The organism is Pseudomonas sp. SGAir0191 (assembly GCF_002812565.2).
Classification (GTDB): Bacteria; Pseudomonadota; Gammaproteobacteria; order Pseudomonadales; family Pseudomonadaceae; genus Aquipseudomonas; species Aquipseudomonas parafulva_B.
Window position 1 is genome coordinate 4,314,545 of record NZ_CP025035.2, and the last position, 115,343, is coordinate 4,429,887.

98 protein-coding genes, 6 tRNA genes, 3 rRNA genes, 2 pseudogenes and 1 riboswitch (2 of these 110 running past the window's edge) are annotated in these 115,343 nt (G+C 62.2%); of the genes and pseudogenes, 60 read left to right on the top strand and 49 right to left on the bottom strand.

What is annotated here, in order from left to right; all coding sequences use genetic code 11:
- The 3 genes in view from CWR53_RS19245 to CWR53_RS19255 are tightly spaced (at most 5 nt apart) and all read left to right on the top strand, a layout consistent with a single transcriptional unit that may run on beyond the window.
- On the top strand, positions 1–29 hold the end of the coding sequence (locus CWR53_RS19245; RefSeq protein WP_100852275.1) for a hypothetical protein. Its footprint begins 1,072 nt before the window's first position; 29 of the gene's 1,101 nt are visible here — the last part of the coding sequence; its start codon lies beyond the left edge, outside the window; its stop codon occupies positions 27–29.
- 5 nt (positions 30–34) lie between these two features.
- Positions 35–691, top strand: coding sequence for a hypothetical protein (locus CWR53_RS19250; protein ID WP_100852276.1), 657 nt, complete (start codon positions 35–37; stop codon positions 689–691).
- Positions 688–1,098, top strand: a complete 411-nt coding sequence (locus CWR53_RS19255; RefSeq protein WP_100852277.1) for an SEL1-like repeat protein — start codon at positions 688–690, stop codon at positions 1,096–1,098. Before CWR53_RS19250 ends, CWR53_RS19255 begins: the two co-directional genes overlap by 4 nt.
- Positions 1,099–1,792: 694 nt before the next feature.
- Here CWR53_RS19255 and CWR53_RS19260 read toward each other — a convergent pair.
- The 3 genes and pseudogenes from CWR53_RS19260 to CWR53_RS19270 form a co-directional block, all read right to left on the bottom strand.
- A pseudogene (locus CWR53_RS19260) lies at positions 1,793–2,997 on the bottom strand (tyrosine-type recombinase/integrase); the annotation flags it as partial.
- A gap of 328 nt (positions 2,998–3,325) precedes the next feature.
- Positions 3,326–3,401: transfer RNA gene (locus CWR53_RS19265), tRNA-Thr, on the bottom strand.
- A 70-nt stretch (positions 3,402–3,471) separates the two neighbouring features.
- Positions 3,472–3,882, bottom strand: coding sequence for a pilin (locus CWR53_RS19270; RefSeq protein ID WP_058638634.1), 411 nt, complete (start codon positions 3,880–3,882; stop codon positions 3,472–3,474).
- A 213-nt stretch (positions 3,883–4,095) separates the two neighbouring features.
- On the opposite strand from CWR53_RS19270, the gene CWR53_RS19275 reads away from it, so the two are divergent.
- The 4 genes from CWR53_RS19275 to yacG are packed head-to-tail and all read left to right on the top strand — an operon-like array spanning position 4,096 to position 6,992.
- On the top strand, positions 4,096–5,304 hold the full coding sequence (locus tag CWR53_RS19275) for a type II secretion system F family protein (RefSeq protein WP_100852278.1): 1,209 nt from the start codon (positions 4,096–4,098) through the stop codon (positions 5,302–5,304).
- Position 5,305: 1 nt separating this feature from the next.
- Positions 5,306–6,175 (top strand): A24 family peptidase, encoded by an 870-nt coding sequence (locus tag CWR53_RS19280; protein WP_100852279.1) that lies wholly within the window; start codon positions 5,306–5,308, stop codon positions 6,173–6,175.
- Positions 6,172–6,795 carry a dephospho-CoA kinase gene (coaE, locus tag CWR53_RS19285; protein WP_100852280.1) on the top strand — a complete coding sequence of 208 codons (624 nt, stop codon included), beginning with the start codon at positions 6,172–6,174 and terminating at the stop codon, positions 6,793–6,795. Before CWR53_RS19280 ends, coaE begins: the two co-directional genes overlap by 4 nt.
- Positions 6,792–6,992 (top strand): DNA gyrase inhibitor YacG, encoded by a 201-nt coding sequence (gene yacG, locus CWR53_RS19290; RefSeq protein ID WP_023533231.1) that lies wholly within the window; start codon positions 6,792–6,794, stop codon positions 6,990–6,992. Before coaE ends, yacG begins: the two co-directional genes overlap by 4 nt.
- A gap of 49 nt (positions 6,993–7,041) precedes the next feature.
- Here the strand turns inward: yacG and CWR53_RS19295 are convergent, their stop codons facing one another.
- The gene (locus tag CWR53_RS19295; RefSeq protein WP_100852281.1) at positions 7,042–7,725 is read right to left on the bottom strand and encodes an energy-coupling factor ABC transporter permease; all 684 of its coding nucleotides are present in this window, start codon (positions 7,723–7,725) and stop codon (positions 7,042–7,044) included.
- 150 nt (positions 7,726–7,875) lie between these two features.
- On the opposite strand from CWR53_RS19295, the gene CWR53_RS19300 reads away from it, so the two are divergent.
- Together CWR53_RS19300 and CWR53_RS19305 are read left to right on the top strand one after the other, a co-directional pair.
- Positions 7,876–8,505: a DUF1780 domain-containing protein gene (locus tag CWR53_RS19300; protein WP_100852282.1), complete on the top strand. Its 630-nt coding sequence runs from the start codon at positions 7,876–7,878 to the stop codon at positions 8,503–8,505.
- A gap of 348 nt (positions 8,506–8,853) precedes the next feature.
- Positions 8,854–10,149, top strand: coding sequence for an NAD(P)/FAD-dependent oxidoreductase (locus CWR53_RS19305; RefSeq protein WP_027915703.1), 1,296 nt, complete (start codon positions 8,854–8,856; stop codon positions 10,147–10,149).
- 36 nt (positions 10,150–10,185) lie between these two features.
- On the opposite strand, the gene CWR53_RS19310 is transcribed toward CWR53_RS19305, so the two are convergent.
- From CWR53_RS19310 to rluD, 7 genes are all read right to left on the bottom strand, one after another.
- Positions 10,186–11,187, bottom strand: coding sequence for an FAD-binding oxidoreductase (locus CWR53_RS19310; protein ID WP_181405447.1), 1,002 nt, complete (start codon positions 11,185–11,187; stop codon positions 10,186–10,188).
- Between the two features lie 167 nt (positions 11,188–11,354).
- Positions 11,355–11,430, bottom strand: a tRNA-Lys gene (locus tag CWR53_RS19315).
- A 6-nt stretch (positions 11,431–11,436) separates the two neighbouring features.
- A tRNA-Pro gene (locus tag CWR53_RS19320) sits at positions 11,437–11,513 on the bottom strand.
- A gap of 4 nt (positions 11,514–11,517) precedes the next feature.
- Positions 11,518–11,593: transfer RNA gene (locus CWR53_RS19325), tRNA-Asn, on the bottom strand.
- A 483-nt stretch (positions 11,594–12,076) separates the two neighbouring features.
- Entirely contained in the window at positions 12,077–14,641 is a 2,565-nt protein-coding gene (gene clpB / locus CWR53_RS19330) for an ATP-dependent chaperone ClpB (protein ID WP_023533276.1), read from the bottom strand.
- Positions 14,642–14,814: 173 nt separating this feature from the next.
- Positions 14,815–15,555 (bottom strand): peptidoglycan editing factor PgeF, encoded by a 741-nt coding sequence (gene pgeF, locus CWR53_RS19340; RefSeq protein ID WP_100852284.1) that lies wholly within the window; start codon positions 15,553–15,555, stop codon positions 14,815–14,817.
- On the bottom strand, positions 15,552–16,514 hold the full coding sequence (gene rluD, locus CWR53_RS19345) for a 23S rRNA pseudouridine(1911/1915/1917) synthase RluD (protein ID WP_023533229.1): 963 nt from the start codon (positions 16,512–16,514) through the stop codon (positions 15,552–15,554). Before rluD ends, pgeF begins: the two co-directional genes overlap by 4 nt.
- Before the next feature lie 147 nt (positions 16,515–16,661).
- On the opposite strand from rluD, the gene CWR53_RS19350 reads away from it, so the two are divergent.
- Both CWR53_RS19350 and CWR53_RS19355 read left to right on the top strand, forming a co-directional pair.
- A complete protein-coding gene (locus tag CWR53_RS19350) occupies positions 16,662–17,681 on the top strand; it encodes an outer membrane protein assembly factor BamD (protein WP_058603159.1) in 1,020 nt (339 codons plus the stop codon).
- Positions 17,682–17,775: 94 nt separating this feature from the next.
- Complete coding sequence (locus CWR53_RS19355) at positions 17,776–18,006, top strand: PP0621 family protein (RefSeq protein ID WP_023533255.1); 231 nt, start codon at positions 17,776–17,778, stop codon at positions 18,004–18,006.
- An 8-nt stretch (positions 18,007–18,014) separates the two neighbouring features.
- Here CWR53_RS19355 and thiO read toward each other — a convergent pair whose 3' ends face one another.
- The 5 genes from thiO to CWR53_RS19380 are packed head-to-tail and all read right to left on the bottom strand — an operon-like array spanning position 18,015 to position 20,835.
- Positions 18,015–19,112 (bottom strand): glycine oxidase ThiO, encoded by a 1,098-nt coding sequence (thiO, locus tag CWR53_RS19360; RefSeq protein ID WP_100852285.1) that lies wholly within the window; start codon positions 19,110–19,112, stop codon positions 18,015–18,017.
- A gap of 56 nt (positions 19,113–19,168) precedes the next feature.
- Complete coding sequence (locus CWR53_RS19365) at positions 19,169–19,555, bottom strand: type IV pilin protein (RefSeq protein ID WP_058603162.1); 387 nt, start codon at positions 19,553–19,555, stop codon at positions 19,169–19,171.
- 1 nt (position 19,556) lies between these two features.
- Positions 19,557–20,021 carry a hypothetical protein gene (locus CWR53_RS19370; protein WP_100852286.1) on the bottom strand — a complete coding sequence of 155 codons (465 nt, stop codon included), beginning with the start codon at positions 20,019–20,021 and terminating at the stop codon, positions 19,557–19,559.
- Positions 20,018–20,656, bottom strand: a complete 639-nt coding sequence (locus CWR53_RS19375) for a PilW family protein (protein ID WP_100852287.1) — start codon at positions 20,654–20,656, stop codon at positions 20,018–20,020. The genes CWR53_RS19370 and CWR53_RS19375 overlap by 4 nt, the downstream gene beginning before the upstream one ends.
- Positions 20,653–20,835 carry a prepilin-type N-terminal cleavage/methylation domain-containing protein gene (locus tag CWR53_RS19380; RefSeq protein ID WP_100852288.1) on the bottom strand — a complete coding sequence of 61 codons (183 nt, stop codon included), beginning with the start codon at positions 20,833–20,835 and terminating at the stop codon, positions 20,653–20,655. The genes CWR53_RS19375 and CWR53_RS19380 overlap by 4 nt, the downstream gene beginning before the upstream one ends.
- 109 nt (positions 20,836–20,944) lie before the next feature.
- Between CWR53_RS19380 and CWR53_RS19385 the strand changes: the two genes are divergently transcribed.
- On the top strand, positions 20,945–21,442 hold the full coding sequence (locus CWR53_RS19385; RefSeq protein WP_100852289.1) for a GspH/FimT family pseudopilin: 498 nt from the start codon (positions 20,945–20,947) through the stop codon (positions 21,440–21,442).
- 36 nt (positions 21,443–21,478) lie between these two features.
- Here the strand turns inward: CWR53_RS19385 and ispH are convergent, their stop codons facing one another.
- The 6 genes from ispH to murJ all read right to left on the bottom strand — a co-directional run bounded on the left by ispH (position 21,479) and on the right by murJ (position 28,814).
- A complete protein-coding gene (gene ispH, locus CWR53_RS19390) occupies positions 21,479–22,426 on the bottom strand; it encodes a 4-hydroxy-3-methylbut-2-enyl diphosphate reductase (protein ID WP_058603167.1) in 948 nt (315 codons plus the stop codon).
- 14 nt (positions 22,427–22,440) lie between these two features.
- Positions 22,441–22,878 carry an FKBP-type peptidyl-prolyl cis-trans isomerase gene (gene fkpB / locus CWR53_RS19395; RefSeq protein ID WP_100852290.1) on the bottom strand — a complete coding sequence of 146 codons (438 nt, stop codon included), beginning with the start codon at positions 22,876–22,878 and terminating at the stop codon, positions 22,441–22,443.
- Entirely contained in the window at positions 22,871–23,386 is a 516-nt protein-coding gene (gene lspA, locus CWR53_RS19400) for a signal peptidase II (protein ID WP_058603169.1), read from the bottom strand. The genes fkpB and lspA overlap by 8 nt, the downstream gene beginning before the upstream one ends.
- Positions 23,379–26,210: an isoleucine--tRNA ligase gene (ileS, locus tag CWR53_RS19405; protein ID WP_058603170.1), complete on the bottom strand. Its 2,832-nt coding sequence runs from the start codon at positions 26,208–26,210 to the stop codon at positions 23,379–23,381. The genes lspA and ileS overlap by 8 nt, the downstream gene beginning before the upstream one ends.
- Positions 26,207–27,157: a bifunctional riboflavin kinase/FAD synthetase gene (gene ribF / locus CWR53_RS19410; protein ID WP_100852291.1), complete on the bottom strand. Its 951-nt coding sequence runs from the start codon at positions 27,155–27,157 to the stop codon at positions 26,207–26,209. Before ribF ends, ileS begins: the two co-directional genes overlap by 4 nt.
- Before the next feature lie 118 nt (positions 27,158–27,275).
- Positions 27,276–28,814, bottom strand: coding sequence for a murein biosynthesis integral membrane protein MurJ (murJ, locus tag CWR53_RS19415; RefSeq protein ID WP_058603172.1), 1,539 nt, complete (start codon positions 28,812–28,814; stop codon positions 27,276–27,278).
- 250 nt (positions 28,815–29,064) lie between these two features.
- Here murJ and rpsT point away from each other — a divergent pair, with 250 nt between their 5' ends.
- Positions 29,065–29,343 (top strand): 30S ribosomal protein S20, encoded by a 279-nt coding sequence (rpsT, locus tag CWR53_RS19420; RefSeq protein ID WP_023533220.1) that lies wholly within the window; start codon positions 29,065–29,067, stop codon positions 29,341–29,343.
- Between the two features lie 128 nt (positions 29,344–29,471).
- On the opposite strand, the gene CWR53_RS19425 is transcribed toward rpsT, so the two are convergent.
- From CWR53_RS19425 to CWR53_RS19470, 10 genes are all read right to left on the bottom strand, one after another.
- Positions 29,472–31,772 carry a PqiB family protein gene (locus CWR53_RS19425; RefSeq protein ID WP_100852683.1) on the bottom strand — a complete coding sequence of 767 codons (2,301 nt, stop codon included), beginning with the start codon at positions 31,770–31,772 and terminating at the stop codon, positions 29,472–29,474.
- Positions 31,765–32,388, bottom strand: coding sequence for a paraquat-inducible protein A (locus CWR53_RS19430; RefSeq protein ID WP_058603173.1), 624 nt, complete (start codon positions 32,386–32,388; stop codon positions 31,765–31,767). The genes CWR53_RS19425 and CWR53_RS19430 overlap by 8 nt, the downstream gene beginning before the upstream one ends.
- A complete protein-coding gene (locus CWR53_RS19435) occupies positions 32,375–33,034 on the bottom strand; it encodes a paraquat-inducible protein A (protein WP_058603174.1) in 660 nt (219 codons plus the stop codon). The genes CWR53_RS19430 and CWR53_RS19435 overlap by 14 nt, the downstream gene beginning before the upstream one ends.
- A gap of 216 nt (positions 33,035–33,250) precedes the next feature.
- Positions 33,251–33,366: ribosomal RNA gene (rrf, locus tag CWR53_RS19440) — 5S ribosomal RNA — on the bottom strand.
- Between the two features lie 134 nt (positions 33,367–33,500).
- A 23S ribosomal RNA gene (locus CWR53_RS19445) occupies positions 33,501–36,393 on the bottom strand.
- A 250-nt stretch (positions 36,394–36,643) separates the two neighbouring features.
- Positions 36,644–36,719, bottom strand: a tRNA-Ala gene (locus tag CWR53_RS19450).
- Positions 36,720–36,743: 24 nt separating this feature from the next.
- Positions 36,744–36,820 (bottom strand) — tRNA-Ile (locus tag CWR53_RS19455).
- Positions 36,821–36,905: 85 nt separating this feature from the next.
- Positions 36,906–38,441, bottom strand: a 16S ribosomal RNA gene (locus CWR53_RS19460).
- The 16S, 23S and 5S rRNA genes sit together here with 2 tRNA genes alongside, the layout of an rRNA operon.
- Before the next feature lie 603 nt (positions 38,442–39,044).
- On the bottom strand, positions 39,045–40,538 hold the full coding sequence (locus CWR53_RS19465) for a CoA-acylating methylmalonate-semialdehyde dehydrogenase (protein ID WP_058605263.1): 1,494 nt from the start codon (positions 40,536–40,538) through the stop codon (positions 39,045–39,047).
- A gap of 69 nt (positions 40,539–40,607) precedes the next feature.
- Complete coding sequence (locus tag CWR53_RS19470) at positions 40,608–41,954, bottom strand: aspartate aminotransferase family protein (RefSeq protein WP_100852292.1); 1,347 nt, start codon at positions 41,952–41,954, stop codon at positions 40,608–40,610.
- A gap of 115 nt (positions 41,955–42,069) precedes the next feature.
- Between CWR53_RS19470 and CWR53_RS19475 the strand changes: the two genes are divergently transcribed.
- The 5 genes from CWR53_RS19475 to CWR53_RS19495 all read left to right on the top strand — a co-directional run bounded on the left by CWR53_RS19475 (position 42,070) and on the right by CWR53_RS19495 (position 46,441).
- Positions 42,070–42,990 carry a LysR family transcriptional regulator gene (locus CWR53_RS19475; RefSeq protein ID WP_178091277.1) on the top strand — a complete coding sequence of 307 codons (921 nt, stop codon included), beginning with the start codon at positions 42,070–42,072 and terminating at the stop codon, positions 42,988–42,990.
- Positions 42,991–43,080: 90 nt separating this feature from the next.
- Positions 43,081–43,743, top strand: a complete 663-nt coding sequence (locus CWR53_RS19480) for a TetR/AcrR family transcriptional regulator (protein WP_023535181.1) — start codon at positions 43,081–43,083, stop codon at positions 43,741–43,743.
- A gap of 9 nt (positions 43,744–43,752) precedes the next feature.
- Positions 43,753–44,337, top strand: coding sequence for a YigZ family protein (locus CWR53_RS19485; protein ID WP_100852293.1), 585 nt, complete (start codon positions 43,753–43,755; stop codon positions 44,335–44,337).
- 384 nt (positions 44,338–44,721) lie between these two features.
- Complete coding sequence (locus tag CWR53_RS19490) at positions 44,722–45,408, top strand: SDR family oxidoreductase (protein WP_100852294.1); 687 nt, start codon at positions 44,722–44,724, stop codon at positions 45,406–45,408.
- 85 nt (positions 45,409–45,493) lie between these two features.
- Complete coding sequence (locus CWR53_RS19495) at positions 45,494–46,441, top strand: adenosine deaminase (protein ID WP_058605268.1); 948 nt, start codon at positions 45,494–45,496, stop codon at positions 46,439–46,441.
- Between the two features lie 5 nt (positions 46,442–46,446).
- Here the strand turns inward: CWR53_RS19495 and CWR53_RS19500 are convergent, their stop codons facing one another.
- The 3 genes from CWR53_RS19500 to CWR53_RS19510 all read right to left on the bottom strand — a co-directional run bounded on the left by CWR53_RS19500 (position 46,447) and on the right by CWR53_RS19510 (position 48,983).
- Entirely contained in the window at positions 46,447–47,160 is a 714-nt protein-coding gene (locus CWR53_RS19500; RefSeq protein WP_058605269.1) for a helix-turn-helix transcriptional regulator, read from the bottom strand.
- Between the two features lie 344 nt (positions 47,161–47,504).
- Positions 47,505–48,686, bottom strand: a complete 1,182-nt coding sequence (locus tag CWR53_RS19505) for a multidrug effflux MFS transporter (protein ID WP_100852295.1) — start codon at positions 48,684–48,686, stop codon at positions 47,505–47,507.
- A gap of 99 nt (positions 48,687–48,785) precedes the next feature.
- Positions 48,786–48,983, bottom strand: coding sequence for a heavy-metal-associated domain-containing protein (locus CWR53_RS19510; protein ID WP_058638393.1), 198 nt, complete (start codon positions 48,981–48,983; stop codon positions 48,786–48,788).
- 137 nt (positions 48,984–49,120) lie between these two features.
- On the opposite strand from CWR53_RS19510, the gene CWR53_RS19515 reads away from it, so the two are divergent.
- The 5 genes and pseudogenes from CWR53_RS19515 (at position 49,121) to CWR53_RS23615 (ending at position 54,483) form a co-directional block, all read left to right on the top strand.
- Positions 49,121–49,507, top strand: a complete 387-nt coding sequence (locus tag CWR53_RS19515; protein WP_058638394.1) for a hypothetical protein — start codon at positions 49,121–49,123, stop codon at positions 49,505–49,507.
- A 51-nt stretch (positions 49,508–49,558) separates the two neighbouring features.
- Positions 49,559–51,955 (top strand): heavy metal translocating P-type ATPase, encoded by a 2,397-nt coding sequence (locus CWR53_RS19520; protein WP_100852296.1) that lies wholly within the window; start codon positions 49,559–49,561, stop codon positions 51,953–51,955.
- On the top strand, positions 51,952–52,362 hold the full coding sequence (gene cueR, locus CWR53_RS19525; RefSeq protein WP_100852297.1) for a Cu(I)-responsive transcriptional regulator: 411 nt from the start codon (positions 51,952–51,954) through the stop codon (positions 52,360–52,362). The genes CWR53_RS19520 and cueR overlap by 4 nt, the downstream gene beginning before the upstream one ends.
- A gap of 375 nt (positions 52,363–52,737) precedes the next feature.
- Positions 52,738–53,577 (top strand): annotated as a pseudogene (locus CWR53_RS23610) (cache domain-containing protein); the annotation flags it as partial.
- A 201-nt stretch (positions 53,578–53,778) separates the two neighbouring features.
- The gene (locus CWR53_RS23615) at positions 53,779–54,483 is read left to right on the top strand and encodes a methyl-accepting chemotaxis protein (protein WP_375335505.1); all 705 of its coding nucleotides are present in this window, start codon (positions 53,779–53,781) and stop codon (positions 54,481–54,483) included.
- 69 nt (positions 54,484–54,552) lie between these two features.
- Here CWR53_RS23615 and CWR53_RS19535 read toward each other — a convergent pair whose 3' ends face one another.
- Together CWR53_RS19535 and CWR53_RS19540 are read right to left on the bottom strand one after the other, a co-directional pair.
- Positions 54,553–55,332, bottom strand: a complete 780-nt coding sequence (locus CWR53_RS19535; protein ID WP_100852298.1) for a helix-turn-helix transcriptional regulator — start codon at positions 55,330–55,332, stop codon at positions 54,553–54,555.
- A gap of 107 nt (positions 55,333–55,439) precedes the next feature.
- Complete coding sequence (locus CWR53_RS19540; protein WP_100852684.1) at positions 55,440–56,717, bottom strand: acetyl-CoA C-acetyltransferase; 1,278 nt, start codon at positions 56,715–56,717, stop codon at positions 55,440–55,442.
- Between the two features lie 116 nt (positions 56,718–56,833).
- On the opposite strand from CWR53_RS19540, the gene CWR53_RS19545 reads away from it, so the two are divergent.
- From CWR53_RS19545 to CWR53_RS19580, 8 genes are all read left to right on the top strand, one after another.
- Positions 56,834–58,186 carry a 3-oxoacyl-ACP reductase gene (locus CWR53_RS19545; RefSeq protein WP_100852299.1) on the top strand — a complete coding sequence of 451 codons (1,353 nt, stop codon included), beginning with the start codon at positions 56,834–56,836 and terminating at the stop codon, positions 58,184–58,186.
- A gap of 2 nt (positions 58,187–58,188) precedes the next feature.
- Positions 58,189–59,046 (top strand): MaoC/PaaZ C-terminal domain-containing protein, encoded by an 858-nt coding sequence (locus CWR53_RS19550; RefSeq protein WP_100852300.1) that lies wholly within the window; start codon positions 58,189–58,191, stop codon positions 59,044–59,046.
- Between the two features lie 81 nt (positions 59,047–59,127).
- The gene (locus tag CWR53_RS19555; RefSeq protein WP_023535180.1) at positions 59,128–59,433 is read left to right on the top strand and encodes a MazG-like family protein; all 306 of its coding nucleotides are present in this window, start codon (positions 59,128–59,130) and stop codon (positions 59,431–59,433) included.
- Positions 59,430–60,179 carry a methyltransferase domain-containing protein gene (locus CWR53_RS19560; protein ID WP_100852301.1) on the top strand — a complete coding sequence of 250 codons (750 nt, stop codon included), beginning with the start codon at positions 59,430–59,432 and terminating at the stop codon, positions 60,177–60,179. The genes CWR53_RS19555 and CWR53_RS19560 overlap by 4 nt, the downstream gene beginning before the upstream one ends.
- Positions 60,180–60,198: 19 nt before the next feature.
- Positions 60,199–60,828 (top strand): DUF4136 domain-containing protein, encoded by a 630-nt coding sequence (locus CWR53_RS19565; RefSeq protein ID WP_100852302.1) that lies wholly within the window; start codon positions 60,199–60,201, stop codon positions 60,826–60,828.
- Between the two features lie 19 nt (positions 60,829–60,847).
- A complete protein-coding gene (locus CWR53_RS19570; RefSeq protein ID WP_058605281.1) occupies positions 60,848–61,417 on the top strand; it encodes a DUF4136 domain-containing protein in 570 nt (189 codons plus the stop codon).
- A gap of 201 nt (positions 61,418–61,618) precedes the next feature.
- Complete coding sequence (locus CWR53_RS19575) at positions 61,619–62,089, top strand: A24 family peptidase (protein ID WP_100852303.1); 471 nt, start codon at positions 61,619–61,621, stop codon at positions 62,087–62,089.
- A 140-nt stretch (positions 62,090–62,229) separates the two neighbouring features.
- The gene (locus CWR53_RS19580) at positions 62,230–62,985 is read left to right on the top strand and encodes a response regulator transcription factor (RefSeq protein WP_081322872.1); all 756 of its coding nucleotides are present in this window, start codon (positions 62,230–62,232) and stop codon (positions 62,983–62,985) included.
- Between the two features lie 36 nt (positions 62,986–63,021).
- Here the strand turns inward: CWR53_RS19580 and pbpC are convergent, their stop codons facing one another.
- Complete coding sequence (pbpC, locus tag CWR53_RS19585; RefSeq protein WP_100852304.1) at positions 63,022–65,379, bottom strand: peptidoglycan glycosyltransferase PbpC; 2,358 nt, start codon at positions 65,377–65,379, stop codon at positions 63,022–63,024.
- A 77-nt stretch (positions 65,380–65,456) separates the two neighbouring features.
- On the opposite strand from pbpC, the gene CWR53_RS19590 reads away from it, so the two are divergent.
- Positions 65,457–65,750 (top strand): hypothetical protein, encoded by a 294-nt coding sequence (locus tag CWR53_RS19590; protein ID WP_023535173.1) that lies wholly within the window; start codon positions 65,457–65,459, stop codon positions 65,748–65,750.
- 53 nt (positions 65,751–65,803) lie between these two features.
- Here CWR53_RS19590 and CWR53_RS19595 read toward each other — a convergent pair whose 3' ends face one another.
- Complete coding sequence (locus CWR53_RS19595; RefSeq protein ID WP_100852305.1) at positions 65,804–70,705, bottom strand: alpha-2-macroglobulin; 4,902 nt, start codon at positions 70,703–70,705, stop codon at positions 65,804–65,806.
- A gap of 204 nt (positions 70,706–70,909) precedes the next feature.
- On the opposite strand from CWR53_RS19595, the gene CWR53_RS19600 reads away from it, so the two are divergent.
- Positions 70,910–72,247 carry an MATE family efflux transporter gene (locus tag CWR53_RS19600; RefSeq protein ID WP_058605286.1) on the top strand — a complete coding sequence of 446 codons (1,338 nt, stop codon included), beginning with the start codon at positions 70,910–70,912 and terminating at the stop codon, positions 72,245–72,247.
- 98 nt (positions 72,248–72,345) lie between these two features.
- Here the strand turns inward: CWR53_RS19600 and speA are convergent, their stop codons facing one another.
- The 4 genes from speA to CWR53_RS19620 form a co-directional block, all read right to left on the bottom strand.
- Positions 72,346–74,259: an arginine decarboxylase gene (gene speA, locus CWR53_RS19605; protein ID WP_058605287.1), complete on the bottom strand. Its 1,914-nt coding sequence runs from the start codon at positions 74,257–74,259 to the stop codon at positions 72,346–72,348.
- Positions 74,260–74,409: 150 nt separating this feature from the next.
- Complete coding sequence (locus CWR53_RS19610) at positions 74,410–74,781, bottom strand: translation initiation factor Sui1 (RefSeq protein ID WP_100852306.1); 372 nt, start codon at positions 74,779–74,781, stop codon at positions 74,410–74,412.
- 203 nt (positions 74,782–74,984) lie between these two features.
- A complete protein-coding gene (locus CWR53_RS19615) occupies positions 74,985–75,521 on the bottom strand; it encodes an NUDIX hydrolase (RefSeq protein ID WP_100852307.1) in 537 nt (178 codons plus the stop codon).
- A gap of 1 nt (position 75,522) precedes the next feature.
- Positions 75,523–76,590, bottom strand: coding sequence for a DUF2333 family protein (locus tag CWR53_RS19620; protein ID WP_058605290.1), 1,068 nt, complete (start codon positions 76,588–76,590; stop codon positions 75,523–75,525).
- Positions 76,591–76,838: 248 nt separating this feature from the next.
- Between CWR53_RS19620 and CWR53_RS19625 the strand changes: the two genes are divergently transcribed.
- From CWR53_RS19625 to accC, 6 genes are all read left to right on the top strand, one after another.
- Positions 76,839–78,197, top strand: a complete 1,359-nt coding sequence (locus CWR53_RS19625; protein WP_078479170.1) for a diguanylate cyclase — start codon at positions 76,839–76,841, stop codon at positions 78,195–78,197.
- A 238-nt stretch (positions 78,198–78,435) separates the two neighbouring features.
- Positions 78,436–80,283, top strand: coding sequence for a methyl-accepting chemotaxis protein (locus tag CWR53_RS19630; RefSeq protein ID WP_375335506.1), 1,848 nt, complete (start codon positions 78,436–78,438; stop codon positions 80,281–80,283).
- Between the two features lie 125 nt (positions 80,284–80,408).
- A complete protein-coding gene (locus tag CWR53_RS19635; RefSeq protein ID WP_100852309.1) occupies positions 80,409–82,172 on the top strand; it encodes a protein-disulfide reductase DsbD in 1,764 nt (587 codons plus the stop codon).
- 179 nt (positions 82,173–82,351) lie between these two features.
- Complete coding sequence (aroQ, locus tag CWR53_RS19640) at positions 82,352–82,807, top strand: type II 3-dehydroquinate dehydratase (RefSeq protein WP_003255330.1); 456 nt, start codon at positions 82,352–82,354, stop codon at positions 82,805–82,807.
- 96 nt (positions 82,808–82,903) lie between these two features.
- On the top strand, positions 82,904–83,362 hold the full coding sequence (gene accB, locus CWR53_RS19645; protein ID WP_023535179.1) for an acetyl-CoA carboxylase biotin carboxyl carrier protein: 459 nt from the start codon (positions 82,904–82,906) through the stop codon (positions 83,360–83,362).
- Between the two features lie 17 nt (positions 83,363–83,379).
- Entirely contained in the window at positions 83,380–84,735 is a 1,356-nt protein-coding gene (accC, locus tag CWR53_RS19650) for an acetyl-CoA carboxylase biotin carboxylase subunit (RefSeq protein WP_027915162.1), read from the top strand.
- 304 nt (positions 84,736–85,039) lie between these two features.
- On the opposite strand, the gene CWR53_RS19655 is transcribed toward accC, so the two are convergent.
- Positions 85,040–86,893, bottom strand: a complete 1,854-nt coding sequence (locus CWR53_RS19655; RefSeq protein WP_100852310.1) for a sigma-54-dependent Fis family transcriptional regulator — start codon at positions 86,891–86,893, stop codon at positions 85,040–85,042.
- A gap of 282 nt (positions 86,894–87,175) precedes the next feature.
- Between CWR53_RS19655 and CWR53_RS19660 the strand changes: the two genes are divergently transcribed.
- From CWR53_RS19660 to CWR53_RS19690, 7 genes are all read left to right on the top strand, one after another.
- A complete protein-coding gene (locus tag CWR53_RS19660; RefSeq protein ID WP_100852311.1) occupies positions 87,176–88,228 on the top strand; it encodes an NAD(+)/NADH kinase in 1,053 nt (350 codons plus the stop codon).
- A 22-nt stretch (positions 88,229–88,250) separates the two neighbouring features.
- Entirely contained in the window at positions 88,251–89,228 is a 978-nt protein-coding gene (locus CWR53_RS19665) for a thiamine pyrophosphate-dependent dehydrogenase E1 component subunit alpha (RefSeq protein WP_058605309.1), read from the top strand.
- A gap of 33 nt (positions 89,229–89,261) precedes the next feature.
- Positions 89,262–90,284 carry an alpha-ketoacid dehydrogenase subunit beta gene (locus tag CWR53_RS19670; protein WP_058639423.1) on the top strand — a complete coding sequence of 341 codons (1,023 nt, stop codon included), beginning with the start codon at positions 89,262–89,264 and terminating at the stop codon, positions 90,282–90,284.
- A complete protein-coding gene (locus tag CWR53_RS19675) occupies positions 90,281–91,387 on the top strand; it encodes an acetoin dehydrogenase dihydrolipoyllysine-residue acetyltransferase subunit (protein WP_100852312.1) in 1,107 nt (368 codons plus the stop codon). The genes CWR53_RS19670 and CWR53_RS19675 overlap by 4 nt, the downstream gene beginning before the upstream one ends.
- A 49-nt stretch (positions 91,388–91,436) precedes the next feature.
- Positions 91,437–92,504: a 2,3-butanediol dehydrogenase gene (locus CWR53_RS19680; protein WP_230379390.1), complete on the top strand. Its 1,068-nt coding sequence runs from the start codon at positions 91,437–91,439 to the stop codon at positions 92,502–92,504.
- Between the two features lie 165 nt (positions 92,505–92,669).
- Positions 92,670–94,403 (top strand): C13 family peptidase, encoded by a 1,734-nt coding sequence (locus CWR53_RS19685; RefSeq protein ID WP_100852314.1) that lies wholly within the window; start codon positions 92,670–92,672, stop codon positions 94,401–94,403.
- A 27-nt stretch (positions 94,404–94,430) separates the two neighbouring features.
- Positions 94,431–95,075: an oxidoreductase gene (locus tag CWR53_RS19690; RefSeq protein ID WP_058605301.1), complete on the top strand. Its 645-nt coding sequence runs from the start codon at positions 94,431–94,433 to the stop codon at positions 95,073–95,075.
- A gap of 35 nt (positions 95,076–95,110) precedes the next feature.
- Here the strand turns inward: CWR53_RS19690 and CWR53_RS19695 are convergent, their stop codons facing one another.
- From CWR53_RS19695 to CWR53_RS19710, 4 genes are all read right to left on the bottom strand, one after another.
- Positions 95,111–95,398, bottom strand: coding sequence for a YceK/YidQ family lipoprotein (locus CWR53_RS19695; RefSeq protein WP_058639680.1), 288 nt, complete (start codon positions 95,396–95,398; stop codon positions 95,111–95,113).
- Positions 95,395–96,024, bottom strand: coding sequence for a flavin prenyltransferase UbiX (gene ubiX, locus CWR53_RS19700; protein WP_058605303.1), 630 nt, complete (start codon positions 96,022–96,024; stop codon positions 95,395–95,397). The genes CWR53_RS19695 and ubiX overlap by 4 nt, the downstream gene beginning before the upstream one ends.
- Entirely contained in the window at positions 96,021–97,370 is a 1,350-nt protein-coding gene (gene mpl / locus CWR53_RS19705) for a UDP-N-acetylmuramate:L-alanyl-gamma-D-glutamyl-meso-diaminopimelate ligase (protein WP_058605304.1), read from the bottom strand. Before mpl ends, ubiX begins: the two co-directional genes overlap by 4 nt.
- Positions 97,371–97,435: 65 nt before the next feature.
- A complete protein-coding gene (locus CWR53_RS19710) occupies positions 97,436–99,382 on the bottom strand; it encodes a sigma-54-dependent Fis family transcriptional regulator (RefSeq protein WP_100852315.1) in 1,947 nt (648 codons plus the stop codon).
- Between the two features lie 254 nt (positions 99,383–99,636).
- Between CWR53_RS19710 and CWR53_RS19715 the strand changes: the two genes are divergently transcribed.
- The 8 genes from CWR53_RS19715 (at position 99,637) to CWR53_RS19750 (ending at position 108,323) form a co-directional block, all read left to right on the top strand.
- Positions 99,637–101,157 carry an aldehyde dehydrogenase family protein gene (locus tag CWR53_RS19715; protein ID WP_028687655.1) on the top strand — a complete coding sequence of 507 codons (1,521 nt, stop codon included), beginning with the start codon at positions 99,637–99,639 and terminating at the stop codon, positions 101,155–101,157.
- Between the two features lie 165 nt (positions 101,158–101,322).
- Positions 101,323–102,771 carry an ethanolamine permease gene (gene eat / locus CWR53_RS19720; protein WP_100852316.1) on the top strand — a complete coding sequence of 483 codons (1,449 nt, stop codon included), beginning with the start codon at positions 101,323–101,325 and terminating at the stop codon, positions 102,769–102,771.
- A 46-nt stretch (positions 102,772–102,817) separates the two neighbouring features.
- On the top strand, positions 102,818–104,212 hold the full coding sequence (locus tag CWR53_RS19725) for an ethanolamine ammonia-lyase subunit EutB (RefSeq protein ID WP_100852317.1): 1,395 nt from the start codon (positions 102,818–102,820) through the stop codon (positions 104,210–104,212).
- Positions 104,213–104,224: 12 nt separating this feature from the next.
- A complete protein-coding gene (eutC, locus tag CWR53_RS19730) occupies positions 104,225–105,043 on the top strand; it encodes an ethanolamine ammonia-lyase subunit EutC (protein WP_058603987.1) in 819 nt (272 codons plus the stop codon).
- A gap of 295 nt (positions 105,044–105,338) precedes the next feature.
- Positions 105,339–105,986, top strand: coding sequence for a DedA family protein (locus CWR53_RS19735; protein WP_100852318.1), 648 nt, complete (start codon positions 105,339–105,341; stop codon positions 105,984–105,986).
- A gap of 15 nt (positions 105,987–106,001) precedes the next feature.
- Positions 106,002–106,817, top strand: a complete 816-nt coding sequence (locus CWR53_RS19740) for a zinc-dependent peptidase (RefSeq protein ID WP_058603986.1) — start codon at positions 106,002–106,004, stop codon at positions 106,815–106,817.
- Between the two features lie 91 nt (positions 106,818–106,908).
- A complete protein-coding gene (gene ppa / locus CWR53_RS19745) occupies positions 106,909–107,436 on the top strand; it encodes an inorganic diphosphatase (protein ID WP_023534987.1) in 528 nt (175 codons plus the stop codon).
- 185 nt (positions 107,437–107,621) lie between these two features.
- Positions 107,622–108,323: a helix-turn-helix transcriptional regulator gene (locus tag CWR53_RS19750; RefSeq protein ID WP_100852319.1), complete on the top strand. Its 702-nt coding sequence runs from the start codon at positions 107,622–107,624 to the stop codon at positions 108,321–108,323.
- Between the two features lie 299 nt (positions 108,324–108,622).
- Here the strand turns inward: CWR53_RS19750 and CWR53_RS19755 are convergent, their stop codons facing one another.
- Positions 108,623–110,797 carry a TonB-dependent siderophore receptor gene (locus tag CWR53_RS19755; RefSeq protein WP_100852685.1) on the bottom strand — a complete coding sequence of 725 codons (2,175 nt, stop codon included), beginning with the start codon at positions 110,795–110,797 and terminating at the stop codon, positions 108,623–108,625.
- A 182-nt stretch (positions 110,798–110,979) separates the two neighbouring features.
- Here CWR53_RS19755 and CWR53_RS19760 point away from each other — a divergent pair, with 182 nt between their 5' ends.
- The 6 genes from CWR53_RS19760 to ispA all read left to right on the top strand — a co-directional run.
- The gene (locus CWR53_RS19760; protein WP_100852320.1) at positions 110,980–111,672 is read left to right on the top strand and encodes a response regulator transcription factor; all 693 of its coding nucleotides are present in this window, start codon (positions 110,980–110,982) and stop codon (positions 111,670–111,672) included.
- Positions 111,672–113,018: a sensor histidine kinase gene (locus CWR53_RS19765; RefSeq protein ID WP_100852321.1), complete on the top strand. Its 1,347-nt coding sequence runs from the start codon at positions 111,672–111,674 to the stop codon at positions 113,016–113,018. The genes CWR53_RS19760 and CWR53_RS19765 overlap by 1 nt, the downstream gene beginning before the upstream one ends.
- Positions 113,019–113,098: 80 nt before the next feature.
- Positions 113,099–114,019: an alpha/beta hydrolase gene (locus tag CWR53_RS19770; protein WP_100852322.1), complete on the top strand. Its 921-nt coding sequence runs from the start codon at positions 113,099–113,101 to the stop codon at positions 114,017–114,019.
- A gap of 58 nt (positions 114,020–114,077) precedes the next feature.
- Positions 114,078–114,219, top strand: a riboswitch (FMN riboswitch).
- An 80-nt stretch (positions 114,220–114,299) separates the two neighbouring features.
- Positions 114,300–114,950, top strand: a complete 651-nt coding sequence (gene ribB / locus CWR53_RS19775) for a 3,4-dihydroxy-2-butanone-4-phosphate synthase (protein ID WP_058603980.1) — start codon at positions 114,300–114,302, stop codon at positions 114,948–114,950.
- Positions 114,951–115,075: 125 nt separating this feature from the next.
- Positions 115,076–115,318, top strand: coding sequence for an exodeoxyribonuclease VII small subunit (locus CWR53_RS19780; protein WP_023534977.1), 243 nt, complete (start codon positions 115,076–115,078; stop codon positions 115,316–115,318).
- A protein-coding gene (ispA, locus tag CWR53_RS19785; RefSeq protein ID WP_100852323.1) for a (2E,6E)-farnesyl diphosphate synthase crosses the window boundary here: on the top strand, positions 115,315–115,343 show its beginning. The gene runs 859 nt beyond the window's last position; the window shows 29 of its 888 coding nt (coding positions 1–29); it begins with the start codon at positions 115,315–115,317; its stop codon lies beyond the right edge, outside the window. The genes CWR53_RS19780 and ispA overlap by 4 nt, the downstream gene beginning before the upstream one ends.

Sequence of the window (115,343 nt, forward strand, 5' to 3'; positions counted from 1 at the left end):
CGGCTCAGTCACTATCAAAAAGGAAATGACTCTAATGGAAATACGGTTCGAGCAGGCAGACGAAAATGCACATGACACGATCTTCAAGTTGCTGCAGGACGAAGGGCATCAAGTTGATAAAATCAGGATGGATCACAACTTCAATGTGATCGAATCGGACGGCAATAGGCTGATAGACCAGCGCGAGTCCGATATTTCTCTTCTCGTCGACAGGGCACTTGGCAAGCCTGAAAAACAGGCTTTCGACTGGCTGAACGAACATTGCCGACTACGCCCCGCCAAGCACAAGGACGTCTGGTTCTATGCACTTTGTGCCTGTGGCGTCTGGACACTGCTCCGCTCACCCTACCTTGTGGAGGATGCTTCATTTATCGAAGCGGCAGTGCTTCTCGGCATGAACTTGCTCTCCACTGCCTTGTTCGTGCTGGCCTATCTCATCGCCCGTACCAAATCCCGGCAGGATACGTCCGGACAAGCCTTCGGTATCAGGAAGAACAAGCTGTTCTGGGCAGGAACGGTACTTGTGGCCTTGCTGTTCCTGTTCGGATTGGTGGCCCTGATCGACGCTCCCGAACTTGCCGCCGTATCTCTTCTACCGATCATCAGCCTCGGAACCGCCGCCATAGCTTTCCATAAGGCACGCTACTTTCACACACTCGAAGCGTTGCAAGGCCATGAGGTATCAGCATGATCCAGCGATTCTTCTCCCTTGCCCACAAGGCCTTTCCTATCCTTGCCTTGGCGGTGTTGTTCCCGGTACTTACAGCCTGTGAGCCGTCGCCGGATAAGGCGCTGTCACAACAAGCGAAATCTGGCGACCCGGCCGCTCAATATGAATTGGCCCTGGCCTACTCCGACCTGCAGCAATATGAAAAAGCCGTTCATTGGTGGAAGCAGGCCGCCGAGCAAGGTCATGCACCGGCCCCACGTCATCCCGCCAAGAATGCTGAGTGTCATCAGGGATCAAGGCCCCTGCGACCTGTGGGGATGTCCTCTAGCGCGGGACTCGCGGCTCCTTACGTCCGGGAGCAAGGGCATCTCATGATCTGGCCTCCTGAACACCTTTACCGGTGGGCGGGTGGAGGCTGCATTGGCTGACGAGACCAGTGCCGCGAGATCCTGAGCCGGGAGAACGCAGCGGTGGGATGACCGGGACATGCCTGAATATCAGTCAAGTGCAGTCCATTCCTTAGTCTGCGGCACCATCATCTACATCGCTGTTGCTGATGACATCGGCGTTTGTCACATCGATTGTCACGAGTGAAGTTGCCGCAAAGCCAAATGCGATGAGGGCTGCAGCAGTGTTAGAAGCGCCCGTCCTTTCCAGGAGAAAGAGACGGGCACAGGTTGGCGCAAGATTCGGCCAAGCAGAAAGGTTGCTGCAGGGCGGCGAAGTAGGAAGTGTTGTCTGGCGCACGAGGGCCATCGTCTGAAGTAGGCAACCATCACCGGGGAGGTGACCGGGCGAGCTGCCGGACGCTAATCGCCATTTGGGGGAAGAACCACCGCAGGAGCGGCGTGACCTTGAAGGCTCGGGTCACCTGGGGTGCTGTCAACGACAGCCTTTGCACTGTCTTTTCTACGCCCGCAATCCGAGAGGGTCAAGCGACTCGCCCGCTGGATTTTGCAGTTGAAAATGACGTTGGGTGTGTACGAAATCCCGCGGTTTCCAGTGGCCGATTTAGTGTTTTTGATTTTTCAGATGAGGTCCATCCAAACAGGGCGGCTTTGCAGCCCTGTTTGAATGGACCCGCATGGAAACGCGGATCACCGACGCTTCAAAGCCGTGCGCTCACTCGACTGCGCCACGCCTTGCTCGTAGGCTAGAAACGTTTGCCCCGGTCTGATTCGCGAACTCATGCGGCGAGATATGCTCCTGCCGGTTCGCTTCGAGGTAACGGCTCCACCAACTCATAATCATTCGCCGCTCCTCCAGGAACTCGGCCTTGTGGATATACGCCGCCCGAACATTGTTGCGCTCCCTGTGGCTCATCTGCCGCTCGATAGCCGTCTCTGGCCACAGCCCGGATTCGACCAGGGCACTGCACGCCATGGACCGAAAGCCATGCCCGCAGATTTCGGTCTTGGTGTCATAGCCCATGTTCCGCAGAGCGCTGTTGACCGTGTTCTCTGACATAGGCTTCCAAGAGCGAGCGTCACTAGTGAACACCAGATCGAAATACCCCGTAATCGCATGATTCTGTTCGAGCAATGCCACCGCCTGCGGTGACAGGGGGACGAGATGGATGTCGCCCGCCATCTTCGTCCCTCTGGTCGAATACGGCACTCCGTCCAACGCGGGCCGCGTGTCAGGTATGTCCCATATGCCGCGCTTCAGGTCGAACTCACTCGAGCGTGCGAAGCGCAGTTCGCTGGACCGGACAAACACATGAAGCGACAACATCACAGTCAGCCGAGTGAGCGTGCGCCCCTTGTAGTTCTCGATGCGGTCCATCAAATCAGGCAGACGTGACAGCGGGAGTGCAGGTCGGTGCGTAACCCGTGACGCGCTGATGAAACCCTCAAGGTCATACGCAGGGTTCACCGTGATCAGCCGTAACCGCTTCGCCTCACGCATGATGCTCTGTAGGTAGTTTTGCACCCTCAAGGCCACGTCGATCGTGCCGCGTTTCTTGATCGCCTCAAGCGGCTGCATGAGGTCAAAGGTATCCAGATCAACGATGGCGCGTGCGCCGAGCAGCGGAAAACGTGAGTCTTCAAACGACTGAGCACTGTCCGGGAATGACCCGGCGCCCACTTCACGGACATTTCCTTGTGCCAGTCCAAGGCAACACGTTCGAATATTTGCCCTCAGACACGCGCATCGGCCTTGGCTTGTTGCTTGGATGCAAAAGGATCATTGCCGCTCAGCCAGCATCCGCTTGTTCTTCAGACTCTTCTGCCAGCATCTGCGAGACCGATGACGGGATAGTTGCCAAACGAGGTCAGCTCCTCTCGCCCATGCGGTTTCACATGCCTCAAACACCAGCTTTTGTGGCGATTGGAGTGAGCGCGGGCTGAAGACCCTCATCTTCGGAAGGCTGGCAGGGGCGCTCAAAGGTTTGTTAGAGCGGTATGCGGTGTCGGTCGGGGGTGCGGTAGCAGGGGCGTTGAGCTGGAGAGGCTGTCGGATTTTTACAGAATGCTAGATCGTTGGGGCCGCTTTGCGGCCCATCGCGGCACGAGGCCGCTCCTACAGTGGTCGTGTGATGGCTGGGGTGACGGGGGTGGGCTGCGAGGCTGTTCTGGATGAACAGCGTGGCTGCCAGAAGGCGGGTTTTACGGGGGTTCCAGAGATTTTGGTAGCCTTCGCTGGAACCTGAAGTGGTGCCGGAGACAGGAATCGAACCTGCGACCTTCGCGTTACGAGTGCGCTGCTCTACCGACTGAGCTACACCGGCGTGTAGCGCAACGTACCACTGCTGCACCCGTTACGCAAACCTCTGTTTCCATTCGTTTATTGCGTCATCCTTACGGCGCGGCGCAGCCGTTGGGGGCGAGGTCGGTTTCGATGTCGGTAGTGCAGGCCCAACCGGTGGCTGAGCGGGTCAGGGTCAGGGCCTTGCCCAGCACGGTCGCAGGGGCGTCGACCAGGGTGCAGACGATGCGGCCACTGGCATCGCTGGCCTTGCCGGTGGCGGTGATCGCGCAATGGGCGGTGCTGGGCTGGCCGCCGAGGCTGGCGACGTCGGTAACGTCGCGGCCTTCGTTCAAGCGCAGGTCCATCGCTGTTTTCAGGGCGCTGATCTCCAGCAGGCCGGCGGCGGCCTTGGAGCGGGCTTGGTGGTTGGTGTACATCGGTAAGGCGATGGTCGCCAGAATGCCGATGATCGCGACGACGATCATCAGTTCGATCAGGGTGATGCCGCGTTGCCCTTTCATGAACAATTTCCTTTTCGATACGCAGACTCAGTGAGGTCAGGCTTGCCTCGACCGGCAGCGGCGCAGTAGGCCTGAACAGACACCTTTTGTCACCTCTACCCGCTTGGGCTTTGCCCTCGCTGCACTACTCTAGTGACCATCGGAAAGGCGCGCCTTTCCATGGATGGGGCAAGCTGTTTCCAGGCTTGTCACAGGGACGAAAAGGACATGTACATGACGTCATCTACGCATCTCTATACCTGGCAGGGCACGGACGCCAGCGGCGCACCCGTCAGCGGCCAGACCACAGGGCGCAGCGCGGCCTATGTACAGGCTGCGCTAATTCGCCAAGGCATCACGGTGGCGCGGGTGCGACCTGTGGGTGGGCTGGCACTGACCTGGCCGCGTTGGCAGACCAGGCCGGACACGGCGGGTTTCAGTCGGCAGCTGGCGACCTTGCTGCGAGCGGGGGTGCCGTTGTTGCAGGCGTTCGAGGTGATGAGCCGTAGCGGCTGCCCTGAGGGGCAGGCGGCGGTGTTGCTGGCGCTGAAAAAAGACCTGGGCGCAGGGCTGGGGCTGGCGGATGCCTTGCAACGCCATCCTCGCTGGTTCGATGGGCTGTACTGCAATTTGGTACGGGTGGGTGAGCAGTCGGGGACGCTCGATCGGCAGCTCGAACAGTTGGCGTGCATGCTGGAGCAGCGGCGCACGCTTGAGAAGAAGGTGCGAAAGGCGATGGCCTATCCCATCCTGCTGTTGCTCACGGGGTTGGGGGTTTCGACCATCTTGTTGCTGGAAGTGATTCCGCAGTTCGAATCGATGTTCGTCGGCATGGGTACGGCATTGCCAGCCCTCACCCAGTGGGTGATAGACCTGTCGGCTGGGTTCGGGCAGGTGGCGCCCTGGGTGGCGCTGGCAGGGATACTGCTGGGCATCGGTGGGCGCCAGCTGTATCGCCAGCATACACCGGCACGCCTGTGGTGCGCGCAGCAACTGCTAAGCATGCCGGTGTTCGGAGCGTTGTTGGGGCAGGCTGCGCTGGCGCGGTTCGCCCGCAGCCTAGCGACCAGTTATGCGGCTGGGGTGCCGTTGCTGGACGCGCTGGGCACGGTGGCCAGGGGGTGTGGGAGTGAGCTTCACGAGCAGGCGGTGATGCGGTTGCGTCAGGCACTGGCGAACGGTCGGGCCCTCAATCAGGCGATGGCTGAGGAGCGCGTGTTCCCGCCCCTGCTGGTGCAAATGACGGCAATCGGCGAGGCCAGCGGGACCTTGGACCAGATGCTGGACAAGGCTGCCATCCATTATGAGGACCAGGTCAGCCAGGCCCTGGACCAGCTGGCCAGTCTGCTGGAACCGGCCATCGTGCTGGTGCTGGGAGTGCTGGTCGGTGGGCTGGTGGTGGCGATGTACCTGCCGATTTTCCAACTGGGTAGCCTGATCTGATATGACGGTCTGGACACTGCAGGGCATGGAGCCTGCGCATTTCATCGCCTGGGCGGTGCTGCTCGGTTTGCTGGCAGGCAGCTTCATCAATGTCGTGGCGCATCGTTTGCCGATCATGCTCAAGCGGCAATGGCGACGCACTGCTCAAGAGATACTGGAGCTACCCCCAACCTCGTCTGCGCGGTTCGACTTATGGTTACCCGGCTCCCATTGCCCTTTGTGCAAGCACGTCATCCGTGCGTGGGAGAACATCCCTGTGCTCAGTTACCTGGCACTCAATGGCCGTTGCCGGGGGTGCAAGGGACGGATCACCGTGCGTTATCCCTTGGTCGAGGTGGCCAGTACCCTGTTGTCGATGGCCATTGCCTGGCGCTTCGGCCCGTCGGAGCAAGCGCTTTTTGCGCTGCTGCTGACCTGGTGCCTGCTGACGCTGAGCCTGATCGATGCGGATCAACAGCTGTTGCCCGACGTCCTGGTGTTGCCGGCAGTGTGGCTGGGGCTGATCGTCAATGCTGGCAATGTGTTCGCGCCACTTGGCGATGCGCTGTGGGGCGCCGTGCTGGGTTATCTGAGCCTCTGGACCGTCTACTGGGCATTCAAGTTGCTGACCGGCAAGGAAGGCCTTGGGTATGGTGACTTCAAATTGATGGCGCTCATCGGTGCCTGGGGTGGCTGGCAGGTGCTGCCCCTGACCCTATTGCTGTCCTCGGTGGCGGGCACATTCATAGGGTTGTGCCTGATCGGGCTGCGCCGGCATGCCATGGGGGCGGCAATGCCCTTTGGGCCTTATCTGGCTATTGCGGGGTGGATTGCCGTGCTCTGGGGTGATGAAATACCCACCTCCTACATGCAACTGCTTGGATTCCAATGACCACAGCGGCCACAACACCCTGGATTCTCGGCCTCACCGGCGGCATCGGCAGCGGCAAGAGCGCCGCAGCCGAGCGATTCGTCGAGCTTGGCGTGCACTTGGTCGATGCCGATCAGGCAGCGCGGTGGGTGGTCGAGCCCGGCCGCCCGGCCTTGGCGAGCATCGTCGAGCACTTCGGCCCTACCGTGCTGCAGGCGGATGGGCAGCTTGACCGTGCCGCGCTGCGCCAGTTGATCTTCACCGACCCGGCGCAGCGCAAATGGCTGGAGCAATTGTTGCACCCGCTGATCGGCCAGGAGATTTTCAGTTACCTGGCCAAAGGGCAATCGCCCTATGCGGTGTATGTCTCGCCCCTGCTGATCGAGTCGGGGCAGTATAAGAAAACCCAGCGCGTACTGGTCATCGACGCCCCGCAGACCCTGCAGGTAGCACGCACCCTCGCCCGCGACCACACCAGCGCCGAGCAGGTGCAGGCCATTCTTCAGGCCCAGCTGCCGCGTGAAGAACGCCTGCGCCATGCCGATGACGTGGTGGTCAATGACGGCGACCTGGGTCACTTGCATGCGCAGATCGACCGACTGCACCACTTTTATCTGACTTTACGAGGAGGCCAGCCATGAGCCAGCCATTGACCGTCGATTGCCCGACCTGTGGCGCACCTGTGGAATGGAACGAGAAGAACACCTTTCGGCCATTCTGCTCCGACCGCTGCAAACTGATCGACCTGGGCGCCTGGGCGTCCGAGGAGCACAAGATTCCCGGGGCCGAGGACTCGGAAGACGAATTGTATTCGGGGGATCTGGAGCCTCGTCACTGATCACTTTGGGAGATACACCAGCTAGATGCTGTGCAGCGAGGCATGGCTGTCAGTCACCGCCTTCCTTCCAGGGAGCCTGCAGGTATCGAGTGCGGTTGAACGTCTCCAGCCATTCGGGGCAGAAGACCACCAGTGCGCTGATGACGGTTCCGTTGATAAACGCTTCGGGAAACATCATCAGCCACAGGTAGCCCACGAAATCACTCAGCCACTCCGGCATGGCGAACAACCCATCGAGCCAGAGCAACCCCAGCGCGGCACTAAGGCAGACGACCACCGTCAGTGCCGCCGGGAAAAACCCTGAGCAAAAGATGTACACGAAAAGGTTTTGCGGCTGCGCGCGTTCCACCGCGATGGCACAGACTTCGGTGACCAGGACCGGCAGGCCGACCAACAGCAGGCCGTTGACCCCTAACGCAGTCAACTCCTGACGCCCGAGCAGCAGCAGGCCCACTTGCGCCATGAAGCCACCCAGTACTGCCAGCGGCCAGTCCAGCAGCAGGGTGACGGCGGTCATGCCGATGAAGTGGTAGGACACGCCCGTGTCGAAATCACGCCGAACCAACCACAGCGCGAACAACCCGACCACGGTGCCGAACAGCAAGTGCTGGCGCCGTCGGTCGGTGACCAGCTCGACCCAGCGGGCCTGACTGGTGGCCCAGGCGAGCAGCGGCACGTAGCCGAGCCAGCCAACGGTCAGCGTTGTTCCCGACAGCACCTGCGCGCTGATCATGTAGGAATAACCTCAATCAATGCATGGACAAAGGCGAGTCTACACGTATTGCCCAAGTATCAACGTGTCCCTACACCACAAGCATGCAATTCATTGATTCAAGGCGCGATCAACACCTGATCGTCATCAAATTACAGCTAAGCTTGCTTCATGGATGATTCCGATTACCTGCGCCTGCTGACCATCCAGGCCGAACAAGCCAATGCGTTTCTGTCCAATGCCCGCAAATGGGAGCGTGAGCGTTGGGTCTGCCAGCGCCTGCTACAAGGCCTGAACATCGCGTATCGCAACGAAGACTTCACACCCGCCGGCCAGGAGCCGCCTGACGTACTGTTCCGCGATGCGGCCTTCGAGGTGTTCTTCGTGCTGGACGAGGGTCGCCGGCTTAACGATGAATGGCGAGAAGAGCTGCAACGCAGGCGCAGCGCCTTTTCACTGGCGCAACTGGTGCGACGCGAAGCGCGCCCTCGCCGCATCAGTGCCACCGAGTTGCTGGGCAGGCTGGCACCTACCCTGCGCAAGAAAGCGCACAACTACCGTGAGCGCGGGCTGGACCTGAACGAGCTGGACATCATTGCCTTCGCCAGCCTCAAGCGCGAGGTGCTGGACCTCAACACCCACTTCCCGCCGCCCACCGAGTATTTGCGCCAGGGCTGGCGCTCCCTGTCGCTGGTCGGGCCAACCTTTGCCCGGGTGTTGTTCGCTCACCCGGATGCGCCGGACTTTCTTCGCGGCAACCTGGGGCGCAGCATCGTCTTCGATGTGGGGATCAGCCTTTGATCCTGTGCAGTGATCGTTTGCGATGACGTACACTCGGCGGCGCGGATAGAAAGCATTATCATTTGTTACAGCCGCGTGAGCGACCACTGTAGCGTTTGCCCCTGCACGAACGTCTATCCGTAGAGGCCCAGCATGACCCACGCCTGAACCCTGCGTGTCAGCCAGTGTCGATGATGACCTGCAAGCCCTGCATACATTGGGGTCGAGCATCTCGCCACCCCCGCTGTCTTGGGTCTGCGCCCGTTGAGTGGACCGGAGCTATGAGCTGCCTTGCGCTCGCCCTCCCCTCTTACCCCGTGCGGCCGGCCCGTTGGGCCAAGAATTCCGTAAACCTTATGAGATATTCCCATGACTCATCGCATCGTGATTGTCGGCGGCGGCGCCGGCGGCTTGGAATTGGCGACCCGCCTGGGCAAGACCCTGGGCAAGCGCAAGCAGGCTGACATCACCCTGGTGGACACCAACCTCACCCATATCTGGAAACCGCTGCTGCACGAGGTGGCCGCCGGCTCCTTGAACTCCTCCGAAGACGAACTGAACTACGTGGCGCAAGCCAAGTGGAACCACTTCAACTTCCAACTGGGGCGCATGAGCGGCCTGGAGCGTGAGAGCAAGCGGATCCAGTTGGCCGCCACGCTCGATGAAGACGGCCGCGAACTGCTGCCCGCGCGCACCCTTGCCTACGACACCCTGGTCATTGCCGTGGGCTCGAACACCAACGACTTCGGCACCTTGGGTGCGGCGCAGCATTGCCTGTTCCTGGACACGCGCAAGCAGGCTGAACGCTTCCACCAGCAACTGCTCAACCATTACCTGCGCGCCCATGCAGGCGATGTGGCCAGTGAAAAGATCAGCGTAGCCATCGTCGGTGCAGGTGCCACGGGCGTGGAGCTGGCTGCCGAGCTGCATCACGCGGCCCATGAACTGGCGGCCTACGGCCTGGACCGCATTCAACCGAAAGACATGCACATCACCTTGATCGAGGCAGGCCCGCGCGTGCTGCCGGCACTGCCGGAGCGCATCAGCGTGCCCGTGCATCAGACCCTTGAGAAGCTGGGGGTGAAGGTAATGACCAACGCGGCCGTCAGCGAAGTGACGGCCGAAGGTCTCAAGACCAAGGACGGCGAAGTGATCCAGGCCAGCCTGAAGGTCTGGGCAGCGGGCATTCGGGCGCCGGGTTTCCTGAAGGAGATCGATGGCCTGGAGACCAACCGCATCAACCAACTGGTCGTACGGCCCACCCTGCAAACCACCCGTGATGACGATATTTTCGCCTTCGGTGACTGCGCCGCCTGCCCGCAGCCAGACAGCGATCGCAACGTACCGCCCCGGGCGCAGGCGGCCCACCAGCAGGCGTCGATGCTGGCGCAGAGCATCAAGGCGCGCCTTGAGAACAAGCCGCTGCCGACCTACCAGTACAAGGATTATGGCTCGCTGGTGTCGCTCTCGCGCTTCTCGGCCGTGGGTAACCTGATGGGTAACTTGATGGGCAGTGTGAAGCTCGAAGGCTGGCTGGCAAGGATGTTCTACGTGTCGCTGTATCGTATGCACCAGATGGCGTTGTACGGTTTCTTCCGCACGGCCCTGATGATGCTGGGCAGCAAGATTGGTCGCGGCACTGAACCACGGCTGAAGTTGCACTGACCTGGCTGCTGGCTGGGTGCACTCGCAGGCGCCCGGCTAGCGTCGCGTTCGAACGATTTCCTCGGCTGCCAGACGGCCGAGGTGGGGCGCTAGCACGATTCCAGGATGTGCCACCAAGGCGTACACCCCCTCGACGCCAGGAAGGTAACCCATCACAGGCTTGCCTTCCGGGGTCATCGGTCGGTGCCCGATACTGACCGCGCGCAGCGAAAGCGCCGTGGCGCCGATGAACATCTGCCGGATGGCTTTTGTGGTGCGCTCGACCAAGGCTGGCAACCCTGCCTCACCCTCGGCAGGCGCTTCTTCGGCGCAGGCCACGCCCCCTTCCAATGCCGGGCGTAACTCCAAGCCATTACCGTAGACCAGGTGCCGCACTACACCGGCTGGCGCCGCGAAGCGCATCAGTACAGCAGGCCGGGTAAGCAAGGGCAAGGGCAGACCTACACCTGCTGCAAGGCCGATTGCGGCACCGGCATTGGCCAGCACCACGGTATCGGCGGCGTAGGTTTGCGTTGCGCACCTGGCGGCCGTCACGCGTCCGTTGTGCGTCTCTATGCCATCGACCCGCCGGCCGTATAGAACCTCTGCCCCGGCTTGCTCGGCGCCGCTCAACAGCATTTTCGCCAAGGCAACAGGTTCCACGGCAAAATCGTCCGGCGCCCAAGCGGCCAGTGTGGGTGGCGTGATCATGCACGGCTCAAGTGCGCTTATCTGCTGGGCGTCCAGTGGTTGAAGGTTTACGCCGGCAGAACGTTGCTGGTGGATGAGGGCGGCCGTTTGCGCATCGTTGTCCAACCACACCATGGCGCCACGGGCGGCAATCGGCAAAGGCCCGAGGTCAAGCGCCAGCCGGTTGAAGTCGGCGATGGCCTGCAATGTGGAGGAAAATGCCGCCGGGTTGTCCGATGCACTGGCGCTGGCAGTGCCTACCCAACCATATGACCAACGGGTAACGCCACTGGCGGCTCGAGACCCTTGCTCCAGAACAGTGACCCGAGCACCGAGCCTTGCAAGGTGCCACGCAATGGAAGCACCCATGATGCCTCCACCCACGACCACGACACTTGATGTGTTGGCTCCCATGCCAATAGGTCCCCAGACTGCGAAAGACACAGGCCAGAATAGCGGATTTGCGGGAAAACACAGGGCTTAGAAAAACCGAGGCAAAAGAAAAAGGGCATCTCATTCGAGATGCCCTTCTTACATGGTGGGTCGTGTAGGATTCGAACCTACGACCAATTGGTTAAAAGCCAACTGCTCTACCAACTGAGCTAACGACCCGGAAAATGGTCGGGGTGAGGGGATTCGAACTCCTGACATCCTGCTCCCAAAGCAGGCGCGCTACCGGACTGCGCTACACCCCGAGATTGGCTCCGCGACCTGGACTCGAACCAGGGACCCAATGATTAACAGTCATTTGCTCTACCGACTGAGCTATCGCGGAACTGAACTTCGGTACAACCTTACATCTTCGAAGCTTGTGTTAACTTCGGTCTCTTTGGCTATCCGCTTTCGCGTTATCGCTGCTGAGGCCGGCTATTCTACATTCTTCGTTTTGCTTGTCAACCACTTTTTTTCATTCAACTTACTGATTTCTAAGTTGTTTTGCGGTCACCGGTGTTGCTGGTGATTCGCTTAGTGCCTGACAACGCGGCGTATATTAGGGCCACTCGATTGATCATGCAAGCATAAATTTCAAAAATTTCAGCAAGTTATCTTGGATTAGCGCAAAGGCCCGGTTTTACGGGGGTTGGCCGGGCTCGTCGATGACAGCATAAGGGTTGTCAGGGCCGCTTTGCGGCCCATCGCGGCACGAGGCCGCTCCTACCCTGACCGCATGATGCCTAATGCATCAGGATTTGGAGCGACATTGCCGGGGCGCCGGACCAGCCGCAATGGGCCGCGAGACGGCCCCAACAACTTAACGTCACGCAAAGACGATCTCGTCGCCTTCCACCGTGGCAGTGATCGCCGTACCTGGCACGAACTTGCCCGACAGGATCAACTGCGCCAGCGGGTTTTCGATCCAGCGCTGAATCGCGCGCTTGAGCGGCCGCGCACCATACACCGGGTCGTAACCCACGGCGATCAGCTTGTCCAGGGCTTGCGGGCTCAAGCTCAGCGAAAGCTCGCGCTCCATCAGGCGGCTGCGCAGCCGTCCCAGCTGGATCTCGGTAATGCCGGCGATCTGCTCGCGGCCCAGCGGTTCGAACACCACCACTTCGTCGATCCGGTTGATGAATTCGGGACGGAAGTGCGCGCCCACCGCATCCATCACGGCGGCACGCTGCGCCTCGCGATCGCCCACCAACTCCTGGATCTGTGCCGAGCCGAGGTTGGACGTCATCACGATGACCGTATTGCGGAAGTCCACGGTGCGCCCGTGGCTATCGGTGAGGCGTCCGTCTTCCAGTACCTGCAACAGCACGTTGAACACGTCGGGGTGAGCCTTCTCTACCTCGTCGAGCAGCACCACCGAGTACGGCTTGCGGCGTACGGCCTCGGTCAGGTAACCGCCCTCCTCGTACCCCACATAGCCTGGTGGTGCACCAATCAGCCGCGCCACGGAGTGTTTCTCCATGAACTCGGACATATCGATACGCACCATGGCCTCCTCGGTATCGAACAGGAATTCGGCCAGCGCCTTGCACAGTTCGGTCTTGCCCACGCCGGTCGGGCCGAGGAACATGAACGAGCCGCTGGGCCGGTTAGGATCGGACAAGCCTGCCCGGGACCGGCGCACCGCGTTGGCCACGGCGGTAACGGCCTCGCTCTGGCCAATTACACGCTGATGCAGCAGCGCTTCCATTTTCAGCAGCTTCTCGCGCTCGCCTTCCAGCATCTTGGACACAGGGATGCCCGTCCACTTGGAAACCACTTCGGCGATTTCTTCCTCGGTCACCTTGTTGCGCAGCAATTGGTTATCGGTCTTGCCGTGCTGGTCCACCATCTGCAGGCTGCGCTCCAGGTCCGGGATTACCCCGTACTGCAGCTCAGCCATGCGGCTCAGGTCGCCTTTGCGGCGGGCGGCCTCAAGTTCCTGACGCGCTTGCTCGATCTTTTGCTGAATCTGGGCCGAACCCTGCACTTCAGCTTTTTCCGACGCCCAGATCTCTTCGAGGTCGGAATATTCACGCTCAAGGCGCTCGATTTCCTCGGTCAGCTTCTCCAAGCGCTTCTTGGCAGCCTCATCCTCTTCTTTCTTGAGCGCCTGGGACTCGACCTTAAGCTGGATCAGACGGCGGTCGAGACGGTCGAGGACCTCAGGCTTGGAGTCGATTTCCATCCGAATACGGCTGGCTGCCTCGTCGATCAGGTCGATGGCCTTGTCAGGCAACTGGCGATCGGTGATGTAGCGGTGGCTGAGCTTGGCCGCCGCGATGATGGCGCCGTCGGTGATGGCCACCTTGTGGTGCACTTCATAGCGTTCTTTCAGGCCACGCAGAATAGCGATGGTGTCCTCTTCGCTAGGCTCCTCCACCAGCACCTTCTGGAAGCGACGCTCCAGGGCCGCGTCCTTCTCGATGAACTGGCGGTACTCGTTCAAGGTGGTGGCGCCTACGCAATGCAGTTCACCACGGGCCAGGGCCGGCTTGAGCATGTTGCCCGCATCCATGGCACCCTCGCCTTTACCGGCGCCGACCATGGTGTGCAGTTCGTCGATGAACAGGATCACCTGCCCTTCCTGCTTCGACAGTTCGTTGAGCAGGCCTTTGAGGCGCTCTTCGAATTCACCCCGGTACTTGGCGCCGGCAATCAGGGCCCCCATGTCCAGGGCGAGCAAACGCTTGCCTTTCAGGCCATCTGGCACTTCACCGTTGATGATGCGCTGGGCGAGGCCTTCGGCAATGGCGGTCTTGCCCACGCCGGGCTCACCGATCAGCACGGGGTTGTTCTTGGTACGGCGTTGCAACACCTGAACGGTGCGGCGGATTTCGTCGTCACGGCCGATCACAGGGTCAAGCTTGCCTTCTTCGGCACGCTTGGTCAGGTCGACGGTGTACTTGTCCAGTGCCTGACGCGATTCCTCGGCGTTGGCATCGTTCACGGCCGCACCACCGCGCAGGTTGTTGATGGCGTTCTCCAAGGCTTTCTTGCTCACGCCCTGGCTGAGCAGCAACTTGCCCAGCTTGCTGTTCTCGTCCATGGCCGCCAGCACGACCAGCTCGCTGGAAATGAACTGATCACCCTTTTGCTGGGCCAGGCGGTCTGCCTGGTTGAGCAGGCGTGCCAGATCCTGCGACATGTTCACATCGCCCGTGGGGTTCTGGATTTTCGGCAGTTGGTCAAGTTCCTTGACCATCGCCTGACGCAGGCTATTGATGTCGAAGCCGACCTGCATCAGCAGTGGCTTGATAGAGCCACCTTGCTGTTCGAGCAAGGCCTGGAGCAAGTGGACAGGCTCGATGGCGGGGTGATCCATGCCAACGGCCAGGGATTGCGCATCGGATATTGCAAGCTGGAGCTTGCTGGTCAAACGGTCTATTCGCATGATGTACCTTCCTGTAAAGGGCAGGTCGGAGCGATGGACAGCGCCTGTTTATGAAGAAACCTGCCTGAGATGTCTTATAGATAAGGCTGATTCTGGAAGATTCAAGCGTAGCGGGGTTGACGGAGGTCAAGCTGTTGGATTTGCACTGGTGTAAGGGCAGGTGCAGCCCATTGCTAGCGCGGCGCCAGCCACACCAATGAAGCGAAACGCCCACCTTGCGGGGTGCGCCGATAAGAGAAGAACCGCTCGTCGCTCACCGTGCACAAGCCGCCACCGTAAACAGCCGTGACCCCACGGGCTGCCAGGCGAATACGGGCCAGGGCGTAGATATCGGCCATCAGCTTGCCGGGGCGTTTGCCGTCGACGAATGCCCGCGCGGCCTCCGGGTGCACCGCAGTGAAGGCATCACGCACTTCCAGGCCCACTTCGAATGCCTGGGGCCCAATCGCCGGGCCCAGCCATACCAGCACCTGAGCCGGTGGTACGTCCAGGCGATCCAGGGTGGCCTCCAGCACGCCCCCGGCAAGCCCGCGCCAGCCCGCATGGGCTGCCGCCACCTGCGTACCAACCTGGTCACAGAACAGTACAGGCAGGCAATCGGCGGTCATCACCGTGCAGGCGATGCCTGGCCGGTCGGTCCAGCTGGCATCGGCTTCGACCACGCGGGACGGGTCGGCATCGGCGACGGCCAAGCCGTGCACCTGCTTGAGCCAGGCGGGCTGGATGTCGAACTCGCCGCTCAGGCGCAGACGGTTCTGGGCAACGGCCGCAGGGTCGTCCCCCACATGGTCACCCAGGTTGAAGGTATCGAAAGGCGGCAGGCTGACGCCGCCCTGGCGGGTGGTGACGCAGGCGCGAACCGAGGCTGGCGCAGGCCAGTCCGGTGTCAGCAGCCACTGCGTCAGGCCACTCATCCGATGAAACTCTCGCGATCCTGGTTGAGCAGCGACAGCAGCCAGACGAAATCATCGGGCAGCGGCGATTCCCATTCCATGCGCTCGCCCGTCGCCGGGTGCACCAGTGCCAGGAAGCGTGCGTGCAGGGCCTGACGCGGGAAGGTCTTGACCGCCTCGACCATGGTCGGGCTTGCCGCAGGCGGGATGCGGAAGCGCCCGCCGTAGGTCTGGTCACCGACCAGGGGGAAGCCGACGTGGGCCATGTGCACGCGAATCTGGTGGGTACGGCCGGTTTCGAGCTTGACCCGCACGTGAGTGTGCGACCGGAAACGCTTGAGCACACGGTAGTGGCTGACTGCTGGCTTGCCACCGTCTGTGACAGCCATGCGCTGGCGCATGCCGCCGTGGCGACCGATGGGGGCGTCGATCTTGCCGCCGGCGGTGACCACGCCCACCACGATGCATTCGTAGATACGGCTGACCGAGCGCTTCTGCAACTGGTCCACCAGGTGGGTTTGCGCCTGCAAGGTCTTGGCCACGACCATCAGGCCGGTGGTGTCCTTGTCCAGGCGGTGGACGATGCCGGCACGTGGCACGTTGATGATGTCGGGCACGTGATGCAGCAAGGCGTTGAGCAAGGTACCGCTGGCATGGCCGGCAGCCGGGTGCACCACCAGGCCCGCAGGCTTGTTGATGACCAGGATCTGGTCGTCTTCATAGACGATGTCCAGCGCAATGTCCTCGGCCTCCCATTCGCCCTGGGCTTCCTGCTCGGCTTCCAGGGCCAGCACGGCACCGCCATGCACGGTGTCACGCGGGCGCAGGACAGCACCGTCGACCGTCAGACGGCCATCTTTGATCCATGCCGTCAGCCGCGAGCGCGAATACTCGTCGAACAATTGGGCGGCGACCTGGTCGAGGCGTTGACCGCCCAGTTCGGACGGGACCTCTGCGCTAAGTTGAATGATCTCGGACATGCTCGATTCAGTGGGCGCACAGCCTTTGGTTTCAGCTGCGAGCTTGTGGTTAAATACGGCTTCTTTTGTCCCGGGGTTGGCCGGGGCGCTCATCATAACAGGACGGCCCCGCCCAAGACAGCGGCCGTCAAAGGGACGCAAGCCGCCATGCAAGTGAAACACCTGCTGCTGATCGCCATCCTCGGGCTCACCGCGGCCTGTTCCTCTAATAAGGAAGTCATCGACGAGAACCTCAGCGAGGCCGAGCTGTATCAGCAGGCCCAGGCTGACCTGGACAATTCCAGCTACACCAGCGCCGTAAACAAGCTCAAGGCCCTGGAGTCGCGTTACCCGTTCGGCCGCTATGCCGACCAGGCGCAGCTGGAGCTGATCTACGCCAACTACAAGAACTCGGAGCCGGAGGCTGCCAAGTCGGCTGCCGAGCGCTTCATCCGCCTGCACCCGCAGCACCCGAACGTCGACTACGCCTACTACCTCAAAGGCCTGACCTCCTTCGACCAGGACCGTGGCCTGCTGGCGCGCTTCCTGCCGCTGGACATGACCAAACGCGACCCGGGCGCGGCCCGCGACTCGTACAACGAGTTCGCGCAGCTCACCAGCCGTTTCCCCAACAGCCGTTACGCGCCGGACGCCAAGCAGCGCATGATCTACCTGCGCAACCTGCTGGCCTCCTATGAAATCCACGTGGCCGACTACTACCTCAGCCGTCAGGCATACGTGGCTGCCGCCAACCGTGGCCGCTACGTGGTGGAGAACTTCCAGGAAACGCCTTCGGTCGGCGACGGCCTGGCGGTGATGGTCGAGGCGTACCAGAAGATGCACCTGGACGACCTGGCTGCCACTAGCCTCGAGACCCTGAAGCTCAACTACCCGGACCACCCGAGCCTGGCCGATGGCGAGTTCCAGCCCAAGCAGACCGAGTCTGACGGTCGCGGCTGGCTGTCCAAGGCTACGCTGGGCCTGATCGAAACCGACACCCCGCTGCCACCGGGCCAGACCCGCGCTAACCAGGACGTGATCAAGCAGTTCCAAGATGCGCGTGACGAAATGCCCAAGGAGCTGCTGCCCAAGGACGAAAACGGCGACCCGATCGAGCCACCAGGGCCCAAGGAAGCCGACAGCAACCGTTCCTGGTTCAGCTACATGACCTTCGGTCTGTTCGACTGATTCAGGCGTTGCATGAAAGGGAGGTCCTGGACCTCCCTTTTTTATTGCCTGCGCCCTAGACTGTCATCCTCTTTCATTCGACAAGCTGAACACCATGGTTCGCCTACTTTTCTGGATCGTTCTGATCGCCGCCGCGTTCTGGCTGTGGCGCAAATTCAAACTCAGCCAGCAACCGCGTCAAGAGGCCAAGCTCGACGCGCCTTTAAAAATGGTTCGCTGCGCGCATTGCGGCGTGCACCTGCCCACCGATCAAGCACTGGCGCAGGGCAACACCTGGTATTGCAGCCAGGCGCACTTGCAGCAGGGGCCTGGCCGCCAGGGTTGATCGGGCGGTTAGCCAAGACGCCCATGGGGGGCGTAGGGTGCCGGGTCGATGATGGGCTCGGCGCCACTGAGCAAATCGGCCAGCAGTTGGCACGAGGCTGGCGCCAGCACCAGCCCGTTTCGATAATGGCCGCAGTTCAGCCATAACCCATCAAAACCTGGCACCGGCCCGATAAACGGAACGCCTTCAGGCGAACCTGGCCGTAGCCCGGCCCAGTGGGCCACCACGGGCGCGCCATCCAGGCCGGGCAGCAGATCCACCGCCGATGCCTTGAGGCTTGCCAGCGCCTGATCGGTGGGGGTCTTGTCGTAGCCGGCATACTCCAGCGTGCTGCCAACCAGAATGTGCCCATCCCGGCGTGGAATTGCATAACGGCCTTTGGCAAGCACCATGCTTGGCAGAAAATCTTCAGCGCATTTGAACAGGATCATCTGCCCTTTCACCGGCTCGACCGGAAGCTCAAGGCCCAGGTGGCGTAGCAGTTCGCCGCTCCAGGCGCCGGCACTGAGTACGACTTCGTCGGCGGCCAGCTCGCCTTCAGCGGTGCTCACCCCAACGATACGACCGTCCTGCTGCACAAAACCCGTGATCTGGCAGTGCTCACGCACACTCACATTGGGTAATGCCAGCAACGCTGCCTTCAGCGATTTGACCAGGCGTGGGTTGCGCACATTGGCCACGCCTTCCATGTAGAGGGCCCGCTCAAAGCCTGGCCCCAGCACAGGGACTGCGTCGTACACCGCCGAAATGTCCACGGCGCTCAGCGGGCGCTGCTCACGGCCCGCCCAAGCCAAGGCCTGGGCTTGATCATCCAGGTCGAGCCAGTAAAGCCCGGTGGTATGCACTTCAGGGTCCAGGCCCGTGCTGGCGAACAGGCGCTCGCCCAGCTGTGGATAGAAGTCTTGCGACCAATGCGCCAGGGCGGTCACTGCCGGGCTGTAGCGCCACGGATACAGGGGTGAGACGATACCGCCCCCGGCCCAGGATGACTCGCGGCCTACCTCGCCCTGGTCGCATATCACCACCTGGTCAACGCTCGCCGCCAGGTTGAATGCCGTCAGCAGGCCAATGACCCCGCCACCGACCACCACTACTTGCTTGCTCATCTGTCGATTCAACACCTGAAGTAAAAAACCGCGATGCACCGGGCACCTGTGACCGTTCAGCCTCCCCAGCAGCGCGCGCTGTCGCTGGCGCCGTGGTTGCGCCCTACCCCAGCTTGATCAAGCTCGAAATCGCCACAGCGGTCCTCGGCCATGAGCCCTGTGGGCAAACGTCGGGCACGCAGGGTGAAGGTCTGGTCCTCGCGCAGCGCTTGCAGGCTGTAGTAGCGGTTGCCCGAAGGCAGACTCGGGTCGCCGTCGGCATACTGGCCAGTAAGCAAGCGATGGCGTTCCAGGCGCAATGCGGCATCGTGCAACAGGGCGACCACCTCGTGGCGCGCTGCCTGCCGCAGGTGGTCGTTGTAACGGGGGTAGGCAATGGCTGCCAGAATGCCGGTGACGGCCAGCACAATCAACAGCTCGATCAGGCTGATGCCTTGCTGCATGTCAGTCTCCTCTGAATCTTTGTCGCCACGCCATGCGGACAAGCTCACCGCCATCGTTGGCATACACCGCTTCCACTGCCTGCCGCGGATGACTTCGCTGGCTGACCGCGGTGACCCGGAAAACTGTCACTGGTCGCCCCATCGGGATAGCCACGGCGCGTTGCGTAGTGCCTAGGTTCTGCACCTGAAAAAAGCCTTCCGGCCCGGCTTGCCAGGCCCCGGCCAGGCGATGAGGCTGCTCAGGCGGCAGACATACTTCACACGGCGGTGGCGGCGCCTGCACGATCGATTGCTTGCCAACCGCCAATGTGGCTTCGGCCTGCTCGAAGGCCAGCTGACCTTCTTTGAACAGGCCTACCATTTGCGTTTCAACGGCGGCTGCACGTAGCGCCGAAGTGCTCAGCACCCCCAACAAAAGGCTCAGCACCAACGCCAACAGCAGCACCACCCCCCGCTCACGTGTCATGGCTCGCCCCCGTTGCGGCGGGCCACACTGACAACGTACTGCTGCTCCAGCGCCAACAAAGGGTCGAACAGATTCAAGTGCAGGTCGATGCGCTGGCCATCGTCCGCAGCCACCACGTGCAGACGGCGCACATGCTCAAGCAGGGGCTGGGTGCTGCTGCCACGGGTGAAGTACAGGGTATCGTCCCTGACGGCGTAACGATGCCGGGTGATGGGGATGGCCATCAGCGGCGCGGCGGCGTGGACATGTCCACGATGTACTTTGGCGTATCCGACGCAGTCAGTGAGCAGGGTCCATTGGGGCTTGAGCGAATGGCCCGGAAGGTCGGCCACTACCACCGTGAGGCTTGATTCCTCGACTTCCAGTGGTCGGCTAAAGGCGGCAAGGGTGTCGCCGTCCGGCAGATCAGCGGGCTCTAAGCGCAGGCAGCCGAACATGCCAGCCATGCGGACGTCCTGGGCCATGCGCAATAGGGCCAGCCGTGCATCTTCCTGCATGCGCAGCGCACCCCCTTGCAACTGCCACGCCCGGTGGGCAGAGGTGAACAACTGGCTGGCGCCGGCCAACAGCATCAACCCGAGTGCCAGCGCCAGCAGCAGTTCGAGCAATCCGACCCCGTTTTGCCGAAGCCTCATGGCAGCGCCTGCTCATGTGCACTGGCAGATGCCAGCACCGCCTGCACCTGCTGCCGAGCGTCATGCGTGGCCTGCAAAGCCTGCATGTGCAGCGCCGCTGCGGCAAACATGCCCACGGCAATCACTACCATGCCCAACAGCGTTTCCAAGAGCGTCATGCCCCGTTGCGTTACCTGCATCCCTGCAGCTCCTGCGACTTTTCATGCGTTGTCGATGTACGCCTGCCACTGGAAGGGTGACCCGGCGTGCGTGAAGCTAAAGCCAAGCACGTCCAAGGAGAAATGCACGGTGAAGCAACAGGGAGTAACACTGATACAAACGGTGTCGGCGCTGGCGGTGCTCGCTGTCCTGACGCAGCTTGGCGCGCCTGTCTACGTCAAGCTCAGCGATGACCTACACCGTGCTGCCGTCACGCGGGACTTGGCGCAAACGCTGCGTAGCGCACGCGGGCACGCCATGCTGTTGGGTGAGGATGTGCGGGTGCAGGCGCTCGACGATGCGTGGGGCAACGGATGGCGAGTGATGCTGGAGCAGGATTCGCGGGTGCTGCGTGAGCAACGCCTGCGCCGGCCTCTGCAGATCGCCGCGAACCTGGGTACGACGATGACGTTCACGGCCATGGGCCTGCCAGTCAACCCTGCCGGCAACTGGCTGGCGGCGACTTTCGAGGTATGCACGCGCTCGGCCGGCACCAGCCAGCATCAAGTGGTAATGGCGTCCAGCGGCAGGGTCAGAGTATCGAATGAAATCCGCGATAGTCGAAGGTGCACAGGTGCTGGGGCCTGAGCGTTTATGGATAAACGCTCAGGCCCGCGCAGGCGATCAGATCAATGAGCGCACACGCAGCTCTTTGGGCATCGAGAAGGTGACGTTCTCTTCACGCCCGTCCAGCTCTTCGGCGCCCGTAGCGCCCCATGCCTTGAGCTGTTCGATGACGCCGCGCACCAGCACTTCCGGCGCGGACGCGCCTGCGGTGATGCCGATGCGGCCAACCTGGTCGAACCAGGCCCGCTGCAGGTCTTCAGCACCGTCGATCAGATGGGCCGGGGTGCCCATGCGCTCGGCAAGTTCACGCAGGCGGTTGGAGTTGGAACTGTTGGGGCTGCCGACCACCAGGACCACATCACACTCGTCGGCCAGTTGCTTCACGGCATCCTGGCGGTTTTGCGTGGCGTAGCAGATGTCGTCCTTGCGCGGCCCGCCGATGTTGGGAAAGCGCGCACGCAGCGCGTCGATCACGCGACTGGTGTCGTCCATCGACAGGGTAGTTTGCGTCACGAATGCCAGGTGGTCAGGGTCTTTGACCTGCAGATTGGCCACATCGTTCTCGTCTTCTACCAGGTAGATGGCCCCGCCATTGCTGGCGTCATACTGCCCCATGGTGCCTTCGACTTCCGGGTGCCCGGCATGGCCAATCAGGATGCACTCACGGCCATCGCGGCTGTACTTGGCCACCTCGATGTGCACCTTGGTAACCAATGGGCAGGTGGCATCGAACACCTTCAGGCCGCGCCCACCGGCTTCCTGACGCACGGCCTGGGAAACCCCATGGGCGCTGAAGATGACGATGACATCGTCCGGCACCTGATCGAGCTCCTCGACGAAAATGGCGCCGCGGCTGCGCAGGTCTTCGACGACGAACTTGTTGTGCACCACTTCGTGACGCACATAGATGGGCGGGCCGAACACTTCCAGCGCGCGGTTGACGATTTCGATTGCCCGGTCGACCCCCGCGCAGAAGCCGCGCGGGTTGGCGAGTTTGATTTGCATGATCGGCTCCAGGCCTACAGGGCCTTCACCTCGAGGATCTCCACCTCGAAGGTCAGGGTCTTGCCAGCCAGTGGGTGATTGAAGTCGATGGTCACCTGATCGTCGTCGAAGGCCTTCACCACGCCCGGCAGTTCGGCGTTGGCGGCGTCCTTGAAAATGATCAGCAAGCCATCGGACAGCTCCATGCCTTCGAACTGGGACCTCGGCATAACCTGCACATTCTGTGGGTTAGGCTGGCCGAAGGCGTTCTCCGGGGCAACCTCCACGGTACGCTTGTCGCCAGCCTTGAAACCGAACAGCGCGGCCTCGAAGCCCGGCAGCAGGTTGCCGTCGCCCACCTTGAAGGTGGCAGGTGCCTTGTCGAACGTGCTGTCGACCGTGTCACCGTTTTCCAGGTGCAGGGCGAAATGCAGGGTGACTTCGGTTTTCTGGCCGATACGAATGTCAGTCATGGACCGGCTCCTCGGATTTCTTGCTCTTGAACATATCCAGCGCCAACATGATTGCGCCGACGGTGATGGCGCTGTCGGCCACGTTGAAGGCCGGGAAGTAGTGGCGGTTCTGCCAGTGCACCAGGATGAAATCGACCACATGGCCCAGCACGATGCGATCGTAGAGGTTCCCGATGGCACCGCCCAGTACCAGGGCCAGCGCTACGGCCAGCCAGGTTTCATGACGACCGAGGCGCTTGAGCCACACCACCAGCACTGCGCTGACCACTACGGCGATCAAGGCGAACAGCCAACGCTGCCAGCCGGCGCCATCGGCCAGGAAACTGAACGCAGCGCCAGTGTTGTAGGCCAGGGTCCAGCTGAAGTAGTCGGGAATGACGACAATTTGCTGGTACATGGTCAGGGCGTTGTTGAAGTACAGCTTGGTGGCCTGGTCGACGACCAGGACCAGCACGCTCAGCCACAGCCATGCGAGGCGCCCGAAGCGCCCCGCTGCAAGGTTAGGCATAGTGGCGCACCTCGCCGGAGCCGGTCAGGTTTTCCACACAGCGACCGCAGATTTCCGGGTGCTCCGGATGGCTGCCGACGTCTGCACGGAAGTGCCAGCAACGGCCGCACTTGGTGTAGCCGGACTTGACCACTTTCAGCTTGAGGCCTTCCACTTCGGTCGCCACCGCCTCGGCAGGCGCCTGCGCGAACGGCACAACGCTGGCAGCCGAGGTGATGAGCACGAAGCGCAGCTCGTCGCCCAGCTTGTTCAGGTCGGCGCTCAGGCCCTCGTCCGCATACAAGGTGACTTCGGCCTGCAGGTTGCCGCCGATGACCTTGGCGGTCCGCTGGTTTTCCAGTTCCTTGTTGACCGAAGCCTTGACCGCCATGACTCGATCCCAATAGGCGCGATCGAGTTCGGTGCCTTCCGGCAGCTCGCTCAGGCCCTCATACCAGCCATTGAGCATGACCGACTCGTTACGCTCACCCGGCAGGTACTGCCAGATTTCGTCGGCGGTGAAGGCCAGGATCGGCGCGATCCAGCGCACCAGCGCCTCGCTGATGTGGTACAGCGCGGTCTGGCAGGAGCGACGGGCGACGCTGTTGGCACCCGTGGTGTACTGGCGATCCTTGATGATGTCGAGGTAGAAACCACCCAGCTCCTGTACACAGAAGTTGTGCACCTTGGAGTAGACGTTCCAGAAGCGGTACTCGCCGTAGTGCTCTTCCAGCTCGCGTTGCAGCAACAGGGTGCGGTCCACCGCCCAACGGTCCAGGGCCAGCATGTCCTGCGGCGCGAGCAGGTCGCGGGCCGGGTCGAAGCCGGTCAGGTTGGAGAGCAGGAAGCGTGCGGTGTTTCGAATACGCCGGTAGGCATCGGCGCTGCGCTGCAGGATCTGCTCGGACACTGCCATTTCGCCGGAGTAGTCGGTGGCAGCTACCCACAGGCGCAGGATATCGGCACCCAGGGTGTTGTTGACCTTCTCGGGCTCGATGGTGTTGCCCAGCGACTTGGACATCTTGCGGCCGTTCTCGTCCACGGTGAAGCCGTGGGTCAGCAGCTCGCGGTACGGGGCGTGGCCGTCGATGGCGCAGCCGGTCAACAGCGACGAGTGGAACCAGCCGCGGTGTTGGTCGGAACCTTCCAGGTACAAATCGGCGCGGGGGCCGGTGGCATGGCCGATGTCGTGGGAGCCGCGCAGTACATGCCAGTGCGTGGTGCCAGAGTCGAACCATACGTCCAGGGTGTCGGCGATCTTGTCGTACTGCTCGGCTTCGGCGCCCAGCAACTCGGCGGCGTCGAGCTTGAACCAGGCCTCGATGCCCTGTTGCTCGACGCGCTTGGCAACCTCTTCCATCAACTCGACGGTGCGTGGGTGCAGCTCACCCGTCTGCTTGTTCAGGAAGAACGGGATAGGCACGCCCCAGTTGCGCTGGCGCGAAATGCACCAGTCAGGCCGGTTGGCGATCATCGAGTGCAGGCGTGCCTGGCCCCACGCCGGGACGAACTTGGTGTCCTCGATGGCCTTGAGGGCACGCTCGCGCAGCGGTTCACCGTCGCGTGGCTGTTTGTCCATGCCCACGAACCACTGTGCGGTGGCACGGTAGATCAGCGGCGACTTGTGACGCCAGCAGTGCATGTAGCTGTGGCTGATGGTCTCGGTGTGCATCAGCGCACCGACTTCGCCCAGTTTCTCTACGATGGCCGGGTTGGCCTTCCAGATGAACTGCCCGCCGAAGAACGGCAGCGATTCGACGTACACCCCGTTGCTCTGCACGGGCGTGAGGATGTCATCGTTGACCATGCCGTAGCGCTTGCAGGTCACGAAGTCGTCTTCACCGTAGGCCGGCGCGGAATGCACCACGCCAGTGCCTGCGCCGAGTTCGACGTACTCGGCCAGGTAGACCGGCGAGAGGCGGTCGTAGAACGGGTGACGGAAGTTGACCAGTTCAAGGGCCGAGCCTGGAGCGGTGGCGATTACCGAACCTTCCAGCTCAAAGCGCTTGAGGCAGGACTCGACCAGCTCTTCGGCCAGGACCAGCAGGCGCTCGCCGATATCGACCAGAGCGTACTGGAATTCGGGGTGAACGTTCAGTGCCTGGTTGGCAGGGATGGTCCACGGGGTGGTGGTCCAGATCACGATGGCGGCCGGCTTTTCGAGTGCCGCCAAACCGAAAGCTGCGGCCAGCTTGGCGTCATCGGCGACAGGGAACGCCACGTCGATGGTCTGCGACTTCTTGTCGGCGTATTCGACTTCGGCCTCGGCCAGTGCCGAGCCGCAATCGAAGCACCAGTTCACCGGCTTGAGGCCCTTGAACACGTAGCCCTGCTTGACCATCTCGGCCAGGGCGCGGATTTCACCGGCCTCGTTGGCAAAGTTCATGGTCTTGTAGGGGTTGTCCCAATCGCCCAGCACGCCCAGGCGAATGAACTCGGTCTTCTGCCCTTCGATCTGCTCGGCAGCGTACTCGCGGCACAGCTCGCGGGTACGGTCGGCGGTCAGGTGCTTGCCATGGGTGACTTCGACCTTGTGTTCGATCGGCAGCCCATGGCAGTCCCAGCCCGGCACGTACGGCGCATCGAAGCCGGCCAGGGTCTTGGAACGGACGATCATGTCCTTGAGGATCTTGTTCAGCGCATGACCGATGTGGATCTTGCCGTTGGCGTAGGGCGGGCCGTCGTGCAGGACGAACTTGGGACGATCCTTGCCAATCTCGCGCAGCTTCTGGTACAGGCCAATGCTGTCCCAGCGCTGCAGAATCTGCGGTTCGCGCTGAGGCAGGCCGGCCTTCATGGGGAAGGCGGTGTCCGGAAGGTTTAGCGTGGCTTTGTAGTCGGTCATTTCAGGCTCTTGGTTAGCGGTTGAGCGTGCCAATGTGCACGTGCGGCGGCGATATCCGCATCGATCGCCGACTTCAGCGCCTCCAGGGAGGCGAATCGCTGCTCTTCACGCAGCTTGTGGTGGAACACCACCGTCAGGCGGCGGCCATAAAGGTCACCGGCATAGTCCAGAAGATGGATTTCCAGGTGCGGGCGTCCGTCACCGGCAACGGTAGGACGCACGCCAATGTTGCCGACACCCGCCCAGGCCTTGCCATCGATCTCGATACTGGCCAGGTAGACCCCGGCCAGCGGTATACGACGGCGCTTGAGTTGGATGTTGGCGGTGGGTGTGCCGAGCTGGCGGGCCAGCTTCTGGCCATGCAAAACGCGGCCGGTGATGCTGTACGGGCGGCCCAGCAGGTGCTCGGCCAGCTCGAAGTTGCCTTGCGCCAGCGCCTTGCGCACCTCGGTACTGCTGACCCGCAGGCCGTCCTGGATCACGGTGTTGGCGGCTTCTACGGTAAAACCATACTGCGCGCCTGCCTGGACCAGGAAGGCGAAGTCGCCTTTGCGGTCACAGCCAAAGCGGAAGTCGTCACCCACTTCAAGATGCTGCACGCCCAGGCCATCGACCAGGATGGTACTGACGAAGTCGTCGGCGTCGAGCTCACCCAGGCGCTGGTTGAAGGCCAGGCACAACACGCGGTCGATGCCCTCCCCGGCCAGCAACGCGACCTTGTCGCGCAGCCGGGCCAGGCGGGCCGGCGCGGTGTCGGGCGTGAAGTACTCACGCGGCTGCGGTTCGAAGATTACCACGCAGGTCGGCAGGCCCAGGGCCTGGCCGCGCTCGCGCAGGCGCTCCAGGATTGCCCGGTGGCCACGATGTACCCCGTCGAAGTTGCCAATGGTGGCGACACACCCCCGGTGTTCGGGGCGCAGGTTGTGAAGACCTCGAACCAGCTGCATAACGCGCTTCTTGCTCATAAAGTGGCCGATTATAACCACACCCGGGCGCCGGTGACAGGCAGCAGCGCCCAAGGGCGGCGTGGATTGCGAAAAACCGACGCCTGACGCGCCCGCCGCCTCAGTGCAAGGCTTTGCGGGCGAACTGCCGAGGCCGGAAACCGCACAGGTACAGGCAACCAAAGTAGGTGACGACGCCCGCCATGATCAGCGCCATCAGCCGCATCAGTCGTTCAAGCATGTTCCCCTCGACCCAGGCCGGCAGGTAGTGCATGCCGGCCAACAGGACACCGGACATCAGGCTTGCCGCCAACACCAGCTTGAGCAGAAAAACGGCCCAGCCCGGTTGCGGCTGGAACAGCTGCTGGGTGCGCAGTTTCCAGAACAGCAGGCCGGCGTTGAGGCAGGCGCCAAGGCTGATGGCCAGGGCCAGTCCGGCATGCGCCAGCGGGCCGATGAGCACAAGGTTGAACAGTTGCGTGCAGACCAGGGTGAAGACGGCAATCTTCACTGGCGTGCGAATATTCTGCTGCGCATAGAAGCCCGGCGCCAGCACCTTGACCATGATGATTGCCAGCAGACCAACGGAATAGGCGATCAGCGCCTGCTGGGTCATGGCCGCATCGGTCGCGCTGAATTTGCCGTACTGGAACAGGGCCACGGTCAGCGGCTCGGCAAGGATCGCCAGCCCCAGCGTACACGGCAGCACCAGCAAAAAGCACAAGCGCAGGCCCCAGTCGAGGATGCGCGAGTACTCTTCCCGGTCCTTGTTGGCGTAGGTCTTGGCCAGGGTCGGTAGCAAGATGGTGCCCAAAGCGACGCCCAGGACACCAGACGGAAGTTCCATGAGCCGGTCTGCGTAATACATCCAGGAGACAGAACCTGCCACCAGGAACGAGGCGAAAATAGTATTGATGATCAGCGATATCTGGCTCACCGAGACGCCGAGGATGGCAGGGAGCATCTGCTTGAGCACCCGCCACACGCCTGCATCTTTCAGGTTAAGCCGCGGCAACACCAGCATGCCGATCCTTTTCAGGGCCGGAAGCTGGTAGAGCAGTTGCGCCAGGCCACCGGCCAGCACGCCCCAGGCCAGCGCCATGATCGGCGGATTGAAATACGGCGTGAGCAATACGGCGAACACGATCATCGCCACGTTGAGCAAGGTCGGCGTGAAGGCCGGCACGCTGAAGCGGTTCCAGGTGTTGAGGATGGCGCCCACCAACGATGACAGCGAGATCAGCAATATATAAGGAAAGGTGACCCGCAGCAGGTCGGTGGTGAGCTGGTATTTCTCGGCGTTGTCGACGAAACCAGGCGCCGTGGCCCACACCACCCAGGGTGCGGCCAGTATGCCGATGCCGGTCACAACGGCCAGTACCAGCGTCAGCAAGCCGCTGACGTAGGCCACGAAAGTACGCGTGGCCTCTTCGCCCTGCTGGCTTTTGTATTCGGCAAGAATGGGCACGAATGCTTGGGAGAACGCCCCTTCGGCAAAGATGCGGCGCAGCAGGTTGGGTAGCTTGAATGCAATGAAGAAGGCATCGGTGGCAACGCCGGCGCCGAAAATACGCGCCAGGATGGTGTCGCGGACAAAGCCCAGCACCCGCGAAATCATGGTGATCGAGCTTACCGCAGCCAGGGATTTGAGCAGGTTCATCGAAAAGATTCACGCCAATGACAGTGGACGCTGCCAGAGCGCGCCCGAATGTGCGATACTCCCGCGCCTTCGCAGGGGAGCCAAAAATTCCCGAGTGTACAGGTCGCGCAGCAGAAAGGAATCTTTCCCGCTTGTTGGCGCACCGCTCGGCGGAACCTTGCAAGTGGCCTTGACATCCGTCCGACTGATCGGCATGATTCGCGGCCTATTTTGTTTGCTATTTACCTAAAGTCTTTCGAGGAGCTCGACGGTGGCCAACTCACCTTCCGCCAAGAAACGTGCAAAACAGGCTGAGAAGCGTCGCAGCCACAACGCCAGCCTGCGTTCCATGGTCCGCACCTACATCAAGAATGTAGTTAAAGCCATTGACGCAAAAGACGCCGAAAAAGCGCAAGCCGCTTACGTTCTGGCTGTACCTGTAATCGACCGTATGGCCGACAAAGGTATCATCCACAAGAACAAGGCTGCTCGTCACAAAGGCCGTCTGAATGGCCACATCAAGGCGCTGAAAGAAGCTGCAGCTGCCTAAGCGACGCGCTAGTCAAAAAACCGACCTCAGGGTCGGTTTTTTTATGCCTGCGTTTTGTGAGTTTCCCGGTTCGCGGCTCAACGCACGCTCTGAAAAGTTGCAGGGCCGCATGGCGGCCCTGCCCTGTATCACTTGGCGATCTGGATCTTGGGTGCCCACTGCAGCCATTCGTCTTCGGCTTTTTCGAACAGCGGAAAGGTTTGCCTTGGCCGAGCCGGGGTGCCCATGCGTTCACCCTCGGGCGTCGCGAAGGCGATACCGCCATCGATCAGTGTTTCCAGCGACTCCGTGCGCACGGTGGCGCCCTTGAACAAGCCCCAATCGAAGCCGAAGCCGCTGCTGTTCCAGAAGCGGCTGCCGCTACGTACCAGGCTGGCATAACGTGGCTCGATCAGAATGTGGATCAACACCCTGTCGGCACTCTGCCCCAGTTCGACATCGGTCACCTTGCCCACCGCCACCTCGCGGAATGTCACGGGCACACCGGGCTTGATGGAGCCTAGCCGAGGTGCGCTGAGGGTCACTGGCAAACCCACTTCGGGCCCCGCAACCTCGGGCGCTTCGGCCAGTGCGATGAAGTCACGCTGAGGGCCCCTGTCCTTGATCGCAGGCTGTACCTCCAGGTACTGCCCGCCTACCAGCGTGTCGAGGTTTTCGGTGCGCACCAGGCCGAAGGATGGCTTGACCACCCAAAACTGAGTGCCGGCACGGGCAATGCGCTCTGCCGCTTCGGTAATACGCGCCTTCAACAGCACTGCGTCCATGTCCTTGGTAAGGTCCACACTTTCTACACTGCCCACATCCAGCCCCCGGAAGCGGATGGCGGTGCCTGGCTTGAGCCCATCGGCACGCTCCACGCGGATCGTGATAAGGGTACCGGCACGATTGGCTGCCTCCTGGCTCTCATGCAAGCGGAAACGCGGGATATGGCGCTTTAGCGGCACATTGGGCCGTGGCGTATCGAAGGCAATGCCGCCTGCCATCAAGGTCTGCAGGGATTCACTCTTGATCTTGATGCCAGACAGGCCACCGGTGAGGGTAATACCACTGGCGTTCCAGAACCGTGTCGAGCCGTTTACCAGTTTTTCGTATTCTTTCTCGATGTGCACACCGATCAGAATGCGGTTGCTGTCACGGGCGAACTGATAGCTTTGCACGCTACCTACCTTCACCTGCTTGAAGATCACGGGGCTACCTACTTCCAGGGAGCCCAGGGTATCTGCGAACAGCACCATGTGCAGGCCCGGCGCCTTCAGGTCCAACGGCGGCGCTTTGGCGCGCGCTTCGAACTCGCGCTCAGGGCGAGCGCCTTTCTCGCCAGGGCGGATGGCAATGTAGTTACCCTTGACCAGCGCTTCCAGGCCCGTGATGCCCGCCAGGGAAATGGAAGGCTTGACCACCCAGAACTGGGTGCCATCAACCAGGTAGTCTTCGGTCAATGGGTCCAGCGTCAGCTCGGCGGTGGCGCTGGATAGGTTGTCTTCCATTTTCAGGGTCTTGAGAGAGCCCACCTGGATACCTTTGTACATGACGGGCGTACGGCCTGCCTGCAAGCCCTCGTAGTCGCTCAGCTTTACCTTTACCCGAATACCGGCCTGGGCTGCATCGAAGTCCTCGTACAGGCGAAATGGCAGGCTTGGGTCAGTGGGCGGGCTGTCCTTGCGGTGCTCTGGCGTGGCAAAGGCGATGCCGCCGGCGACGATACTCGACAGCGACTCGCTGCGCACCTTGACCCCCGACAGCGAGGCGTCGATGCTGACGCCGCTGGCGTTCCAGAAGCGTGTGTGCTTGCGCACCAGACTCGCATAGGCCGGCTCAATGAAAATCTTCACCTCGACCGTGCTCTGGTCTTCGGAAAGCCGGTAACTCTTCACGCGGCCGACCTGGATTTGCTTGTAGAAGATCGGGCTGTCTTTATTGAGCGACCCCAGGCGCTCGGCCTTGAGGGTCAGGTGCAAACCAGGCTCGGAATCCGACAGGGGCGGTGCCACCTTGAGCGCGGTGAACCGCTTGGTGGGCTCCCCTTCTCCAGGGCTGACGGCAATGTAGTTACCAGACACCAACGTCTCGAGGCCGGATATGCCTGCCAGGCTGACGCTCGGCTTGACCAGCCAGAAACGCGTGCCCTTGTTCAGATGCCCTTCGGCCGCCTGGTTCATCTCGATGGTAGCGATGACACCCTGATTCTCGCCCTCTGCATCCAGCACCAGGCTCTTGACCTTGCCGACCGGCATGCCTTTGTAGATGACTTCGGTCTTGTTGGCGACGATGCCTTCGCCCGACTCGAAACGCACCTCGATCTGCACGCCAGCCTCACGGTAAGCCTGCCATGCGAGCCAGCCTCCGATCATCAGCGCGATCAGGGGCAGGATCCAGATGGCCGACCAATTGGAGGCAGGGCGGGTTTTAGCCGTTGGCAGGTCACTCATGGTCGTCATCCGACTCCGTGTTATCCCAAATCAGTCGGGGATCGAAAGTCAAAGCAGCAAGCATTGTCAGGATCACCACAGTTGCGAAGGCGACAGCGCCCAGATTGGCTTCGACATTGGCTATCCTGCCGAAATTCACCACTGCCACCAGAATGGCGATGACGAAAATGTCGAGCATGGACCAACGTCCTATGAATTCGATGAAACGGTACATCCAGATCCGTTGACGCGCCGACAGGGGCTGCCTGCGCTGCACGGAATACAACAGCAGGCCGATCCCCACCAGCTTGAACGTAGGCACGAGGATACTGGCCGTAAATACCACGGCCGCAATCGGTACCATGCCGTGCTTGAGCAGGGCAATGACGCCCGACATGATGGTGTCGGGCGTGCCTTGACCGAATGAGCTGACGGTCATGATCGGCAGCACGTTGGCCGGAATATAAAGAATGGAGGCAGCGATGAGCAGCGCCCAGGTGCGCATGATGCTGTTCGGTCGACGCGGATGCACCCTGGCACCGCACCGCGTGCAGGTTTGGGATGCGTCGCCTGTGGCTTGCCTGTTCAGTTCATGACACTCGTTGCAGACAACGATACCTGCATCAATCGCCCGCATGCGGGTCCTCCCCCGATAATGCACTCCAGACCTGGTGCGGTGACATGACGACCTCCAGCCAGACCTGAATCAACAGCAGGCTGATGAAGCAGAACAGCCCAACCCCTACGGTAAGTTCTGCCAGGTCCACTAATTTGACGATAGCCACGAGCACGCCCATGAAGTAGACCTCGAGCATGCCCCAGTCACGCAAGTGGTGATAGGTCCTGTACAGCAATAACCCTAGCCTGCGCCCTGTGTTAAGCCGAATCGCCAGCAAAACGACCAGCTGACACATCAGTTTTGCCAGCGGTATGGCCATGCTGCACAGGAAAACCACGATGGCCACCCCCTGCATGCCCGAATCGTACAACCCCAGTACGCCGCTCCAGACGGTGTCGTCCGATGTCTGGCCTAGCAGATGCAACTGCATGATCGGCAGGAAATTGGCTGGGATGAACAGCGCGAGCGCCGTCAGCACCAACGCCAGGCTGCGATTGACCACATTATGCCGGTGCGCATAGAGCTCGTAGCCGCAGCGTGGGCAAAGCGCTTTTTCACCGGGGTGAATCACAGGTTTGCGTAAGAGTAGATCGCATTCATGGCATGCGACCAGGTCTTCGAGTGGCAGATCAGCCAGCGTTTCTGGCTCGACGGGGTTGGACATAGGACGCTTCTGAGTAAGTGCGTGGGGTTATTCTAGTGATCTTATGGAGGGCGGCATAGGCTGGGGATACAGCTTCGAATGGCCCGGCGATCTAAATTTGGATTCTTGCCGATCAGGGAGGGGTGGCTTGAGCGACAGGCAGGCTTGGAAAATTTTTTTGACGCCCAAAGACAAAACCCCTACCTGCATACGCAGATAGGGGTTTTGCGAAATGAATCTTGACGATGACCTACTCTCACATGGGGAAACCCCACACTACCATCGGCGATGCATCGTTTCACTACTGAGTTCGGGATGGGATCAGGTGGTTCCAATGCTCTATGGTCGTCAAGAAATTCTGTAGCCAGAATGTCCTGTTGGACAGCCCAGCGAATTCGGATATGTGATATTTGCGATGCGTTGCGAACTTTCGGTTCATGTCATCTTCACCACCGCAATCTGCAGGAGCAAATTGCTTGGGTGTTATATGGTCAAGCCTCACGGGCAATTAGTATTGGTTAGCTCAACGCCTCACAGCGCTTACACACCCAACCTATCAACGTCGTAGTCTTCGACGGCCCTTTAGGGGATTCAAGATCCCAGTGAGATCTCATCTTGAGGCAAGTTTCCCGCTTAGATGCTTTCAGCGGTTATCTCTTCCGAACATAGCTACCCGGCAATGCCACTGGCGTGACAACCGGAACACCAGAGGTTCGTCCACTCCGGTCCTCTCGTACTAGGAGCAGCCCCTCTCAAATCTCAAACGTCCACGGCAGATAGGGACCGAACTGTCTCACGACGTTCTAAACCCAGCTCGCGTACCACTTTAAATGGCGAACAGCCATACCCTTGGGACCGGCTTCAGCCCCAGGATGTGATGAGCCGACATCGAGGTGCCAAACACCGCCGTCGATATGAACTCTTGGGCGGTATCAGCCTGTTATCCCCGGAGTACCTTTTATCCGTTGAGCGATGGCCCTTCCATACAGAACCACCGGATCACTAAGACCTACTTTCGTACCTGCTCGACGTGTGTGTCTCGCAGTCAAGCGCGCTTTTGCCTTTATACTCTACGACCGATTTCCGACCGGTCTGAGCGCACCTTCGTACTCCTCCGTTACTCTTTGGGAGGAGACCGCCCCAGTCAAACTACCCACCATACACTGTCCTCGATCCGGATAACGGACCTGAGTTAGAACCTCAAAGTTGCCAGGGTGGTATTTCAAGGATGGCTCCATGAGAACTGGCGTCCCCACTTCAAAGCCTCCCACCTATCCTACACAAGCAAATTCAAAGTCCAGTGCAAAGCTATAGTAAAGGTTCACGGGGTCTTTCCGTCTAGCCGCGGATACACTGCATCTTCACAGCGATTTCAATTTCACTGAGTCTCGGGTGGAGACAGCGCCGCCATCGTTACGCCATTCGTGCAGGTCGGAACTTACCCGACAAGGAATTTCGCTACCTTAGGACCGTTATAGTTACGGCCGCCGTTTACCGGGGCTTCGATCAAGAGCTTCGCTTGCGCTAACCCCATCAATTAACCTTCCGGCACCGGGCAGGCGTCACACCCTATACGTCCACTTTCGTGTTTGCAGAGTGCTGTGTTTTTAATAAACAGTCGCAGCGGCCTGGTATCTTCGACCAGCAAAAGCTTACGGGGCAAGCCCTTCACCTTCGCCGGCGCACCTTCTCCCGAAGTTACGGTGCCATTTTGCCTAGTTCCTTCACCCGAGTTCTCTCAAGCGCCTTGGTATTCTCTACCTAACCACCTGTGTCGGTTTGGGGTACGGTTCCCAGTTATCTGAAGCTTAGGAGCTTTTCTTGGAAGCATGGTATCAACCACTTCATCGCCTAAAGGCAACTCGTCATCAGCTCTCGGCCTTGAAATCCCGGATTTGCCTAAGATTTCAGCCTACCACCTTAAACCTGGACAACCAACGCCAGGCTGGCCTAACCTTCTCCGTCCCTCCATCGCAATAACTGGAAGTACAGGAATATTAACCTGTTTTCCATCGACTACGCTTTTCAGCCTCGCCTTAGGGACCGACTAACCCTGCGTCGATTAACGTTGCGCAGGAAACCTTGGTCTTTCGGCGTGCGAGTTTTTCACTCGCATTGTCGTTACTCATGTCAGCATTCGCACTTCTGATACCTCCAGCAAGCTTCTCAACTCACCTTCACAGGCTTACAGAACGCTCCTCTACCGCATCACCATAAGATGATACCCGTAGCTTCGGTGCATGGTTTGAGCCCCGTTACATCTTCCGCGCAGGCCGACTCGACTAGTGAGCTATTACGCTTTCTTTAAAGGGTGGCTGCTTCTAAGCCAACCTCCTAGCTGTCTAAGCCTTCCCACATCGTTTCCCACTTAACCATGACTTTGGGACCTTAGCTGACGGTCTGGGTTGTTTCCCTTTTCACGACGGACGTTAGCACCCGCCGTGTGTCTCCCATGCTCGGCACTTGTAGGTATTCGGAGTTTGCATCGGTTTGGTAAGTCGGGATGACCCCCTAGCCGAAACAGTGCTCTACCCCCTACAGTGATACATGAGGCGCTACCTAAATAGCTTTCGAGGAGAACCAGCTATCTCCGAGCTTGATTAGCCTTTCACTCCGATCCACAGGTCATCCGCTAACTTTTCAACGGTAGTCGGTTCGGTCCTCCAGTCAGTGTTACCTAACCTTCAACCTGCCCATGGATAGATCGCCCGGTTTCGGGTCTATACCCAGCGACTAAACGCCCTATTAAGACTCGCTTTCGCTACGCCTCCCCTATTCGGTTAAGCTCGCCACTGAATATAAGTCGCTGACCCATTATACAAAAGGTACGCAGTCACCTAACAAAGTAGGCTCCCACTGCTTGTACGCATACGGTTTCAGGTTCTATTTCACTCCCCTCTCCGGGGTTCTTTTCGCCTTTCCCTCACGGTACTGGTTCACTATCGGTCAGTCAGTAGTATTTAGCCTTGGAGGATGGTCCCCCCATATTCAGACAAAGTTTCTCGTGCTCCGTCCTACTCGATTTCATTGATAAGAGATTTTCGTGTACGGGGCTATCACCCACTATGGCCGCACTTTCCAGAGCGTTCCACTAATCTCAAATCAACTTAAGGGCTGGTCCCCGTTCGCTCGCCACTACTAAGGGAATCTCGGTTGATTTCTTTTCCTCAGGGTACTTAGATGTTTCAGTTCCCCTGGTTCGCCTCTTGCACCTATGTATTCAGTACAAGATAACCAGCTTGTGCTGGCTGGGTTCCCCCATTCAGAGATCTCTGGATCACAGTCTGTTTGCCGACTCCCCAAAGCTTTTCGCAGGCTACCACGTCTTTCATCGCCTCTGACTGCCAAGGCATCCACCGTATGCGCTTCTTCACTTGACCATATAACCCCAAGCAATCTGGTTATACTGTGAAGACGACATTCGCCGAAAATTCGCACGTTGCTCTTACGAGCAGAACTCACAAATTTTACCTTAGCCTGAATTCCAGCAGTGAAACTGGTCTTCAGTCTATTTCTATCACATATCCGAATTTTTAAAGAACGATCTGACAAAAGTCAGAAATCAACATTCACACCGGAATGTTCATTTCTGTGTTCTGAACAGTGCTGCAAACCTGAAGCCTGAAGGATTGGTGGAGCCAAGCGGGATCGAACCGCTGACCTCCTGCGTGCAAGGCAGGCGCTCTCCCAGCTGAGCTATGGCCCCGTATTCTACGGCTGAACCAAGTAATGGTAGGTCTGGGCAGATTTGAACTGCCGACCTCACCCTTATCAGGGGTGCGCTCTAACCAACTGAGCTACAGACCTATAACAGGGTCGCTTTACAACATCGTCTTTTACAATGAATCAAGCAATTCGTGTGGGAGCTCATCAGCAGGCTGATGTCGTCGATTAAGGAGGTGATCCAGCCGCAGGTTCCCCTACGGCTACCTTGTTACGACTTCACCCCAGTCATGAATCACACCGTGGTAACCGTCCCCCGAAGGTTAGACTAGCTACTTCTGGTGCAACCCACTCCCATGGTGTGACGGGCGGTGTGTACAAGGCCCGGGAACGTATTCACCGCGACATTCTGATTCGCGATTACTAGCGATTCCGACTTCACGCAGTCGAGTTGCAGACTGCGATCCGGACTACGATCGGTTTTGTGAGATTAGCTCCACCTCGCGGCTTGGCAACCCTCTGTACCGACCATTGTAGCACGTGTGTAGCCCAGGCCGTAAGGGCCATGATGACTTGACGTCATCCCCACCTTCCTCCGGTTTGTCACCGGCAGTCTCCTTAGAGTGCCCACCATAACGTGCTGGTAACTAAGGACAAGGGTTGCGCTCGTTACGGGACTTAACCCAACATCTCACGACACGAGCTGACGACAGCCATGCAGCACCTGTGTCAGAGTTCCCGAAGGCACCCATCCATCTCTGGAAAGTTCTCTGCATGTCAAGGCCTGGTAAGGTTCTTCGCGTTGCTTCGAATTAAACCACATGCTCCACCGCTTGTGCGGGCCCCCGTCAATTCATTTGAGTTTTAACCTTGCGGCCGTACTCCCCAGGCGGTCAACTTAATGCGTTAGCTGCGCCACTAAAATCTCAAGGATTCCAACGGCTAGTTGACATCGTTTACGGCGTGGACTACCAGGGTATCTAATCCTGTTTGCTCCCCACGCTTTCGCACCTCAGTGTCAGTATCAGTCCAGGTGGTCGCCTTCGCCACTGGTGTTCCTTCCTATATCTACGCATTTCACCGCTACACAGGAAATTCCACCACCCTCTACCGTACTCTAGCTTGCCAGTTTTGGATGCAGTTCCCAGGTTGAGCCCGGGGCTTTCACATCCAACTTAACAAACCACCTACGCGCGCTTTACGCCCAGTAATTCCGATTAACGCTTGCACCCTCTGTATTACCGCGGCTGCTGGCACAGAGTTAGCCGGTGCTTATTCTGTCGGTAACGTCAAAATTGCAGAGTATTAATCTACAACCCTTCCTCCCAACTTAAAGTGCTTTACAATCCGAAGACCTTCTTCACACACGCGGCATGGCTGGATCAGGCTTTCGCCCATTGTCCAATATTCCCCACTGCTGCCTCCCGTAGGAGTCTGGACCGTGTCTCAGTTCCAGTGTGACTGATCATCCTCTCAGACCAGTTACGGATCGTCGCCTTGGTGAGCCATTACCTCACCAACAAGCTAATCCGACCTAGGCTCATCTGATAGCGCAAGGCCCGAAGGTCCCCTGCTTTCTCCCGTAGGACGTATGCGGTATTAGCGTTCCTTTCGAAACGTTGTCCCCCACTACCAGGCAGATTCCTAGGCATTACTCACCCGTCCGCCGCTGAATCAAGGAGCAAGCTCCCGTCATCCGCTCGACTTGCATGTGTTAGGCCTGCCGCCAGCGTTCAATCTGAGCCATGATCAAACTCTTCAGTTCAATACTGCTTGGGTTTTTAAGAAACCCTAAACTTGGCTCAGCAATCTCAAATGACTATGTGATTTCTCGCATGGTCACTTGTGATGCTGATAATCTTTTTGACTATCAGTCCGTACTCACAAGCACCCACACGAATTGCTTGATTCGATTTGTTAAAGAGCGTTTGGCTGAGAGCGTTTCGCCTCAACCGAGGCGCGCATTCTACGCTTTCCTCATTGCCTGTCAAGCGTTTATTTTGAAGTTTGTTTCGAGAAACTCGTTCAACTTCAAACACTTGACTCGCTTCGATCTCTCGTAGCGGGAGGCGAATTCTACAGCGTTTCAACACGCTGTCAACCTTCTTCTCAACCGCTGCCGATCTGTTCGATCGTAACCCTTACAGCACCACCCGAACTAGCTAACTCATTGAATCTCAAGGAGTTTCGCGTTCCGATGTCGCTGGAAGTGGGGCGCATTATAAGGGGATTCGAAACCGCGTCAACCATTAATTTCATGTATTTGAAATGCTCTGGCCGTGGGCTGGGAAGGCGCCGCTGATGGATGAAGCACTACGTTATATAGAAGAAGGAGGCCCCATGGCCTCCTTGCTCCCCAACAGCACGCTTACAAACTAGGGAATGCGAACTGCGATGCTTCATGGCTGGCCCGCTGCGGCCAGCGTTGAGTAATGGCCTTGCGCCGCGTGTAGAACCTCACGCCGTCTGGCCCGTAGGCATGCAGATCACCAAACAGCGAACGCTTCCAACCGCCGAAGCTGTGATAGGCCACAGGGACCGGCAGCGGAACGTTAACCCCTACCATGCCTACCTCGATTTCATCGCAGAACAACCGCGCCGCTTCACCGTCACGGGTAAAGATGCAGGTACCGTTGCCGTACTCGTGATCATTGATCAGTTGCATGGCCTGCTCGAGGCTGTCGACCCGTACTACACACAACACCGGCCCGAAGATCTCTTCCTTGTAGATGCGCATTTGCGGGGTCACTTTATCGAACAAGGTGCCGCCGACGAAATAGCCCTCTTCATTACCCGACACGCTCAAGCCGCGCCCGTCCACCACGAGCCTGGCGCCCGCCGCCACGCCTTCATCGATGTAGCCAACCACCTTGTCGCGAGCCGCCGCCGTGACCAGCGGCCCCATGTCCAGGCCGCACGATGTGCCCGCACCGATCTTCAGTGCCTTGATTTGCGGCTCAAGCTTGGCAATGAGCGCATCGGCCACCTGGTCACCCACGCACACCGCGACCGAAATGGCCATGCAGCGCTCACCGCACGAACCATAGGCAGCCCCCATCAGCGCACTGACGGCATTGTCCAGGTCGGCATCGGGCATCAGCACTGCATGGTTCTTCGCGCCGCCCAGTGCCTGGACGCGCTTGCCACGCTTGGTACCCTCAGCGTAGATGTACTCGGCAATTGGCGTAGAACCCACGAAGCTCAACGCCTTGACCTCCGGCGCCTCGATCAGGGCATCCACCGCTTCCTTGTCACCGTGCACCACATTGAGGATGCCCTTGGGCAAGCCCGCTTCCAGCAACAGCTGGGCGATGAACAGCGTCGAGCTGGGGTCACGCTCCGACGGCTTGAGGATGAATGCGTTGCCGCACGCGATTGCCAGTGGATACATCCACAGTGGCACCATCGCCGGGAAGTTGAACGGCGTGATCCCCGCTACTACCCCCAGCGGTTGAAAGTCGGACCAGGCGTCGATGTTGGGGCCCACGTTTCGGCTGTACTCGCCCTTGAGCAATTCAGGTGCAGCGCAGGCGAACTCGACGTTCTCGATACCACGCTTCAACTCCCCGGCGGCGTCTTCCAGGGTCTTGCCATGCTCCTCGCTAATCATTTGTGCAATTCGCGCTTCGTTCTGCTCGAGCAGTTGCTTGAAACGGAACATGACTTGGGCGCGCTTGGCCGGCGGGGTGTTGCGCCAGGCCGGGAACGCGGCCTTGGCAGCATCGATGGCTTGCTGCACGGTCGCACGACTGGCCAGTTCGACCTTGCGAATGGCCTGGCCAGTGGAGGGGTTGAACACATCGGCGGTGCGCTCGCCCTTGGTAACCAGGTCACCGTTAATCAGGTGCTGAACAATGCTCATGTAACACTCCAGATAGAAAAAGGCGTGGCAGGCGTGTGTGCGACAGGCGCCTGCCTTGAACGCAGGAAATCAGTCGATCAGGTTCAGCGTCTCGCCCACGGCATCGAACAGACGGTCCAGCTCTTCAGGTTTGGTGTTGAAGGTTGGGCCGAACTGCAAGGTGTCGCCGCCGAATCGCACATAGAAGCCCGCTTTCCACAGCTTCATCGCCGCTTCATAAGGGCGCACGATGGCATCTCCGTCCCGGGCGGCGATCTGGATGGCGCCTGCCAGGCCATAGTTGCGGATATCGACGATGTTCTTGGTGCCTTTGACGCCGTGCAGCAGGTTCTCAAAATGCGGCGCCAGGTCTGCAGCGGACTGTACGAGGTTTTCCTTTTGCAGCAGATCCAGCGCAGCAAGCCCTGCCGCACAGGCGACCGGGTGTGCAGAGTAGGTATAGCCATGGGGGAATTCCACGGCATAGTCCGGCGTCGGCTGGTTCATGAACGTGTGGTAGATCTCGCTGCTGGCAACCACCGCCCCCATGGGGATCGCCCCGTTGGTCACCTGCTTGGCGATGCACATCAGGTCAGGCGTAACGCCAAAGGCCTCGGCGCCGGTCATCGCGCCCATGCGGCCGAAGCCGGTGATCACTTCGTCGAAGATCAGCAGGATATTGTGCTGGGTGCAGATTTCACGTAGACGCTTGAGGTAACCCTTGGGCGGCGGCAGCACGCCGGCCGAACCTGCCAGCGGCTCGACGATCACCGCTGCGATATTGGATGCATCGTGCAGCTCGATCAGCTTGAGCATCTCGTCAGCCAGCGCGATGCCGCCTTCCTCCGGCAGGCCCTTGGTGAACGCGTTGACCGGCAATACGGTGTGCGGCAGATGATCGACGTCCAGCAACTGCCCGAACATCTTGCGGTTGCCGTTGACCCCGCCCAGGCTGGTGCCGGCGATGTTAACCCCGTGGTAGCCACGGGCGCGGCCAATGATCTTGGTCTTGGTGGCCTGGCCTTTCAGGCGCCAGTAGGCGCGCACCATCTTCAGGGCCGTATCGGCACATTCGGAGCCTGAGTTGGTGTAGAACACATGATTCAGGTCACCCGGCGTCAGTTCGGCAATCTTTTCAGCCAGCTGGAAGGACAGCGGGTGCCCGAACTGAAACCCTGGCGAGTAGTCCAGGGTGCCGATCTGGCGCGACACCGCCTCGGTGATTTCCTTGCGGGTATGGCCCGCGCCACATGTCCACAACCCTGAGAGGGCATCGAAGATCCTGCGCCCCTTGTCGTCCACCAGATGATTGCCATCGGCCGCCACGATCAGCCGAGGATCGCGCTGGAAATTGCGGTTGGCGGTATAGGGCATCCAGTGCGCATCCAGCTTGAGCTGGCTGGCGATACCGGCAGGCGCGGTTTGGAGCATGTTCATCGGCGGTTCCTCGGAAGACGATTAGGCAACGATGGATGTTGTTGCAGCTAACTTGGCACGGCGATAAAGTCTGAAAAAGCCTGCATTTCTAACCTTTACACAGGCCACGACTAAACTGATGAGCCGACGCCCCGATCCGCTTGCACAAGTCAGCGACTTCGATATTCGCCTGCTGAAAATCTACCGCAGCGTGGTGGAATGTGGCGGGTTTTCCGCCGCAGAAAACGTGCTGGGTATCGGGCGATCGGCTATCAGTCAGCAGATGAACGATCTTGAACAGCGTCTGGGCTTGCGCTTGTGCCAGCGCGGGCGTGCAGGGTTCTCGCTGACCGAGGAAGGCCGAGAGGTCTATCACTCGGCGCTGCAACTGCTCAGCGCGCTGGAAACCTTCCGTACCGAAGTCAACGGCCTGCACCAGCATCTGCGCGGCGAGTTGAACATCGGCCTGACCGACAACCTCGTCACCTTGCCTCACATGCGCATTACCCATGCGCTGGCTGAACTCAAGGACCGGGGTCCGGACGTGCGCATCCAGATCCGTATGATCGCACCCAGCCAGGTGGAGCACGGTGTACTCGATGGCAGCCTGCATGTGGGCGTCGTCCCCCAGACCAGCCCGTTGTCGGGGTTGGAATATCAACCGCTGTATAGCGAACGCTCGCTGCTGTACTGCGCCGTCGGTCATCCGCTGTTCTACGCCGATGACGATCTGCTCGACGATGAACGCCTCAATCGCCAGGAGGCCATTGCCCCGACCTTCCGCTTGCCTGCCGAAATCCAGGCGCACTACCAGGTGCTCAACTGCACGGCCAGCGCGTCGGATCGCGAAGGCATGGCGTTCCTGATCCTGACAGGGCGCTACATGGGTTACCTGCCTGATCACTACGCTGCGCTCTGGGTCCAGCAAGGACGACTACGAGCGCTCAAGCCTCAGCAACGCTTCTATGACCTGAGCTTGAGCTGGGTGACGCGAAAAGGCAGACGGCCCAACCTGGTGCTTGAGAGTTTTCTGGAAAGTCTGGCTGCGACACGTTGATGCCACTCTCTGCCGCCAATGCTTGTTACTTTGCCGTGGGAAGGTAATCTTGTCCTACAGACGCAGCCATCCCCCTGCACGGAATCGTTCATGACATTAGAAGTCCCTGCGCACCGCCTATCCGCCTCCGGCAAACCCGCAGGCCGTATCCGACAGAAAAATGAACAGGCCATCATCAAGGCCGCCGAAGACGAGTTCGCCCGTCATGGCTTCAAGGGCACCAGCATGAACACCATCGCCCTCAAGGCAGGGCTGCCCAAAGCCAACCTGCATTATTACTTCACCAACAAGCTGGGCCTTTACATTGCCGTACTCAGCAACATCATCGAGCTATGGGACAGCACCTTCAACGCCTTGAGCGTCGAGGACGACCCGGGCGAGGCGCTCAGCCGGTACATTCGCACGAAGATGGAGTTCTCAAGGCGCAATCCGCAGGCGTCGCGAATCTTCGCCATGGAAGTGATCAGCGGCGGCTCCTGCCTGACCGAGTACTTCAGCGCTGACTACCGCGAGTGGTTCCGGGGCCGGGCGGCAGTGTTCCAAGCCTGGATGGATGCAGGCAAGATGGACCCTGTCGATCCGGTCCACCTGATCTTCCTGCTGTGGGGCAGTACCCAGCACTACGCCGATTTTGCCACGCAGATCTGCCAGGTGACCGGTCGCAGCCGGTTGACCAAGCAAGATATGGAAGATGCCAGCACCAACCTTATCCACATCATTCTCAAAGGATGCGGCATCGCGCCAGTTGCCTGACCGACATTTATGCCTTCTACCCTGCTCGACCTCTGCGAATACCGCGAGGACATTCGCAAAAGCCGCTTCATTACCCTGGCCGGGCCCATCGCCAGTGCCAGCGATGCCATGAGTTTCATCGAGCGTCACAGCGACCTCGACGCCACCCACAATTGCTGGGCATGGAAAATCGGGCCCCAATACCGCAGCAGCGACGACGGCGAACCCGGCGGCACGGCCGGCCGCCCGATTCTGTCAGCCATCGAGGCACAGGACTGCGATCAAGTGGTGGTACTGGTCATCCGCTGGTACGGTGGCATTCAGCTTGGTACCGGCGGATTGGCCAGGGCATACGGCGGCGGCGCCAACAAGTGTCTGCAACAGGCACCCAAGCGCCTGCTTGTACAGCGCAGCGAGTTCAGTTGCAGTTGTGCGTTCAGCGAGTTGGCTCTGGTGAAACTGCGGATCGCCGACGTTGAGGGTCTGGTGCTTGAAGAGCACTTCACCGCCAACGGCGTAGACCTGAAGATTGCCTTCGAAGATGTCCACAGGCTGCCTCTGCAACAACAATTGGCAGACCTGAGCCGCGGCCGAATCGTGCTGGCAAGTTGCTGAGTGTTGCCCACAGCAACTGTGGGCCTGGCTGTGGATAAGCTTGGGGCATACGCCTAGAACCCAATGAACATGCCCCCTCGCTAGACTTGTTCAAAATTTGACCAGGTTTGCGAAATCGGCAGTTTCAGTTAAGCCAGCCCAAGTTATCCCCATGCGCAGGCGGTCATGCGGCCAGATGACTGCGGTTTGCACACATTAATTGTGGAGCAGCCTGTGGATAACCCGTGAGTGAAACGACCGGGCACCTGTTGCACAAGGCCGCGCCGAGGGTTGCTCATTTTTCAAGCAGCAGGGCGACGCAGTGCAACGTCACAAATGGCCGGGCACACCCAGGCGTCCGATGAATTATGCTCACAGGCTCTAACAACCCTATGGAGCACGCTCATGGCCGATTCAAAAACCGCTCTGATCATCGGGGCCTCACGCGGCCTGGGATTGGGCCTGGTCAACCGCCTGTACGAAGACGGGTGGAAGGTCACTGCCACAGTACGCAATCCGCAAGAACCAGGCGCTCTAGCTGATGTTCCGGGCGTGCGTATCGAACAGCTGGAAATGAATGACCCAGCCCAACTCGACACCCTGGCTGAGCGCCTGACCGGGCAGCTATTCGACCTGGTATTTATCAACGCAGGTGTCATGGGCCCTCTCCCACAGGATGTGGAAAAAGTTACGCACCAAGAAATTGGTGATCTGTTCATGACCAATGTCGTTGCACCGATTCGTGTCGCACGCCGTCTGGTTGAACATGTACGCGAACAGACCGGTGTACTCGCCTTCATGAGTTCCATTCTGGGCAGTATCGCAGTGCCTGATGGCGGGGAGATCTGCTTGTACAAGGCCAGCAAGGCTGCCCTGAACTCCATGATCAACAGTTTTGTGGTGGCCCAGCCGCGCCATGACCTGTGCGTATTGGCCATGCATCCAGGATGGGTAAAAACCGACATGGGCGGAGAAAACGCGGAGATCGACGTGCTGACCAGCACCCGTGGCATGCTTGAGCAGATCAAGGCCCAAAGTGGAACGGCGGGCCTTCGCTTCATCAACTACAAGGGCGAACCCTTGGTCTGGTGATTGTGCAGGTTGCCGCCATTGGGGCGCACGGCCAGGCCTGGCCCTGTAGAATGGCGGCAACCGTACCTGATTGAGATCACCTTATATGTATGACTGGTTGAACGCCCTGCCCAAGGCCGAACTGCACCTGCACCTTGAAGGCTCCCTGGAACCCGAGCTGCTGTTCGCCCTGGCCGAGCGCAACAAGATTGCCCTGCCCTGGGCTGATGTCGAGACGTTGCGCGGTGCGTACGCCTTCAACAACCTGCAGGAGTTCCTCGACCTGTACTACCAGGGTGCCGACGTTCTGCGCACCGAACAGGACTTCTATGACCTCACATGGGCGTACCTGCAGCGTTGCAAAGCGCAGAATGTGATTCACACCGAGCCCTTCTTCGATCCACAGACACACACCGACCGCGGCATTCCTTTTGAAGTGGTGCTCAATGGCATCAACCAGGCACTCAAGGATGGCCGTGACCAGTTGGGCATCAGCAGCGGCCTGATCCTGAGCTTCCTTCGCCACCTGAGCGAAGACGAAGCCCAAAAGACGTTGGACCAGGCCCTGCCGTTTCGCGATGCGTTCATTGCCGTTGGGCTGGACAGTTCCGAAATGGGCCACCCACCCAGCAAGTTCCAACGTGTGTTCGACAGGGCACGCAGCGAAGGCTTTGTGGCCGTTGCCCATGCCGGCGAGGAAGGCCCGCCCGAGTACATCTGGCAAGCGCTGGACCTGCTCCAGATCAAGCGTATCGATCACGGCGTGCGCGCCATCGAAGACGAGCGCCTGATGCAGCGCATCATCGACGAGCAGATTCCCTTGACCGTGTGCCCATTGTCCAACACCAAGCTGTGCGTGTTCGACCACATGAGCCAACACAACATTCTCGACATGTTGGAAAAAGGCGTAAAAGTCACCGTCAACTCAGACGACCCAGCCTATTTCGGGGGCTACGTGACGGAAAACTTCCATGCCCTGCACACTCATCTGGGAATGACCCAAGACCAGGCTCGCCGGCTTGCCCAGAACAGCCTGGATGCGCGCCTGGTCTGACGCACTCAGCCCACCTGCAGCGTCTCGACCCGGGCGATGCGATTGATCTGCTGGATACCCAGCGGTGATATGTGCAGCGCCCGGGTATCCTCGGCCTCGCGTATCCATCCCGATTGCAGGAACAGGCGGAACAGCGCCTGGCCCAGAACGCCCCCCAGGTGCGGCTCCATGTCATGCCACTCGGTGCAGCGGCACATCGTGCATGCTCGGGGCTGATGCGGTGCCAACGCATCGATGTATACGCCGAGGCTAGCCAGTTGCGCCCGCCCCTCATCGCTGACCACCAACTGCCGCCCACAACCATCCAGCCATCCGGCCACTACCAGGCGGTGGTAGAGTTCGGCCGCAAGCTCACCGCCCAGGTGATCGCCGCACCGTCTGGCGCGTCGCACGGACATGGGCAATGTAGGGCGCGGCGTGTGGGCATGACGATTTCTTGCCTGTTCGAGCTGCACGCTGGCAAGGGCCTCCACAGCGGCGCCCACCTGAGGCGTTGCCAGGCGGAAATAACGTTTGCGCCCCCGGGCCTCATGCCGAAGCAGACCCGCTGAAGAAAGCAGCGAAAGGTGTGCACAAGCCGATGAGGCGCTTAGCCCGGTCATGATGGCCAACTCATTGGCCAGGCGGGGTGTGCCATCGATCAAGGCCCATAACATGGCACTGCGCTTGGGGTCGGCCATCAGGCTGGCGATCTGGCTGATGCTGCTGGCTGCGTTCATGTCCCTGTGACTCCCTGCAAATTCACTGTGTAGATGCGATGGCCGACCCTGGCCCACGAACGCCCTCGCTCGCGCTGGCCTGGCTCGTCAGTATAAGCCGCCCCTGGAGCCACCCTGGCGCCACTGCCGGGCCTGGTTGTCGCAAAAATGCCACTGGGTAGGGCTACCCTTTGCAGGAGGCTTCTTCAGCGGCATGTTCGCAAAACAGCCTGTATCTCGGCGGTTTGACAGAAAAAATCGCTCAGCATGGGATGAGTCAAGGCATATCGCTTATTGCGAATTCGGAAGATGCCCACAGCCGTCTTCACCAAATAGCGCAGGTACTATCGAAGGTTCTTCATGCCTCACACCGAGCGCCTGGATTGCAGGCGCCGCGTCAACAGCGCAACCGTGACCACCAGCGCCCCGCACAGGCTCATCACCAGCGCCATGGGCACCGCGCTGCCATCGTGCAGTACACCGACCAACGCCGCGGCCCCTGCGGCAACACTGAACTGCACGCAGCCCATCAAGGCAGAAGCGCTACCCGCCCGAGCGCCCTGCCCGCTCATGGCGCATGCAGAGGCATTAGGCAGAATGAAACCCAGGCTCGCGATGCATACGAACAGTGGTACCAATAGCGGCCAGAGCGCTGCAGGCCTGATCGCCGCCATGCTCAGCAATGTCAGGCCTGCTGCCAGGTATACCCATACCGCCCGGGTCAGCAGCCAGGCCGGCCCGCGTTTGGCCAGCAGGCGGGCGTTCACTTGAGCCATCAGGATGAACCCCGCAGCATTGGCACCGAAGAACCAGCCGTAATGCTCGGCAGGTACCCCGTACAACTTGATGAACACGAACGGCGAGCCTGCGATGTAGGCGAACATGCCGGCAATGGCGATACCGCCCGTCAAGGCGTGCCCCAGGAACACGCGGTCGGCGAGCAGGCGCAGGTACTGACGCAAAGCGCCTGACAATGGCTGCCGGGGAATATGATCAGGCATGCTTTCAGGCAGCCCAAGGCTGACGGCGAGCAGGCAGCCGGCACTGAACAGGCTCAGGGACAGGAATATGAACTGCCACCCAACGTGGTTGACCAACACGCCGCCCAGCATGGGCGCAAGGATCGGCGCCAAACCCATGACCAGCACCAGTTGCGAGAACACTTTGGCCGAAGCCACCGGGTCGCACTTGTCGCTGACGATCGCCCGCGACAGCACCATACCCGCGCAGCCGCCCAGTGCCTGGACAAAGCGCGCCAGGATCAGGGTGTCCAGGTTGGGCGCATAAGCGCAGGCCAGCGATGCCAGGGTAAAAAGCGCCACGCCGAACAGCAATGGCTTGCGCCGACCGAAACGGTCAGCCACCGGGCCATAGAGCAACTGCCCGATGGACAGCCCGAGAAAGTAGGCGGCCAGGGTAGTCTGGACGTGTTTTTCATCAGTGGCGAACGCCTGGGCTATCGCCGGAAAGGCAGGCAGATAGAAGTCGATCGCCAAAGGCCCGAACGCACTGAGTGCGCCCAGGATAAGGACCATTCGCAGGTTCATCGGGAATCCATAGCAAGCTAACGAAGTTGCGCATTCTACCTGCTGTGGACCCCGTCCTGCGCAAAACAATCCAACAATCGCGTTACCTGGCTCGAGCGCTTATGCAATCTCGGCCTGGTAACCCTCTTCCTGGATGGCCGCCCGTATCTGCGCCGGGTTGGCACTGCTGTCGACGCGGACCTGCTTTTTTGCCAAGTCCACATCGACCTTGGCAGCGCCATCAAGCGCCTGGACGGCTTGGGTAACCGCCTTCACGCAATGGCCACAGGTCATGCCTTCTACCGAGAATACGTGCATGGGAATACCTCCTCTGGGTTTTCAGCGAGTTTCAAGCTTGCCATGGGGGCAAGGTCAAGCGTGCGTGTCTGGAGGTGGCAATTCGCGTCCACCTCGGCCAAGCTGCGACTTTGAAACAGGCAAGCAGGAGAGTGTTCATGTTCAGGACAGCAATGGGCTTCATCGGGCTGCTGGGTGCGCTCGCGGCGGTGCCGCCGGCCATCGCCGAAGACAACTCGGCCTACAGCGTGCTGATCATTTCCCGCGAACGGCTTGAAGTGGCCACCAGTTGCGAGATCGGTGTCTACCTGAACGATCAACTGTCGGGGCGCCTGTTCCAGGAACAGTCCACGTCGTTCAACCTGCCTGCGGGCCCTGTCGATGTGCGCCTGCGCCTGCTGCCTGGGCAGACACCCGGTTGCGCCCCGGGCCTTGAAGATCAACGTAGCACCCGGTTGAACCTGCAAGCCGGGCAGATCAACAAGTACCGCATCGCCATGGGCCAGTATGGGATGGAGCTCAAGCGAACGCCGTTGGACTATTGACCTTCCCCGCATGGCAAGGTTGATGCTGGCAGCGTGCCCAAGGAGGAAATCATGTCCACGCCCGTCACTTATCACCTGCCCGTTTCCGGCATGACCTGCGCCAGCTGCGCTGGCCGAGTGGAACGTGCCTTGCGCAAGGTCACCGGCGCAGAACACGTCACCGTCAACCTTGCCAACGAGCAGGCCCGTGTGCAGGCGCCGGCCGATAGTCTGGATGCACTGGTCAACGCTGTACACTCAGCCGGTTACGCGGTGCCCAGCCATACCGTTGAATTGCAGATCGCCGGCATGACCTGCGCCAGCTGCGTCGGGCGGGTCGAGCGTGCGCTGGTCAAGGTGCAGGGGGTTCTCAAGGTCAGCGTCAATCTGGCCAACGAACGTGCTCACCTGGACGTCCTCGATGGCGTGCAGGATGCGGCGCTGATCGATGCGATAGGGCAAGCCGGTTACCACGCCAGCCTGCCGCACGCATCCGATAGTGAACAGGCGACGACCCAGCGCCGCTTGCGCCGGGAACGCCTTGCAGTCGCCGCGGCGCTGCTGCTGGCTTTTCCCCTGGTGTTGCCCATGCTGGTACAACCGTTGGGCCTGCACTGGATGCTGCCAGCCTGGGCGCAGTTTCTGCTGGCAACGCCGGTGCAGTTCATCCTGGGCGCCCGCTTCTATGTGGCGGCCTGGAAAGCCGTGCGTGCGCGCAGCGGCAACATGGACCTGCTGGTCGCCCTCGGTACCAGTGCCGGTTACGGCTTGAGTCTTTATCAATGGGCCAACGCGCCATCGGGTACCACACCACACCTCTACTTCGAAGCCAGTGCAGTGGTCATCGCCCTGGTCATGCTGGGCAAGTACCTGGAGAGCCGTGCCAAGCGCCAGACCGCCAGTGCCATACGCGCGCTGGAAGCGCTGCGTCCCGAACGTGCGCTGAGGGTCATCGATGGCGTGGAGCAGGAGGTCGCCATCACCCACCTGCGCGTGGGTGACCTGGTCATGGTCAAGCCTGGTGAACGTTTTCCGGTCGACGGCATCGTCGAAGACGGCCACAGCCATGCCGATGAAGCCCTGATCAGCGGCGAAAGCCTGCCAGTCACCAAGCAACCCGGAGACAGCGTCACCGGGGGTGCGATCAACGGCGAGGGTCGGTTGCTGGTCCGCACGCAAGCGCTTGGCACAGAGACCGTCCTGGCTCGCATCATCCGCCTGGTCGAAGACGCCCAGGCTGCCAAGGCTCCCATTCAGAAACTGGTCGACCGAGTCAGCCAGGTCTTCGTGCCGGCGGTACTGATACTCGCCGCGATGACCTTGTTGGGATGGTGGCTGGCCGGTGCGCCGTTTGAAACCGCCGTGATCAATGCAGTGGCCGTTCTGGTCATCGCCTGCCCATGCGCGCTAGGGCTGGCAACGCCGGCCGCGATCATGGCGGGCACAGGCGTTGCCGCACGCCACGGCATCCTCATCAAAGATGCAGAAGCACTCGAACGCGCGCAGGCCGTCAACCGCGTCGTATTCGATAAAACAGGTACGCTCACCTCCGGCAGCCCGAAAGTGGTGCATAGCCAAGCGCTGGACGGCGATTCGGACAACCTTTACCGATTGGCCGGCGCGCTTCAGCGCGGCAGTGAACACCCGCTGGCCAAAGCTGTGCTGGACGCCTGCGCCGACCGTGGCCTGCGTGTGCCCGAGGTGGCCGACAGCCAGTCCCTGACCGGTCGCGGCATTGCCGGACGTGTCGATGGGCGTGACTTGGCACTGGGCAATCGGCGCCTGCTGCAAGACCTTGGCCTGGCGCCCGGTGAACTGGCCGCATCGGCTGACGCCTGGGAAGCACAGGGGCGCACCTTGTCCTGGCTCGTCCAGAGCGGGACCTCTCCCAACGTGCTTGGCCTGATCGCGTTCGGTGACAGCCTCAAGCCCGGGGCCGATCAGGCGGTCCAGACCCTGCGCAATCAGCACATCAGCAGCTACCTGCTCACTGGCGACAACCGGGGCAGCGCCATGGCCGTGGCGGCCGCCCTCGGCATTACCGATGTCTACGCCGAGGTGCTGCCAGCGGACAAGGCCGCCACCGTGGAGGCCCTCAAGCAAGGCGGTGCCGTTGCCATGGTCGGCGATGGCGTCAACGACGCACCGGCGTTGGCGGCTGCAGACATCGGCATCGCCATGGGCGGTGGCACGGATGTGGCCATGCAGGCCGCCGGCATCACCCTGATGCGCGGTGATCCGCGGCTGGTGCCAGCAGCCCTTGAAATCAGCCGTAGAACCTACGCGAAGATTCGCCAGAACCTGTTCTGGGCGTTCATCTACAACCTCGTCGGCATCCCGCTGGCTGCCTTCGGTTACCTCAACCCGGTCATGGCAGGCGCGGCCATGGCGCTCTCCAGCGTCAGCGTGGTCAGCAATGCGCTGTTGCTCAAGGCCTGGAAGCCCGCCCTGGATCAGGAGGCACCATGAACATCGGCCAAGCGGCAGCCCGTACCGGGCTCAGCACCAAGATGATCCGCTATTACGAATCCATCGGCCTGCTCAAGCCTGCCCTGCGCAGCGACAGCGGCTATCGGATCTATCAACCTGCGGACCTGCATGCCCTGGCCTTCATCAAGCGCTCGCGCGACCTGGGGTTTTCCCTCGAAGAAGTCGGCAAGTTGCTCACCTTGTGGCAGGACCGGCAGCGAGCCAGTGCTGATGTCAAGGCACTGGCCAACCAGCATATCGATGCGTTGAACAGGCGCATCGAGGAACTGGTTGGCCTGCGCGACACCCTGGTCGAGCTGGTTTCCAGTTGCCACGGCGATGACCGCCCGGACTGTCCGATTCTCAAGGAACTGGCCAACGAAGCGCCGGGGCGCTGCTGCCGCTGAGCATTTCCGACAGCCCCGCAACCAAGCTCATAGGGCATACCCGTCCAAACGCGACCGAATAGGCATCAATAGCGACTTCGCCCCATATTTACGGGCGTTTTCCTACATAAAATTCGGTTGCTGCCGATGCATTAGGTACCTGCCTCATGTGTCGACAACAATAATTCGGGAGCGCCGATGAGCATCAAACAGAAACTGACCTGGGCCTTTGCGATCATCGCCGCCCTGCCCATCGTGCTGGTGGCCACCTTGGTGGTACTGAACCTACGCGGCGAGGCCAGGGACGGCTTCCTCGACAGCAGCAGCCGAGAAATCCGTCAGGTCAGCAACGCGATGAACATCTTCTTCCAAGGCATCAGCCAGAACGTGGAGTACATGGCCTCGCAACCCTTGGTGGCGGCCACTGGCAACGAACTGACCAAGTACATGAGCGCCACGCCGTCCTACGAACTGGGCGAGCAATCGAGCAAGATTCTGGCGTTCATGACCAGCCTGGCCAATGCCCATCCTGCCTATGCCTACCTCTCCTACGGGGTCGCCGACGGGGGCTACGTCGGCTGGCCGGCAGGGCAGAAGTTCGTCAACTACGATCCGCGTACACGCCCTTGGTACCAGCTGGCCATGGCCAACCCCGGCAAGACCCTGCGCACCGGTGCCTACTACTGGGCCGCCGACGATGCCGTGCTGGTCAGCACCGTACGTGCCGTGGCCAACCAGCTGGGTAACCCTGGCGGCGTGGTCAACGTCGACGTTTCCATCAAAGGCCTCACCGAAATCGTCAAGCAGATCAAGCTGGGCGAGAGCGGGTACCTGCTGCTGGTCGAAAACAACGGCAATGTCCTGGTAGACCCGCGGGACACTGCGCACAACTTCAAACAACTGGCGAGCTTCGGCGACGGCTACGCCGAGCTTGCCAAGCACGGCAAGGGCCTGGCTGAGGTCGAGCTGGACGGTGTTCGCTACATGGCCAATATCTACCCGGACGAACAGCTGGGCTGGACGCTGATCGGGCTGATCGAGCAACGCGAGGTGATGCAGACCACCACCCGCCTGACCTGGCTGATCGGGATCGTCGCGCTGGTACTGGCTGCCGTGTTCGCCGTCGTGGGTGCCACGTTCGCCAAACTGATCGTGCGCCCGATCAACAGCGTCACCAATGGGCTTGAGGACATCGCCCAGGGCGAAGGGGACCTGACCCGCAACCTGGAAATCCGCGGCCGTGACGAAACTGCCCAGCTGGCGAGCTGGTTCAACCAGTTCCTGGGGGCCATTCGCAGCCTGATCCAGCACATCAGCGCCGCAGCCGGCAACATCCTCAACACCTCCACCAGCTCGACACGCGTGTCCAGCGACATGGCTGAGGCCGCCGGGCGCCAGCGTGAGGCCGTTGACATGGTGTCCACCGCCTTCCATGAAATGGTCGCCACTGCCAACGAGGTCGCGCGCTCCTGCAGCCAGGCGGCGCAGTCGGCCGACAGCGGCCAGCAGCAGGCGCGCGAAGGCCAGCAGCAGATCGATGCCGCCGTCAGCAGCGTCGACCGCCTGAGCCACGAGATCGAGCAGTCAGCGCAGTCGATCCAGCAGCTTGAGCGCGACAGCAACGCCATCCAGTCGATCCTGGGCACCATTCGCTCCATTGCCGAGCAGACCAACCTGCTGGCGCTCAACGCCGCCATCGAAGCTGCCCGTGCCGGTGAGCAAGGGCGCGGGTTCGCGGTGGTGGCCGACGAAGTACGTGCCCTGGCCAAGCGAACCGCCGACTCCACGGCCGAAATCGACGGCCTGCTGGGCAACCTGGCCGGGCGCACGGCCGAGGTGGCGGCGCAAATGCACGCCAGCCTCGAAGTTTCGCAGCAATCGGTGAGCCGTATCGGCATGGCCCGCGACAGCTTTGGGCAAATACGCGAGTCGGTGGACGTGATCCGTGACATGAACACGCAGATCGCCACGGCAGCCGAAGAGCAGCACCAGGTAGCCGAGGACATCAACCGGCACATCAGCCAGATCCACGGCGATGCCCAGCTGGTGGCGGAACTGGCCCAGGCCGCCCGCCAGGACTCCGAAAGCCTCGCCGGCCTGTCCAACGAGCTGGACTCACTGGTGCGCAGATTCCGTACCTGACGGCAAGAGCTTCGCGAGCATCGGGCCTGCACGTTCACGGGCTCGCGCAGCGCCGCACCCGGTAAGCCGCTAGAGTTTCAACTCGCCCGGCGTGGCACCGAACAGCTGCTTGAAGGCGGCGATGTAGGCGGAGGTCGAGTCGTACCCGCAGCCCAGTGCCGCGTCAGTGACCGTGTGCCCCGCCTCGAGCGCGGTCAAGGACGACAGCAAGCGCATGCGCTGGCGCCAGTTGCGAAAGCTCAACCCAGTCTCGCGCTGGAACAGCCGCATCAGGGTCTTTTCCGAACACCCCAGTTCGCACGCCCATTGTTGCAAGGTCTGCGGCTGATCCGGGGCAGCGATCAGGCCATTGCACAGGGCAAGCAAGCCTGGGTTTTGTGGCAGCGGCAACGAAAACGCCACTTCCGGCAACGCCTGCAATTGGTCAAGCAGCACAGCGACCAGGCGCGCCTGCGCGCTATCGCCTTCGGGGTAATGTGCAGGGTATAGGCAGAACTGCTTGATCAGCTCACGGGCCAAGGGGGTCACTTCCAGTACACGACAACGCTCCGCGGCCCACGAGCAGGCATCGCGCCGTATATAGAGGCTGCGCATTTCGGCCTGCATCGAACTGGACACGGCATGCTCGGCCTGCGCCGGTATCCACACGCCCCATTGCGGCGGGGCGAAGTAGCTGCCTTCCTGGGTATACACCCCCAGTACGCCACTGATGGCATAGGAAAACTGCACCCAGTCATGTTGATGCGACGTCGTCCACGAGCCGGCCACCAGTCGCTCGGCGCGTGCATAGAGCGGTCGAGGCAGGCAATCGAGCGTTGGAATGGGACGAGGATGTCCGATGGCAGGCATGGCGATTTCTTATCATGATGATCGGCCAAGCCTACCAGCCTAAATGCCCTCGGCGTTATCCGGCTCCATGTGCACCTTCGGTCACCCAGCCGGATGAATACCGACGCTCACCGCTCGACGATGACCGTAACGCCCTGCCCGCCTGCGGCGCAGATCGAGATCAGGCCGCGTCCTTGGGGCGCCGTGGACAGCAACTTGGCCAAGTTGACCAGAATGCGCCCACCGGTGGCGGCAAATGGATGCCCTGCCCCAAGTGAGCTGCCCTTCACGTTCAGCCGGGAACGGTCGATCGCCCCCAGCGGCGCATCCAGCCCAAGGCGCTCCCGGCAGTACTGGGCATCCTCCCAGGCCTTGAGGGTGCACAGCACCTGGGCTGCGAATGCCTCATGGATCTCGTAGTAATCGAAATCCTGCAGCGTCAGGTTGTTGCGGGCCAGCAAGCGCGGCACCGCATACACGGGCGCCATCAGCAGGCCCTCGCGGCCATCGACGAAATCCACCGCGGCTGTTTCGCCATCGACCAGATAGGCGAGCACCGACAGGCCATGCTGGTCTGCCCACTCCTGGGTTCCCAGCAACACCAGCGAGGCGCCATCGGTCAATGGCGTGGAATTGCCTGCCGTCAAGGTGCCCTCATCGCTGCGGTCGAAGGCCGGTTTGAGCTTGGCCAATTGCTCCAGCGTCAGGTCGGGACGCAGGTTGTTGTCCCGGGTCAGCGACCGAAAAGGGGTCATCAAATCGTCTTGCCAACCTTCCTGGTAGGCACGTGCCAGGCATTGATGGCTACGCAGCGCCAATTCGTCCTGCTCGACCCGGCCAATGCACCAGGTTTTGGCCATGCGTTCGCAGTGCTCGCCCATCGACAACCCGGTGCGTGGCTCGCCGTTGCGCGGCAGCGAAGGCTTGAGGTGGTGAGGCCGCAAGCCCAGGAAAGGCTTGAGGCGGTCACCCAGCGCCTTGCCCCGGTTGGCTTGCAACATCATCCGGCGCAGGCCTTCGCTCACGGCGATGGGTGCGTCGGACGTGGTGTCGACGCCGCCCGCAATGCCGCAGTCGATCTGCCCGAGGGCAATCTTGTTGGCCACCAGCAATGCCGCTTCCAGCCCGGTGCCGCAGGCCTGCTGAATGTCATAGGCGGGGGTCGAGGCCGACAGGCGCGAACCCAGCACGCACTCGCGCGTCAGGTTCATGTCCCGGGCATGCTTGAGTACCGCGCCTGCCACCACCTCGCCAAGGCGCAGGCCGTGCAGACGGTAACGTTCGATGAGCCCCTCGAGTGCGGCAGTCAGCATGTCCTGGTTGCTGGCTGTGGCGTACGCACCATTGGAACGGGCGAATGGAATTCGGTTGCCGCCCAAAATAGCGACCCGGCGAAGTGAGCGCATGCGCATGTTCCTCCTGAAACAATTTGATCCGTAGAGCCTAGGTGTTTTTGCCGCATTCGAACGACCTGGCCACAATCCTGGTCCACACTGTCAGACTTGCTTTCGGAGGACCCACCATGAGCGATCGCTACCTTGGTTTTGCCAACTCCAGCCTCGGCCGCAAACTTGTCGACAGCCTTGGCCTGCCTCGTCCAGCCACCCTGGAGCGCTGGGAAGCGGGCCGCATGCGGCCAGTGGACGGGCCGTTGGTCCTTGGCGGCGGCCCCTTGGCACGCCAGGTCGAAACACTCGCAGCGCGGTTGACCGACGCGGTTTACGGCTTCAACGGCCAAGGCCTCCAGTGCGAACCCTGGGTCGCTGGGTTGGGCCCCAAGATCAAGGCGTTAGTGTTCGATGCCAGTCACTTGTCCGACAGCGATGCGCTCACGCAGTTGCGCGAATTCTTCCAGCCGCTACTGCGCAACCTGGCGCCTTGCGCCCATATCGTGGTCTTGGGTCGCCCGCCTGAGGCCGTCGCCGACCCGATGGCCAGTGTCGCCCAGCGTGCCCTGGAAGGGTTCAGCCGTTCGCTGGCCAAGGAACTGCGCAACGGCGCTACTGCCCAGTTGCTGTACGTGGGTGACGGCGCCGAATCTCAACTCGAAGGCGCGTTGCGCTTCTTCCTGTCGCCCAAGAGCGCATTCGTGTCGGGCCAGGTGCTGCGCCTACAGCCCTGCCAGGCTCAGGTCGAGGACTGGACACGGCCGCTCAGCGGCAAGCGCGCGCTGATCACTGGGGCTGCCCGCGGCATCGGCGCCGCCATTGCAGAAACCCTGGCCCGCGACGGTGCCGATGTGCTGCTGCTCGATGTGCCCCCGGCCAGCGAGCAATTGCAGGCGCTCGCTGCGCGCCTGGGTGGCAAGGCGCTGGTCCTGGACATCTGCGCCGGTGACGCTGCCGAGCAGTTGCTGGCGGCATTGCCCGATGGCCTCGACATCCTGGTGCACAACGCAGGTATCACCCGTGACAAGACCTTGGCGAACATGACTCCCGAATATTGGGACGCCGTACTGGCGGTGAACCTCAAGGCTCCTCAGGTGCTGACCCAGGCCCTGCTCGATAACGGCGCATTGCACGAGGACGCCCGCATCACCCTGTTGGCCTCGGTCAGTGGTATCGCCGGCAACCGGGGGCAATCCAACTACGCTGCCAGCAAGGCTGGACTGATTGGCTTGGCCCAGGCCTGGGCACCGACGCTTGCCGAACAAGGCATCAGCATCAACGCAGTGGCGCCTGGCTTCATTGAAACCCATATGACGGGCGCCATGCCCATGGGCTTGCGCGAAGCGGGGCGACGCCTGAGTTCGCTCGGCCAGGGCGGCAAGCCCCAGGACGTGGCCGAAGCCATCGCCTGGCTTAGCCAACCTGGCTCTGGCGCCGTTAACGGCCAGGTGCTGCGGGTGTGCGGCCAGGCACTGATGGGGGCTTGAGCATGCAACGACAATGGCACGACCTGCATCAACCCGCCAGCCGCGCCAGCCTGTACCTGCGCGCAGCGGGCAAACGCCGCATCAGCGGTGATCAATTGCCGACGCACGGGCTGCGCTGCACCCTGGCGGTTCAGCCTGAGCAACTGCATGCCTACCGGCAATTGTGCCGTTTCGTCGACGATGGCCGGCTGCCTGCTACGTACCCGCACATCATGGCGTTCAACCTGCAGCTGCAGTTGATGACCGCCGAGCAGTTCCCCTTTCCGTTGCTGGGCCTGGTCCACCTGCACAACCGCATCGATGTCATCCGCCCGCTTGGGGGCATCGAGTCGCTGCGCATGGCGGTTCATGCCGACAACCTGCAGCCCCACCCCAAAGGCGGAACCTTCGACCTGATCACCGAGGCGGCGGACGGTATTGGCGTGCTCTGGCGGGAAACCAGCCGCATGCTCGTGCGCGGGTTGAAACTCGACGGCAACCTGGCAGAGGCGGCCGAGGGTCAGGCCAGCGACTTGCCTGAAGTCACGCGCTGGTATGCCGATAGTGATATCGGCCGTCGTTATGCCAAGGTCTGCGGCGACTACAACCCCATTCACCTCAGCGCACCCAGCGCCCAGCTGTTCGGTTTCCCCACCGCCATCGCCCACGGCATGTGGAGCAAGGCCATGGCCATGGCCGCGCTGCACGGGCACTTGCCTCACAGTGGCTACCGGTTCGAGGTGGACTTCCAAAAACCCGTGCGTTTGCCCTCGGAGGTGGTGCTCAGCGCCAGCCAGGTCGGCCCTGTGGGTGAGCTGCGCCTGGACGGCCAGACGGACGTGTTACACATGCTCGGCCGCTGGGCCTGCTTGCAGGGCTGACTGGCGCATGCTGCGCCCCGTGCAGGGAAGCTTGCTTTGCAATGGCCCTGCGCGGAAGCTATGCGCCATGAGGAGAACCCGATGAACCTGCAAGAACTGACTCAACGCCTGCATCAAATCCGCGATACCAATGACTGGCAACGTTTCCACAGCCCAAAGAACCTGGCCATGGCCGCCAGCGTCGAAATGGCCGAGCTGGTTGAAATCTTCCAGTGGCTCAGCGAGGACGAGTCACGTCGCCTGCCACCCGAACAGTTGGCCCACGCCGGGCAGGAAGTGGGCGATGTCGTGCTCTATTTGTTGCTGTTGTGCAGTGAACTGGGGCTGGACATGGACCAGGTGGTCCGCGCCAAGCTGGCTGACAGCGAAAGGCGCTTCGCACGATGAACGACCGTCATTTCGATGAACTGGCCACCCGTTTTGCAGAGAAGATCTACGGTGGCGCAAAGGGGGCGATCCGGCTGGCAGTCTTGCAGGCCGACCTGGCCGAAGCCCTGCCGGATCGCCCATTGCGCATCCTCGATATCGGTGCCGGCCTGGGGCACATGGCGCTATGGTTGGCCCAACGCGGCCACCAGCTTACGCTGGCCGAACCCGCCGAGCCCATGCTCGAAGGGGCACGGGCCCGCTTTGCCGAGGCCGGCCAGGCGGCAACGTTCATCCAGGCGCCCTGGCAAGCGCTGCTGGGTGAGCTGACCGAGCCCTACGACGTGGTCGTGTGCCACGCGGTACTCGAATGGCTGGCTGAGCCGGAAAGTATCCTGCCCGTTCTGCATCAACTAACAGCCCCCGGGGGTTGGCTGTCGCTGGCGTTCTATAACCGCGATGCCTTGGTCTACCGCAACCTGCTCAAGGGCCATTTCCGCAAGCTTCGCAGTAATCGCCTTGAAGGGGAAAAGCAGAGCCTTACCCCGCAGAAACCACTTGATCCGCGGGCGCTCAGGGCGCAACTTGAACCTCTGTGGCGGGTCGAAAGTGAAAGCGGCATACGTGTTTTCCATGACTACATGCCCAAGGAATTCCAGGACCGCGCCGAGCTGCTGGACGTGCTGGAAATGGAGCTCGCTCACCGCCGCCATCCGAGTTTTGCCGGCCTGGGCCGTTACCTGCATTGGGTCTGTCGCCCACGTTGACCTGCCGTGAGGAGCAAGCATGCCGTACCGTCTGTTGCCACTGGCCCTGCTGGCTTTGGTTCTGACCGGGTGCCAAGGGACCAATCCCTACGTCGCCAGCAGCCGCCCACTGCCACCGGCCCCGCCTCAGGCAGCGACCACGTTCGACGCAAGCGCTTATCCCGCACCTGCAAGGGACTACGGCCGCTACCGCAGCTGGAGCTGGCGTAACGGGCGTCTGCCCAGCGGCTCGGCCAATGCCGACCCTGCACAGCTGGCCGATGCCGTGGCCGCAGCGCTCGATCAGCAGGGCTTGCGCCCCGCCCGCAGCGGCGTTGGTGATCTGCTCGTCGGCGCCGATATCCGCCTGGAAAAACGCCTGCGCCAAGTGCGCGACTACGACAGCTACGACCCTTACTATGGGCCCTACGGCAACGTGGGCTATGGCGGTTACCGCAGCGGTTATGGGGGTTACGCCAGTGTTCCGGTCGTACGCACCTATCAGGTTGAGGTCATGGTAGTGCGCATCGACCTGTACGACAGCCGCAGCGGCCAGGCCATCTGGAGCGCAAGTGCCGAAAGCGGCAACGACCAGGGTTCACCGCGGGACCGTGAAAATGCCGTGCGCGACGCCGTGCGCAAGGCTCTCAGCGGCTATCCTCCCAGTTAACGCCTAACGGAGATTCATCATGTTGCGCCGCCTGTTACTCGTGTCGTTTGCGGCCTTGCTGGCTGCCTGCTCAAGCCATAACGTGCAGCAGGACTACGACGCGAGTCGTGATTTTGCCGCCTACCGCAACTGGGCCTGGCAGGAGCCCGGCCTGCAATATCGTCCTGACGATCCACGCATCAAGAGCGACCTGACCGAGCAGCGCATCCGCCAGGCGGTCAGCGACCAGCTCGATCAGCGGGGCCTACGCCCAGCGCCCCCTGGCGCGCGTGCTGACCTCAACGTGCGCACCTACCTGATCGTGGAACAGCGCCAGCAACAGGTCACCACCAACTACGGCGGCGGTTGGGGTGGCTATTGGGGAGGGTACTGGGGTGGGCCGATGTACAACGAAACCCGCAGCGTCGACTACAAGGTCGCGACTATCCAGGTCGACTTGCTTGATGGGCGCGATGGCAAGCTGGTCTGGCGCGGCAGCGCCGAGCAGATCATGAACAACTACCCACCAAGCCCGCAGGAACGCAACGAGGCTATTCAGAAGACGGTGGCTCAGGTACTGGGTAACTATCCACCTGGCAGCAAACGCTAGCGGGGGCACGCTCTGCCTGCATCCCGCCTCGTAGCGGGGTGCAGGCAGAAGCCCCGCGACAGGCGACGACTGCGACAAAACCTATTCTCCCAACGCCTTTTCCTCGCGGCACACGGCCGTCATGCAGGTTCCAGTCTATCTTGACTAAGGAAACCTGACTGAACGGGTAAGTGTTCATCTACTAGGAAAGGCGACCTGTCGATGCAAAGCATTGTTCTTCTTCTGTGGCTTGCCTTGTGTACCGAACAGGATGTGCGCCAGCGCCAGCTCCCGGACCTGTTGACGCTGGGCGCAGCTGTAGGGGCCCTGCTGTGGCTGTTCGCAACCGGCCACACCTGGCTTGGCGCCGATCCCAGTTCGGCAGGCTGGGGCCTGGCCATCGTCATGCTGCTCACCTTGCCCGGCTACATGCTCGGCCACTTCGGCGCCGATGACGTCAAACTGATGGGCGCGCTGGCATTGGCCACCGGCACCGATCATGTGCTCGGGACCTTCATCGGGGCCGGGGTCGCGCTGTTGATCTGGCTGACCACCCGAAGGCGCTTGTGGACGCTGCTCAACCCCAAGGTGAAAAAACGCCTCCAGGCCTTGACCGAAGCCATGGGCGACAAGCAGGCATTCGTCCCCTACGTGCTGGCTGGCTACCTTCTGACAGCTGTATGGATCCAATGAAGAATCCAGCGGTCCCTAACCTTGTACACACCTTGTACAACTACGAGAGGTACGGCTACTTTTAATCTGCCAGAGCGTCTAGCCCGGGAGCAGGGCCGTATATTCACAGGGAGTTGATCGTGTCCAAACCTGTAAGTGAAATGAAAGTGCTGGTAGTCGATGATCAGCCAGTCATCGTCGAACAGCTATGCGAGTTCCTGGAAGCCAAGGGATACAGTTGCGTATCGGCACTCTCCACAGATGAGGCGGTAAAACGCTATGAGGCCGACCCCGCCATCGGTCTGATCATCTGCGACCTTCACATGCCCGGACGCGATGGCATCGAGCTGATGCGCGCCCTGAAGCAGATCGACGGTAGCCACCGCATGTTCGAAGCCATCATGCTGACCGGCCGTGCCGAAAAGCAGGACGTCATTCGGGCGCTGCGCGAAGGCTTTGCCGACTACTACCAGAAACCGATGGATCTCGACGAGCTGCTCGAAGGGGTACGCCGCCAGGAGCAGGTGCTGCAGGAACGTCAGCGCGGCTTCCACGACCTCAGTGGGCTCAATCAGCGCCTGCAGGATCTGGCAGAGTCCGTCGACGAGTTGTATCAAGACCTGGAAAAAGCCCGCGGACAAGGGGCTCACCGGCGCGCCGGCGACATGGAGGAAGCCGAGGCCGAGCTGCCCTCGGTATTCGAAAAGCTGTCGCCACGTCAATTGGAAGTGGCGCGGCTGGTGGGCAAGGGCAAGACCAATTACCAGATCGCCTGTGAACTGGGTATCACCGAAAACACGGTGAAACTGTACGTGTCCCAGGTGTTGCGCCTGACCCATATGCACAACCGCACGCAACTGGCCTTGGCACTGACACCAGGTTCATCCCCGGTGAATCAACGGTTCACGGCGCACTGACAGGTGCCGGTGCCACGGCACCGGCACACCGCCATACTACTCATTGACCTGAAACACTACCCGCGCCGTTTCACCACTTTCGTCCAACGCACTCAACTCGGCCTGCCCTGCCTGCGGCAGGCGCACCATCAGGCTGTCCTGCCCTTGGGTTTCGCCCAGCGGTTGCCCATTGAGGAACCACCAACGCCGCCCACTACCGCCCAGCGCCGACACCGCCACTTGCAGCGGTTCCCCACTGGTGGCGGGGCGACGCAGATGGTCGCCAGAACGAATACCGGCGATGGCCAGCGGCGGGGCACTGACCGGGCCTTGCGGTGGGCATGTGGGGTCCATGGCCGGTAGACGGGCAGCCCGCCGTTCAGCCCGAGGCAACCAGGGTTCCAGGGGGGCGGGCCACAGGGCCACCTCGCGCGCCTGGGCGCCTGGGCAATTGCTGTCGACGCGCAAGCCGCGGTCGTTGACCCAGATGTGTTCGCGCAAACCCAGGCCCAGCGGCTGATCGGCCGCCTGCAACGTGGGAGGAACGGTGCCGTCCAGGGTCCAGGCAAAACGCTGGCGCCTGCAATTGCCGTCCTGGCGGCTCATCGCCTGCCCCAGAGGCCAGCAAATCGCCGCCACCCCGACATTGGCAGGCGTTCGCTGCACCGGGGCCTCTAACCCGCGCTGGCTGTCCCGGTTGCTGAGCAGGTCGTGCACTTGCAGCATCAATGGGGCGGCCGAGGCCAGGCCGAACTGCCCGGCCACAGGGGTGCCGTCGGGCCGACCAATCCATACCCCGATCAGGTAGCGAGGGCCGACGCCAATCGACCAGGCGTCTCGAAAGCCGTAGCTGGTGCCGGTTTTCCAGGCCAGCTGGGGACGGCGTACCAGTTCGGCATGCGGGTCGCGGTCGGGCCGAGCCTGGCCGCTGAGAATGCGCCGGATGATCCACGCTGCGCCCGGAGACATGAGCCGGTGCTCCACCAGGGGTGCCTGGGGCTGCAACCGCACCTGGGCGCTTCTACCCTCCCGGGCCAAGGCCGCGTAGCCACCTACCAGGTCTTCCAGGCGGCTACCGGCACCGCCCAGGATCAGCGAAAGATTGGGCTCGGCCAACGGAGGTAGCGTGAGCGGCAAGCCGCCCATGCGCAGTTGTGCGGCGAAGCGTTTCGGGCCGTACGCTTCGAGCAGCTGCACGGCGGGCAAGTTGAGCGACAGGGCCAATGCCGAACTCGCTGACACCGGCCCACTGAAGCCGCTGGAAAAATTGCCCGGACGGTAGTCACCGTAACGCCGGGGTACGTCCTGCAACAGCGACTCGGAATGAATGAGCCCATCGTCCATCGCCAGGCCGTACAGAAACGGCTTGAGCGTGGAGCCAGGCGAGCGCAACGCCCGCACCATGTCCACGTGCCCGAAACGCCGGGCGTCCGTGAGGTCGACCGAGCCCAGATAGGCGCGTACAGCCATGGTTTGCGCATCGACCACCAGGATGGCGGCAGACGTACGCTCCGGCAGACGCGCGCGCCATCCCAGCAGCAAGTCTTCCAGCCGGCGCTGCAACCCTGCATCCACGGTGGTACGGATCAACGGCGGGCTACCCGGGGTGTTCAGACGGCGGGCCAGCAAAGGCGCCAGTGCCGGCTCCTGACGCGGCGCCAGCACCAGCGGCTCTTCGGCCGCTTCGCGCAGGCGCTGCTCGGGCCACACCTGATACTGCGCCAACCGTTGCAGCACCTTGTTGCGTGCGCGTTCGGCGCGCTCGGGGTGGCGGTCGGGGCGTAGGCGGCTGGGGGCTTGCGGCAGTACCGCCAGCAGGGCTGCCTCCGACGGCGTCAGATGCAAGGGCGACTTGCCCAGATAAGCCCAGCTGGCAGCGGCAACACCTTGCAAGGTGCCGCCGAACGGCGCGCGGTCCAGGTAGATTTGCAGAATCTCCCGCTTGGACAGGTGCCACTCCAGCTGCAGTGTGCGCCACAGCTGCCGCAGCTTGCCCGCCACGGTGCGATCATGGGGATCGAGCAGGCGTGCCACCTGCATCGACAACGTGCTGCCGCCTGACACCACACGCCCTCCCCGCGCGTTCAACCACGCCGCCCTGACCAGGGCCATCGGGTTCACGCCCAGGTGCCGGTAGAACCAGCGGTCCTCGTACGTCAGCAACGCTTGCAGGTACAACGGCGAGACCTGTTCGGGGCTCACCGGATAGCGCCACACCCCGTCGGCATCGGCGAATCGCCACAACGGTGTGCCATCTTCTGCCAGCACGACCCGGGCCAGGTCGTCGGACGGCATGGGCAAAGGCCAGATCCGGTCGGCCAGCCACAGCAGGCCCATCAAGGCCACCACGCCAATCACCAGGGTACGCACTGCTTTGCAGGGTCGCGATCGCCACCAGCGGGCTAAGCTTGGCATCGGGAACCGACCTGCCCTGAAAAGGGCCAAAGCACTGGAAACGGCAAGAACGCCGCCATGTTGATCAGGAAGCAACTATGCATGTAGAAGGTTTTTTCGAATGGCTGGGGCAAGCACTGGGATCGCTGATCCGCATCGTCGTCGACGCGCTGAGCGGGTTGTTCAACCTGTTGGCCAATGCCGGCGGCAATTTCGTCGATGGCCTGTCGCGCACCTTGGGCATGGACACCTCGCTGGTCAGCATCCTGGCCCTGATCGTGGGCCTGATGCTGCTGTTCTCGGCGATCCGCGCCTTCATGCGTGCCTCGATCATCCTAGGCATCATCTGGCTGGTATTGGGCCTGTGGGTAATGAGCTGGGTGATCCATTGAGTGGCCGTGCGACGAACATGTGAAAGCCTCTGCTCGTCGCACAAGGCCTGCCCCTAGCGAGGCTTGACCGTCATCTCACCCTGCCCTTCCCCCACGGCCTGCAGATTCGGGCGGTACATCGACTCGACCTGCGGCGGTGGTACCCGGTAGGTGCCAGGGGTCACCGCTCGCGCCAGGTACAGCAGATGCGTAGTGGCGTAGCTGTCCAGCTTGAGCGCTGCGACGTAACGGTCGTCGCGATACTCCTGGTGAACCACGTTGGCATTTTGCATCGATTCGCGCCATTGCTTCACGGCGCCGCTGGCGTTATCCAGGCTGGCTGCACTTTGCGCAAGGTTCTGGTTTTCGAGCTCCAGGCCCGCAGGCAATAGATCGACCACCAGGGCATCGGGAACGCGCTCATCGGCCTTGAGGGCAAGGTGCACGAGTACCAGGTCGCCGCTGCGCAGGTTCGCCAGGTCCAGCGGCTGGCCCTTCATGCCCAGGTACTCGCGGCGGATTTGCATGCCATTGCTACTGGCAGGCGGCGCCTGACGCGGGTAACCCGACAGGGTCAGCTGCTGGTAGACGGTCTGGCTGCCCTGGTTCTGCACCGTCAGCGGCGATGCCAACAGTGGCCCTTCCAACTTCATGCCGGCTTCGGCGTTATTGAAGTCACGCAGCTCACCGGCGCTGTCCAGGCGGGCCTGCCACTTGACTTCCGGCGTGCCCAGCAGGCCACGCCCGGCCAGGAACAAGGCGTTGCGCTCCTGGGTGGACAGCCAGCGATTGGCAGCCACTTCATCGGACAGGGCGAAGAGCCGCTGGTCCACCTGGCCACTGGCAAGCTTGTTCTCCTGCAGCAGTGCCAGGATCAACGCCTGGTCACGCAGGGGGCTGCCGTAATCTGCCATCCAGTTCTTGCCGCGGCTGACGGCAAGCCCTGCCTGCAGGGCCTGGTCGGCACGAGGCTTGTCACCCATCTTGTCCAAGGCCACGGCCAGTTGCACCAACGGCAGACCTGAACGCGCGTCGGCGCGGCGCTCGAACAACCCGCGCAGCGCGCCCAAGGGCGCCTGCTGACTGCGCGACAGCACCAGCGCGGCGTAAGCCTGCACGGCGAAACGGGTGTGATCGGCATCGTCGCTGTAGTCCACGTCGATCAGGTTGCGCTCCTGCAGGTAGCGCAACAACCGCTCGTTGGCTTTCTTCAGCGCCTCGGCGGGTACGCCATAGCCTTGGTCGCGCGCGCGCAGGAGGAAGTCGGTGACATAGGCCGTCAGCCAGTATTCCTCTTCGCTGTCGGCACTCCACAAGCCAAAGCTGCCGTTGTAGCGCTGCATGCCCAACAGGTGCTCGATGCCCATTTCGATCTTGCGCTTGCGCACCTCGGCCGGTTCACCCTCGATGCCGAGCCGCTTGAGGGTATCGGCGTCCGCATACAGCGACGGGTACAGCCCGCTGGTGGTCTGCTCAAGGCACCCATACGGGTAAGCCTTCAGCGCCCGGATCTGTTCGGCGAGGTTGAGCGGGGGTCGGCTCGACAGGGCCAGCGTGCCCTCGAGGCCGGCAGGCTCGAAGGCCGCGAGGTCCGCCTCGGGCAGCGTCCAGGGCTGATCCTTCAAGGCCACGCGGAAGTGCTTGAGCATGGCGGGATAGGCCGGACGCACGCCCAGCGTCCATTCGCGCTCGAACGTGGTCGGCGCCTCGCCAGCCAACTGTAGGCCGGTCACCTGCACATGCACCTTGCCCTGCCCCAGGCCACCTTGGGCCTGCACCGGAATCATCAGGGTCGACCGCTGGCCTTCGGCCAGCGCTACAGACTGCGTGGCATTGCCGGTCAGGCTCACTTGTCCTTCGGTGATCACCTGCACGGTCAGCTGCTGGGCAGCTCCCGACAAGTTGGCCAGGTCCAGCGCCAGGCGCGTCTGATCGCCGCCTGCCAGGAACCGTGGGGCCGAGAGTTCGGCAATCAGCGGTGCGGCCACCACGGTCTTGCCCTCTGCCATGCCGAAGTGATCCTCGGTCCAGGCCTGAGCCATGAGCCGCAGCTCGCCGTTGAAATCAGGGATATCGACCGTGGCCTGCCCTTCTCCCTTGTCGTTCAGGGTCACCGGCAGGCTCTGCTGGGCCACGATGGTGACGGTGGTATTGGGGCGTTTGCCACCCTTGGCCATGGCCGCATCACCACCGAATGCCAGGCTGGCCAGACGCCCTTGCCCGGCTTCGATCAGTTGCCCGTAAATGTCGAGCTGGTCGGCACCGTAGGCCTTGCGGCCAAACAGGCTTGCGAATGGATCCGGGGTCTTGAAGTCGGTGATATTGAGAATGCCGACGTCCACCGCCGACACCAGCACCCGTATCTGTGCAGGCACGCTGCCGTCGGCGTTTGCCGCCTTGATCTTGACCGTCAGCGGCTGCTTGGGACGCATTTTTTCCGGTGCCTGCAAACTGACTGCCAGCTTGCGATCGGCACGGTCGAGCGGCAGGTGCAACACGCCTACCGCACGCTTGGGCGTGGCATTGGCCTTGCGTTCACCTGGGCGCACCACCAAGGTGCTGAGGTAAAGGTCGTGGCGTGCCCAGGCTTTGTCCAGCGGGATATCGAAGGTCTTGCCTTCTGCAGGTACCTGGATTTCCTGCCACCACAACGGGCCGTCGCTGGACTCGATCATCAAGTAACCACTGCCTGCGGCCGGCGGCGTAACCGTGACCTTGGCCGTTGCACCGTCGGCGTAGGAGGGTTTGTCCAAAGCCAGCTTGACCTGGTCGGGGCGTACAGCTCCGCCTTCGGCATTGTCCTGGGCGCGGTAGCCTGCCCAGAAGCGCTGACTGGACACCAGGCCGGTCTGCGGGTCTTCGACTTCCACGCGATAGGGGCCCCACTCGACCGGGAAGCTCAGCTTGGCCGTGGCGTCGGCCTTGACGCTTACCGTCTCTTCCACTTGGGTCAGGAATTTTTCGTTGTAGGCGTAGCTCCAGCCGTCATCTTGCGAGTAGTTCCAGTAGTAATCGCGTCGCTCGCGGATCAGCCTGACCTTGAGGTCGGCGGCGGCCAGTTTCTTGCCCTCGCGGTTAGCGACCAGAAACTCGAATTCCACCGGGCCTTCACTGTCGGCTTCATCGCCGTCGAACAGGCCACGCAGGCCTGGCAGGCGTTCAGCCGGCCAAACAGGTTGCTCGAGGCGGCGCGTAATGGGCCTGCCGCCGGACTCCTGCAAACTTGCCTGCACGGTCAGTTGCAACGGCGAACGCGCCTCTGCCCAGCGGCTGGAAATATCCAAGACCGCCTTGCCCGCCTGGTCGAGGGTGACTTCATCGAGCTCCAGGTCCTGCTCCAGTTCGCCTTCGGTAACCGACCCGAACTGGTAGCCCGGCAGTGCAGGTACCGCTTCACGCAGCGGGCGCACATAGGCCTGGCCACTCAGGCGATTGCCAGCGGCCGGCGCACCGTACAGGTAGCGGCCAGTCACCTCGATGCGCGCGTCCTGCTCAGGGGCCAGGGGCTTGCTGCTACCCTTGAGGTCGAGGGCCAGCCGCTCAGGCAGAAAGTCCTCGACCAGGAACTCGTAGACCTGCTTGCGTCCACCGCCCAGGTCGAGCAGCAGTTGCCAGCGGCCGGTCGGCGCCTCGGTGGCCAGTTGCAGTTGGTACTGGAACAGACCCTTATCGTCTGCTTCCCAGACGAACTTGCGGCTGACCTGTTCATCCGGCCTGCGTACTTCGACATTCACCGGCTGAGCCTTGACGGGCTTGCCGTCCTGGTCGCGTAGCAGGCCGTTCAGCAGCACCGTTTCGCCTGGGCGATACAGGTCGCGCGGGCCGAAGATAAAGAGTTGCAGCGGATTGGCCTGGGGGCCGGTGATGTCGAACTCTGCCAAGTCCAGGGCCGCAGTATGGAGCTGCAGCAAGGTCGTGTGCACGCCTTGGGTGGCGATGAGGGTATCGGCCTTGGACGTGATCGGCAGTTCAGCATGACCTTTTCCATCAGTGCTGGCCTGGGCCAGCAGCTTGCCTTTCTTGTCGTGGAGCTCGATGTTCACGCCATCCATCGCCTTGCCCCCTTCCAGGGCCTGGGCGAATACATCGATGCGATCACGGTAGCGATGGGCCGATACGCCAATGTCGCTCAAGGTGAACAGGGTGGCTGGCTGGGAGTAATCGTAGGTTCCCGAGGCGCGCATTACGGCCAGATACACACCGGGCTCCTGCAGCGGCTTGATGCCGGCAATGGGCAACAGCACGGTTTCGCGCGTGTTGCGTGCAGGGTTGAGGTCGAAGCGGCCACTGTAGACCAGTTCAGCCATGCTCAGCGTGTCCTTGGACTGGTAGTACTCCAGGCTGCTGCTGCGCCCCCAGTTGGCCATGAACGAGGAAATCATGTCGGGTTTGACGCGGAAGAATTCCACATCCACCTTGTTCACATTCAATGCGATGACCGGCAGGCCCTCTGCCAGCCGCGTCGGCAGTAGCGAGCCCCGGCTGGCGAAGCCAACGGTGGGTTGCATGTCGCGGGTTTCAAGGCGAGTGATCGACTCTTCCTGCAACGCCTTGCCGTTGACGGCCAGCAGCCCCTTGTCCACGGTCAGCACCAGCTTGCGCTGCGGTTCCAGGTGACGCAGGCGCAGCTCCATCTGGCTGTCGGACAGCTCCCAGGCGCCGTCCAGCTTGCCCTTGACCGTGTCCACCAGGTGGACCTTGTTGGTGAAGTCCTGGTCGGCATCCAGCGGCGCCGAGAAACTGACCGACAGTGTGGCCGCGCCATCGAGCTGTACTTCCGACACATCCAGTACCGTCAGCTCACGGCCCTCGTAGCGTTTGGCAAGCACCGCAGGATCTTCGCGCTGTGGCGTCTTGGCGGCGGCGCTGGCGCTGGCGGTTGGCTTCTGGGCAGGCGCTGGGGCGTCAGGCGTTGAGGAGTCACAGCCGCTGAGCAAGGCCAGCGCGCAGGCCAGCAACAATCCTTTGTTGAACATGGAGTAGACACTCGAAGGCAGGGTGTAGATGAAGGCAGCAACTATAGCGCAAGGCCAGGTGCTACACCCAGCGTTGTGCGCCAGATGAGACCTTGGTCGCACGCAATGGTTGCGTGGCCGTTACACTGTCGCCCTTGGCTTGCATTGCCGCCCGGCGGGCGCCCCGATCAAGCGCTTGCAGTCCTCGTTTTCGCTGGAATGAACATGCCCCGATTCTTCGCCGACTGGCACCACCGCCCCACCCACCTCAAGGTGTGGGGGCTGGCCGCGCCCATGATCCTGTCCAATGTCTCGGTGCCACTGGTGGCGCTGGTCGACAGCACCGTCATTGGCCACCTGCCCCATGCCCATCAGCTGGGCGCAGTGGCCGTGGGCGCTACGCTGTTTACCTTCATGGTCGGCTTGATGGGCTTCTTGCGCATGGGCTCGACAGGCTTCGCCGCCCAGGCCGCGGGCCGAGGCGATGGCGCCGCCCTGCGCCAGGTGTTGGTTCAGGGCCTGTTGCTGGCAGTGGGCTTCGCATTGCTCATCGGCCTGCTGGCCCTGCCCTTCAGCCAGTTGGCCCTGCACGCCATGCAGCCCAGCGCGGCCCTGGGGCAGGCCACACAAACCTTCTTCCACACCCGGTTGCTGGGCCTGCCGGCGGCACTGGCCAGTTACGCCCTGGTCGGGTGGTTTCTGGGGACCCAGAATGCCCGGGCGCCCTTGGCGATCCTGCTGACCACCAACCTGCTCAACATCGTGCTGAACCTGTGGTTCGTGCTCGGCCTGGACTGGGGCGTCCTGGGCTCGGCACGCGCGTCGGTGATTGCCGAATGGTGCGCGGCCCTGCTGGGCCTGGCGCTTACCCGCCCGGCCCTGCGCGCCTATCCGGGCCACATCGCCTGGGCAGCACTCAGACGCTGGCAGGCCTGGCGCCCGCTGTTGGCAGTGAACCGCGACATCTTTTTGCGCAGCCTTGCCTTGCAGCTGGTTTTCCTGCTGATCGCCGTACAGGGCGCACGCCTGGGCGAGGCGACGGTAGCGGCCAATGCACTGCTGCTCAACGGCCTGCTGCTGACGGCCTATGCCCTCGATGGGCTAGCCCACGCGGTCGAGGCGCTGTGCGGTCACGCCATTGGTGCTCGGGACCGCGGCACCCTGCGCCGTGCGCTGGTGGTAGCCGGTGGATGGTCGCTGATTGCAAGTTCGGTCTTTGCCGTTCTGTTCTGGGTGGGGGGACACCTGTTCATCGATCTGCAAACCGATATCGACAGTGTCAGGGCGGCGGCTTATCCGTACTTGCCCTATCTGGCGTGCCTGCCGTTGATCGCCGTGTGGAGCTATTTGCTCGATGGGCTGTTCATCGGGGCCACACGCGCCCGGGAAATGCGCAATGCCATGCTGACATCGCTCGCCATTGCATTGCCGTTGGCCTTTGCCCTGAGCGGGCTAGGCAACCATGGGCTGTGGTTAGCGTTTCTCGGCTTCATGGGCGTGCGCGCCATGACGTTGGCCTGGGTGGGGTGGCGCCTGCAGGGCAAGGACGCCTGGGTGGCGTGAGATGACTGGCATGGGCCAGCGAGCAACCCAAGGCGGTGCTCACCGCCGCCACGCTGCGAAGGCGTGGCGGCGATGCCCCCCTCAGGGGCTGAGGCTTCTCAGGACGAGAGGTAGGACGAACGGGTCAAGCCCAGGCGCAGCGCATCAAGGTACTGGGTACGCTCGCGCGCGGTGATCTTGGCGCTGGCCACCTTGTCGCGGTAGTGAGTCATCAGTTCCTCGGGAGACAGGTGCACGTAGCGCAGCATGTCCTCGATGGTGTCGTGGGTCTCGATACCGGCGTGGTACACGCTACCATCGGCATTCTGGTAGATGTTCACCGAGTCGGTGTCACCGAACAGGTTGTGCATGTCGCCCAGGATCTCCTGGTAGGCCCCGACCAGGAACACGCCCAGCAGGTAGTCCTCGCCCTCGTTCAGGGCATGCACCGGCATGCTGGTCTCGATGCTCTGCTCATCGACATACTGGTTGATCTTGCCGTCGGAGTCGCAGGTCAGGTCTTGCAACACGGCGCGCCGCAGGGGCTCTTCGTCCAGGCGGTGCAGCGGGATGATCGGCAGCACCTGGCCGATGGCCCAGGTATCGGGCAGGCTCTGGAACACCGAGAAGTTGCAGATGTACTTGTCCGCCAGCTTGTCGTTCAGCTCATCGAGTACCTGGCGGTGCGAGCGCTGGCGAGCCTTGAGCGAGTTGTACAGGCGACGGCACACCGCGTAGTAGCACTGCTCGGCCAGGGCTTTCTCGGCCAGGCTGATCTTGCCGTCGGCGTACTGGGCGGCCACATCGCCCATGTAGTGGGTGGCGCGCCAGTAGGTTTCGGTCACCATCTCGATATCGGTGGGCCCTAGCAGATCGGCTAGCCACTGCACGGTTTCCGGCAGCGCGTCCTTGTTCTCGATGGTCGGCACCTGGTCGTTGTGGCGCTCTACATCAGTGACCTGGATGACCAGCATGGCATGGTGAGCCGTCAGCGAACGACCGCTCTCCGAGAAGATGTGCGGGTGCGGCAGGCCCTGCGCGTCGCAGAATTCCTTGAGCATGCCCACCACCACGCCGGCATAGTCATCCATGTCGTAGTTGATCGAGCTGGCGTTGCGCGAGTGGGTGCCGTCGTAGTCCACCCCCAGGCCGCCGCCCACATCAATGTGATCCACCGGCAAGCCCAGAGCGCGCAATTCGCCGTAATAGCGGATGGCTTCCTTGAAACCGTGCTGGTAGTCCGCCAAGTTGGCGATCTGCGAGCCCATGTGGAAGTGCAGCAGGCGAATACCCTGGTCGAGGCCGGCGTCGCGAAAACGCTGCACCACGGAAATCAGCTGCGCGGCAGAAAGCCCGAACTTGGACTTCTCGCCCCCGGTGTCAGCCCATTTGCTCGATGCCAGCGACGACAGGCGCACGCGCAGGCCCACTTGCGGCTTGACCTTCAGGTCGGCCGCTTCCTCGATCACCAAGGCCACTTCGGACTCTTTCTCGATGACGATGAAGACGTTGTGGCCCAGCTTCTGCCCCATCAGCGCCAGGCGGATGAACTCACGGTCCTTGTACCCGTTGCAGACGATGGTGCCGCCCTTGGGCGCCAAGGCCAGCACTGCCAGCAATTCAGGTTTGGAGCCGGCTTCCAGCCCAATGGACACGTTCTGAGTGGCGATGATGTTTTCGACCACCGCCTCCTGCTGGTTGACCTTGATCGGGTAGAGCGCGGTGTACTGGTTCTGGTATTCCAGGCGCGCAATGTTGGCGTCGAAGGCGCCGGTCAACTGGCGCACGCGGTCCTGCAGAATGTCGGGAAAGCGTACCAGCAAAGGCAGCGACAGGCCGCTCTGGCGCAGCTGATCAACCTGCTCGTACAGGTCGATCGGCGAGCTGTCAGGGCCGTTGGGGCGTACTTCGACGCGCCCGGCTTCATTGATGGCGAAATACCCTGCGCCCCAATGGCGGATGCCATAAACACTGCGGCTATCGGCCACGGTCCATTGGCTACCATCGTCTTTGCGTGTGCGTCGTACGGACATTCAAGTCCCCTATAAATTGAGTCAAGACACTGCTGGGCAAACCGGGAAGGCAGTGTAGAAGCCAAAAATGACGGTTCGTCCGTGCTCTGGGGTAGACCCTGGTCACTGCGACGAGTTTAGAAAGCGCAGGGCGAAAACCTGCCGAGCGACTCAGCCGCCCGACTTTTTCGCCTTGAAGCCCTGCTTGATCAGCTCGGCGAGCAGCAATTGCACATGATCGCCCTGGATCTCGATGACGCCGTCCTTGAGCGCGCCACCGGTACCACAGCGGCGTTTGAGGGTGGCAGCCAGCTCCTTGAGCTGATCGGGCGGCAACGGCACACCCGTGACGGTGGTCACGGTCTTGCCGCCACGGCCTTTGCTCTCGCGGCGCACGCGGGCGATGCCATCACCCTCGGGGATGACCTGCTGCTTGCAGGTACAGGCATCCACAGGCTGGCCACAGTCAGGGCAATGACGACCGGCATCGGTCGAATAAACAAGACCGCCGAGGGCGGAAAGGGAAGAAGCTTTCTTGGCCACTTTTGTGCCTCGGTGCTGAGGACAAAAACTGGTCGTACCTGTACATGAGGCCGACCGCGAAGCCCCACTCTGGCAGGGGCGGCGCTACTGCCGCAACACGTGCGGCAGCCCGAAAAGGCCGCGCAGTGTAACGATAAACGGTGCAGTTGCTAAGTACCGGATTGCGCCATTTTGCGAATGTTTTGCGACCTTGCGTGCACGGGTTAAACGGGGCTGTTCCTGTAGCGCATCAATGCTGTCATCGAGTCGGGGCAATAAGGCCTGAGCCGACTGTCCTCCAGGGCTTGGTCAATACCGATGAAACGTGCCTCGATCACTTCCTCAGGCTGCAGCCGCAGCGGCGCATCGGACACTGCCGAGTACAAGGCGCACCACAGGCGATTGTCAGGCTGATCGAAGAAGAATCGCTCGTGAAAGCGCAGGGTCACGTCGGCTATGCCCAGTTCCTCGGCCAGTTCGCGCGCGGCCGATTCGGCGTAGGTTTCACCGGCGGCGACCATGCCGCCGGCGGCAACGTCCCAATACCCGGGGTACAGCGCCTTGCTCAGGGTGCGCCGGTGCACGCACAGCTCACCGGCACCATTGAACAGCAGAATGAACGTGCAGCGCCCAATCAGCCCGCGCTGGCGCAGCTGCGCCCTGGGCAATGCGCCGAGCACCTGGTCGTGCTCGTCTACCCAGGTGACCCGTTCCCGGTCCGAAGCCGCCCGGTGGGCGGCTTCATCAGGGCTGAAGGTCATCTCAGCCCTGCGACAGCAGCTGGCGCAGGTCGATGACCGCCGCGTTGGCGCGGGAGATGTAGTTGGCCATGACCAGCGAGTGGTTGGCCCACATGCCGAAACCACTGCCGTTGAGGACCATCGGGCTCCACAGGGGCTCTTGCGAGGCCTCCAGTTCCCGGATGATCTGACGCACACTCACGGTCGCGTTCTTCTTGGCCAGCACGTCGGCGAAATCGACTTCGATCGCACGCAGCAGATGCGACAGTGCCCAGGCCTGGCCACGGGCTTCGTAGAACACGTCGTCGATCTGCAGCCATGGGGTTTCCACGACTTCCTCGTCCACCTGCGGCGCCTGGCCAGCCACCACGGACTCAGTCTTGAGCGTGGTGTTGAGCTTTACGCGGCCTACGCTGGCCGAGAGACGTTGCGACAGCGAGCCCAGGCGGGTAGCGACGTCGCCCAGCCAGTTGTTCAGGTTATCTGCACGGGTATAGAAGATCGCGCCCTTGTCACCCGAAGCCAGGCGAGCCTGGTAGCGAGCCAGCGACTTGATGCCTTCTTCGAATTCCGATTCGCTGGACGGCAGGATCCAGCTCTTGTAATCGAAGTTGAAGCGCGGCTCGGCCTTGGCCAGGTCGGCATCTTCGGTCGATTGCGATTGGGAGCGAGCGAAGTCCTTGCGCAGCGCGCGGGAAAGGTCACGCACCTGGACCAGTACGCCGTACTCCCAGTTAGGCATGTTGTCCATCCACAAACCAGGCGGGAGACGGTCGTTGGCGATGTAGCCACCTGGCTTGTTCAGCAAGGTGCTCGCCACGGTCTTGAGCGTTTCGACGGTGGTGTAGCCCACCACCATCTGCTGGCCGTTACGCTCGGCTGCGCTCTGCGCGTTCTGCTGAACCGGGAACAATTCGGGCTCCTGGCTCCAGTACCAGGAAAGGCCGATACACACCAGCAGGTAAAGCCCAACCAGGGCCAACAGTGAGCGGCCCAACAGGCCACCAAAATAGCTACGGGCGGCAGCGCCGCGGCCGTCGACACGCTCGCGGGGCTCGGCTTTGGCCTCGCGGTTTTTCCAGTCCAGCATGGCTATATCCTTGATCAGTCACGACGGTTCAGGGGCTTTGACCACAGGCCTACGCCAGGGTGCCACGGCAAGCCCGCCTGACAGCACTATAAAGCAGACACCGCCTTACGCATAAGCGACCCCTTGGTCGGTAACTGAATAACCATTCAGCCCACTTTGTTGAAAGGGGGCACGCCTACGCAGCTCAAGAACTGCTAGCATAGAGCCATCACTGCCCCTGCATACCCCTAACGACAAGTAGCCAGGACATGAGCCAAGCAGTTGAGCCGAGCCCGCAGTGCCCCCCTGAGCATCTTGTGCGTAGCGGCCTGCGCAAGGACGACCCACGCGACCAGTTGCTGCTGGCGCCCCAGCGCAGGCCGGTCTATATCCTCTTGCAGGACCACGACCGCGCCGAACGCCTGGCCCAGCAACTGGAGTTCTTCGGCCTGGGCGTACAGGCCTTGCCCACTGCCGATGCCTTTCGCGCATCGGTAGGCGAATGCCCGCCTTCGGCGGTCATCATGGACGTCGACTTCAATGGGGTCGGCCAGGGCCTGGCGTTGGCGGCCGAAGTCCAGGCGCGGCAGGCCAAACCCCTGCCGCTGCTGTTCTTCAGCCACCACGAAACCGACACCCCCACGCGCTTGGCCGCCGTGCGGGCCGGCGGGCGCGATTTCCTCACCGGCACACTGGAGGCTTCCAGCCTGCTGGAGAAGGTCGAGCGCCTGACCGATGCCGCGCCGTACGATCCCCTGCGCGTACTGATCATCGATGACTCACGCACCCAGGCCCTGTTCACGGAACGGGTGTTGGCAGGCGCCGGGATGATCACCCGCAGCCTGACCGACCCGATCGCCACCATGGCCGAGCTGGCTGATTTCCAGCCTGACCTGATCATCCTCGACCTGTATATGCCGGCGTGCACCGGCCCTGAACTGGCCAAGGTGATTCGCCACAACGACCGCTACGTCAGCGTGCCGATCATCTACCTGTCGGCCGAGGATGACCTGGATAAGCAGCTCGAGGCCATGAGCGAAGGCGGCGATGATTTTCTGACCAAGCCGTTTCGCTCGCGCCACCTGATCACCACCGTGCGCAACCGCGCTGCCCGCGCCCGGCATCTGAAGGCGCGCATGGTCCGCGACAGCCTGACCGGGTTGTACAACCACACGCATATCCTGCAGTTGCTCGAGGATTGCAGCTTCCGTGCCCGCCGCGAACAGCAGCCGCTGAGTTTTGCCATGCTCGACATCGACCGGTTCAAGAAAATCAACGACCGCCATGGCCACCCCATGGGCGACCGGGTGATCAAGAGCCTGGCGCTGTTTCTCAAGCAGCGCCTGCGCAAGACCGACTTCATTGGCCGCTACGGCGGCGAAGAGTTCGCCATCGTCATGCCCAATACCGCCCTGGAGGCGGCGTACAAGGTGCTCGATGACATCCGCGGGCGTTTTGCCGAAATCCTCTACCCGGCCCAACCCCATGACCTGCGCTGTACGTTCAGTGCAGGCGTCGTGCAACTCGATGACGGGCTCGATGCCCTGACCATGGCCAGCGCGGCCGACGAAGCGCTGTACCGGGCCAAGCATGCAGGACGCAATTGCGTGGTGCGTGTGGAGCCCTGAAAGGCCGGGCAAAGAATAAAGGCACTTTGCCAGCCGACTGCGCGCTGCCGTCATCATCGCGTCACACGAACGCAATAACTTCAGGCCCTTGACTCTTCCCTCCCCCCGCAGGAAGCTCGCGGCTATGCGCCTGAAATGGCTGACCAATTTGAATACATTGTTGCTGGTGACGGTGTGCATCGCCCTGGGCGTTACGCTGTGGTGGTCGCAGCGGGCGCTGGAGCGTCCCTACCAGATGATGGAACGCTACCTGACCCTGTCGCGCCATTTTCAGACTGAAGCCGCCGAGAACATCCAGGCGTATCTTGGCAGCGGCGATGCCGTGCGCCATGCGGCGGCACTGCAGGCCACCGTGCAACTGCAAGCCTCGCTGGCCGACTGGCCCGAAGCGCTGGTCAGCCAGCTGCGCCCCAGCGTAAACGACCTCCAGGCCTTCAGCGCAGGCGAGTTGCTGGCAGCCGGCAAGCTGGCCGGTGACCCCCAGGCGCTGTTGCTGCAAGCCGAACGCGAGCTGGGGGCCAACCTGGAGCAACTGACCACCTATGCGCGAGACAGCGCCAGCCCCGACGCGGGGCGCTACCTGCTGCCGCTTGTCGAGGCAGCTCTGCACCTGAGCAGGCTGGGCCTGGCGCGGGAGAAGCTGGTGGGCAGCGGCCGGCCCGAGCTGGCAACCGAGCTGGAGCGCGAGCTGCAATTGATTCAGGCCCAGGCGCAGGTCATCGAAGGCTTGCCGCTGCTGGGCGTGACCCGTACCGCCGAATCGGGCGCGGATGACTTTGCCGCGCTGATGGGTTTGCAGACCGATACCCGTGCCCAGCAGGAAGACGTCGCCGTAGCCCTCAAGCGCGAGCTGCAAAGCCTGGTTGGGCGCTACCCGGCCGAGCTGCAACGTACCCGTGCCCAGATCGCCCAGCGCGCCGCCCTGGCGACCCGCGCCACGCAACAGCTGGAGGCAGTGCGCCAGGCCATCGCGGCCCTGGAGCCAGAAGTGCGCAGCCTGCATGGCACCATCGCGGGGGAAGTGCGCAGCCTGCAAGGGGCGATGATCGTGATGATCCTGCTGATCGCCCTGCTCATCGACACGCTGCAACGTCGCCTTGCACGCACCCTCACCGGCCTGGCGCCGGCGCTGTCGCGCTGGGCCGAGGGCGATTTTACCCAGCCTGTCGAGATGGGCAGGACCAACCGCGAATTGCATGACATCCAGGCTTCGCTCAATCGCCTGCGCCAGTACCTGGTCGAACTGGTAGACGCCTTGCGGCACAACGCCGAGCAAGTGGCCGGCAGCAGTCATGCGCTGGCCGACATGAGTGCTGCCTTGCACGATGGCGCACAACGACAGGCCGGGGATACCGGGCAGATTCGCGACGCACTCGGAGAACTGGAAGCGACCATCCAGCAGGTGGCTGGCGACGCCAGCGCTGCGGCCCTGGCCAGCCGTGACGCAGGCCGGGCCGTGGAACAGGGCCAGGCTGTGATCGGGCAAAGCCTGTCGGGTCTACGCACGCTGGTCGACGAGGTGCAAGGCAACGCCCGCATGATCGAGCAACTGGCAGAGGAATCGGCCACGATCGGTGGCGTGCTGACGGTGATCCGGTCCATTGCGGAACAGACTAACCTGCTGGCACTCAATGCCGCCATCGAAGCCGCCCGCGCTGGCGAGATGGGTCGCGGGTTCGCCGTGGTGGCCGACGAAGTCCGCACCCTGGCCCAGCGCACCACCGGCGCCACTGGGGAAATCCAGACCCTGATCGACAGGTTGCAGCAGGCAGCCAAGGGCGCCGTGGACGGTACGCGGGTACAACTGGAGCATGCCGAGGCCACTGCCAGCCAGGCCCAGACCGCCGACGGCGCATTGGACGAAATCGTGTGTGCGATTCGTACCATTGCCGACACTGCCCTGCGCATTGCCGAAGTGACGGCGCAACAAAGCGGTGCGGTGAGCGAGATCCGTGACCACAGCGAGCGGATTCATCAACTGGGCGGGGATAATCTGCAACGTATCGGCGAAGGGCGTGAGCAAGGCGATCATCTGCTCAGCCTGGGCAGCGCCTTGAACCAGGCGGTGGGTGCCTTCAGGGTCTGAACCGACCGCCCTGGCTCCACGAAATAGCTTTAGACCCTCACCGGCAAGGCTGGCGGGCCCACACATGGTTCCCTGAGCGCCAACTCCGTTATGATGCGCGGCACGTTCGATCTTGCGAGTTCACCATGCGCCGCCTGTTTTTCCTGTTGTGCCTACTGCTGGCCAGCCCGGTGTTCGCCACGGGGCTGCTGGACAATCGCCCCAGCGCTACCCTCGGGGCTTCCTCACTGGCCGGCAACGCCGATTTCCTCCCGGTGCACGAAGCCTTCAAGCTGAGCCTGATCCAGGCCGACGCCCATGCCATCAAGCTGCGCCTGGTGGCCACCGACGGCTACTACCTGTACCGCCACCGCTTCGTGTTTCGCACCGAGCCGGCCGACATCGCACTGGGCACACCGGTCATCCCGAAGGGCGAGGCCAAACATGACGAGTTCTTCGGCGATGTGGAGGTGTATCACGGCATCGTCGACATTGAATTGCCACGCAATGACCCCAGGGCCTTTACCTTGCAGGTGGGTTACCAGGGCTGCGCTGACAAGGGCTTGTGCTATCCACCTGAAACCGAACGCCTGAGCATTGAAGGTGAAGGTGCGCCGAGCAGCCAGGCCGCACACGCCTGGGAGTGGAAAGCGCTCTTGCTGTTCTTCATCGCCGGCGTGGGCCTGACGTTCACGCCGTGCGTGCTGCCCATGCTGCCCATTCTCTCGGGGGTGGTATTACGCGGCCAAGCAGGTGGGCTGCGTGGGCTGTCGTTGTCACTGGCCTATGTGCTGTCCATGGCCGCCAGCTTTGCCGCCCTTGGGGCCTTGATGGGCCTGTTCGGCGCAGGCCTCAATCTGCAGGCGCGCCTGCAGTCCGCCTGGGTGCTGGTGCCTTTCGCGCTGTTCTTCGTGGCTTTCGCCCTGGCCATGTTCGGCTTGTTTGAACTCAAGCTGCCCCACGCCCTGAGCAACCGCCTGGACGGCGTCGCCAATCGCACCCAAGGCGGCTCGCTGCTGGGCGCAGCGGCCCTGGGCGTGTTGTCCAGCCTGTTGGTTTCACCCTGCGTTTCGGCGCCGCTGGCGGGTGCGTTGCTGTATATCAGCGCCAGTGGAGACGCCTTGGGCGGTGCGCTCAAACTGTTCGCGCTGGGCCTGGGCATGGGTGCCCCGCTGCTGCTGGTCGCCACCGGTGGCGCCGCCTGGTTGCCGAAAAGCGGCCCATGGCTCAACAGCGTGAAGAACGCCATCGGCGTCCTGTTGCTGGGGCTGGCCATCGGTTTGCTCAGCAGGGTCTTGCCAGGGCCTGTCACCCTAGGGCTGATCGGTTTGCTCGCTGCCGGGGTGGCCGTGTTCCTGGGGACCCTGGAATTCGTCGTGAAGACGCCTCGCCAACGCCTGGCCCAACTGCTTGGCCTGACACTGCTGGTCTACGCCCTGGCCTGCTGGTATGGCGCCCTCAGCGGCCAGGGTGATCCGCTGCGACCGTTGCCCCCTACAGGAATGAGCACGGCTGGTCAGGCTGCGTCCCCTGCCCAGGCGTGGCAAACACTGACCACCGCCCAGGCGCTCGATGCTGCACTGGCCGATGCCAAGGCCGCTGGCCAGCCAGTGCTGCTGGACTGGTACGCAGACTGGTGCATCAGCTGCAAAGTCATTGAGCACGAGGTGTTGAATGCACCTCAGGTGCTGCCCCAGCTGGCGGGTTTCAAACTGCTGCGCTTGGATGTGACGCGCAGCGATGCGGCCCAGCGTGCCCTGCTGGACCGCTATCGATTGTTCGGCCCACCGGCATTGATGTTCTTTGCCGCCAACGGCAGCGAACTGACCGCTGATCGGGTGATTGGCGAGATAAATGCCGAGAACTTTGCGTCCATTTTGTCCCGCGTTCGCGGCCGGGCAGGCCTGTAACGGCCCGCTGGCATGGGAACATGTCGGCGATCAGTGACCGGATCCTGCTATCCGGTCACATACTTCGCGCGAATCTCGCTCATCGTGCTGGCTATTGCCGGGAACTGGACACTTGCCGTCGCTTTAGGCACACTCGCCGCGCTGTGTCGAATTGCCCTACAAATCCAAGGAACTCGCAGATGGCAACGCTACTGGTGCTTCACGGCCCCAATCTGAACCTGCTCGGTACGCGCGAGCCCGGCCATTACGGCGCCGTGACCCTGGCCCAGATCAACCAAGACCTGGAGCAACGTGCTCGCGCCGCGGGCCACCATTTGCAGTATTTGCAGAGCAACGCCGAATACGAGTTGATCGATCGTATTCATGCGGCACGCAACGAGGGTGTGGATTTCATCCTGATCAATCCGGCTGCATTCACCCACACAAGCGTTGCATTACGTGACGCGTTGCTCGCGGTGAGCATCCCATTCATCGAAGTGCACCTGTCCAACGTGCACAAACGCGAACCGTTCCGTCATCACTCCTACTTTTCCGATGTAGCCGTAGGGGTGATCTGCGGTCTGGGCGCCAGCGGTTATCGCCTGGCCCTGGAGTCCGCGCTGGAACAGCTGGCTGCCAACGCACAGCCCAAATGATGAAAGCCCTGGCCTCGGTGGCCAGGGTCAAGAGAAGCGTGTCGACACGCTTCAACAATTTCGCCCCCTGACCGAACCTTTGGGAGTTGATGATTAATGGATATCCGTAAAGTCAAGAAACTGATCGAGCTGCTGGAAGAGTCTGGCATCGACGAGCTGGAGATCAAGGAAGGCGAAGAGTCGGTTCGCATCAGCCGTCACAGCAAGACCCCAGCTGCCCAGCAGTTCTACGCACCTGCCCCGATGGCTGCGCCTGCCGCTGCCCCGGTCGCCGCTGCCGCACCTGCTGTCGAAGCTGCCGCCGCGGCACCGGCCCTCAAGGGCACCGTCATCCGCTCGCCAATGGTAGGCACCTTCTACCGCAAGCCTTCGCCGACCTCGCCGAACTTCGCTGAAGTGGGCCAGAGCGTGAAGAAAGGCGACACCCTGTGCATCGTCGAAGCCATGAAGATGATGAACCACATCGAAGCCGATGTCGGCGGTGTCATCGACGCCATCCTGGTAGAAGACGGCCAGCCGGTTGAGTTCGACCAGCCGCTGTTCACCATCGTTTGAATCGCGGAGAGCCAACGATGTCTGGGAAGCTCGAAAAAGTCCTGATCGCCAACCGCGGGGAAATTGCCCTGCGGATCCTGCGTGCCTGCAAAGAGCTGGGTATCAAGACCGTCGCCGTGCACTCCACCGCCGACCGTGAACTGATGCACCTGGGCCTGGCAGACGAGTCGGTCTGCATCGGTCCTGCATCGTCCAAGGATTCGTACCTGCACATCCCGGCGATCATCGCCGCTGCCGAAGTCACCGGCGCGACCGCGATTCACCCCGGTTACGGCTTCCTGGCGGAAAACGCCGATTTTGCCGAGCAGGTCGAGAAGTCCGGCTTTGCCTTCATCGGCCCCAAGGCCGACACCATTCGCCTGATGGGCGACAAGGTCTCGGCCAAGGACGCGATGATCAAGTCGGGCGTACCGACCGTGCCGGGCTCCGACGGCCCGCTGCCGGAAGACGAAGAAGTCGCGCTGGCCATCGCCCGCGACGTCGGCTACCCGGTGATCATCAAGGCCGCCGGTGGCGGTGGTGGTCGCGGCATGCGTGTGGTGCACAAGGAAGAGGATTTGATCGCCTCGGCCAAGCTCACCCGTACCGAAGCCGGTGCAGCCTTCGGCAACCCGATGGTGTACCTGGAGAAATTCCTGACCAACCCACGTCACGTGGAAGTACAGGTCTTGTCCGACGGCCAGGGCAATGCAATCCACCTCGGTGACCGCGATTGCTCCCTGCAACGCCGCCACCAGAAGGTGCTGGAAGAGGCCCCGGCCCCAGGCATCGACGAGAAAGCACGCCAGGAAGTGTTCAAGCGCTGCGTAGACGCGTGCATCGAGATCGGCTACCGCGGTGCGGGGACGTTCGAGTTCCTGTACGAAGATGGCCGCTTCTACTTCATCGAGATGAACACCCGTGTGCAGGTTGAGCACCCGGTGTCGGAGATGGTCACAGGCATCGACATCGTCAAGGAGATGCTGAGCATCGCCGCTGGCAACAAGCTGTCGTTCCGTCAGGAGGACGTGGTGGTCCACGGCCATTCGCTGGAATGCCGTATCAACGCCGAAGACCCCAAGAAGTTCATCCCGAGCCCTGGCAAGGTGAAGCACTTCCACGCACCGGGCGGCAACGGCGTGCGTGTCGATTCGCACCTGTACAGCGGTTATTCGGTTCCGCCGAACTATGACTCGCTGATCGGCAAGCTGATCACCTGGGGCAAGGACCGTGACGAAGCCATGGCCCGCATGCGCAATGCCCTGGACGAGATCGTCGTCGATGGCATCAAGACCAACATCCCGCTGCACCGTGATCTGGTGCGTGATGAAGGCTTCTGCAAAGGCGGCGTCAACATTCACTACCTCGAACACAAACTGGCCAACCAGGACTGATCGCGTAGTGTGAAGTACAAGAACCCCGGACTGGCTCCGGGGTTTTTTATTGCCTGTTTGGGCTTCATCAATGGCTGATGCGGCCCTTCAGGGTGCTTATGGCCAAGTCCGACCTAGCAGAGCAATCTGCGCATCCCCGTAACCCTCTCTGACTGGCGTGAATCAATGATCTGGCTTGTATGTTCGATCTGAAGACCGCAGGAGTCCGAACGCAGGTTCTGTGTAGGAAGGCCCCCTGAAGTCGCGATCAGCGGTGCCTGAACTGTCGCGCGGGCAGAAGCCGCAACAAGCTGCAGCTGCGACTCTACCCCTTCATACGAGGCATCTCGATGCGGTGCTCGTGCACCCGGCGATACAGCGTCGCACGCGAAATACCCAACGCCTGGGCAGCCTCGGCGGGCTTCCAGCGATGGCGAATCAACGCATCCAGCAACCGTTGCCGCGCTGGGCAGGACGCCTCGCTCGTTACCCGGCCAGCCCCCTGCCCACGAACCTCCTCCGGCAGGTCAAGCAGGCGCAACTGCCCTCCCTCGTTCACGGCGCAGGCATAACGCAACACCTGCCGCAACTGGCGCAGGTTCCCCGGCCAGCGATACTCCAGCAACGCCTGCAAGGCATCGTCGGCCAGCGCCACGCTCACGCCGCACGCATCGGCCTCTTCGGCCAGCAACTGGTGAATGAGCCCCAGCCGGTCTTCGCGCTCGCGCAGCGCCGGCAACGCGAAGCGGGCGTTGGCCAGGCGAAAATACAAGTCCTCACGAAACTGCCCCTGCTCCACCCTCGCCGCCAGGTCGCGGTGCGTGGCGCAGATCACCTGAATGTCCACGCGCTGGCGCCGCGCAGCCCCCAAAGGTGCTACCTCACCCTCGGCCAGTACCCGCAACAGGCGGGTCTGCAGGCTCAGTGGCATGTCGCCAATCTCGTCCAGAAACAGCGTGCCGCCATCAGCCTGGTGTACAAGCCCTTGCATACCTTTGCTCGACGCCCCGGTGAAGGCTCCCGCGACATAACCAAACAGCTCGCTCTCGATCAGGTTCTCGGGGATGGCGGCGCAGTTGAGCGTGACGAATGGGCCATTGCCGCGCTTGCTTTGCTGGTGCAGCTGGCGAGCAAAGACTTCCTTGCCTGTACCCGTCTCGCCCTGCACCAGCACGGCAAGGTTACAGTCCTTGACCCGCGTGGCCAGGCGCAAGTGTTGTTCGATGCGCCGGTCCAGGCCTTGCAGCAAAGGCTCGACCGGCGGCTTGCGCTGTGGGGCGCTGACCCGGCCATACAGCTCGCCCAACCCTGGCAGACGTTGCGCCGACGCGTTGCTGACACGTCGCAATTGCGCCTGGTCGAACAGCTCACCAATGTGCGCAGGCAAGCGCCCCAGGCGTTGCATCAGGCGTTGCCGTGTCAGGCTGTTCATCGCCTGCAGGCGGCCGTCGGCGTCCCAGGCCAGCAGGTAGTCAGGCTGGCTTTCCACGTAGCCTGGCGTGCCATGGGCACGCATCACCCAGTGGCCTTGGGCGCTGTGCATGAAAAAGGCGTTTTCGATTTCGCGTGCGGTCTGCTCGACCAATTGCCGGATCAGGTGCTGGCTGCGGCGGTCGTCGGGCGATCGCAGGGCAGAGACGTCCAGCACTCCCAGCAACTCGCCAAAGGGGTCGAAAACAGGCGCCGCGCTACAGGTCAGGCCGATGAAGGCAGCGCGAAAGTGATCGCGCTTGTGCACGGTGACCGGTGCCTTGGTGGTCAGTACCGCCGCTACCCCGCAGGTACCCTCCTCCCCCTCCGACCAGCAGGTGCCCAGGTACAGACCGGCCTTGCGGCAGTCAGTGCGAATGGTCGATTCGACCCGGTAATCGATGGTGCGGCCCTGTGCATCGGTCAGTAGCACGCAGTAGTCGGCCTCACGCACCTGTTCGTGCAGGCGTGCCACGGCGTCCCCGGCAATGCGCAGGAACAGCTCCGAGCGCTCTCGGCATTCATTGAGCAGTGCCTGGGAAAGAATACGCGGCCCTTGCTCGGAGGCGGGATCGAGACAGTACAGCTCCATGGAGCGACGCCAGGAATCGAGGATCAACGGCGGTACTGGCGCCTGGGGCAGACGGTCGGCGTTCTTCAGTACCCTGCTGACGCAGTCGACGTGAGCGCGGGAGTTCGCGGCAAGCATTCAGGCCCTCCGGTTCTCGTTGCTGTTCTTGTGGTTGTGCAGCCATTAAGCGCCTGCGCGCAGGCCTGGACAAGCACGGTGTGATCAAAGGTGTGGTTGAGACGCAGCGTCTCAACGTCTCGCCGCACAATGCCCAGGCCGGCACCTGGCGTCTCAGCACGGTAGCCCGCCTGGCAGCGTTAACGACCATGCAAGGCCTCTGCGACGGGCCTTTGCGGGGTTTCGTGCAAAGCTGGCACCGCGCTTGCTCTGGTCCTTGCAATCAAGACCACGAGGTGCGCCATGCCGCTACCCGCCCCACTGGTCGGCATCATTGCCAACCCTGCTTCAGGCCGAGACCTGCGTCGCCTGACCGCCACTGCCGGCTTGTACTCCAGCACCGACAAGGCCGCCGCCATCGCCCGCCTGCTCGCCGCATTCGGCGCCACGGGTGTCGGCCACGTGCTGATGCCCAGCGACATGACCGGCATCGCCGCTGCCATGGTCAAGGCCTGCGCCGGGCCGATGGCGCGCGACCAGCACTGGCCTGCCCTCGAGATACTCGACCTGCCGCTGACCCAGACCGTCAGCGACACCCGGCTTGCCACGCGCAACATGGTCGCGCGGGGGGTGTCGCTGATCGCTGTGTTGGGGGGCGACGGTACCCACAAGGCCGTGGCGGCAGAAGCTGGCGACGTACCCCTGCTGACCTTGTCCACCGGCACCAACAACGCCTTCCCGGAGCTGCGCGAAGCGACCAGCGCGGGGCTTGCAGGCGGCCTGATCGTCGGCGGCAAGGTGCCAACCTCCATCGGCCTGCGCCGCAACAAACGCTTGCTGGTCAGGGTGCCCCAGCAGCAACTGAGCGAATGGGCGCTGGTGGAGGTAGCGGTGTCGCCCCAGCGTTTCATCGGCGCGCGGGCGCTGAGCCGCAGCGAAGACCTGAGCGAAATCTTCGCCTGCTTCGCCGAGCCCCACGCCATTGGCTTGTCGGCACTGTGCGGCCTGTGGAATCCGGTCTCGCGGCAAGCGCCCCACGGCGCCTGGGTGCGCCTGGGCGAGAACGCCGAGCAGGCGCTGCTGGCCCCTGTGGCCCCTGGCGTGCTGCAAGGCTGCGGCATCACCGCCTCCGGCCACATGGCGCCCGACGAACCGTACCGCCCGGCCCTCATCCAAGGCACCTTGGCCCTGGACGGCGAGCGGGAAATCGAATTCTGCGCCCATGACACCCCCACCATCACCCTCGATCACCTAGGCCCGTTGAGTGTGGACGTGCAGGCAGTGCTCACGCATGCCGCCCAGCATCGTCTGCTGGCTGTACCCCTGGGCCACCCGCTGCACCCCGCGACCCGTTGAGACAACCCCGGAGAACAACAAGATGTCCAATCAACCGAGTTCCGCACAACTGCTGCATGCCTATGAAGTGATGCGCACCATTCGTGCCTTCGAAGAACGCCTGCACGTCGAGTTCGCCACAGGCGAAATACCCGGCTTCGTTCACCTTTACGCCGGTGAAGAGGCCAGCGCGGCGGGGGTGATGGCCCACCTGCGCGACAGCGATTGCATTGCCTCCAACCATCGCGGCCATGGCCACTGCATCGCCAAGGGCGTGGATGTGTACGGCATGATGGCCGAGATCTACGGCAAGAAGACCGGGGTCTGCGGCGGCAAGGGCGGCTCGATGCACATTGCCGACCTGGGCAAGGGCATGCTCGGCGCCAACGGTATCGTTGGCGCTGGCGCACCCTTGGTGGTAGGCGCTGCGCTGGCAGCCAAGCTCAAGGGTCGCGACGATGTGTCCGTGGTCTTCTTCGGCGATGGCGCCTCCAATGAAGGCGCAGTGTTCGAAGCCATGAACATGGCTGCGATCATGAACCTGCCGTGCATCTTCGTCGCCGAGAACAATGGTTACGCCGAAGCCACCGCGTCCAACTGGTCAGTGGCCTGCGATCACATAGCCGACCGCGCCGCCGGCTTCGGCATGCCAGGGGTCACCATCGACGGCTTCGATTTCTTCGCGGTTCACGAGGCCGCCGGTGCCGCCATCGAGCGCGCACGTGCCGGCCAGGGGCCGTCGCTGATCGAGGTCAAGCTCAGCCGCTACTACGGCCACTTCGAGGGCGATGCGCAAACCTACCGCGCCCCCGATGAAGTGAAGAACCTGCGCGAAACCCGCGACTGCCTGCTGCAGTTCCGCGACAAGACCGTGCGCGCGGGTCTGCTCGAAGCAGGCCAACTGGACAGCATCGATGCCCGCGTCGAGGACCTGATCGAGGATGCCGTGCAACGCGCCAAGTCCGACCCCAAGCCACAACCTGCCGACCTGCTCACCGACGTCTACGTCGCCTATCCCTGAGCCGCTCAAAACAAGAACAACAGGAGAACCACCATGGCAAGAAAGATCAGTTACCAGCAGGCCATCAACGAAGCCCTGGCCCAGGAAATGCGCCGTGACGATACCGTGTTCATCATTGGTGAGGATGTGGCCGGCGGTGCAGGCGCGCCTGGCGAAGACGATGCCTGGGGTGGCGTGCTGGGCGTGACCAAGGGCCTGTATCACCAGTTTCCAGGCCGCGTACTGGATGCGCCGCTCTCGGAGATCGGCTACGTAGGCGCCGCCGTCGGTGCGGCCACCCAGGGCCTGCGCCCAGTCTGCGAACTGATGTTCGTCGACTTCGCCGGCTGCTGCCTGGACCAGATCCTCAATCAGGCGGCCAAGTTTCGTTACATGTTCGGCGGCAAGGCCGTGACCCCGCTGGTCATGCGCACCATGTACGGCGCCGGGCTGCGTGCCGCGGCCCAGCATTCGCAGATGCTCACCTCGCTGTGGACGCACATCCCGGGCCTGAAGGTGGTGTGCCCGTCCTCGCCTTACGATGCCAAGGGCCTGCTGATCCAGGCCATCCGCGACAACGACCCGGTGATCTTCTGCGAACACAAGCTGCTGTACGGCATGCAGGGCGAAGTACCGGAGGAGGTGTACACGGTGCCGTTCGGCGAAGCCAATTACCTGCGCGATGGCAGCGATGTCACCCTGGTGACGTATGGCCGCATGGTGCATGTGGCCATGGAAGCCGCCAACAACCTGGCCCGCCAGGGCATCGACTGCGAAGTCCTGGACCTGCGCACCACCAGCCCGCTGGACGAAGACAGCATCCTTGAAAGTGTCGAAAAGACCGGGCGCCTGGTGGTGATCGACGAGGCCAACCCCCGGTGCTCGATGGCCACGGACATCAGCGCCCTGGTTGCGCAGAAGGCATTCGGTGCGCTGAAAGGGCCCATCGAAATGGTGACGGCGCCGCATACGCCCGTTCCGTTTTCCGACGCTCTGGAAGACCTGTATATCCCCGACGCGGCCAAAATCGAAACAGCCGTGCGCACCGTTATCGATGCTGCAAGGAGCGCCGCATGAGCCAGATCCATACCCTGACCATGCCCAAATGGGGCTTGTCGATGACCGAAGGCCGGGTGGACACCTGGCTCAAGCAGGAAGGCGACGTCATCACCAAGGGCGACGAAGTGCTGGACGTGGAGACGGACAAGATCAGCAGCAGCGTCGAGGCGCCGTTCAGTGGCGTGCTGCGCCGCCTGGTGGCCAGGCCGGACGAGACCCTGCCGGTGGGCGCGCTGTTGGCCGTGGTGGTAGAAGGCGAAGCCGACGACGCCGACATCGACGCCGTGGTACAGCGCTTCCAGGCCGAGTTCGTGGCCGACGGTAGCACCGACCAGGTCCAAGGCCCTGCGCCGCAGAAAGCCGAGGTGAAGGGGCGCTTGTTGCGCTGGTTCGAACTGGGCGAAGGCGGGACGCCCTTGGTGCTGGTACATGGCTTTGGCGGCGACCTCAACAACTGGCTCTTCAACCACCCTGCCCTGGCCGCCGAGCGACGGGTAATCGCCCTCGACCTGCCGGGCCATGGCGAGTCGGCCAAAGCCTTGCAGCGCGGTGACCTGGAGGAACTGAGCGAAACGGTGCTGGCCCTGCTCGATCACCTGGACATTCCACGTGCTCATCTGGTCGGTCACTCCATGGGCGGTGCGGTTTGCCTGGGCCTTGCGCGCCTGGCACCGCACCGGGTGGCCAGCCTTGGCCTGATCGCCAGCGCGGGTCTGGGCGAGGCCATCAATGGGCAGTACCTGCAAGGGTTCGTCGCGGCCAGTAGCCGCAACGCCCTCAAGCCGCAGATGGTGCAACTGTTCGCCGATCCGGCCTTGGTCACGCGGCAACTGCTCGAAGACATGCTCAAGTTCAAGCGCCTGGAGGGCGTAGACCAGGCGCTGCAGGTGCTGGCCTCGGCCCTGGCCGACGGCGACCGGCAACGCCACGACCTGCGCAGCGTCCTGGGCCAGCACCCGGCCCTGGTGATCTGGGGCGACAAGGACGCGATCATTCCGGCCAGTCATGCCCAGGGTCTGGAGGCCCAGGTGGTCGTCGTGCCGGAAGCTGGCCACATGGTGCAGATGGAGGCCGCCGACACGGTCAACCAGCACCTGCTCGCTTTCCTGCGCAGCCATTGACCCTTCCCGGCTTCTGGAGATTCCTATGAACGACTTGAGCAATCCACACATGCGCGCGGCGGTCTGGCACGGGCGCAACGACATCCGGGTCGAGCAGGTGCCCCTGCCGGCCGACCCTGCACCTGGGTGGGTACAGATCCAGGTGGACTGGTGCGGTATCTGCGGCTCGGACCTGCACGAATACGTGGCCGGGCCGGTCTTCATCCCGGTCGACGCGCCACACCCGCTGACCGGTATTCAAGGCCAATGCATCCTCGGCCACGAGTTCTGCGGCCGGATCGCCAAGCTCGGCGCAGGCGTCGAGGGATATGCCGTGGGCGATCCGGTGGCGGCAGACGCCTGCCAGCACTGTGGCACCTGTTATTACTGTACCCACGGGATGTACAACATCTGTGAGCGCCTGGCGTTCACAGGCTTGATGAACAATGGCGCCTTCGCCGAGCGGGTCAACGTGCCGGCCAATCTGCTCTACCGGCTGCCGTCCGGTTTCCCGGCCGAGGCAGGGGCCCTGATCGAACCGCTGGCGGTCGGCATGCACGCGGTGAAAAAAGCAGGCAGCCTGCTGGGCCAGACCGTGGTGGTGGTGGGCGCCGGTACCATCGGGCTGTGCACCATCATGTGCGCCAAGGCGGCAGGCGCGGCGCGGGTGATCGCTCTGGAGATGTCTTCGGCGCGCAAGGCCAAGGCATTGGAAGTGGGCGCCAGCGTGGTCCTGGACCCCAACCAGTGCGATGCGTTGGCCGAGATTCGTGCGCTCACCGCCGGGCTGGGGGCTGACGTGAGCTTCGAGTGCATCGGCAACAAGCACACGGCCAAGCTGGCCATCGACACCCTTCGCAAGGCCGGCAAGTGCGTGATGGTGGGAATTTTCGAGGAGCCGAGCGAATTCAACTTCTTCGAACTGGTGTCCACCGAGAAGCAGGTGATCGGTGCGCTGGCCTATAACGGCGAGTTCGCCGACGTGATCGCCTTCATCGCCGACGGTCGGTTGGATATACGCCCGCTGGTGACCGGCCGCATCGGGCTGGAGCAGATCGTCGAACTGGGGTTCGAGGAACTGGTGAACAACAAGGAGGAAAACGTGAAGATCATCGTGTCGCCGGGATTGGGTCGCTAGGCGCACGGTATCGAAGTTCCCCTGGGGCGGCCTGATCAGGCCGCCCCTACCCGAGGCCCCACCGCTTGCAAACGTGGCGCAAAGCCCCCTCGCCCCACCCGCCACTCGCTGTTTCAGGCGCTCGATCTGAGTCATAATCGGCGCACTCACTGCCCGGTCCTCGCCATGCGTCCACTGCTTCCCCTGACCCTGCTCCTGTTGCTCGCTGCCTGTGGTGATGGCGAATCCCTGAGCCCACCCGATGCCCGTCTGCCAGACGGCGGTCGCTACCGAGGCCAGGTCGTCGACGGCTTGCTGCAGGGCCAGGGCCGTATCGACTACCCCAATGGCAGCTGGTATGCCGGCGGTTTCAAGGATGGCCAATGGCACGGCCAGGGGGAATGGCACGGGCAGAACGGCGAAGTCTACCGCGGCCAGTTCGTCGCCGGCCTGTTCGAAGGGCTTGGGGACCTGACCACACCAGGTAGCCACTATGCGGGCACCTTCCGCCATGGCCGGCGCGATGGCGAAGGCACCCTCAAGCAGACTGGGCAAACCTACCGCGGGCAGTTCAAGGACGACCTCTACGAAGGGGCAGGCGAACTGGAGCTGGCCGACGGCAGTCGCTACCGGGGCCTGTTCGCCAAGGGCAAGCCCAACGGCGCCGGCGTGCGCAGCGATGCTAGCGGTAATCAGTTCAGCGGCAGGTTCGTGGACGGCCAACTGCAAGGCACTGGCACCTACGACAGTGTCGAAGGCGAGCAGTACATCGGCGAGTTCAAGGACAACCGCCTCGAAGGCCGCGGGCGCTACGAAAACGCCGAAGGCGATGTGTGGATCGGCCAGTTCAAGGACGGTTCGCTCAACGGCGAAGGCGAAATGCTGGGCAGTGATGGCAGCCATTACAAAGGCACGTTCCTCGACTGGCGCATGTCGGGCCAGGGCAGCCTGCAACTGGCTGATGGCAGTCAGTACGTGGGCCATATGCTCGATGATGCCTACCACGGGCAAGGGCGCCTGACACTGGCTGACGGCAAGGTACAAAGCGGTACCTGGGCCAATGGCGTTCGGGTTCGCGATGAGCGTGGCACCTTGCTGCCGGACCCGCTCGATATGGCACTGCTCAATCAAGGGCGCTTGCTCAAGGAAGCCTTGGCCGCCTTACCCCGGTCCCAGCCGGCAATCGAGCTGTACAGCCTGGTGGTGGGGGGCGACGGGCAGCAGAGCGTTTTTCTGCGCGAAGCCGATTACGTGAGCAACCTGCTGAAGGTACGCTTCGGTGCCAAAGGCCAGGTCACGCTGGTCAACCATCGTGACTTCATGGCGACGCGCCCCATGGCCACGCGGCAGAGCATCACCCGAGCCGCCAGCACCCTGGCCGAGCGCAGCGGCCCGGAAGACCTGCTGTTCATCTACCTCACCAGCCACGGTAGCCAGGACCACCAACTGGTCCTCGATCAACCACGCCTGCAGTTGGCCGACATTTCCGCCGACGAGTTGGCCGATGCATTGGCCCCCTTGAAAAATCGAGACAAGGTCATCGTCATTTCCGCGTGTTATTCCGGTGGCTACATCGATGCCCTGAAAGATTCGCGCACGCTGCTCATGACAGCCGCCCGAGCCGACCGGGTGTCCTTCGGTTGCTCGGAAGAAGCCGACTTCACCTACTTTGGCGACGCCCTTTTCGCCCAGGCCCTGAATCAGACGGACGACCTGAAACAGGCGTTTGAACTGGCGCGTACCCATGTTGCCGAACGTGAACGAAACGAAGGCTTCGAAGCGTCCGAGCCGCAGCTATGGGCACCGCCAAACGTGCTGGAGCACTGGCAGCGCCTACGCCGGAACCAGGCCGAAGAAGCCTTGCGCAATACGACACAGGCAGCGGTGGGGGCACAGGCAAAAACGCCGCGCAGCCACTAAGCTTGTGTGTAACAAGGGAGAGACATCATGTACTTGACGCCTCAGCATGTCCTGCTTGCCGGAGCGACCGGCCTGACTGGCGAGCACCTGCTCGACCGCCTGCTCAATGAGCCCACCATCACCCGCGTGCTGGCGCCTACACGCCGCCCTTTGGCAGAACATCCCCATCTGGATAACCCCGTAGGCGATCCGGCTGTATTCTTGCCCCAGCTGGAGGGCCGCGTAGACATCGCGTATTGCTGCCTGGGCACGACATTGAAGCAGGCAGGCTCGGAGTCCGCATTCAAAGCCGTGGACCTGGACATGGTAGTGGCCTTCAGCAAGCGAGCCCGTGAGATGGGGGCCAGGCACTTGCTGGTGATCAGTGCCGTGGGCGCCGACCCGACATCCTCGATCTTCTACAACCGCGTCAAAGGCGAGATGGAAGAAGCCCTCAAAGCCCAGGACTGGCCTCAACTGACCATCGTCCGCCCGTCGCTGTTGCTGGGAGAACGCACCGAGCCAAGGCTCACCGAAACCCTGGCCGCTCCCTTTTCCAAGCTGATGCCTGGCAAGTACCGGGGTATTGAGGCCTGCACATTGGCCCGAGCGCTGTGGCGCCTGGCGCTGGAGGAAGAGGACGGCATCCGGATCGTGGAGTCGGACGAGTTGCGCAAGCTGGGGAAAAACTGAACCGCTGCCGGGTTGCTAGCGGCTGCATGCAGCACTCAAAAGCCGCCGCTGCCGTGATAGTAGATGCCGGCGGCGGCTGGCAGGGTCAACGGCAGTAACAAGGTATCGAGAATAAAACTGACTGGCAGATCGAGGGAGGCGAACCGGGGCGCGTCGACACCGAAGCGCGCCTGGGGGCAACAGCCTCCGCTGATCGCATACCAATCCAGACGGGTGCCTGCATACACCACCGGCGCCCCTGGCTTGGTGCCATCCAGGGTGCGTACCGTGGCGCAGCCACCGAGCATCAACACAGCCAGCGTACCGGCCAGCCCTCTTTTCAATCATCCACCCCATAATGATGCTCACCCCAACGCGGCAGCATGTCCTGTGGGATGTTCAGCAGGTTGAGGATGCGCGCCACCACGAAGTCGACCAGATCGTCGATGGTCTGTGGCTGATGATAAAAACCAGGCGAGGCCGGTAGCATCACCGCACCCATCTGCGACAGCTTGAGCATGTTTTCAAGGTGAATGGTGGAAAACGGCGCCTCACGAGGCACCAGGATCAACTGCCGACGCTCCTTGAGGGTGACATCGGCAGCCCGTTCGATCAGGTTGTTGCACGCACCCGTGGCAATCGCCGACAGCGTGCCGGTAGAACACGGCACCACCACCATGGCCGCTGGTGCGCCGGAACCCGACGCCACGGGCGACATCCAGTCTTCCTTGCCGTACACCCGAATCTGCCCGTCGGCAGCGCCGGTGTATTCGGTCAGGAACGCCTGCATCGCCTGCGGTTTGGCAGGCAGGAGTACGTCGGTTTCGGTCGCCATGACCAGCTGTGCGGCCTTGGAAATCAGAAAGTGCACCTCCCGATCTTCGCGCACCAGGCAATCGAGCAAGCGCAGGCCATACTGCGCACCCGATGCCCCGGTCATCGCCAGGGTAATGCGTTCCGGCCCGCTCACTTGAGCGCCTCGGCCAGCTTGCCGTGCAGGCCGCCAAAGCCACCGTTGCTCATGATGACCACCTGGGTACCTGGCCGCGCCTGGCGCTTGACCTGCTCGATGATCGCCTCGAGGCTGTCGGCCACTACGCTGGGCACCTTGCATTGCGCGGCCGTGGCTGCCAGGTCCCAACCCAAGTTGGCCGGGGCGTACCAGATCACCTGGTCAGCATCGTTGACGCTCTCAGGCAGGCCATCGCGATGTGCGCCCAGTTTCATCGAATTGGAGCGCGGCTCGATGACGGCAATCACCGGTGCATCACCCACGCGCTTGCGCAGGCCGTCCAGGGTGGTGGCAATGGCCGTGGGGTGATGGGCAAAATCATCGAAGATGGTCACGCCTTGCACTTCGGCGACCTTTTCCATGCGCCGCTTGACGCTTTTGAACGCACTGAGGCCTTCGATACCGATCGCCGGTGCCACGCCAACGTGACGGGCGGCCGCCAGGGTCGCCAAGGCATTGGCCACGTTGTGCTGACCGGTCAGGGCCCAATCCACCACGCCCTGCACGTGCCCGTCGAACAGCACCTCGAAGCGCGACCCATCCGGGCTGAGCAGGCGTGCCTGCCACTGCCCGCCGTCGCCTGTTGTCTGCACGGGCGTCCAGCAGCCCATGTCGATGACCCGCGCCAGCGCGTGTTCGGACGTGGGATGGATCACCAGGCCTTCGCTGGGGATGGTGCGTACCAGGTGATGAAATTGTCGCTCGATGGCAGCAAGGTCAGGGAAAATGTCCGCGTGGTCGAATTCCAGGTTGTTCAGGATCGCCGTGCGCGGGTGGTAATGCACGAACTTCGAGCGCTTGTCGAAGAAGGCACTGTCGTACTCATCCGCTTCGACCACGAAGAACGGCGTATCACCCAACCGCGCCGATACGGAGAAATTCTGCGGCACCCCACCGATCAGGAAGCCAGGGCTCATGCCGGCATGCTCAAGCACCCAGGCCAGCATGCTGCTGGTGGTGGTCTTGCCATGGGTGCCGGCGACTGCCAACACCCAGCGGCCCTGCAGCACATGGTCGGCCAGCCATTGCGGGCCCGACACATAGGGCAGGCCCTTGTTGAGCACATGCTCCACCGCCGGGTTGCCACGGGACATGGCGTTGCCAATGACCACCAGATCGGGAGCCGGCTCCAGCTGGGCAGGGTCATAACCCTGGGTCAGCTCGATGCCCTGGGCCTGGAGCTGGGTGCTCATCGGCGGATAGACGTTGGCGTCCGAGCCGGTGACGCGGTGGCCAAGTTCCTTGGCCAGCACCGCCAGCGAACCCATGAAAGTGCCGCAAATACCGAGAATGTGAATATGCATGGTCGACCTCGCAAAACATCGAGGCAGGGTAGCCCAGGGCGCGACAAATCGCACCCGCTGTTTCGTCAGTCGGGCCGGGTGATGCCATGCTTGCGCAGTTTGCGATACAGCGTGTTACGGCTGATGCCCAGATGCTCGGCGACCCGGGTAAGCTGCCAATGCCGGGCCTCAAGAACGGCCAGCAGTGCCTGGCGTTCGGCCGTCTCCAATGCGGTCTTGCTCTCGGGTACCGGTGAACCCTCATCCGCCAAGACCGCCGTGGCCACTGGCGCTGCGCCTTGGCGACGCGCCGTGCGCACCACGGCAGGCAGGTCTGCCAGCGTGACGCGGCCCTCGTCGCACAGGGCAGCCAGGGTGCGCAGCACGTTGCGCATCTGCCGCACGTTACCAGGCCAGGGGTAGTCCAGCAGTACCTCACGCGCCTGGGGCTCGAGTTCAATCAACTGGCCTTGGGTTTCCTGGCGCAGCAGCAAGTCCAGCAACTGCGCTTTGTCGCTGCGCTCGCGCACGGCAGGCAAAGCCACTTCAAGCCCGTTGAGGCGGTAATAAAGATCTTCTCGGAACGTACCCTGGGCCACCCGTTGCAAAAGGTCGCGGTGCGTGGCACTGATGATGCGTACATCCACGGCCTGCGGCTCGCCGCCGATTGGCACCACCTGCCGCTCTTCGAGCACGCGCAGCAGCCGTGTTTGCAGATCCAGCGGCATGTCGCCGATTTCGTCCAGCAACAAGGTGCCGCCGTCGGCCTGCAGCAACTTGCCGCGCATGCCTTCCTTGCGTGCCCCGGTAAAGCTGCCGGCCCGATAGCCGAACAACTCGCTTTCGATCAGGCTCTCGGGGATGGACGCGCAGTTGATGGCCACGAATGGCTTGTCTCGACGCTCGCTGGCCTGATGCACGGCCTGGGCGAAGGCTTCCTTGCCGCAACCCGTCTCGCCGCTGAGCAACAGCGGCACATTGCGCTCGAACACCCGCACACTGCGGCGAAAATCCTGTTGCAGCGCAGGGTCCAGCAGGCAGACCTGCGGTGGCTGCCGGACGACGCGGCGCGAATGCCCGGCGGGTACGGTCCAGACCGGCGTACGTGCCTGGCCACGCAGGCTGGCGAACACCTGCCGGCCGTCCAGGGTCAGCAGCGGCCAGGCTGCGCTGCCATCGGGCATGGCACGGCTGAACAGCTCGTCATGGGTGCAGGCGAAAAACTGCTCCAGGGTCTGCCCTTGCACATCGGCGCGCACGCGGCCCAGCAGGTTCAGCGCACTCTGGTTGGCCGCGCAGATACGGCCATCGCCGTCGACCGCCAGCAGCCCCTCGCTGAACAGCCCGACCGACTCGGCCTGCAGGTGAAAACGCAGCAGCCAGTGATGCTCGAACTGGCGCATGAAATAGCAGCTTTCGATCATCTTGGCCGACAGGGTCACCATGGCCATGGTGTGGAATTCGCTTTGGCGCGAAACGTCGGGCCGCGCTGAAGACACGTCCAGCACGGCCAGCAAATGCCCCTGAGGGTCGAACACCGGGCTCGCCGAGCAGGTCAGCCCCGTATGCCGCCCACGAAAGTGTTCGTGCTGGTGAATGGTCAGCGCCTGACGTTCGACCAGGCACGTGCCGATGCCGTTGGTGCCCTCTCGCGCCTCGCTCCAGTCAGCGCCCAGCCACAGTCCTGCCTGTTCGAAGCTGCGCCGTTCGGTGGGAGCGGTGACGCAGTTGAGGATCACCCCACGGGCATCGGTGAGCAACACCGCATGGCCAGCACCGCAAAGCTGCTGGTGCAGGCTGTTCATTTCCTGATCGGCGATTTGCAGCACCTGGCGCATGCGTTCGCGGCTTTCCAGCAGGCGACCATGTTCGAGGACCACCGGTGCTTCGGCCAGCGCCGGATCCAGGTGGTAGTCCTCCAGGCAGCGCAGCCAGGAGCGGGCAATGGACGGGTCGCTGCCGCCTTCGACACGCCCGCCATGGGCGACCGTGTGCACTTGCCGGGCATGCTGGGTGAATGGGTTGCTCTGCATTATTGTGATTCTCCGCAGATAGAGGCTAAAGCCAGCATCCTCTACAGCAGGCCGGTTTGCAATGCACCCGCCACGAGGCGTGCCACCGGCGGTACACACTGTCACCCAAGCCTGTATCGAGCACGGTACATCGCGGGTCGCCAGAGAGCGTCGGTACCCGTCAACTGCTTGATTTCATTGAAGTGCAAAACGATGGCCCAACCTTTGCTCTACGCTTTGCACTCCACACAAACACAATAGCCAGGAGACACACCATGCGTTATGCACATCCCGGTACCGAAGGCGCGAAAGTTTCCTTCAAGAGCCGCTACGGCAACTACATCGGTGGTGAGTTCGTTCCTCCGGTAAAGGGTGAGTACTTCACCAACACATCGCCCGTGGACGGGCAACCGATTGCCGAATTCCCCCGTTCCACCGCCGAAGACATCGACAAAGCCCTGGACGCTGCCCACGCGGCTGCCGATGCCTGGGGTCGCACGTCCGTCCAGGACCGCTCCAACGTGTTGCTGCGCATTGCCGACCGTATCGAGCAGAACCTCGAAGTCCTGGCCATCACCGAAACCTGGGACAACGGCAAGCCCGTGCGAGAAACCCTCAATGCCGACATCCCACTGGCGGTCGATCACTTCCGCTACTTCGCCGGATGCATCCGCGCCCAGGAAGGCGGCGCTGCGGAAATCAACGAAAACACCGTTGCCTACCATATCCATGAGCCGCTGGGCGTGGTGGGCCAGATCATCCCGTGGAACTTCCCGATCCTGATGGCCGCCTGGAAACTCGCGCCAGCGCTGGCAGCAGGCAACTGCGTGGTGCTCAAGCCTGCCGAACAGACGCCCCTTGGCATTACCGTGCTGGTGGAGCTGATCGGCGACCTGCTGCCCAAGGGCGTGCTGAACGTGGTGCAGGGCTACGGCCGTGAAGCGGGCGAGGCGCTGGCCACCAGCAAGCGCATCGCCAAGATTGCCTTCACAGGCTCCACGCCCGTGGGCTCGCACATCATGAAGTGCGCAGCCGAGAACATCATCCCGTCGACGGTGGAACTGGGCGGCAAATCGCCGAACGTGTACTTCGAAGACATCATGCAGGCCGAACCGAGCTTCATCGACAAGGCCGCCGAAGGCATGGTCCTGGCCTTCTTCAACCAGGGCGAAGTGTGCACCTGCCCATCCCGTGCGCTGGTACAGGAGTCGATCTACCCGCAGTTCATGGAAGTGGTGATGAAAAAGGTGCTACAGATCAAGCGCGGCGACCCGCTGGACACCGACACCATGGTCGGTGCGCAGGCCTCGCAACAGCAATTCGAGAAGATTCTGTCCTACCTCGAGATCGCCCAGCAGGAAGGCGCCGAGCTGCTGACCGGGGGCAAGGTCGAGAAACTCGAAGGCGCGCTGGCCACCGGTTACTACATCCAGCCGACCCTGCTCAAGGGCAACAACAAGATGCGGGTGTTCCAGGAGGAAATCTTCGGGCCTGTGGTGAGCGTCACCACCTTCAAGGACGAGGCCGAAGCCCTGGCCATTGCCAACGATACCGAGTTCGGCCTGGGCGCCGGGGTCTGGACCCGCGACATCAACCGTGCCTACCGCATGGGCCGCGGCATCAAGGCCGGGCGTGTCTGGACCAACTGCTATCACCTTTACCCGGCGCACGCGGCCTTCGGTGGTTACAAGAAGTCCGGCGTTGGCCGTGAAACCCACAAGATGATGCTCGATCACTACCAGCAGACCAAGAACCTGCTGGTGAGCTACGACATCAACCCGCTGGGCTTCTTCTAAGCCCTGCGCCGGTCTTTTCGCCGGTCACGGTGCAAAGGCCGGTGTTGACTGGCCCTTTGTCCAGGGCGGTTGTCATGCACCAACCGCTCTGGCTCGCTTCCTGCAGTACAGATCACCAGCGGCCCGAACCCCTTGCGGCCACCAAGAAAAAGAACAGGTGAAACCATGCCAAGCGAACACCCAGCCGGTAGCCCGGCAGGCTCTTCCGTAGATTTCGAGAAAGTCGGTTCAGACTATTTCCAACAACGTGAACTCAAGAAAGGCGCCGCCGGCTGGGTGCTTCTGGTCGGCCTGGGCGTTGCCTACGTCATCTCCGGCGACTACGCCGGCTGGAACTTCGGCCTGGCCCAAGGTGGTTGGGGTGGCATGTTCCTCGCCACCCTGCTGATGGCCACCATGTACCTGTGCATGTGCTTCTCCCTGGCCGAACTGTCGTCGATGATCCCTACTGCCGGCGGTGGCTACGGGTTCGCCCGCAGCGCCTTCGGGCCCTGGGGCGGGTTCCTGACCGGCACCGCCATCCTGATCGAGTACGCCATCGCGCCGGCGGCCATCGCCACCTTCATTGGCGCCTATTGCCAATCGTTGTTCGGCATCGGCGGTTGGATGATCTACCTGGCGTTCTACGTGGTGTTCATCGGCATCCACATCTTTGGCGTGGGCGAGGCGCTCAAGCTGATGTTTATCATCACCGCCATCGCCGCCGTTGCACTGGCCGTGTTCCTGGTGGCCATGGTGCCCCATTTTGATGCAGCCCACCTGTTCGACATCGCCGTCACCGATGCCGCAGGGGCCAGCAGTTTCCTGCCGTTCGGCTATGTAGGCGTGTGGGCAGCCATCCCCTATGCGATCTGGTTCTTCCTGGCGGTTGAGGGCGTGCCATTGGCCGCCGAAGAAACCAAGAACCCCAAGCGCGACCTGCCACGCGGCCTGATTGGCGCGATGCTGGTGCTGGTGGCGTTCGCCCTGCTGATCCTGATCGTCGGCCCCGGCGGTGCAGGCTCCGAAGCACTCAAGGCCTCCGGTAACCCCCTGGTCGAGGCGCTGGCCAAGGCTTACGGCAGTTCCACCTGGATGGGCAGCTTCGTCAACCTGGTAGGCCTGGCAGGCCTGATCGCCAGCTTCTTCTCGATCATCTATGCCTACTCGCGCCAGATCTTCGCGCTGTCGCGGGCCGGCTACCTGCCGCGCAAGCTGTCCGAGACCAACAAGAGCAAGGCGCCGGTCATGGCGTTGGTGATTCCGGGCATCATCGGTTTTGCCCTGTCGCTGACAGGTCAAGGCGACTTGCTCATCCTGGTTGCCGTGTTCGGGGCTACCTTGTCTTATGTACTGATGATGGCGGCGCACATCACCCTGCGCATCCGTCGCCCGAAAATGGAGCGCCCTTACCGCACCCCAGGCGGCATCTTCACCTCGGGCCTGGCCCTGGTGCTGGCCTGTATCGCCGTGGTCGCCGGCTTCCTGGTCGACCCACGCGTGGTGATCGGCGCTGCCGTGATCTATGCGGTGCTGATTGCGTACTTTGCGTTCTACAGCCGTCACCACCTGGTAGCGGGCACGCCAGAAGAGGAATTCGCCGCGATCCAGAAGGCCGAAGAGGCCTTGCACTGATCGACGACACTCGCCGCGGGCCACCCCGCGGCCTTGGAGAATCTGCATGGCAAGTTTCGTACACACCGTGGGCAACCTGGTCTATCGCTTCGACAGCCTCAGGGAGGTGATGGCCAAGGCAAGCCCCGCACGCTCCGGCGACTACCTCGCCGAGGTCGCGGCTTCAAGCGATGGCGAGCGCGTGGCTGCGCAAATGGCATTGGCCAATATTTCGCTGTCGCATTTTCTGAGCGAAGCACTGATTCCCTACGAAAGCGACGAAGTCACCCGCTTGATCATCGATACCCACGATGCACAGGCGTTCGCACCGGTCAGTCACCTGACCGTAGGCGGCTTGCGTGACTGGCTGTTGAGCGAGCAGGCCGATGAAGACAGCCTGCGCGCATTGGCGCCGGGGCTGACGCCGGAAATGGCCGCCGCCGTGTCGAAGATCATGCGCGTCCAGGACCTGGTGCTGGTGGCCCAGAAGATCCGCGTCGTTACCCAGTTTCGCGGCACCATGGGCCTGCGCGGGCGCCTGTCGACCCGACTGCAGCCCAACCACCCCACCGACGAACCGGCCGGTATCGCGGCGAGCATTCTCGACGGCCTGCTGTATGGCAACGGCGATGCCATGATCGGCATCAACCCAGCCACGGACAGCACCGCTTCCATCTGTGCGCTGCTGGAAATGCTCGATGCCATCATCCAGCGCTACGACATTCCGACCCAGTCCTGCGTGCTCACCCATGTCACCACCTCGATCGAGGCGATCAACCGGGGCGTGCCCCTGGACCTGGTCTTCCAGTCCATCGCCGGCACCGAGGCGGCCAATGCGGGGTTCGGCATCAACCTGAACGTGTTGCAGGAGGGGTACGAAGCAGGGCTATCGCTCAAGCGCGGCACCCTGGGGCAGAACCTGATGTATTTCGAAACCGGCCAAGGCAGTGCGCTGTCGGCCAACGCTCATCATGGTGTCGACCAACAGACGTGCGAGACCCGCGCCTATGCCGTCGCACGCCACTTCAAGCCGTTCCTGGTCAATACCGTGGTCGGTTTCATTGGTCCGGAGTACCTGTACAACGGCAAGCAGATCATCCGTGCGGGCCTTGAAGACCACTTCTGCGGCAAGCTGCTGGGCGTGCCAATGGGCTGCGACATCTGCTACACCAACCATGCCGAAGCCGACCAGGACGACATGGACACGCTGCTGACGCTGCTGGGGGTCGCCGGGATCAACTTCATCATGGGTATCCCCGGCTCGGACGACATCATGCTCAACTACCAGACCACCTCGTTCCATGACGCCCTGTATGCCCGCCAAACCCTGGGCCTCAAGCCTGGGCCTGAATTCGAAGCATGGCTGGCGCGCACCGGCATCTTCACCCAGGCCGACGGCCGGATACGCTTTGGTGACAACCTGCCGCCAGCCTTCCGGCAGGCCCTGGCACAGCTTGCATAGGAATCGCCGATCATGGACAACCGCACCCCCACCCCCGAAAACCCCTGGCTGGCCCTGCGCAACCTGACCCCCGCCCGTATCGCCCTGGGGCGCGTGGGCACCAGCCTTCCGACCAGTGCGCAACTGGACTTCCAGTTCGCCCATGCCCAGGCTCGGGACGCCGTGCACCTGCCCTTCGACGTGACTGAACTGACCGCACAGCTCGATCAACGGGGGCGCGATAGCCTGGTGTTGCACAGCGCCGCAAGCGACCGTCATCAATACCTTCAGCGGCCCGATCTGGGCCGGCGCCTGAACGAGGATTCGGTCGCCACCTTGCGCCAGCATGCCCAGGCCAACCCAGGCGGGGTCGACCTGGCAATCGTGGTGGCCGACGGACTCTCCGCCTTGGCGGTACACCGTCATACGCTCCCGTTTCTGACGCGCCTTGAGGAGCAGGTCAACGCCGAAGGCTGGACTTGCGCGCCCATAACGTTGGTCCAGCAAGGACGCGTGGCGGTGGCAGATGAGGTGGGCGAGCTGCTCGGCGCTCGCATGACCGTGATGCTGATCGGTGAGCGGCCAGGGCTCAGTTCGCCGGACAGCCTGGGGCTTTATTTCACCTACGCCCCAAGGGTCGGGCTGACCGACGCCTACCGCAACTGCATTTCCAATGTTCGCCTGGAGGGGTTGAGCTATGGCATGGCCGCGCATCGGCTGCTGTACCTGATGCGTGAAGCCTGTCGGCGCCAGCTGTCAGGCGTGAACCTCAAGGATGAGGCTGAAGTTCACAGCCTGGAAAGTGACGAACTGGCCAGCCAGAAAGGTAACTTTCTTCTGGGCAAAGGCTGAGCACCTGCGCAGGAGGGTGGTGCTGCACCGGCTGCCCTGCTGCGCGCTACAGGCGGGCCACTGAACACGCTCGCCGAATCCTCCGTGTGGCGAGCGCGAACGATGAACGATGTCCACGACCTCGGTGTCTGTCTGCCGTACTACGACGCAGCTCACGCCTTCCTACTGCCGTAACCCCTCGCTACAAACTCTGCGGGCGTGATCCTGACTTCGCCGTATAATGGCCCACTTGTCATGTGTGAAATTTCACTCCTCCAGGTCACCGAGCCTTCGAACCAGACCACAGGTGCTGTACATGGATTTCAACCCGCTGGACCTCATCCTCCATCTCGATGCGTACCTTGATCTGTTGGTCACCAATTACGGGCCCTGGATCTATGCCATTTTGTTTGCTGTGATTTTTTGCGAAACCGGGCTGGTGGTGATGCCTTTCCTGCCAGGTGATTCCCTGCTGTTCATCGCCGGTGCAGTCGCTGCGGGCGGCGGCATGGACCCTGTCCTGCTGGCCGGGTTGCTGATGATCGCCGCCATCCTGGGCGACAGCACCAACTACGTGATCGGGCGAACGGCCGGCGAGCGCCTGTTCAGCAACCCGAACTCGAAGATCTTCCGCCGCGACTACCTGCAGCGCACCCACGACTTCTACGAGCGTCACGGCGGCAAAACGGTCACCATGGCGCGTTTTCTGCCCATCCTGCGCACATTCGCGCCGTTCGTGGCCGGTATTGCCCGCATGCACTACCCGCGCTTTCTCGGTTTCAGTATTGCCGGCACGTTGCTCTGGGTAGGCGGCCTGGTCACGCTGGGGTACTTCTTCGGCAACGTGCCGTTCATCAAGCAGCACCTGTCGCTGATGGTAGTGGGTATCATCCTGCTGTCGCTGGTCCCGATGATTCTCGGCCTGCTGCGCACCCGCCTGGGTCGCCCGGCCAAGGCGCACTGAGGCGCCTGATCGGGCATGTGGTCGTTCAGCGCCTGGCGGCGCAAGCGCACGTTGGCGCGCTTCCCGATCAGCGTCCAGCAATGGCAAGCCGTACGCGAGCGCTTGCCCATACTGGACGGTATCGACGACGCCGAGGACCAATGGTTGCGCGAGGCCAGCATCCTGTTCCTGAACGAAAAGCACCTGACGTGCCTGCCAGGCGTCGAGCTCGACGATGAGCAACGCCTGGTGCTGGCGGCACAAGCTCAGCTGCCGTTACTGCACCTGGGTGACCTGAACTGGTATCAGGGCTTTCACGAAATCATCCTCTACCCCGACGATTTCAAAAGCCCGCAGCGCCACCGGGACGCCAGCGGCGTGGAGCACGCCTGGGACGGCGAACACAGTGGCGAGGCCTGGCAGCAGGGCCCGATCATCCTGGCCTGCAATGGCGTGTTCGGCAGTGGCGGCTGGGAAGCCTACAACCTGGTCATCCATGAGCTGGCGCACAAGCTGGACATGCTCAACGGCGATGCCAATGGCCTGCCTCCCCTGCACAGCGACATGGCTGTGCAACGCTGGGCGAACGCCATGCAACAGGCCTTCGACGACCTCAACCGACAACTCGACCTGGATCCGGAAGCCGAAACGCCGATTGACCCCTATGCCGCCGAAAACCCCGCCGAGTTCTTCGCCGTGACCAGCGAGTACTTCTTCAGCGCCCCCGACCTGCTGCACCAGGCCTACCCCGAGGTCTACCAGCAACTGTCGCTGTTCTACCGGCAGAACCCGCTTGCACGCCTGGCCCGGTTGCAACGCGAGCATCCCGACTATCGCCATCCCCCCGTGTAGCGCCCGGTCCATTGGGCCAGACGTGGCATGCCCCGTCGGAATATGCCTATAATCGCCGCCACTTTTTGGTCAAACACGGGGGCACTGCCCAATGAGCTACAGCAAGATTCCGGCGGGCAAAGACCTGCCGAACGACATCTACGTCGCCATCGAGATCCCGGCCAACCACGCGCCGATCAAATACGAGATCGACAAGGACAGCGACACGCTGTTCGTCGACCGTTTCATGGCCACCCCTATGTTCTACCCGGCCAACTACGGCTTTATCCCCAACACCCTGGCTGACGACGGTGATCCGCTGGACGTGCTGGTGGTTACCCCTTACCCAGTGGCCCCAGGTTCGGTCATCCGCGCCCGTCCGGTAGGTGTCTTGAACATGACCGACGATGGCGGCGGCGACGCCAAGGTCATCGCAGTGCCCCACGACAAGCTGTCGCAGCTGTACGTGGACGTGAAGGAATACACCGACCTGCCTGCCCTGCTGATCCAGCAGATCGAGCATTTCTTTGCCAACTACAAAGATCTCGAGAAGGGCAAGTGGGTCAAGATCGAAGGCTGGGACGGCGCCGACGCCGCCCGCGCTGCGATCACCAAATCGGTCGAAGCCTACAAAGGCTGATCCTGATTGCATGGAAAAACCCGCTTCGGCGGGTTTTTTTTGGCGCGCGATAGGCTTCACAGCCAATCTAGGCCTAAGCGTTCTAAAACGTCCTACACCCGCGTCTGACTGCTCCTACATCTCCCCTTCCGCACATCAACATCCTGTTCATACCCTTGGTGGCACCGTGCCGCTACACTTTCTCCATGAACACATCTGGTGAACGTTTAAGAGCCCTTCTTCAGGAATGCGGCCTGACCCCTGCAAACTTCGCCGCCCAGCGCGGCGTGACGCCTCAGCACGTCAACAACTGGTTCAATCGCGGGGTCCCGCTGGCTCGCCTGGACGAGCTCGCCGACCTGTTCTGCGTGCACCGTCGCTGGCTGCGCACCGGCGAAGGCGCCAAACATCCCAATGCCATCCTGCGCACTTGTCCGCCACGCCCGGTGCCGATAGACGCCCCCATTCCGCGTGCAGTTCATCGCGGGCGCGTGGTACACGTACCGTTCCACGAGGTGCGCAATGGCCTGCTGTGCAAGGTGTCAGGGCGTGCCCTGCGCCTGCCTGCCAACGCCCTGCGAATGCTGGGCGTCAAACACGACACGTCCATCTGCATGGCCATGCCAGGCGGCAACATGACCCCTTTGATCCCCGTCGAAGCGACCCTGGCCATCGACATGAGCATGACCCAGATCGTCGAGGGCGAAACCTATGCCCTGCTGATCAATGGCGCGTTGCGCGTGCATAACCTGACCATGGGCGAGCACGGCACGCTTTACCTGCATAGTCATGACCGGCACAACTACGCCGTCGAGCGCTTGACCCCCAGCCAGCGCCAGGCGCAAGGGCTGGAGATCCTGGGGTGGGTCTATCACTGGTCGCATTTTCGCCGGCAACGACCCGGTTGAAACACCCTGTGCCATTTTTTGCTGGGCATCAGGTGCGTGCCCTTGTATGCTACGCGCACATCAGCCCCGACCGGCGCAAGCCGCAGTCCAGAGGGCTCGGCGATACCCCATACGGGCATCAGCCATCTCTTTCAGGCCTCTTTTGGCCACACCGTTAAGGCGATTGCGGCTTACCATAAATTAGTCGGAAGCGTCCCCGAGAAGCCGGCCACAAGCCGGCTTTTTAATGCCTGTTTTTCAGCCAGAACAAAGCGGCGAGACCCTGTAGGCGCCGCCGAATTGTCCTTTAGCACACGCCTTTAGAAATCGTAACGCGCACCCACCAGCACGCTGCGCGACGGGCCGTAGAAGTTGAACGTGGACGTCGAACCCACCCGCGACAGGTAATCGCGATCAAACAGGTTGTTGACGTTGACGGTGGCAGTCAGTTTGGAGGTCACCGGGTAGGAAAGCATGGCGTCCACGGTGGCATAACCTGGCGCATCGATGCGTACCCCGCCGTTTTCCGAGTGGAAATTGCTCATCGCCGAGACGCCGCCACCGATGGCCAGCCCGGTGAGCGCGCCTTGGCTGATGGTGTATTTGCTCCACAGCGACGCCTGGTGGCGCGGCATGATAAAGAACGTGGTTTCGGCATCGCCCTTCACGGTTTCGGTGTCCATCCAGGTGTAACCGCCCAGCAGCTCCCAGTTATCGGTCAGCTTACCGCTGACTTCCACTTCTGCCCCTTTGACCCGTGTCTTGCCGGCAGCTACCGAGTCCTTGGTCGCGACGCCTTCGCTGTCGTAACGGGTGGTGGCGCGGTTTTCGTCGGTCAGGCGAAATGCCGACAGGCGCGTATTGAGTGCGCCGCCAAAATAGCTGCTCTTGATACCCACTTCGTACTGCTCGCCTTCACGTGGCTTGAGTACTCGGCCGTCGCCATCGGTCGCCGATTGCGGCTTGAACACCTGCGAATAGCTGGCATACAGCGCATGGTTTTCGGACAGGTCGTAGACCGCACCGGTATAGGGTGTGAAATGACCATCGACCTGCTTGCTATCGTCCGCAGTGACACCGGTCTTGAGGGTCGTGGTGTAGAAATCGCCACGGTACCAACTGAACCGCCCGCCGGCGATCAACGCCAGGCGCTCGACCGGGCGGAAGGTGACCTTGGAATACAAGCCGTATTCCTCTTCCTGCATGCCCGTCTCGGTCGTGTAGTTCGCAGCGGGTTTGGCGAACTGCTTGGGTGAGTAAGTGTTGACGTTGATGTTGCCCAGCGTCGTGGCCCCGTTCAGGTACTCGGTGTCGTAGTTCTTGTAATCGCTGCCAACGACGAACTCACTGACCTGGCCAAAGGTCTCGAAGGGCTGGCTATAGCTCGCATCGACCGCGTAGGTGTCCTGGGTGAAATCGCGCGCACTGGCGCGTTCGGAGTTTTTGCCCGTGGTGGGGTTTGTGGCCGTGAACGCGTAGAGATAATTGGTATCGCGGTGCGATCCGCGTGCAGCGATGCGGCCATAGCCACCGTTGTCGAAGCGGTGGGTCAGCTCAGCGACCAGGTCGGTGGTCTTGCCGTCGAACGCGTTCCAGTCTGCGCCCAGAAAACGGGAATGGCTGAAGTCAGGCACCTTGCCGTCCAACGTTGCCGGGTAACCATTGTGCGGCGTAATGTTCTTGACCTCGTGGATCAGGCCGAACGACAGGGTAGTGGCCTCGTCCAGGTCGACATCCAGCGCGCCGTAGTAGCTGTTGCTGGTATTGGCGTTGTAATCGACTTCGCCATTGGTGTCGTCGCGCGAGGCGATGAAGCGACCGCGCACCCGCCCGTTTTCGTCCAGCGGCCCGCTCAGGTCCAGTTCCTGGTGATTGGTATCCCAGGTACCGTAGTAGCCCTCGACATGCCCCTGAAAGTCGGCCGTGGGCCGCTTGCGCACCATGTTGACGATACCGCCCAGTTCGCTGGTGCTGCTGAACAGCCCGGCCGGGCCACGCATGATCTCGACACGGTCGAATGCCACAAGCGATGGCACGGTCCCGAAGATGCTCGCCATCGGTGCTGGCAGGCCGTCGATGTTGAATTCGCTGTACTCATAGCCACGGGCGTAGATCGATGACCGACCACTGTCGTTGGTCAGGGTACGCAGGCCGGCCGTGTATTTGGCCAGGTCATCGAGGTGGACGAACTGCCGATCCTTGACGTAATCCTGGGTATAGACGGTGATCGACTGTGGGATGTCCTTCAAGGCCGCTGGCGTCTTGGTGCCCACGGTGGCGGCGTCCACGCTGTACCCGCCAGTGGCCTCGGAGGGCAGCATGTCGTACAGCCGATTGCCCTCGATGGTCAATGCCGGCAGGTCGAGGGGATCGTCAGCGTTCACCACCATGGCTACGTCTTGCGCCAATGCCGAAAGTGAAAACGGCGCCACCAGCCCTGCCACCAGCCATCCCCGCACGCGTCGCGCGCGCCCTGCCCCACTGAAAACGTTCATGCCGCACCCTTTGCCCATATGATAGTAATTCGCAAACGAAACATATTGCTTTTTGCGAACGATACCGGAGCAGGTACAGGGCATGCAGCAGCATTAACCTTCTTAACACATTGGGCCATTGCCTAGGGTCGAGTCCGGTGGGATGATTTGCAACTGATATAAATTCTCATTCAAGGCTCGCCGTGCCCACCTCCCTGCTGCTGGTCGAAGACGACCCACGCTTACGCCACGACCTTTACCGCCATTTCATCGACCGTGGCTTCGAGGTACACGCATGCGCGACGGGCGACGCGGCGCTGACCGATGCCCACCGATGCGTATTCGACCTGGCGCTGCTGGACATCATGCTGCCAGGTCTCGACGGGCTGAGCCTGCTCGATGCACTGCGGCGCAAGCAGGCAGTACCGGTGATTCTCATGTCGGCATTGGGTGCCGAGCAGGACCGCATCACCGGATTTACCCGGGGTGCCGACGATTACCTGCCCAAGCCCTTCAGCCTGGCGGAACTGGATGCACGGGTCGACGCACTGTTGCGTCGGGTCGCCTTCCACAGCACGCCGCCTGTGGCGACGCGTAGTGATGAGCCCGTATTTGATCACACTGCACAGGACGTCATGCATAACGGCATGCCGGCTGGGTTGACTGGCTCGGAGTTCCGCTTGTTGATCACCCTGCACGCCCATGCCGGGGAGCCGCTGAGCAAGCCTTTCCTGTACCAGACCGTCCTGCACCGTGGCTACACGCGCCTGGATCGAGGGCTGGATGTGCATGTGTGCAACGTGCGCCGCAAGCTGGCGGACATCGGCATACAGCATCTGCTCATCCAGGCTGTGCGTGGCCAGGGCTATGTCCTGGTCGTGCAGAGCCCAGCCTGATGCGGCGACATCCGCTGCTGTGGAAGCTGGCCCTGTTGCAGGTCAGCTTCTGCCTGCTGCTCACCTGGTTGATCTGGACCTGGGGCCTGACGGTGGAGCGCAGCACCTATTTCCTGGCCCAGGCCGACCAGGACTACCTGGCCCGCTATGCCGGGCAGGCCGAGCTCGCTTGGGAGCAAGGGGGAGCCATGGGCGTCGAGACCTGGCGCGAGCAGGTGCAAATGGCCGAGAACACCTGGGCAGCGGTCGTCGGCCCTTACCTGCAAAGCCTGGGCACCACACCGCTCACAGCCGAGGAGGCAGGTCACCTGACCTTCATGCGCAAGCTGAACTGGCCCATGAGCCGCCGCCTGCAAGGCGAACTGCCTTACGTCAGCATTGCTTTCCCGCGCCACCCCGAACACGGGCGCCTGGTCATGCAACTGCCCGAGCGGCTACTGCCCACCGGGCTGACACCCTGGACTCACCTGGTCACCCACGGCGTGGCGCCTGCGTTGCTGGCCCTGCTGATGGGGCTGGCACTGTACCGTCACCTTGTCGCCCCGTTGAACCGCCTGCGTGACCGCGCCGACGCGCTGCGGGCCAATGACCTGGACAGCCCAGGCCTGCCCCTGCAAGACCGGCGCGATGAGCTGGGCGAGCTGGCGCAGGCCTTCGATCACATGGCCAATCGCTTGCGCCAGAGCCTGGAACAGCAGCGGCTGCTATTGCGCACACTGTCCCACGAATTGCGCACGCCGCTGGCACGCCTGCGTATTGCCCATGACAGCAACTTGCCTGCCGCCCAGCTACGCGCGCGCATGGATTATGAAACCAGCCATATGCAGAAACTGCTGGAAGACACCCTCGACCTGGCCTGGATGGACACCGAACAGCCCGTCCTGGCCACCGAACCGGTCCTGATGACATCGCTGTGGGAGGCGCTGTGCCAGGACATCTGCTTCGAAAGTGGCTGGAGCCTCGCGCGCCTGCCATGCACGCTCGGGCAGGACTGCGTGGTCCAGGTGCACCTGGACAGTGTGGCCCAGGCGCTGGAGAACCTGCTGCGAAACGCCATCCGACACTCTCCGCCCGATGGCACCGTCTGCCTGGAGGGCTGTCGCGAAGGCGCGCATTGGCACTTGTGCGTGCGCGATCAAGGCCCCGGCGTGCCCGAGGCAGCGCTTGAGCGCATCTTTCAACCCTACCAGCGGCTGAGCGCCAGCGGCGCAGGCTTTGGACTGGGCCTGGCCATCGCCCGGCGCGCCGTGCAATTGCAGGGTGGCCGACTCTGGGCCTGCAATGCTCACCCAGGCTTGCACCTGCACCTGACCCTGCCGGCCAGCGCCAACGGTTTAGAAAGTTAAGGCGCTTTACGCGTGTTGGAGGCTGACTATCATCTGGCTGCTTGAGTTGCAGTGCCTGCAATGCCGTGAAGAGATGCCTGATGAACAGAATGATCCGGGGCCTGGCGTTTGCGCTGGCCCTTGTGACCGGTGCCGCCACGGCCCAGCCTGAGCATGACCAGCCGATGGATACGACGCTGCTGGCACGCAAGGACCTGGCCTACCGATTCACCCAACTGGACCTCGACTCGGCAGACGGCGCGCGTCACTACCGACTATGGGTAGGGCTGCCCAAGCGCGCCGCCCCCGCAACCGGCTACCCGGTGTTATGGATGCTGGACGGCAACGCAGCCCTGGGCGCCCTGGACCGGCAACGCCTCGACGCCTTGGCCGCCGGCCAGGCCCCCGTACTGGTCGCCGTGGGTTACCAGACCCACCAGCGCATCGACAGAGCCAGCCGAACCTACGACTACACGCCGGCGCTTGCCGGGAAGACCGAGCAGCGCGACCCTCTCACCGGGCAGCCCAGCGGCGGGGTGGATGCGTTTCTCGACCTGCTGGAGACGCGCATGCGCCCGAGGCTGGCAGCGCTGGTGAGCATCGATCCCCGGCAGCAGACCCTGTGGGGACACTCCTATGGCGGCCTGGCCGTGCTTCATGCCCTCTTCACCCGGCCCAAGTCATTCGCCATCTATGCGGCGGCCAGCCCCTCGTTGTGGTGGCACGACGGCGCGATCCTGCACGAAGCGGCAGGCCTGCCGTCGCAGTTGGGGGATGCCCAGCCACGCGTGCTGTTGATGCGCGGCGCACTGGAGCCGGCCAGCCCCCGCGAACCGGCCCAGCCCCACGCCGATCAGACGGCACGGAGCCTCGCCGCCAGCCTGGCCCAGGTCAACGGCGTGCAGGTGTCCTTCAAGCAGTTCGACGGCCTCGGGCATGGGCCGATGCTTCCGGCATCGCTGCACTGGCTGATCGATAGCCTGAGCAAAGCAGCACCGCAGGGCACCTCGTCCAGCCGCTGACAGCGGCCCCGATCATGACGGCGGGTTGCCAACCCAGGCACCGGGTGCGGTATGCTTGCCCGGTCTTCAGGGCGGGGTGAAAGTCCCCACCGGCGGTAAATCGAAAGATGAGCCCGCGAGCGCTCCGGCTGTGCCGGAGGTCAGCAGACCTGGTGAGATTCCAGGGCCGACGGTCATAGTCCGGATGAAAGAAGGCGTCAGGCAGGGGCCCCATGGGCACCCCTGCGCACGCATTTTGCTCGCCCCGAGACGTTCATCGATCACTTACGAGGAGCGTTTCATGTCTACTTTGCACCCTGTGCACTTTCCCAATGTCACTGCCGCCATCGCCGCGTTCAAGGCCGGCCGCCCCGTGCTGCTGCTTGACGATGACGACCGTGAAGATGAAGCGGACATCATTGCCGCTGCCGAGAACATTTCGTTGCAGACCATGGCCATGATGATCCGCGATTGCAGCGGCATCGTCTGCCTGTGCCTGGACGAGGCAACGGTCGATGAGCTGCAACTGGCACCCATGGTCCAGAACAACCAGGCCCGCCACGGCACCGGGTTCACGGTCACCATCGAAGCTGCCGAGGGCATCAGCACTGGCGTAAGCGCCCAGGACCGGGTCACCACGATCGCCGCTGCACTGCGCTCTTCGGCCGAGCAACGGCATATTGTCAGCCCTGGGCATGTTTTTCCGCTGCGCGCGCGCAATGGCGGTGTGCTCACGCGTCGCGGCCACACCGAGGGGTCGGTTGACCTGGCGCGCCTGGCCGGGCTGCGGCCGGCAGCGGTCTTGTGCGAATTGATGAACCCTGACGGCACGATGGCTCGCGGCGAGGAAGTGGCCGTCTATGCGCGCCAGTACAACCTGCCCACGCTGACCATCGATGAGTTGGCGCAGTATCGCCTGGCGCTGCAGGCGCAAACGGCTCCGGCGATCTGATCGACCTGGCCATCCAAGGCCTGGACGGCGGCGCCAACCCGGCGCTGCCGTGCCAATGGCGGTTTGCTCACCCCGCCCTGCTCTGCTAGTGTCGCGGCGTTCAGACTACCGCCGAGACTGCCGCCATGGCCCGCAAAAAAGCTTCCCTTGATTTCGAGCAATCCCTTGCCGAGTTGCAGGCACTGGTCGAGCGCCTGGAGAACGGGGAGTTGTCCCTGGAGGACTCGCTTGCCGCTTTCGAACAAGGCATTGCCCTGACGCGTGATTGCCAAGGCGCCCTGGCTCAGGCCGAACAGAAGGTGCAGGTGCTGCTGGAGCGCGATGGCGAACTGACCGCCCAACCCTTCGACGTGGAGCCTGAGGCATGATCGGTGCCTATCAGTCCGCCTGCCA

Coding starts and splice junctions, on each gene's coding strand:
- CWR53_RS19490 (WP_100852294.1), top strand. CDS start 44,722: ATGGCCGATTCAAAAACCGCTCTGATCATCGGGGCCTCACGCGGCCTG.
- CWR53_RS19685 (WP_100852314.1), top strand. CDS start 92,670: ATGCGTCCACTGCTTCCCCTGACCCTGCTCCTGTTGCTCGCTGCCTGT.
- CWR53_RS19590 (WP_023535173.1), top strand. CDS start 65,457: ATGCATGTAGAAGGTTTTTTCGAATGGCTGGGGCAAGCACTGGGATCG.
- CWR53_RS19540 (WP_100852684.1), bottom strand. CDS start 56,717: ATGCGCTCACTTCGCCGGGTCGCTATTTTGGGCGGCAACCGAATTCCA.
- CWR53_RS19690 (WP_058605301.1), top strand. CDS start 94,431: ATGTACTTGACGCCTCAGCATGTCCTGCTTGCCGGAGCGACCGGCCTG.
- CWR53_RS19470 (WP_100852292.1), bottom strand. CDS start 41,954: ATGAACATGCTCCAAACCGCGCCTGCCGGTATCGCCAGCCAGCTCAAG.
- CWR53_RS19520 (WP_100852296.1), top strand. CDS start 49,559: ATGTCCACGCCCGTCACTTATCACCTGCCCGTTTCCGGCATGACCTGC.
- cueR (WP_100852297.1), top strand. CDS start 51,952: ATGAACATCGGCCAAGCGGCAGCCCGTACCGGGCTCAGCACCAAGATG.
- CWR53_RS19680 (WP_230379390.1), top strand. CDS start 91,437: ATGCGCGCGGCGGTCTGGCACGGGCGCAACGACATCCGGGTCGAGCAG.
- CWR53_RS19580 (WP_081322872.1), top strand. CDS start 62,230: ATGAAAGTGCTGGTAGTCGATGATCAGCCAGTCATCGTCGAACAGCTA.
- CWR53_RS19715 (WP_028687655.1), top strand. CDS start 99,637: ATGCGTTATGCACATCCCGGTACCGAAGGCGCGAAAGTTTCCTTCAAG.
- CWR53_RS19665 (WP_058605309.1), top strand. CDS start 88,251: ATGTCCAATCAACCGAGTTCCGCACAACTGCTGCATGCCTATGAAGTG.
- CWR53_RS23615 (WP_375335505.1), top strand. CDS start 53,779: ATGGTCGCCACTGCCAACGAGGTCGCGCGCTCCTGCAGCCAGGCGGCG.
- CWR53_RS19375 (WP_100852287.1), bottom strand. CDS start 20,656: ATGAGGCTTCGGCAAAACGGGGTCGGATTGCTCGAACTGCTGCTGGCG.
- mpl (WP_058605304.1), bottom strand. CDS start 97,370: ATGCATATTCACATTCTCGGTATTTGCGGCACTTTCATGGGTTCGCTG.
- accC (WP_027915162.1), top strand. CDS start 83,380: ATGTCTGGGAAGCTCGAAAAAGTCCTGATCGCCAACCGCGGGGAAATT.
- CWR53_RS19780 (WP_023534977.1), top strand. CDS start 115,076: ATGGCCCGCAAAAAAGCTTCCCTTGATTTCGAGCAATCCCTTGCCGAG.
- lspA (WP_058603169.1), bottom strand. CDS start 23,386: ATGCCTAACCTTGCAGCGGGGCGCTTCGGGCGCCTCGCATGGCTGTGG.
- CWR53_RS19500 (WP_058605269.1), bottom strand. CDS start 47,160: ATGAACGCAGCCAGCAGCATCAGCCAGATCGCCAGCCTGATGGCCGAC.
- CWR53_RS19735 (WP_100852318.1), top strand. CDS start 105,339: ATGGATTTCAACCCGCTGGACCTCATCCTCCATCTCGATGCGTACCTT.
- clpB (WP_023533276.1), bottom strand. CDS start 14,641: ATGCGAATAGACCGTTTGACCAGCAAGCTCCAGCTTGCAATATCCGAT.
- CWR53_RS19425 (WP_100852683.1), bottom strand. CDS start 31,772: ATGAGTGACCTGCCAACGGCTAAAACCCGCCCTGCCTCCAATTGGTCG.
- CWR53_RS19270 (WP_058638634.1), bottom strand. CDS start 3,882: ATGAAAGGGCAACGCGGCATCACCCTGATCGAACTGATGATCGTCGTC.
- CWR53_RS19300 (WP_100852282.1), top strand. CDS start 7,876: ATGGATGATTCCGATTACCTGCGCCTGCTGACCATCCAGGCCGAACAA.
- CWR53_RS19660 (WP_100852311.1), top strand. CDS start 87,176: ATGCCGCTACCCGCCCCACTGGTCGGCATCATTGCCAACCCTGCTTCA.
- CWR53_RS19630 (WP_375335506.1), top strand. CDS start 78,436: ATGGAACGCTACCTGACCCTGTCGCGCCATTTTCAGACTGAAGCCGCC.
- CWR53_RS19295 (WP_100852281.1), bottom strand. CDS start 7,725: ATGATCAGCGCGCAGGTGCTGTCGGGAACAACGCTGACCGTTGGCTGG.
- CWR53_RS19480 (WP_023535181.1), top strand. CDS start 43,081: ATGACATTAGAAGTCCCTGCGCACCGCCTATCCGCCTCCGGCAAACCC.
- ppa (WP_023534987.1), top strand. CDS start 106,909: ATGAGCTACAGCAAGATTCCGGCGGGCAAAGACCTGCCGAACGACATC.
- ribF (WP_100852291.1), bottom strand. CDS start 27,157: ATGCAGCTGGTTCGAGGTCTTCACAACCTGCGCCCCGAACACCGGGGG.
- ribB (WP_058603980.1), top strand. CDS start 114,300: ATGTCTACTTTGCACCCTGTGCACTTTCCCAATGTCACTGCCGCCATC.
- CWR53_RS19435 (WP_058603174.1), bottom strand. CDS start 33,034: ATGTCCAACCCCGTCGAGCCAGAAACGCTGGCTGATCTGCCACTCGAA.
- pgeF (WP_100852284.1), bottom strand. CDS start 15,555: ATGAGTGGCCTGACGCAGTGGCTGCTGACACCGGACTGGCCTGCGCCA.
- coaE (WP_100852280.1), top strand. CDS start 6,172: ATGACCACAGCGGCCACAACACCCTGGATTCTCGGCCTCACCGGCGGC.
- CWR53_RS19515 (WP_058638394.1), top strand. CDS start 49,121: ATGTTCAGGACAGCAATGGGCTTCATCGGGCTGCTGGGTGCGCTCGCG.
- CWR53_RS19620 (WP_058605290.1), bottom strand. CDS start 76,590: ATGCTGGACTGGAAAAACCGCGAGGCCAAAGCCGAGCCCCGCGAGCGT.
- CWR53_RS19275 (WP_100852278.1), top strand. CDS start 4,096: ATGACGTCATCTACGCATCTCTATACCTGGCAGGGCACGGACGCCAGC.
- CWR53_RS19570 (WP_058605281.1), top strand. CDS start 60,848: ATGTTGCGCCGCCTGTTACTCGTGTCGTTTGCGGCCTTGCTGGCTGCC.
- CWR53_RS19565 (WP_100852302.1), top strand. CDS start 60,199: ATGCCGTACCGTCTGTTGCCACTGGCCCTGCTGGCTTTGGTTCTGACC.
- CWR53_RS19750 (WP_100852319.1), top strand. CDS start 107,622: ATGAACACATCTGGTGAACGTTTAAGAGCCCTTCTTCAGGAATGCGGC.
- CWR53_RS19770 (WP_100852322.1), top strand. CDS start 113,099: ATGAACAGAATGATCCGGGGCCTGGCGTTTGCGCTGGCCCTTGTGACC.
- accB (WP_023535179.1), top strand. CDS start 82,904: ATGGATATCCGTAAAGTCAAGAAACTGATCGAGCTGCTGGAAGAGTCT.
- yacG (WP_023533231.1), top strand. CDS start 6,792: ATGAGCCAGCCATTGACCGTCGATTGCCCGACCTGTGGCGCACCTGTG.
- CWR53_RS19550 (WP_100852300.1), top strand. CDS start 58,189: ATGCAACGACAATGGCACGACCTGCATCAACCCGCCAGCCGCGCCAGC.
- CWR53_RS19350 (WP_058603159.1), top strand. CDS start 16,662: ATGCAAGTGAAACACCTGCTGCTGATCGCCATCCTCGGGCTCACCGCG.
- CWR53_RS19505 (WP_100852295.1), bottom strand. CDS start 48,686: ATGAACCTGCGAATGGTCCTTATCCTGGGCGCACTCAGTGCGTTCGGG.
- CWR53_RS19355 (WP_023533255.1), top strand. CDS start 17,776: ATGGTTCGCCTACTTTTCTGGATCGTTCTGATCGCCGCCGCGTTCTGG.
- CWR53_RS19465 (WP_058605263.1), bottom strand. CDS start 40,538: ATGAGCATTGTTCAGCACCTGATTAACGGTGACCTGGTTACCAAGGGC.
- CWR53_RS19740 (WP_058603986.1), top strand. CDS start 106,002: ATGTGGTCGTTCAGCGCCTGGCGGCGCAAGCGCACGTTGGCGCGCTTC.
- CWR53_RS19675 (WP_100852312.1), top strand. CDS start 90,281: ATGAGCCAGATCCATACCCTGACCATGCCCAAATGGGGCTTGTCGATG.
- CWR53_RS19310 (WP_181405447.1), bottom strand. CDS start 11,187: ATGGGTGCTTCCATTGCGTGGCACCTTGCAAGGCTCGGTGCTCGGGTC.
- speA (WP_058605287.1), bottom strand. CDS start 74,259: ATGTCCGTACGACGCACACGCAAAGACGATGGTAGCCAATGGACCGTG.
- CWR53_RS19670 (WP_058639423.1), top strand. CDS start 89,262: ATGGCAAGAAAGATCAGTTACCAGCAGGCCATCAACGAAGCCCTGGCC.
- CWR53_RS19250 (WP_100852276.1), top strand. CDS start 35: ATGGAAATACGGTTCGAGCAGGCAGACGAAAATGCACATGACACGATC.
- CWR53_RS19725 (WP_100852317.1), top strand. CDS start 102,818: ATGGCAAGTTTCGTACACACCGTGGGCAACCTGGTCTATCGCTTCGAC.
- CWR53_RS19575 (WP_100852303.1), top strand. CDS start 61,619: ATGCAAAGCATTGTTCTTCTTCTGTGGCTTGCCTTGTGTACCGAACAG.
- CWR53_RS19595 (WP_100852305.1), bottom strand. CDS start 70,705: ATGTTCAACAAAGGATTGTTGCTGGCCTGCGCGCTGGCCTTGCTCAGC.
- CWR53_RS19710 (WP_100852315.1), bottom strand. CDS start 99,382: ATGCAGAGCAACCCATTCACCCAGCATGCCCGGCAAGTGCACACGGTC.
- rluD (WP_023533229.1), bottom strand. CDS start 16,514: ATGTCCGAGATCATTCAACTTAGCGCAGAGGTCCCGTCCGAACTGGGC.
- CWR53_RS19655 (WP_100852310.1), bottom strand. CDS start 86,893: ATGCTTGCCGCGAACTCCCGCGCTCACGTCGACTGCGTCAGCAGGGTA.
- CWR53_RS19755 (WP_100852685.1), bottom strand. CDS start 110,797: ATGAACGTTTTCAGTGGGGCAGGGCGCGCGCGACGCGTGCGGGGATGG.
- CWR53_RS19535 (WP_100852298.1), bottom strand. CDS start 55,332: ATGCCTGCCATCGGACATCCTCGTCCCATTCCAACGCTCGATTGCCTG.
- pbpC (WP_100852304.1), bottom strand. CDS start 65,379: ATGCCAAGCTTAGCCCGCTGGTGGCGATCGCGACCCTGCAAAGCAGTG.
- thiO (WP_100852285.1), bottom strand. CDS start 19,112: ATGAGCAAGCAAGTAGTGGTGGTCGGTGGCGGGGTCATTGGCCTGCTG.
- CWR53_RS19635 (WP_100852309.1), top strand. CDS start 80,409: ATGCGCCGCCTGTTTTTCCTGTTGTGCCTACTGCTGGCCAGCCCGGTG.
- CWR53_RS19495 (WP_058605268.1), top strand. CDS start 45,494: ATGTATGACTGGTTGAACGCCCTGCCCAAGGCCGAACTGCACCTGCAC.
- CWR53_RS19600 (WP_058605286.1), top strand. CDS start 70,910: ATGCCCCGATTCTTCGCCGACTGGCACCACCGCCCCACCCACCTCAAG.
- CWR53_RS19765 (WP_100852321.1), top strand. CDS start 111,672: ATGCGGCGACATCCGCTGCTGTGGAAGCTGGCCCTGTTGCAGGTCAGC.
- ispH (WP_058603167.1), bottom strand. CDS start 22,426: ATGCAAATCAAACTCGCCAACCCGCGCGGCTTCTGCGCGGGGGTCGAC.
- fkpB (WP_100852290.1), bottom strand. CDS start 22,878: ATGACTGACATTCGTATCGGCCAGAAAACCGAAGTCACCCTGCATTTC.
- CWR53_RS19430 (WP_058603173.1), bottom strand. CDS start 32,388: ATGCGGGCGATTGATGCAGGTATCGTTGTCTGCAACGAGTGTCATGAA.
- CWR53_RS19280 (WP_100852279.1), top strand. CDS start 5,306: ATGACGGTCTGGACACTGCAGGGCATGGAGCCTGCGCATTTCATCGCC.
- ileS (WP_058603170.1), bottom strand. CDS start 26,210: ATGACCGACTACAAAGCCACGCTAAACCTTCCGGACACCGCCTTCCCC.
- eutC (WP_058603987.1), top strand. CDS start 104,225: ATGGACAACCGCACCCCCACCCCCGAAAACCCCTGGCTGGCCCTGCGC.
- aroQ (WP_003255330.1), top strand. CDS start 82,352: ATGGCAACGCTACTGGTGCTTCACGGCCCCAATCTGAACCTGCTCGGT.
- CWR53_RS19545 (WP_100852299.1), top strand. CDS start 56,834: ATGAGCGATCGCTACCTTGGTTTTGCCAACTCCAGCCTCGGCCGCAAA.
- CWR53_RS19555 (WP_023535180.1), top strand. CDS start 59,128: ATGAACCTGCAAGAACTGACTCAACGCCTGCATCAAATCCGCGATACC.
- CWR53_RS19305 (WP_027915703.1), top strand. CDS start 8,854: ATGACTCATCGCATCGTGATTGTCGGCGGCGGCGCCGGCGGCTTGGAA.
- CWR53_RS19560 (WP_100852301.1), top strand. CDS start 59,430: ATGAACGACCGTCATTTCGATGAACTGGCCACCCGTTTTGCAGAGAAG.
- CWR53_RS19365 (WP_058603162.1), bottom strand. CDS start 19,555: ATGCAGCAAGGCATCAGCCTGATCGAGCTGTTGATTGTGCTGGCCGTC.
- CWR53_RS19510 (WP_058638393.1), bottom strand. CDS start 48,983: ATGCACGTATTCTCGGTAGAAGGCATGACCTGTGGCCATTGCGTGAAG.
- CWR53_RS19615 (WP_100852307.1), bottom strand. CDS start 75,521: ATGACCTTCAGCCCTGATGAAGCCGCCCACCGGGCGGCTTCGGACCGG.
- CWR53_RS19380 (WP_100852288.1), bottom strand. CDS start 20,835: ATGCAGGTAACGCAACGGGGCATGACGCTCTTGGAAACGCTGTTGGGC.
- CWR53_RS19370 (WP_100852286.1), bottom strand. CDS start 20,021: ATGACACGTGAGCGGGGGGTGGTGCTGCTGTTGGCGTTGGTGCTGAGC.
- CWR53_RS19255 (WP_100852277.1), top strand. CDS start 688: ATGATCCAGCGATTCTTCTCCCTTGCCCACAAGGCCTTTCCTATCCTT.
- murJ (WP_058603172.1), bottom strand. CDS start 28,814: ATGAACCTGCTCAAATCCCTGGCTGCGGTAAGCTCGATCACCATGATT.
- CWR53_RS19625 (WP_078479170.1), top strand. CDS start 76,839: ATGAGCCAAGCAGTTGAGCCGAGCCCGCAGTGCCCCCCTGAGCATCTT.
- CWR53_RS19485 (WP_100852293.1), top strand. CDS start 43,753: ATGCCTTCTACCCTGCTCGACCTCTGCGAATACCGCGAGGACATTCGC.
- eat (WP_100852316.1), top strand. CDS start 101,323: ATGCCAAGCGAACACCCAGCCGGTAGCCCGGCAGGCTCTTCCGTAGAT.